Origin of the sequence: Cognatundibacterium crateris (assembly GCF_010078235.1) — a bacterium.
Taxonomy (GTDB): Bacteria; Pseudomonadota; Gammaproteobacteria; order Burkholderiales; family Burkholderiaceae_D; genus Undibacterium; species Undibacterium crateris.
In genome coordinates this window covers 230,686-346,028 of the sequence record NZ_JAABOS010000004.1, presented here as the reverse complement: position 1 = coordinate 346,028, position 115,343 = coordinate 230,686, and the positions used below count along the sequence as shown (strand labels likewise).

Below are 115,343 nucleotides of genomic sequence, written 5' to 3'. Positions count from 1 at the left end.
CGTCAGCGTACAGCGCCAGCCTGAAAGCTGGCCGTACGCTGACTCGTGATTTATTTTGCCAATAATTTCTGTTGAGTTGAGCTGGCAGCTTTAACCGTTGCTGCACGCGCGGCAGATGTACCCGACCCACCACCGGGATTTCTGACCAGACGGAAGGAATTCACCAGCTCAGTCAGGGCTTTGGCCTGCTGACGCAAACTCTCAGCCGACGCAGCCGCTTCTTCCACCTGACCCGCGTTTTGCTGGGTCACGTCGTCCATTTGCGTGATGGCCTGATTGATCTGATCTATGCCTGAACTTTGTTCCTGGCTGGCGGTCGTGATTTCATGCATGATGTCGGCCGCACGTTTCACGCCAGTCACGATTTCACCCATGGTCTTACCGGCCTCATCCACCAGTTTGGCACCAACCTCAACCTGCGCCACAGAGTCATTGATCAACACCTTAATTTCTTTTGCAGCGTTGGCGCTGCGCTGCGCCAGATTTCTGACCTCACTCGCTACGACGGCAAAGCCTCTGCCCTGTTCACCGGCACGGGCCGCTTCCACCGCTGCATTCAGTGCCAGGATATTGGTTTGGAAGGCGATACCATCAATCACGCCGATGATGTCGGCGATTTTGCCGGAACTGGATTTGATCGCACCCATAGTCGTCACCACATTCGAGACAGCGACCCCACCTTTTTCTGCGACTTTCGCTGTAGATTCAACTAACTGACTGGCTTCGATAGAGTTATCTGCATTTTGCTTGACGGTAGAAGTCAGTTCTTCCATCGAAGAGGCGGTTTCTTCCAGTGAGCTGGCCTGGGATTCTGTACGTCCGGACAATTCCGCATTACCTTCTGCGATCACGGCCGCGCCGCTGGATACATGGCCGGTACTCTGTTTGATTTGCCCGATAAGCAGCTTCACATTGGTTTGCAACACACGTAAGGCCTGGGTCACATTGGTAATCTCATCATGTCCGCTAGCTACGATAACACGGGATAAATCGCCGCCACTCATCACGGCAATCTGCTGTTCCAGTTCATGCAGGCGAGCAGTCAGCGTACCTCCCATGATGAATCCGAAGGCAATAGCAAGCACCAAACCTGCACCGGCGATCGTCATTACGCTGGTATTACTTATGCTTCCGCTGCCGAACAAAGCCAGACCCAGCAATGCCACGAACAGAAGCACCATCGCCGCTGAAAACGTCATGATCCTGGTCTGTAAAGAAATATGCGCGAGCTTACTCAGAGGCCCGGTTGCAGTTCTGCGTACCGCATTTCCTTCCACAATCTTGAGCGAGCTGTCACCGCTTTTGAGTGCACGGTAAGCCGCTTCTGCGGCGCTGACCTTAGCGCGGTCAGGTTTGACGCGAATCGAGGTATAACCTACCACCTGTCCATTTTGTACCAGTGGCGCGGCAGTTGCCTCTACCCAGTAGTGATCGCCATTTTTACAGCGGTTTTTGACCAGGCCGGTCCAGGCCTTACCCTCTTTTATCGTACGCCAAAAATCGGCAAATGCCTCGACTGGCATATCAGGGTGTCGGACAATGTTTTGAGGAGCGCCCAATAATTCTTCTTCAGTAAAGCCGCTCACCCTCATAAAATCATCATTGATATAGGTAATATTGCCTTGTAAGTCAGTCTTGGAAACGATGGTTTCATCATCTCTTAAGATGTATTCGCGGTTCGTAACAGGTAAATTTGTGCGCATCTCGTGACCCCCTGATTATCATCTCTCAATTATTTTTTTAATTTACAATAAAACAACTTACTAAACAAAACCTCTTAACTCCACTGAAACATTGCTCTGAGAATAGTTGAAGATTGGAAAAATTTCCAAGTTTCATGCCTGCGTTTGTGAGTAATTTGCAAAATTTAAAGAATACGTATCTAAATTACCTACAAGTCATCGTATTGACACAAATCAGTCACCGCGCAAGTCCATGCCACAGCTCATTGACACACATCAATTTATGCACGGAAAAGAATAGTTTGGAAGAAGGGCGAATGGAAAATTGAGCGCCGCCGCGCTCAATTAAAGGAGAAGGTGTAATTCACATCGACAGCAGATTCACTGCCAGTGCGGCCGGTGACGGTAATCCTGCGGGTTAATTGCCAGCTGAGTTTGATGGCACCGCTGGCATCCCCCAGGCCACGCTCAACCGACAACACCAGACCCGGCATCAGACGCTTGCCTACACTCACGACCTGATCTGCGCTGTTGGTCGCATTGCCGCTGTTCGTCGACCCGGCGATGGTTTGTCCTGGCAAATGGCTGCCACCGGAATTACCAGCCGCACCAATAGAAAATTCGTCAAAGCCTAAACCCTGCACGATATCGCGCGGCACATTGCGACTGCCGTCGCCGCCGAAAATAGCCGATGCTGCCGACATGAGCAGTGAGGCATCGCCCGATGCCAGTTGATCTGAGCCGCGCCCCAATACCAGCCAGGACAATTTTTCAGCATCACTCATGGCGGTATCCGAAAATAATCTGACTTGCGGACTGACCACGGTACCGATGACTTCCACGCCAACCTGGTTTTGCAAACCCTGGCGCAGTGCGAGTACATTCAATCCCGGATTGGCAGGCGGCCCCTGAAAATTCAAAATACCGCGTTCTATCGCCAGTTGCTGACCATAGCCTTCATATAGGCCATTAACAGTACGGATGGTTCCGGTTGCCTGCAAGGGGCTGCCATCGCTTGAGCGCATGCGTAATTTCCCGGCCAGACCGGTATCCAGGCCACGGCCGACAAACACAAATTTGGGCCCCATTTCGAAGCTCACATCGACCCGCGTTTTCAGTGATTTACGCGCAGGCTCCGACGTTTTCGCGACAGCCTTATCGGATTTGCGACTCACATTCACATCGGAAGACAGGCTGGGCGGCGGTAGCTTTGGTAATTTGAAATAAGCGCCGTCTGCCATTAGCTGCCCCTGCAGCGTCCAGATGTTTTGCGCCTCTACAATGCTGGCTTCGCCGCTGACCACAAGCCAGCGGTCTTTTCTCTGCAACATAGGAAATTGCTGCCAGCGCGCCTGTATCGCGCCGGTTTCTTTACCGATATCGATTTCGCCACTGGCGGAAAATTCACCACGCTTACCCAACAGGTCCATGCCTTTGAACTGCGCATGCTGTGGCAGCATAGTGACCGTATTCGAAAACCGTAACTGATTCAGGCGCAAATGGGTGCCATCAATTTGGGCATCGAGTACGCCATTCGGCAACAGTAAGCCCTCAGAAGCAAAGGCGAGTTCCAGCCCCGACCCCTTGATATGCGCCTGATAGTCAGGATGCGCAATAGTGCCACCCAACACCGCGTCTGCATTGAGCCTGCCCTTCATCACGAGACCGGGATTGATCCACGGGCCCAGCCATTCCAGATCGGGCACATTTGCTTTCGCTATGCCGCTGATGGCCGCAGTGCCCGGCAAGCTCCATTGTCCGTTCACGAAGGCCAGCGCACTGCTGGCATCGACCTGCCATTGTCCGAGCCGGGTACCATCGGCTTGCAAACGTAAATTCAGTGTTTCACTCAACGCGCCCGCTGAGGCATTCTTAGTACCGGAACCAGTTCCTATCGCAAGCTGGATATCGCGGATACCCAAGGCTATCGGCACGCCTGTGCCATCCGGATCATTGAAGCGCAGATCACCCGATTGCCGATGCAGTTTGAGTGAGGCACGCGCGCTCTGGTTCAATTGCACATCCCAGTCAGCCTGCGCACGCAGATTGCCCGTTAATGCATCCTGAGGCGCAAACAAGTTGATCAGCTCAACCACCCGAACATCCTGAATCTGGCCCTTGGTTTTGAGCGTGCCTGCAGCCCACTCTAACTGCTCGACCTGCAGATTCATCAAAGGGCTTTGTAACTGCATGCGTCCGGTCTTGAACGCATCAGCAGATAACTCCAGGCTGACCGGATTAAGCAGACGTAATGCAGGCGTCCCGCGCAGCTCAGTTTCTGTCAGCTGTCCATTCCAGTGCAAGGCAGCACTGGCGCCACGCGCAGCAGCAGTGGAGTCTGGAAAGCCACCCGACACAGCCGCAATCAGCTGGCGCTTATCCGGAAAATCCAGTTCCAGCCGCAGTGTATGTGCTTCGCGTTTCCCGTTTAAGCGCAATGTCAGTTGCTGAATTTTGTCGGCATCTTGCGCTAAGGGCGTAACGCCACCGGGCAAGACAGGGAAATCGCCTTTAAATCCGCTGGCGCGAACATCTGCATTCACCAAGCCTGAGAGCGCATCCGTCGCTTGCAAATTTGCCTGCAGCGTTTTCAAGGCATAGCGTTTATTGTCGCGCTTCAGCTCCAGCTGTGTGGCTTGCAGGTCCAGCTGTCCGGCCGCATGACTCAGGCCACCGCGCAACTGTCCTTCAGCCTTCAGGCTGCCGGACAGTTCAATCGCAGCAAGTTGCCAAATCGGATTCAGGGCCTGCAGTTCGGGCGCATCCAGGCTAAATTTGAGCAGATCTGTTTTCTCACCCCAGGCACCATCAGCATGCAGGTGGTTTTTACCCCATTGCAAATCAGCCTGAGGAATTTTCAGTTTATCCTTGCCCAGCCACTGTGCCTGCATGCTGCCATCCAGAATTTGACCGGCGTAGTGTCCACCCAGCTTATCCAGTTTTACTTCAGCTGCCATTTGCTGTAGCTGGCCACTCGCTTTCAGATGCGCACTGATTTTTCCGGCTGGCCCGGCGATCCAATACGCGGGATCAAAATCCCGTATCTGTACCTCAGTCTGAAACAACTGCTTCCCGGCGAACGACAACTCGGCACGCGCATCGGCCTGCGACAGCCCAGCCTGCAAAGTCAGCGTGGGCAGGCTCAGCAATTGTTTAGCGATGTCGTAGCTGGCTTGCAGTTGCAACTTCGCACCCTGATCCTGCAAACTCGCTTCAGCGCGGATACGCTGCGCCTGATCGGTTTTCGCATGTATTTCACCACGAATCTGGCCAGCTCTCAGGGATGGATGCAATTTCTGCAAATTGATATTCGACAGCACAAATTTGCCATCCGCAAACCAGGGCTGATCCCAGCGCAGCTGCCCGGCGCCTGTGATTTTCCCGTCGCCAGGCAAATGTGCCGTCATGCCTTGTAACTGCAAGCTATTGCCAGACCAAATCGCCTCTGCCTGCAAAGACTGTAAAGGCAGGCCGTTCTGATCCAGGCTGGCAACGGCATTATTTTGCAAACTCAATTGCAAGGAAAAACTGTCGGCCCTGGCTGCGCCTGACGTGCTGGCCTGGACAGTCTGAGATGCAGGACGCTGCGCAGCGCTTGCCGCGATTGGACGTATATCCGCCAGGATGCGCAAATCTGCCTTAGGCGCTGCGGCATTCCAGGCGGAAGGATCAAGATGAACCAGATCCACATGCGCCTTGGCCATTAACTGTGGCGCAAACAAAGTAATCAGGGCACTGCCGCTACCCTGCAACTGTGCCGAAGCAGGCTTAGTCTGCGCGGCGTTTGCAGCATTGCCGTCAGCCTTCTGCACGCTGCCGGCCTGCCAGGCTAAGTCCAGTGCTGATAAGTTGCCCTTAACCGTGCTGCTGATTTGTAATGCGGGCAGCTTATCCTGTGCTAGCGTACTCACTGCCGCCTGCGCATTGATAACAAACGGTGCAGTTGCGAGCATGCTGGCCTTGGCCTTGATCTGACCAAATGCACTGGCGGCTTGCAGATCAGCCTCGTAACGTCCATCCGCATAAGCTATACGTCCACGCAAGCCATTGAAGCTCTGCACAGGATGATGCTTGCCCTGCGCATCGAGATCAGCGATCTCTAATTTGCCTATAGCGACATCGTGCAGACTCAGCCTGACAGGCAAGCTCAGCGAAGCTGGCAGCACCACAGGATCAGGCGTCGTTAGTGTAGCGACCGCTACACTGGCGGCATGCAAGCGGCTTAATGCAAAGCGGGCTGGCCACAGCGACCAGCTATCCCAGTCTGCCTCCAGGCCTTGTATCTCAAGCTGCAGTTCCTTGCTCTGCCACTGCAGTTTTTGCATGCTGAATGCTGTTCCCAGGCTGCCATTGACTTCCTGTGCAGACAAACGCCCCTGCGTCAGCGTGTGGGCCAGACTGAACAAGGCGCGGGTGCCGGTCTGGGTCCAGACTGCGGCGGCACAGAGTGTGAGTAGCAGCAGCAGGCTCAACAGCAGTATTAACAGCCCACGCTGCAGATAGCGGCGCGCGGCAGATTTACTCTGCAGCTCTGGGGCAGCTGATACAGATTCTGTTTGCTGATGTTCCGCCTGTTTTTTGTCTGCCATATCAGAATGCAATCGCGATAGAAAAATCCAGTCTGACTTTTTTAGACTGACGCCCATAGGCCAGATCCAGTGCAATCGGACCTGCCGGCGTGCGGTAGCGCGCACCAACACCAATAGCCTGGCGCATGCTCAGATCGCGCCAGGTTTCGGCCGCATCACCAATATCGAGAAAGGTCGCTACGCCCCAGGCCTCTTTGAGCCAATGCACGTATTCGGCACTGGCCACGCCCATCACACGGCCACCTGTCACCGCCCGCCCCTGCTGCACGCCCAGGCTTTGATAGGCATAGCCGCGTACCGTCGTGCTGCCACCGGTACGGAATAAATACTCTTCCGGAATACCGGCACTATCGGGCGCCACCACCTGACCCACTTCTGCGCGCAGGATTACGCTATCGGATTTTTTACCGATAGGTATCCAGCGCTGGTATTTGCCATAACTACGGATGAAGCGCTGATCGGACAGCAAAGCTTTTTCCGAGACAGCCAGGTCCAGCTGATAAATTTCGCCTTTGCGCGGTGCAAACGCATCATCCACATCACGCCAGGTCCAACCTGCGCTGAGCACCAGTGCCTTGCTGGTTTCAGCAGGCTCGCCTTCGATAGAGTTACGTTCGCGTATCAGGTTCAGCCCCAGCCTTTGCTCTATATGTCCACGCTGACTGGTACGCTTGATGCCGATCGCGTTCCTGAGCGTGAGCACACCCGACACATCCTGGCGATCAATAATCGCACCGAAAGAATCTGTGACGCGATCACGCGGCGGCAGATAGACATCGGCATAACCGACCTGGCGCTTTTGCTCGATACGGATGGCGCTGCGCAAGTCCCAGGCTTTTTCCAGAATATTGCGGTCGCGGTAAGCGATTTCACCACGAAAGCCGGTGTTAGAACTATAACCGGTACCGAAACTCAGATCGCGCCGCTTGCGCTCCACTACGCTGACTTCCACCGGCACCGCGTCCGCTTTGTCCGGATCGGGTTCAATACCCACTGCCACCGAAGCAAAATAAGGCGAATTTTGCAGCGTACGCTGGAACTCCAGCAAACGGGCACGCGAATAATTTTCCCCTGTTTTGGGCGGCTGATAACGTTCAAGTAACCAAGACGGATAATTTTGCAGGCCAATGACATGTAGTTCACCGAGCCTGAATGCGGGACCGCTGTCAACTTCAAGCCTGACGCTGGCCTGTGCCGCATCGGCATCCACATCGACGGCACTTTGCGTGATTTTGGCGGATGCATAAGTATCAGCGCGCAGGTTTTCCAACAAAGCAGTTTTTGCATCGCTCCAGTCGCCCTCGCGGAATGCCTGACCGATAGGCAAACCCCAATCCTGTATCAGGCCTGAACGCCGCTGCCGCGCCTGCTCATCGCCGCTGTTGGCAAGATCTGCCAGGCTGCCGCTAATGCGCATACCAACCTGGGTAATGAAAGTACGCTGTCCTGCCTCGACACTCACGTGTATCAGCTTATCGCGTTGAGACTCCGTAGCACCGGACGGCGAAGCAGACTCCGGATTTTCAAATTCTATGTGCGGAGAAAAATAGCCTTCGGTCGCCAGTATGCCTTCTATATCCTGGCGCAGACGACGTATCAAAGAGGGGGTAATATTTTGCGACTCGGCCGAACCGGAAAATTCCTGTATATGTTCACGCAGCAAAGCAGCCCAAGGCGTAGCGGGCGCTTTTAATTGCAAGCGTCCGCTCAGACTGCGTTGCGGTGCTTCGCTATCGCCGCTGTCCGCAGCTGGGACTTGCACGACAGGCGCTGGTGTTTCCTGCGCCATGCCAGCCTGGGCCAGCAAACTCAGTATGCAGACAGACAGGAGGTGCAAAGCGCGGGAATGAGACGCCATGGTTTATTTGGTCGCCAGACCAACCCGCTTGATGCCGATTTTCTTGGCTTCGCTGACGACTTGTACCACTTCGTCATAAATGATGCCCTTGTCGGCAGAAACCAGCACCGACAACTCAGGTTTTTTCTGATGGTATTCACGCAGCAGGCTGTATAACTGCTGGCGGTTTTTGACTTCTTCCCGGCTGTCCTGCTGATTATTGCCATTCGCGCCGTTTTTACTGGTCACGCTAATGGTCGCTGCCGCATCAGGTTTCAGCGTGATTTCTATATAATCTGTCGGCGGCTGCGTTGATTGTCCCGCCGTGGGCAGATTGATCACACTGGGATTGGTCATCGGTGCCGCCACCATGAAAATGACCAGCAGCACCAGCATCACGTCAATGTAGGGAACCACATTGATTTCAGCTTTAAATTTGCGTTTACGTTCGCCACGCAGATAACTCATGCAGACTCAATAATCAGCGGGATTGACGTTGCAGGATATTCGAGAACTCTTCAATGAAAGTTTCAAAACGAATCGCTAACCGGTCTATATCATGCGAATAACGGTTGTAAGCCAGCACCGCAGGAATCGCTGCAAACAAGCCGATCGCAGTCGCAATCAAGGCCTCAGCAATACCCGGCGCAACCGCTGCCAGCGTCGCTTGCTGCACATTCGCCAGACCACGGAAAGCATTCATAATCCCCCATACGGTACCGAACAGACCAATGTAAGGAGAGACCGAGCCAACAGACGCCAGGAAAGATAAATGCGATTCCAGCATATCCATTTCGCGCTGATAGGCAGCGCGCATCGCACGGCGTGCGCCATCAAGCATAGCGCCGGCATCGAGTGCCGCTTTATTCGCGTTTTTGACCTTTTGGTATTCGCTCATGCCTGCTTCGAAAATACGTTCCAGCGCGCCGGTTTTGTCGCGACCGTTACGACGGTTAGCGGCCGCAGTCTGATACAGCTCAACCAGATTACCACCGGACCAGAAATGACGTTCAAATTCCTCAGTCTGTCCACGCGCCTTTTTGATGGCGAACATTTTATTGAAGATATAGGTCCAGCTGGTCAGGGATACCCCCAGCAATAACAGCATCACCAACTGCACCAGTATCGAGGCATTACTGATCAGGCTGAAAAACGAAAGGTCTTGAGTAACAGTCATAACGAGTCTACTAATCTAAGTGAAGCAAAAATAAAGCAAAAAATCTAGTTGCGGATAGCGTCCAGCACATCAGCCGGGATCGCGGCTGGGCGCACAGACTCAGCGTCAACACAACCCACCTTAATCACACCGGTAGCCAGCAAGCGCTCACCGCAGCGTGCTTCCTGCACGAAATGCAAAGATGCACGACCCAGCTTCTGTATCTCTACGCTGATTGTGAGTTCATCATCAAGTCGCGCAGGTGCATGATACTCGACTGTACCTGATTTGACGACAAACATAGTCCCGGTCTGCTCTTTCATCTGCTGTTGCTGCAAACCGTGAGCACGCAGCCATTCGGTTCTGGCGCGCTCGAAGAACTTAAGATAATTGGCATAAAAAACGATGCCACCAGCATCGGTATCTTCGTAATACACACGTACCGGCCAAAAAAACTGATCCGCCATCTTTATTCTTCCATCGTCAACATAGGAACACCCTGAGACCTGCAGTGTGCGCTGAAGTTCAGTCTGAACAAGCACTGTTTCAGTGCCTGGCATTATACAGAAGGGTGTTTGCAAAAAATCAGCGCGCTATGTTCAGACTGGCTGACGTTTGATGTTGAGCGGGCCAAAACCCTGGCAGGTCGGCATCATTTCTATGTAATTGATATTCACGTGGGCTGGCAGAGTTGCAATCCAATACGCGGTTTCTGCAATATCGCTTGCGGTCAGTGGCGTGGTGCCCTCATACACTTTGGCCGCCGCATCGTCATTCCCACGGAAGCGCACATTCGAGAATTCAGTGCCACCGCACAAGCCAGGAGCGATATTGGTGGTGCGCACATTGGTTCCCGCCATGTCGGCGCGCAGGTTGCGGGTGAACTGATCAACGAAAGCCTTGGTCGCGCCATACACATTCCCGCCCGGATAAGCGGTAGAGCCGGCAATCGATCCGATATTAATAATCATGCCGCTGTTACGCGCCACCATGTCCGGCAGGATGGCACGGGTCACAGTGACCAGGCCCTTGGTATTGGTGTCTATCATGGTTTCCCACTCATCCTGCGAAGCCAGATGCGCAGCTTCGGTACCCAAGGCCAGGCCCGCATTATTGATCAGCACGTCTATCGTTTTCCACTCTGCGGGCAACCCGGCCAGAGCCGCCAGTATCGATGCCTTGTCCATCACATCCATAGTCACGGGCAGCAAGGCACTGCCGAGTTCCGCCTGCAAAGCCGCCAGTCGCTCTACCCGGCGCGCCGTGGCAATCACGCGATGTCCTTCACGCACGAACTTGCGTGCCATTTCTTCACCAAAACCTGAACTGGCACCAGTAATCAAAACGATCATTCTCTACTCCCTGTTAGCAATTATTTGCGACTTTCTGAAACGCGCAGCACCTGCAACGTGCGACAGTCTTACGGCAGTTTTGCTGCAGTCTTACGATATGCAATTGAAAATCCGGCTTCAGCGACTAAAAAAACCGGACCATATTGCGGCCTATTTTAAGTGCTTTTAGCAAATTACACCCAAATGCCGCCCTTTAAATTAACAATACCGTCCGGCGCTTTGGATTCCGCCAGCTCCCGCCACCCGGCCTGTGCGGCTCAGCGCGGCAAAAGCCGGGAAAGCGGCACAGGCTCAAGTGTTTGACTTGCCCATTCAGAACGCATCACGTAAAATCCGTGCACCATTTCGTCTCACGCAACTGGCGAAAATGCGGCGAACATCATTGTTTGTTCCTGCTGAAGATGGGCATCCATCGGGGAGCGTGAGATATAGAGGTAATCGCTGCGGCACATCTGTGCCAGGCCATTGCCTCCGCCGTACGCCTGGGCAGCCTGATGGTAAGCAGGAATGCGGCTGCCACTCACACTTACGTCATTGCCACCTCATTCTTAGTTCATTCATCTTTTAGTTTGTACACTTAACAGGAAATCAGGAACGCCATGTTTGCTAAAAATCATACCCTCGCCAATATCGATCCGGAATTGTTCGCAACCATCCAGCTGGAAAACCTGCGTCAGGAAGAACATATCGAGCTGATCGCCTCTGAAAACTATACTTCACCAGCGGTGATGGAAGCTCAGGGCTCGCAACTGACCAACAAATACGCAGAAGGCTATCCGGGCAAGCGCTACTACGGTGGCTGCGAACACGTAGACGTGGTCGAACAACTCGCTATCGACCGCCTGAAACAATTATTCGGCGCTAACTTCGCCAACGTACAAGCCAACTCCGGCTCGCAAGCCAATCAGGGCGTATTCTTCGCGCTGCTGAATCCAGGCGACACCATCATGGGCATGAGTCTGGCTGAAGGCGGCCATCTGACCCACGGCATGCCATTGAATATGTCTGGCAAATGGTTCAATGTCGTCTCTTATGGTCTGGATGCGAATGAAGACATCGACTACGATGCCATGGAAAAACTGGCACGCGAAACCAAGCCTAAGCTGATCATCGCTGGCGCATCCGCTTTTGCATTGCGTATCGATTTCGAACGTTTCAGCAAAATCGCGAAAGAAGTCGGCGCATTTTTCATGGTCGACATGGCGCACTATGCAGGTCTGATCGCGGCTGGCGTGTACCCTAACCCGGTACCGTTTGCGGATGTCGTGACATCGACAACGCATAAGAGCCTGCGCGGCCCACGTGGCGGCATCATTCTGAGCAATGACGAAGCCATCGCTAAGAAAATCAATTCTGCGATTTTCCCTGGCCTGCAAGGCGGCCCGCTGATGCACGTGATCGCTGGTAAAGCAGTGGCGTTCAAAGAAGCACTGTCACCAGAATTTAAGGCTTACCAGGAACAAGTCGTCAAAAACGCAGCAGCACTGGCTACCGCCCTGACTGAACGTGGTCTGCGTATCGTGTCTGGCCGTACAGAATCGCACGTGATGCTGGTGGATCTGCGTCCGAAAGGTCTGACTGGTAAAGAAGCCGAAGCCATCCTCGGTTCCGCACATATCACTTGCAATAAAAACGGCATCCCTAACGATCCGCAAAAACCGATGGTAACTTCCGGTATCCGCCTGGGCAGCCCGGCCATGACGACACGCGGCTTCAAAGAAGCAGAAGCGATCAAAGTCGGCCACCTGATTGCAGACGTACTGGACAATCCTAACGATGCAGCGACGATAGAACGCGTCAAAGCAGAAGTGAAAAAGCTGACTCAGGCTTTCCCTGTGTACGCTGCTTAATTCTGCGACCGGATAAAAATCCGGAGACAAGTCGTAATTAGTCACAAATGTGACATAAAACAACGCCACTCACTGAGTGGCGTTGTCTTTTCTGGCAATTTCCAGTAAAAGCATGTCTTGGCATCAACAAATGCCTGTTTTTCAGCAATGTTTTAGGTTTTTTTTTAGTTTTTTAGCGTTTTTGCAGCCCCGTTTTTCAAGCCGTTTTTTCAGCCCTGATACGAACAGAACAGAATCACATGAAATGCCCTTATTGCCATCACGACGATACCCAGGTCATCGACACCCGCGTTTCTGAAGAGGGCAATGTCATGCGCCGGCGACGTCGCTGCGCGCACTGTGATAAACGCTTCACCACCTATGAACGCATAGAACTCAGCATGCCTGTCATCGTCAAAAAGAATGGCAGCCGCACCGAATATGAATCCCATAAACTACGCAGCAGCTTTATGCTGGCACTGCGCAAACGTCCGGTCTCCGCTGAGGCAATCGATGGCGCAATACAACGCATAGAAGAAAAGCTGCTGTCCAGCGGCGAACGCGAAGTACTGTCCGGCTATCTGGGCGAACTGGTCATGCGTGAACTCAAGAAACTGGACAAAATCGCCTATATCCGTTTTGCCTCGGTGTATAAAAGTTTTGAAGACATTTCTGAATTTGCCGAAGCGATACAGGAAATCTCTACCGACAAACAGCGCGCTGACAAAAGCCATTAGTTAATTAATTAATATCCGCCCGCACCTATCTGCAGGCCAGTGACTCAATGACACGTTGAGTCACTATTTTGCTGGGCGACATCCTGACTTCAGCCCCCCCCCATACCCACCAAATCAGCACACTGGCGACTGTGCTATATCCCACGCCAGATGCGGCACGCGACTACCCTCTTCACAAGCAGCCTGCGACATTCTCAACAAGCAGCCGAAAACCAGGTCCAAGCTGAGTTTGCTCAGCTATTCATCTGAAAGCCACCTCTTTTATTTAATGCGATTGATAATGATTCTCATTTGCGATAATATGAGGCCGTATTCTTATGAAAGGCATGGATATGAACGCTCTGACACCACATCGCTACTTTTCCACCTCAGAACATGAACAGGCCGCCGTCTGGCAGGATTATGCCGATAGCGAACGCCGTGGCTTATTGAAAACGCTGCAAGCCTTATTCCGGGAAGAATTACTCAGCAAGCAGTTTCTGATTCAGGAAGGCAGCAGCAGCTGGCTACCGCTATGGCAGCAGCAACGCATGATGCGCTTTGAGGGCTTGCATTTCGGACGTAGCGGCGCCTGCAGCCTGGCCGGAGCGATCAGTTACTACCATGCCGGACATCCGCCAAAACACATCAACAGTGGCAGCGAATTACTGAGTTGCCTCGCCAGCAGCCTGCATACGTCAATCGAGGCCGATGATCTGCAGCGGCTCAAAACAGAACTGGCCAACAGCGTGCAGAACGATGCGCTGTGCCACAGTTTCCGCCGGCTCTGGGCCGATCAGCTGCGCGCTGATTTCCGGGCTTTGGCACCCCACTTCATCGCAGCGCTCAGACAGTCTGGCCATCCACATCCGGTGCTGTTGCTGGAACAATGGGGCACCATCGGGCATCCGTGGCATCCTGCCTTCAAAAGCAAAATCGGACTCAGCACCAGCGAGGTGATGGAGTTGTCACCCGAGTTCCATCCTGAACTTGCGATTTCTGTGCTTGCGGTACGCAAGGAATGCATGCGTGTCACCAGCGGTAATCAGACACTGGATTACATGGACTGGTTTGCCACGCACTATCCGGATACAGCAAGCGCCTGGAAAGCAGCGCTGACACAGCGTCAGATGCAAGCCGAGGCCTGGGTGCCGGTACCGATGCACCCGTATCAGCTCAAGCGGGTATTGCCGCAGCGTTTCGCCGCCGAGCTGGCGGCGGGTCAGATTGTGATTCTGGATGAAGTCACGCTCAGTTGCTCACCCAGCATGTCTTTCCGCACCGTGGAAGCCATAGGCTATGCGCAGGCGCCGCATTTGAAACTGCCAGTCGGTCTCCAAATGACCAGCGCCCAAAGAACAGTTTCACCCAAGTCCGCCGTCATGGGACCGCGCATCAGTCAGCTGATCAGCCTCATCTTGCAACACGAAGGCGGCTTCCAAAACCAGCTTGATATCCTGCCTGAATTGCCAGGCCTGCACTGGATCGATGCCGACGATGACCGGGCACGCCATCTGGCGGTACTGTTTCGCGCTAATCCAATCAGCAAGCGCAGCACAGACTTATTCCCTGTACCGGCAGGCAGCTTGTTCGCCGACTCACCTTTCCATGGCAAAGCCCTGGTGACTGAGTTGATCGCACTGGCTTATGGCGATCATGCGGAAGGCGCTTTGTCATTTTTCGATCAGTATTGCAAAGTGGTGTTAGGCGCCAGTTTGTCGGCCTATCTGCTGTATGGCATCGCCTTTGAAGCGCATCAGCAAAACAGCCTGATACAAGTCGATCAGGATTACCGTCCGGCGCAGTTACTGGTCAGGGACTTTGGCGACTTGCGCATCTTTACTCCTGTGCTGCAGGCGCGCGGGCTGCAGCTGGAAGCATATCGCAGCGGCCACGTGATGTTTGACGAGATTCTGCAAGTCAGGGATAAACTGCTGCACGCGACTTTCCTGTGTCAGTTATCGGAGCTGGCGGTGCTGCTGGCAGCCAGCTACCACATCCCGGAAGCTGCGCTGTGGAATATCCTGCGGCACCAGACCGAAGCCACCTTCGATCGCTTACGCAGCCGTTGTGATGCGGCACATTGGGCCAGCGAACGCGACGCTATCCTGCATGCGCCGTGGCCAGCCAAATCGCTGCTTAAGATGCGCCTGTCAGACAGCGCAGACGATGTACACAGCACGATACCCAATCCTTTGCGTGCGGAGCGCTGATCGATGTTGTTCATTCACAGGCAAGCGGCTCCTGCGCATGCCCTGAAAATGCTGTGGCTGATTCAATGCGTGGCGATGGCGGCGATGGAAATGAGTGGGCCATTCTGGGCTTTGCACTTGCAATCCAGTGGCCAGCTCAGCGCCAGCGAACTCAGCTGGTATAGCGCACTGGCCTATGCTGGCCCTATGCTGACGGCGATGTTATGCATACCCTGGTGGGGCAAGGCCGGTGACCGCATCGGTCATCACTGGATGCTGTTGCGCGCACTCGCGGCGCTGGCGCTGACTCAGCTGGCGCTGGCCTATTGCACCCAGCCTTTAATGATCATCGCAATACGTCTGCTGCAAGGCGCTATCGCCGGCTTCATCGCAGCGGCCCAGGCCTATGGCAGCCAGCTCAGCAGCCGCGAACAACGTGGTCAGTTAATGGCCAGCTTACAAATGGCGACCGCTTTAGGCTCAGTACTCGGGCCTGTGGCCGGTGGCTGGCTGTATCAAAGCCAGGGCTTCGCAGCGGTCAATCTGTCCGCAGCAGCCTTATGCGCAGGCTGTCTGCTGCTGGCGGGACTATGCCTGCCACGCAGCAAGGTGGTGCCAGCCAGCGCCAGCACTGCACTGCAAAGCGATTCCGTGGCAGCACAGCAGACCAGCTGGTGGCGTCAGGGCATGTTGCCGGGCTTCCTGACCGGCATACTTTTGATCCAGTCAGCCAAGATGCTGCCGCAAGCTTATTTCAGCCTTTACGTAACCCAGGTCATGCAGACGACCACTGGTTTTGCCGGGCTCAGCTATGGCCTGAGCGCAGCCGGTCTGTGTCTGTGCGCCCCACTCTGGGCCAGCTATTTCCGGCAACAGGAAGACAGCACCATATTGCGCTGGATGATCGCCCTGTGCATCGCCAGCGCCGCGCTGATGGCAGTGCAAAGCCTGTATCTGTCCGCGACGATTTTTTTGGTTTGCCGTTTTCTGTGGGGCTGCGTACTGGGTGCCTTGCTGCCTGTGTTTTACAGCCTGCTCTCCATCCATACTCCAGCCAACAAACAAGGTCAGGCACTCGCATACGGTAACAGCGCTGCCAAAGCCGGCGCCTTGCTGGGCACAGCTGCCGGTGCCTTGTTGATGGCGATACTACCTTTGCAGCACTTGTTCTGGGCAGTGGCGGTCGCCTATTTACTCACAGCCTTACTGCTCGCCCTGTTGCCCCGCACTTATCCGGCCACAGGTTCTGCTCCTGCTTAGTTTTAATTTTCACTTTCACCTTAAACTCGTTTACACCATGAAGATTTTTCGTCCGCATCCTCTGAGCCTGCTCATCGCCAGCTTATTCTGCACCCACCCTGTTTATGCCGATCAAAAACTGGAAGACATCCGTATCACCAGTCAACGCGACAATACCCAAAGCTATGAAGTGACGCAGTCTAAAACTGCCACCAAGATTCCGGCGGCTTTACGCGATATCCCGCAAACCATCAACATCGTCAGCCTGCCGGTACTGCGTGAACAGAATGCAACTTCGCTGCAGGATGCTTTGCAAAATGTACCGGGCCTGAGTTTTTCTGTGGGTGATGGCCAGCGCGATCAGGTCAGTCTGCGCGGCTTCAGCGCGATTACCGATCAGTTCGTCGATGGGGTGCGCGATGATGCGATGTATTTCCGCGATTTGTCGAATATAGAACGCGTCGAAGTGCTCAAAGGCCCGGCCTCTGTGCTGTATGGTCGCGGCTCTGCAGGTGGCCTGATTAACCGCGTCACCAAAAAACCCTTGCAACAGCAGTTCAGAGAAATCGCCTTCAACCTGAGTTCAGGCGGACAGCGCCGCGCAGAGCTGGATCTGAATGCGAATACGGATTCCGGCGTGGCCGCATTCCGCCTGACCGGGACTTTTGAGGATACGACTAATTTCCGGAATCAGTATTTTCTGGAACGGCAGGCACTCGCTCCTTCTGCTCAGTTCCAGCTGACACCTGACACGCGGGTCCTGGTGCAGGCCGACTATCTGCATGACAAACGGCTGGCTGATCAGGGCTTGCCCGGTTATCGGGGTCGACCTGTGGCTGCCGATATCGCGACCTATTACGGTGCCCAAAATGGCAAGCAGCGCGCTTACATACAATCGGATGTGAAAAGCGCGACCATCACGCTTGATCACAGTTTTAGTCCTGAACTCAAGCTGCACAGCGTGTTGCGCACTTATGATTTCGCGCTGAACCGCAACTACACCACCAACACCAATATCAAGGATGGTGTGGTTCCGACTGTCACCATTTCCCAGTCCCAGCGTTTTCGTGATGAAGATGGCAGCTACTGGCAAAATGAACTGAGTCAGAAACTCACGACCGGTAATCTGCGCCATCAAATCCTGTATGGCCTGGAGCTTGGCTATCAGACTAAAGGCGAATACCTGCGCACCCGCAATAACGTTGCGACCTACAATTTATTCAATCCTGTTCTGGCGACACTCAGCCCACTGCCTGACAACACCCCGGTCAGCACCAATACCCAGACCCGTCTGCGTATCGCAGGGCTCTATCTGCAAGACCTGATTAGCATAGACCGCAACTGGAAGCTGCTGACCGGGGTACGCTATGACAGATTGCAGCAAGAGCGCGATGATCTGACGCCGAAAAATCAGGATTTACAACGCACTGATAACACGCTGTCGCCGCGTATCGGCCTGGTCTACCAGCCCTCAGAAACGCTGGCCCTGTATGCGTCCTGGAACCGTTCTTTCCAGCCTATCGCCGATACCTTTACCTTCAGGGCGAACAGCGATCAGCTCAAACCGACACAAACCGTGAACAAAGAAATCGGTGCGAAATACGACCTCAATGCAAGCGCCAGCCTGAGCCTGAGTGTATTCGATATGTCGCAAACCAATATTCAGGTAGCCGACCCGGCTAATCCGAATTTTTCACTCCCGGTAGGACGCCAAAGTACGCAGGGCCTGGAGCTCAGCTTCAGCGGCGCACTGAACCGCGACTGGCAAGTGCTGACAGCCTATGCCTGGATGAAAGGCCGCATCGATCAATCGACAGAACTGACTTCTGCCAAAACGCCATTCCAGGGTAATACCGCATCGCTGACGCCAACCCACACGTTTAATCTGTGGCTGAAGCATCAGCTGAATCAGCACTACTACCTCGCGATTGGCGGCCGTGCAGAATCTGCGCGTTTTGCCGCGCCGGATAATTTACTGACCTTGCCAGGTTACGGCGTGTTGCAACTCGGTGCCGGCTATCAGTCTGCAAAAATGGATGTTTATCTGACCCTGAAAAATGTGCTGAATCGTCAGTACTTTGTCGCGGCGCATAGCGGAGCGAATGACTACAACATGCCGGGTGAACCACGTACACTGACAGCCAGCGTGCGCTATCGCTTCTGAGCGCAGACGTCGTAGTTTCGTCGCTACGCTTAAACGCTAAGACGCGTTAATCAAGCCGCCGGGCTGGCAAACTGGCCCGGCGGCAAACTGTTTTCTTTCGCACCGAAAAACTCCAATTTCAGTCAACACCAGCCAATCCCAGCCAGCCATGATTAAAGGTTTACTACGTCGCTTTCTCAGACAGTTCCATCTCCTGTGCGCATTGTGCTTCGGTCTGTTTTTATTTGCATCCGCCATCACGGGCAGCATACTCAGCTGGCGCCATGAACTGGATGCCAGCCTCAATCCTGAGCTATTTCATATCGCCGCTGCGCCAGCCAGTTGCCATAGTAAGCACTGCGAACATGCGCAGCAAGCCGCGCTGATAGACTGGCTCAATACCCAGCCCGGCTATCAGCGTCCATCCATGCTGAGCTTCCCGGAAAACCCTGAACACGCAGTGATCGCCTGGTACAAACTGCCAGCCCCAGCCAATACCGGCTGGCAGTTAGCACGCTCACGTCAGGTGATGATAGACCCGCTGCGACGCCAGATTTTGGGGGAAAGGGTATGGGGTGAAATCGGTTTTTCACGCGCACTGATCATCCCTACACTATTCCATGTGCATCGCTATTTTTTACTCGGTGACACCGGCAAAACCCTGATGGCAGTGACCGGGCTGGTGCTGCTACTGAGTTGCCTGCAAGGTCTGCTGTTATGGTTGCCTGCTGCCAGCCGCCGGGCCTGGAAAAAATCCATCACGGTCCATTGGCGTGGATCGCTACCCGCCTTGCTATACAGCCTGCACCGCAGCGCAGGTGCGCTGCTGGCGTTGTTGCTGATGATGCTGGGCTTGACCGGTATTTACTTCAATCAGCCGGGCTGGCTGAGTCCGGTGTTTCCGGCGCAGGTAAAAAAAATACCCGATGCAGCGCCAGCTTCAACAAGGGCGCAGGCTTTGCCGCTCACCTCGCTGCTCGCAATCGCGCAACAAACATTTCCTGATGCGCGCATCAGCCGCATCAGTCTGCCTGCCTCGGTTGGCAAACCGCTGGAAATTCGCCTGCGCCAACCTGGCGAACTCAGAAAAGAAGATGGGGCAACCCGCATCAGTCTGGACCCGTATAGCGGCGCAATACGGCAATTGATCGATCCTTTAAACATGCAGGGTAGCGCACGTTGGGTCAGCTGGTTTTATCCGCTGCATAGCGGAGAAATTGGCGGCACCGCTGGCCGGATATTGATTTCCCTGTGCGGGCTGGGCCTGCTGATGCTGATGGTCTCAGGCTATGTGATGTGGTGGAAAAAGCGCAGAGTCGTCTGACAAGGAAGCTGCGTAAGGATTTGAGGATAGTGTGTCAACCGCCTGTGCTCAATTTCTGTGGCTGTTAGGCGGATACAGATTGATGACGTGCAGATCTGACGGTTTGGTGATCAGGTCTTCCAAAGTCACCTGATCCAGCACCTGCAAATAAGCGGCTGTGGCGGCTGCCAATATGCCTTTCAGGTTGCAGCCTTTGGCATACGCGCAGCTATTGTTTTCTGCATCAAAACATTCGGCCATATCAAAATCCGTCTCGGTGCTGCGCACCACCGCACCGATACCAATTTCACGCGGTTCCAGGTTGAGCTTCAGGCCACCATGACGGCCACGCACCGTCTCTACCATATTCGACATGCCCAGCTGATGCACCACCTTGGTCAAATGGCTTTTGGATATCGTATGCAGCTCCGCGATCTCTTGTATCGTCACAAGCCGGTCCCGATGCAGCGCCAGATAAATCAGGGTGCGTAAGGTGTAATCGGTGTAGGCAGTTAATTTCATGTCCGGTGCAAGTCCACTAAGAGTTTCAGCTAGCGCCGCTCTGACCATTCATACAGCGCACATCAGCCAGCCATATTGTAGATGGATGACCACAGTATGTCACATGCTACAGCTTCAGCCGCTTGAAATGCCACAGCAGCCATAGCAAGCACCAATGCTGGCTACAAAAAAAAAGATGTAAGCAGACCAGCTGCATTACATCGTTTCCTCTACTGTGGCTTATCCAGGAAATTTTACTTAGGCTTATTCTGATTCGCCGCCAGTAAGCCTAAGTAATGATCGATCAGGCCGACGCCATGTACCGGCGTATCATGACCCGCAATGATGGTGTCCACCTTGATCTGACCCGATTGAATCTTCTCCTTTAACTTCAAGAGCGTCTTAGGATATTCCTGCAAATTGGCGAAACTCAGATTGCCCAATTTTTCTTTCAAAATGCAGTTCCCATACAAGACTTTCTCATCCGGGAAATACACAAATATCCCATCTTCCGTATGCGCCGAGCCCAGAAAAAAGGACTTCACTTTACCGTCTTGCAAATCAAAATCCCCGGCATACACCTGATCAGGCAGGCTTAAAGCCAATTGCGGATACGCAGAAAAACCAGCGCGTGTGAAATCCACGATACCATCCCAGTCTTTCTTTTCCAGATCATAGGTGTGCTGGGTAGAGACGATCTTTGCACCTATGCTTTTCCAGTAAAGATTACCGCCTGCGCGGTCGGTATGGTAATTCGCATTGATCACTTCGCGCACCGGTTTATCGCTGACTTTTTTTATCTCAGCATACAATTCCTTTGCGGTTTCAGGCGTCCAGGTCGCACCAATAATCGTGATGGACTTCTCGCCGATATACACCATCGAATTTTCCTGCACATAGGCCTTATCCTCAACCACATAAACCGGCCCTTTGAGATGCGTCAGCTTAATCGCCGACTCATGCGCGCCCGCACTCAGCGCAGCAAACAGCAGCCCCAGTGAGAACACAGCTTTCACTAATTTCATATAACTTCCTTTCGATTCTCTCCATCCTCCGCACCAGCAATCGCACAAACGCAAACCTGCTGCTGCGAGACGATGAACATTAAGCCAGAGGCTACACCTTCGCCACGAGACTCATGGCGAAGCACCCCCTCTGAATACGGCAAGCCTGCGTTCAGCCTGGTTGGAAGGTGGGTGGCGAGCAAAGTTCCATAATCACATTCAGCTCTGTGGAAACTACTTACATGCGCCTAGTGCAAACGTGTATCAATTGTTGGCGTGCATTAATCGAAATCGCGTTGCTTTGATATGTGAATCAAGCTGAAAATATTCCAAACATCACGCTTATTTGCGCAATTGAATTCGAGCCAGCAAATAGATATTCAGACCGCTTTGCAAATATCCAAGGAATTGAAATCATGAGCACACAAGTCAGTAACTGGGATATCACCGACTATCTGAAAACTGAAGAAGCAGCTATGCTCATCGAGGTACGGACGAATAAACACTAAAAGACCAAGATAAGGGCAATTCAAATTGATATAGGAATTCGTCTTGAATAAGTTCAGTCACAATGACACACAAATTGCTATAAACACCCGCCATCCAAGCGTTTAGAGCAAAAAAATACCCGCATACGCGGGTATTTTTTATATCTAGTCAGCTTACGGAACCATGCTCATATTCATTACTGCTGCAAAAATCATTGCGCCGATTTTTGATTTTCCTGCACCTGCTATATTTACTTGTTTTTTCATACCACTCTCCTCTTTTTTCAAAACGGTTGATTTAAAACTGGCTTTTTTGTCCTTTTTTTCGCTTTTTTTAAAAGTTTTTTTACTCTTTATTTTAGCGTTTTCAGGCTTAAGCTTACCTTTTGAAACTTTCTTTGAGGCTACAACTTCTTTAATACATTTACAAATTTCTACCTTATTTTGAGCAACTGGCACTGCCGGACCTGTTTCCGTAAGCTGACTAAACTTAGAATTGGTTGGTATGGAAATTTCCCGGGTAGAATTCGGGCGCCTTAATATTTCCACAAAATAATTATATCAAAAATATTAACAAATAGCAATACTAACTATGATTATTAACTACTAAAAGCTAACTCCACTTTCTAAGTATCTATGTTTTTAGTACCGATAGCACCAAAGCCACTGGCGTCGCGAATTAAGGCAAAATAATTCGAATATTCTTTCGTTATGTCATGAATGTTGTACGAAACCAGCCGTGAAAACAAAAGATTCTCTGGAAAAGTGAATCGTGTTGGTGATTCAACTGCTCGCCTGACATCATTTTGCTCCATAGACAGGCTTTCAAAATATTTAAGAGCCACCTCTTGTACTGTTGTGTGCCTAACACTCTCACCTCGATATGGATACGGAACTACGAAAGTAGAATTTATCTCAAATCTTTCTTTAAAACCAGTTACCAAACTGAGGTTTTTTGCGTCACATATCTTCTTAAATACTATTGGATCCTGATGATATACAACCGCTAAAAATACCAGAAAGAATATATGAACACGCTCATTTTTCAGGCAAATCAGCGCAGCTTCTACAATATTCGCAACTTGCCCCTGATCTCGAAGCGCTAAATTAAAAGCATCAGCATGTTTTTCCAATACGAAACTAATAAATTCCTTATTTGAATTCAAAATACCGTAGCCCGGAATTTCTACATTAGTTAATCCAAAAACGATCTCAGATTCGTTAGTAACACCAATAGTTTCCATCAGCGAATCCGTGAATTGTTTATTGCTAGGCTGACGCAAAGAATATTGCATGTCGAAAAAACGCTTCAAATATGCGTAACCATCAAAACCTGAACCATAAACTGCTCGAATTGAATGTGAGAGCTGGGTAATATTTGTTGCAATAACAAAATATACGCCAGGCACGCCAAATAGGTGCTTAATACCCTCCAGCAACTCAATCGCATAGTCTGGCCTACACCTATCCAATTCATCAATATAAATTATTAAGGGCAATTGAAATCCAGGCAGCTTATTTAATTCTGTAATAAGCAGGGATAACTTTCCCTTGAAATCACGAATGGCTTCCTTAACCGATCTATGCCTGTTCAATACCTTATTTAGCTCGTTGGATAACTGCTTCTGAACATCCTTATAAGGAGTTTTTTCGTCTGATTGAATTTCGTCCGAATCCCCATCTTCTTCAAAGAGCGAGTTAACCTGGTCAGCCCCTATACCAGCAGCGTGCTTCAAAAGTGCAAATCCAATCACTTTCAGCGCAGGCTTCCAATATTCTCGAAGAACTGTACCAGCCTTATCTCCGTGCTTTTTTAGAAAAGGCATATAACTAAAATAGCCAGCTAAACCAGCATCAAATTCTGAGATAAAGGCTAACAGCGGGTCCTTAGTAAAATCGTTCTTCCATGCATCAAACAAAACAACTGGATGATTCTCGAATAGAGATTGTTCATGCCATCGTTTTAGCATGAATGATTTCCCCGTCCCCCACTCACCATTAACAGCAAGCACAAAACCAGGCTCCTCCCTCTTTGCTTCATAGCGTGCCACTAAATAATTTTGCAAATAGCGCGCATCATCTTTACGCCCTAAGCAATCACGACTCCAAATGTCGGATTTATTCGTTTCGTCTACACTCATAAAGATTTAGATAGGTAATCGTTGGTGAAAGATAGTTAGTACTCATTTCGTTGCGAGGTAAACCCACAAAATCAAAACCTCACTTCAAATCCTCCAACTTCACACAATGCGGCTTGATGAACATAATTTCTATCGCTGCGCCGCCCAATGAGCCGTAGCGCTGCCTGGAATTTGCGCCGCCCCAGGTGTGACTGAGCAAGCTGGGGGTTGCGCGGCTCAGATCAAAAATGGATATTTCCACCAGTTCGGGAAACGCCTTCTCGCCCGTTTTTTTGAGCAGCTCGCGGTATTTTTCTGCTGTTGCGGGTGCGATTTGCAAACCGAGCTGTGTGCCTTTCGGCAAAGTAATCTTATGCATTTCGCCGGGTTTGATATCCCAGTTATCCACGTCCTTGCCTGCAGATTGCACAAACGCGCGTTGCTGCTGGCAGTCGGCCAACACATCAGCGCTGTTCAACGCCAGATAAACGGAAAAAACAGCGAGAGTAAGTATCGAGCGCATTATCAGTCCCCTTACAAAAATTAATTTTGATTTTGATAAGCATTATAGGCAACCAAATTAACCGTGAGCAAGAAATGCCTGATCAAAAAAATACTGCGGGGATGATTCAGAAATTGCGTATGCAATTCAACGAGATCGAAGAATTCGCTTTTTGGACGGGAAAAAGAAAAACGGCTTACCGAGAAAACTCTGTAAGCCGTTGATTTCTTTGAATTCTTTGGGGTGGTCGATGGGACTCGAACCCACGACGACAGGAATCACAATCCTGGACTCTACCAACTGAGCTACGACCACCATTGCTACTGCATTATTTGCAAATACTGCAGCAAGTAAGCTGCGCATTATACGGGGTGTATCGATTTTTAGCAATCCCCCGCACTACGGAAATTATTTTTTTGCGAATGTTGACTGGTTCGCTGTTTGATACGCTGATGAATACCGCTTCAGGCGGCACTGGCCAGTCTGGGCAGCAGTTGCGCCCACAGCCAGGCAAAGCCAGTGCTGCCTGCGTTTGCGTTGTTGCCCGCATTAGCACTGGCCGGTGCTGGCAAACGGTGATCCTGTAGCAGCAGTTCGCGCATGCGCTCTTTCTGGCCCATATCCAGTGCCGCATACAGCTGCAGTGCCAGATCGCGCATTTCTATGTTTTCAGTAGCTTGTATCTGCTCTTCCGCATCCAGTTGCGCCAGCAGTGCTGGCAGACTGAGTTGCGAACCGGTTTTCTTGAGTTGGCGGCGACTGGCGCGTGCGGCACGCTGACGCATCAGGAAGGCGGCGCGCTCTGCCATACGTGCCCACAGCGCTTGCTGTGCGGGCGTGAGTTGCAAGTCCTGCTGCATCAGTTGCAAGCGGCAAGCTTTGGCCGATGGCGATGTGATTTCGCGGGCTTGCGGAGTTTGCTGCTCTTGCTGTGCCGGTGTGGAAAACGCGAGTGCCAGCTCGACAGCCAGATCATGACGTTTGAGAAAAGAGATGCGCTTCATAATAGACCACCAAAAACTAAGCGATAAAAAAGCCCACGCAAATTTCTTTGCGTAGGCATAACTCACATTTCGTGAGATGAGGAGCGTGCAGTGAAACTCCGGACAATATAACTTTGATCAGAATTCCGCACCGCTGCTCTTACATTTTTTTACCTGAGCAGGTGGAATGACACATTTCGCGCCAGCCGCGTAACGAATTACATTTTGTGTTCGGTCGCTGTGATTTGCTTAATTGGCGCTTTTACTTCCAGCACTTCGCGCTTTTTATCCTTACCTTCAAAAGTCAGTTTCAGCGTGACGGTTTCGCCAGCCTTGGCCTGGGACTTCAATTCCATCAGCATGATGTGATAGCCGCCCGGTTTCAATTCAACCGCCTTACCCTGATTCAGCTCCAGTGCGTCAACGGCACGCATTTTCATGACGTCTTTTTCCATCTTCATTTCATGGACTTCAGTGACGCCGGAAATCGAAGATTCTGCTGCCACCAGACGCACGTCCTGGTTGCTGGTCAGGGTCATGAAAGCGCCAGTCGCTTTTTGCTGAGGAACGGTAGCACGCACCCATGCGTCTTTAACGCTGACCTCCGCCTGCGCCATCAGACTGGCGGATGCCAGCAACAGAGCGATTACACTTTTTTTCATCTGAGTTCTCCTGAAAAGCAGTTAAACCGGGGCATCCGGCTTGTCTGCACTACGATCAAAGGCACTGACGGTTTTCATACGCGCCAGCGCATCCAGTAAAATTTCTGGCTTGCCTGCTGCCAGCAGTTTGCTATCCGATAAAGTCTGACGGAAGGCGCGCGCGCCAACCAGACCCATCATTAAACCTAACATATGGCGTATCACACTGTTTAAGCGCAAACCTTTGCCATTATTCCCATACAGCTCCAGCTGCCGGTGTATATACGGAATCATCAATTCCAGAATTTCTTCACGCGTATTCACGCGCGCGTGATCACCGTAAAAGCGCGCATCAAAATCGGCCATGAAATATGGATTGTGATACGCCTCACGCCCTATCATCACGCCATCCACATGCTGCAAATGCAGCTCCATTTCATCGGCGGTTTTGATACCGCCATTCAGGATGATTTCGAGTTCAGGAAATTCCTGCTTCAGGCGGTAGGCATACTCATACTTGAGCGGCGGGATTTCGCGGTTTTCACGCGGCGACAAGCCCTTCAAAATCGCGGTGCGCGCATGAACGATAAAGATGTTGCAACCCGCATCGGCCACAGTACCGACAAAGTCACGCATGAATTCATACGAATCCACATCATTGATACCGATACGATGTTTGACCGTCACATCGATGGAGGCCGCATCACGCATGGCTTTCACGCAGTCCGCCACCAATTGCGGCTCCGCCATCAGACAGGCACCAAACGCGCCTTTTTGCACGCGCTCTGACGGGCAGCCACAATTCAGATTGATCTCATCGTAGCCCCACTCCTGCCCCATCTTCGCACATTGCGCCAAATCGGCCGGCTCACTACCGCCCAGCTGCAATGCCACCGGATGCTCATCGGGATTAAATTCTAAATGCCGCTGCACATCTCCATGCAACAGCGAGCCAGTCGTCACCATTTCGGTGTACAACCAGGTATGACGGGTGATATGGCGATGAAACTGACGGCAATGGCGATCAGACCATTCGAGCATGGGGGCCACAGAAACGCGGCGGGCAGGTAAAGCAGATTTAGTCACGGCAAGCACGGCAAAACGTTGAGCAAACCGACATTGTACCCTTAAGCTGCTGACGGATAGAAATCCATGGCAAACCTGGCTTCCATCCCAGACATGCTGACTCTTGTCCCTGAATAAGCTGTCAACACTGCCCGTGCAAAATAAACAATCAGGGGCTTACTGAGCTGTAAACATGCTTAGCGCAATTTTCGCTGCAAATCTGGAGCAGAGAACTACCCATTTCCAAATGCGTGCAAGCTGCTTAGCATCAGAAAAAATTAAATTAGCGATGGCAAGTCACAGAGGCTTAGTTTTCAGTACGAGTCGCGGCAACTCACTGAATGCGGTGCAAAGGATGAAGTAAATCGCACCGATGAACAGGAAGATTTCGGCGGGGTAAATTTGGGTGCGGCTGTTGACCTGATTGGCGACTGTGGTCAGCTCGGGTACGTTCACCACCAGCGCCAGCGACGTGTCCTTGATCAAGGCTACGAATAAGCCAGTGTAAGATGGCAGCAGATTGGGCATCGCTTGTGGCAGCAAAATATGGCGCAACACCTGCCAACGACTCATACCACTGGCAATTCCGGCCTCGGTTTGGCCGCCAGACAAAGCTTCCAGCCCAGCCAGAGTCGCGTGCATCACAGATGCGGCGCTGAACCATGCAATTGCAAGCACCACCGTGCTCACGCCTGAGATATCGCGGCCCAGCCAGCGTGGCAGTAAAAAGTACAGCCAGAAGATGACCAGTATCAGCGGTATGCTGCGAATTAACTCTGCTGCAGAAAACAAAACACGCCTGCTCCAGCCCTGAAAATACCAGGCAACAGCAGCAGTCGCAATACCAGCGACTAATGCTATTAGTCCGGCAGACAAAGACATCAGCAGAGTCAGCAGCAAGCCGCCAACTTCACCGTCTGCGGTACGGCCAATTAACAGGTATTGCCAGTTATTGGCGATCACATCAAAATCAAAATTCATGAAAAAAACTCCTGCTAGCGAGCGAAGACTGTGCAAAGCCTGTACAACAAGCAAATCAATCAAGCAGAAAAACCTGAATATCTGGCCAGACCAAAGCGCAGTAATAACTGCCCCATCAGCAGCCCCAGTATCAGGTAGAGCAAAGTCGCAATGGCATAGGCTTCAATCGCGTGCGAATTAAAGCTTTCGATCTGACGTGTGCTGTAGATGATTTCTGCGAAGCCTATGCCCGACGCGAGCGAAGACAGCTTCATCAGATTCAGGTATTGACCTATCATGGGCTGCCAGGCATTGCACATCGCTTGTGGCAGCAAAATATAGCGCAAGGTTTTCCAGCGACTCAAACCCTGACTACGCGCTGCCTCTGCCTGACCAAGCGGCACAGCCTGCAATCCGGTGCGCAATTCCTCAGCTAAAAATGCTGCGGTAAACCAGCTCAATCCCAGCCATGCACAAAAGAACTCGGGAGACAAACAACGAAAGCCGTTTGCCAGCGGTGAAAACCAATGATCACTGACAATCCAGTCGCGTACCACCTCAGGCAAGGCAGGATAAACAGCAAAATACCAAAAGAAAATCTGAACCAGTAAAGGCGTATTCCGGAACACCAAAACGATGCCCTGCGCAAGATTGCGCAAAGCCCTTAACTCACTGGTACGTAATAAAATCAATGCCAACGCCAACACACTGGCAGTGATGCTGCCAAGCACGGTAATCAAGCCAGTATTCAATAAACCGGCCAGCAACCATGAGGCGGGCGGGCCACTCAGCACGCCATTCCAGTCGAGATGAAAGCCGCTCATGACTGACCTTGTTGCGCAGGTAAAATCTGCTGCAAGAATCGTTGTGCGCGCGGATGCGCAGGCTGAGTAAAAAACTGTTCAGGTGTCGCAACCTCCAGTATCTGCCCCTGATCCATAAACACGATACGATCTGCCAACTCTCGCGCAAAGCCCATTTCGTGCGTCACGACCAGCATCGTAATACCGGTATGGGTAAGCTGACGCATCACTGCTAACACTTCGGCGATCATCTCTGGGTCCAGTGCCGACGTCGGCTCATCAAACAAGAGGATAGATGGTTGCATCGCCAGCGTGCGTGCAATCGCCACCCTTTGCTGCTGACCACCGGATAGCTGTGCCGGAAAATGATCTGCCTTATCGGGCAAACCAACTTTCGCGAGCAAAGCATCGGCACGCTGACGTGCATCATCCCGATTCATGCCCAACACCTGGCGCAAGGCCAGCGTGATATTGTCACGCGCACTCAGATGAGCATACAGATTGAATTGTTGGAACACAAAGCCTATGCCAGCGCGTAAAGCCTGCAGCTGGCGTTGACGCAGTGTGCGTGTGGTTTGACCGGCGATCAGAATATCACCGTGCTCGTAATTTTCCAGACGGTTGATGGTACGGATCAGGGTTGATTTACCTGATCCTGAGGGACCACAGATCACAACCACCTCACCGGCAGCGATCTGCAAATTCAGGTCCTGAAGAACAGAAAAATCGCCATAGCTCTTAGAGACATGGCGAAATTCTATCGCAGGCACAGCGTGTTCAGTCTGGCGCATTGATATCTTTAAACAAAACTGAAATGCTTACTTAGGTGCGGAAATTTTGAAGTTTCTTGGCTCAGGTGCAGCCGAGCTTTTACCGAACCAGCGCTCATGAATTTTGGCGGCCTCACCGCTTTTTTCGAGCTCCAGCAAGGTGCTATTCACCACATTCAGCAATGCAGTTTCGCCTTTCGGTGCACCGACACCGATGTGCTCAGTGCTCAGGTATTCCGGCAGAATTTTGAAGTTTTTCTTATCCGCTGCGTTTGCCAGCAAACCGATCAAAATAGAGCTATCCTGAGTAATTGCTTTGACACTGCCATTACGCAAAGCAGTGAGCGCCAGCGGCACATCATCATAGGCAACCACTTGCGCCTTAGGGAAGCGCACATGCAATTCCTGTTCGCCGGTCGTGCCTTTTACTGCGCCGATGCGGGCGTCAGCAAATGCATCCAGCTTATTCGCCGCACTGGATGCCACCAGAAATTGCTGACCTGTGACAAAGTAAGGATGACTGAAATCGATGACCTTGGCACGCTCTGGCGTGATCGTGATATCGGCGACGATCAGATCGGCTTTTCCGGATTGCAGCAGCGGAATGCGATTAGCCGGATTGGTAGGAACCAACTCCAGTTTGACGCCGATTTTTTTTGCCAGTGCTTCAGCAAAATCAATATCATAGCCCACCACTTTATGTGATTTAGCATCGACCGAACCAAACGGTGGATTACTATCAAATACCGCAGCACGCAGTACGCCGGCTTTTTTTATATCGTCCAGTTTATCGGCCAGCGCCAGCTGAGAAAAAGAAAGTGCAGCGACGGCGACGCTGAACAAATATGAGATTTTTTTGATTTTGAAATTCATTATTTACTCCATCCATGAGTTAAGACTACGTGAGCTTGAATCACTGCTGATGGAATAAAGTATATGGAACTGTATGCTCAGTGCCAACGAAGCATTTCAACTTTTCAAATGATGATTTTGATGACAGAATTGTTGAATGAATTGATGACTGGCTTTAATTATTAAACAGCTGACAGTGATGCGGCGTATGCACACAAACACTGCCAGCTATCCAAACAAATCAGACACTTTCCTTCAACAAGCGCAACAAGGATTCCGTATCCAGCCTTGCGGTGGCGTCACCACCTTCCAACAAGCTATCGGCCAGATCGCGTTTTTGCGCATGTAAGGCGATGATTTTTTCTTCTATCGTATCTTGCGTGACTAAGCGGTATATCGTCACGGGCCGTTGCTGGCCCATGCGATGGGCGCGGTCTGAGGCCTGATCTTCAACTGCAGGATTCCACCACGGGTCGAGGTGAATCACGTAGTCGGCAGCGGTCAGGTTCAGGCCTGTACCACCGGCTTTCAGGCTAATCAGGAATACATCGCCCTCGCCCGACTGGAAAGCATCCACCCGTTTTTTACGCTCGGCTGGCGGCGTACTGCCGTCCAGATATTGGTAAGCGATCTCCTGCTTTTCCAGCAGCTCGCGCACCAGCGCCAGATGATCCACGAACTGACTGAACACCAGGACCTTATGCCGGTTGTCCAGTATCTCTTGTAAAGTACTGTCAAACACTGCGAGCTTACTACCCGCCATATCAGAATTTTTCAGCACCAGTTGTGGATGGCAGCAGAAGCGGCGTAACTTGGTAATCTCCGCTAACACCTTTAATGAAGACGCTTCTTCAGCACCGCTGCTGGCGATTTTTTCCAGTGCTTCCTGGCGCAGTGCTTCATACACATGGCGCTCTTCATCACTGAGTTCAACTTGCAGCGAAATCTCAGTGCGTGGTGGCAGCTCGGTTAATACCTGGGTTTTGGTACGACGTAAAATGAAGGGCTGTATCAGTTTTTTGAGCAGCTGTCTGGCGTCCTTGCCGCCCTGACTTCCGCGTTCTATCGGTGTGCTGAAACGATCGGCAAAGCTCTCTTTGGAACCCAGTAAACCCGGATTAATGAAGCGGAATAGATTCCATAATTCGCCCAAATGATTTTCTACCGGCGTACCGCTGGCGATCATGCGGAAATCTGCCTGTAAAGCCATCGCTGCCTGGCTGCGCTTCGTCGCCGCGTTTTTAATCACTTGCGCCTCATCCAGCACCACGGTATGCCAATGCTGGGCGGCGAATAGTTTGGCATCGGATTGCAACATGCCATAGCTGACGATCACCAGATCAAACGCGCCCAGCTCCTCCAAAGAGCGCACCGCATGATAAGGGCGTACCCGCAGTGTAGGCGCAAAGCGCAAGGCTTCGGCCTGCCAGTTCATCGCCACTGAAATTGGCGCGACGACCAAAGCCGGACCACCCGTCGCCCTGTGCAGTAATAAGGCCAGCGTTTGCATGGTTTTGCCCAGGCCCATATCATCTGCCAGACAGGCGCCCACACCCCATTGCGCGAGCCGGGCCAGCCAGTTAAAACCAGCCAGCTGATAATCGCGCAGCTCCGCTTGTAAAGTGGTGGGTAAGACCGGCTGGAATTCTGCCAGCGCATCCAGTTTCTGCACCTGTTCGCGCCAGGCCAGATCGGCTTCCAGCTGACCAGCCTGCTCTGCCAATTCTGCCAAGGCAGGTGCAGTCAGGCGATTGAAGCGCAACTCACCTTTGGCATTCAGTTCGCCCAAGGCACGCATTTCTTCCAGCCGCTGACGGAAGCTGGACGTCAGCGCCAGATAATCCTGATCACCGATTTTCAGGAAACGGCCCTTGCCGGATTCGGCCATCTGCAATAACTCACGCAAGGCCAGCACGCGACCATCATCGAGCACCACATCACCGCCTGCGACAAACCATTCGCCCTGACGCTTAATGGTCAGGCGCAGATTGTCCATGGAGCGGCTGCCTTTTAATCTGAAGCGCTCCCCTTCCGGCCACACCAGCTCTACACCTTCGCTTTCGAGCTGCTTCAATTCAGTCAGCAATTCCAGGCATTGCTCGGGTTCCTGCAATTGCCATTCATTGTGTTCGCTGCCCGCTGCGCCCAGCGCCGGACAGGCTTGTACACAACGCTGCAGCAGACGCTTTTCTTCATCCAGGCGACGACTGACCTGTACCGGCAACCCTTCTTTTTCGCCCAACAAATTCATCGCGCCTGCACCCGGTGTGAGCCAGGCACCGTCCGGCAGCGGCTGCACCAGTACTTGCACTCTTAAGCCCTCATGCAAAGGCAGCAGATGCGCATATAAGCGCATATCCGGCTCCAGCGCCTGCACATTCGATGCCAGCTCGGGCAAATCAGAATGAATGGCTAAATGCGGCGCAATCGCTGCCACCACATCGATCAATTGCTGTTTGGCCGACAGCGGAACATTGAGGCCGCGACCAAGGATGCCGCTGATTTGCCGTATCTCTGGCGTCGCCACATACACAGCAAGACGGGTTGGCGTTTCCCTGCGCCATACGGTGGCTTCATTCGGTGCAATATAGGGATCGAGCTGCAAGCTGATTTGCCCGTTTCTTTCTTTGAGCAGCAAAGCGACTTCGGCTTTGACCACATCAATACGCACTTCCGGCGCGTCCATCCAATACACCGCGCCATGCCCAACCAGGCTGGGCAAGGCTTTTTCCATATTCAGATCGAATTCACTGGCGCCATAATAGCCTTCGGCACCGCGCCGTATGCAGGCGGCGATTTGCTTATCCTGCTCAGTCAGATATGGCATGCTGTCCTGATCCTGCGCTAAGCGGCGCAGTGCAACCGGACGCCCCTTACTCCAGCTGTTTTTAGCACCACGCTTTTGTTCGCGCGGTTCGGCCCGCATTTCCTGAAACTGCATATCCAGCAACCAGGCCAGGCGCACCCCCTCTTCTTTGACGGGTGCGATTTTTTCTACACCGGGCTTTAACTGTGTCAGCGCATTCAGCGCACGCTTCCAGGATTCTTCTTTTTGCAGGATATCGACCAGTGGGCAAATCTGATGTTTGGCATGCCAGCCGCTAAAACCGCCGGCATCCTGAAATTGCTTGACAAGCAAGCGATCAATTTCTGCCGCCACCCAGACATAGCCGCGCTGCTGCATCTGCAAACGCATTTCTGTCAGTTTGCCATGCAGGCGCGGATGCGGCGGCGCATCTTGCCAATGGGCGGCACAGGCTTCAAACAAGGCATCAATGTCATTGGTGCTGCGCACCGCAAACGGCACGCCCGGCAATACCACACCCTGCGCCAGATGATTAATAAAGGGCTGCAGTATGTAATACGCATTCGCATCGCGGGTTTTAATACCCTCATCGATCTGACTCTTGGCCAGCTTGAGACTCGCGATATCATTTTTCGCCATCAGCGCGACAGTCACAAACAAGCCCAGTAAATGCGGTATGAAGAATTTACGCTTACCGCTGTTTGCTCTCTGCATTTCTGCATAGGTTTGCGCCAGCCCTACCGCATTCACGATTTGATTATTCAGGATATGGCGAACGATCAGAAATTCGCCCTGATATTGCGGATTCAGCGTGGGATACAATTCTTCAAACTGCGCGAAATCGCCGCGCAATATCGCTTGCCAGGCCAGCATGGCGGGCAGTTGCGGCCATTGTGGCCGCAGGCTGTCGAGCTGATCACAGGCATATTCGTAAGCGGACTGACACTCAGTCAGACTCCAGTTCGCATGCTGAAACAAGTCGCATAACAACATGCCCTGATCCACGCTGCGCAGGCTGCTGAACAGGCTCACGCCTGGCTCGCTTGAGAAAAATTTCTCTGCGGGGAAACGTGCCTGATTGCTGGTCACTGAGAAAAATTTTTCGCGCCACATCAGTGCATCATCGGTCCGACCGGACAACACCGAGAATTGTATTTCCCGCGCATAGAAATTGCCGTCGTAGGACTTCCAATACTGATACTCGCCAAGTTGTTTGAGCAAATCGCGGATACTGCTGATCCAGGATTTCAATATGCCTTGCTGATGCATATGCAGCAGCACTTGCATGCGATGCTCATCGCGCAGCTGATAACCCAGGCCGATTTCCTGACGCAGGATCATGCGCCTGGCCAGCTCCTGCAACACGTCCTTGACCAGCTTGGCATCATAAGGATTGCCGATCACATTTAATTGCCGGCGCATTTGCAGCAAATCCAGCGCCTTACTCTGACTTAGCGGCACCTCATATAAGGCAGTCGCATACACCAGCGGCAATTCATCTTCACTCAGACCGGACAAGTCTTCCATACACACTCAATCATTCACAAATAAACTCGAAAAACAGCGAGGCTTTAATGCGCGGCTGTCTTAGAAAACAGATTCAAGACCACTACACCCGCCACGATCAAGGCGATGCCCAACATCGCAGCCAAATCCAGCTTTTGCCCATATAAAATCCAGGCAACCAGCGAAATCAGCACCACGCCCACACCTGACCAGATCGCATAAGCAATACCTACCGGTATCGTGCGCAAGGTCATCGATAAGCAGTAAAACGAGGCGCTGTAACCCAGCATCAATATCACAGAAGGCCATAAGCGGGTAAATCCATCGGACGCCTTTAATGCAGAAGTTGCGATCACCTCGCAGACGATAGCCAGACCCAGAAACAACCAGTTCATACATCCTCCGAAACACTGCAGATTATTGAAGCTCACCTGATGCCTAGCTGCGCACTCCAGGCTAGCCCGCAATTATCCTCTGAAACAGTCAGCACTGCATTGTTATCAGCACAAATGCCAGTGCTGACACGATCAGATCAAAGCATATAGGCGCAGCAGAACGAGCAGCAACAACTGCAACAGCGTCACCAGCAATAAGCCAGTTTGAAAACTGCGTTTGGCCGATTTATGCCGCCATACCAGCATACCTAACCAAATGCCTGCACTACCTGCAAACAAAGCTGACAGCAGCAAAGTCAATTCAGAAATCCGCTGTTTACCACGCACAGCAAAATACTTATCCACGCCCATCATGCCCAAACACAGTAAATTCCAAACCGCGCACGCGAGCAGCAAGTACAACATGGTTTAACACCCCTTTCCGGTCACATTGAAGGCGAAAAAAAACCTCTGGCTGCACGCCAGAGGTTTTTCTGTTTCAGCAGTTTTAATACCTGAATTTAATCACGTATCACGACATGCAGGGTTGCGCCAACAGGAACGATCATATTGGATTTCGCAAACGTAGTTTTACCCGCGGCGATCGTCTCCTGCGCAAAATAATGTGTAGTCGGCGCCATATTAGCAAATGCCCTAGGCTTGATAGAGACTGTTTTCGACATGGCCAACACATCAACCGCATCAAAATTACCATCCACGGTACGCTGCGGGAAACCGTAGCCTGCAGGCAGGCTAGTCGCTGGCAAATTACTCCAGATGGATGCGCCAAACTTAGTCAACTCATCAGCAACACCAAAACCACCTGCGTTCAGAATCAAGGTATTCAGACAAGAATAACTCGTTACCTTCCCGGCACCTGAACCATCATTACAAGAAGTAACCAGGTTTTTAAACAAACTGGCACCATATTTACGGTTCAGGAAAGCGCCGAAAGCACCGCCAAATGCATAATTATCACTCGACAAATCTGGCCAGTTAACATAGCTGACGCCGCCACCTGTTTTTAGGTAATCTGGAATACGGACACTGGTCATTTTGTTGAAGCCACCAGTAAAGATAGTCTTGGCCAGAATATCCTCACCCATCATCGCTGTCGTTTCTTCCAGCCAGGTATCATGATCCGTATCCCGCACAAAGAATCGCTGATAGAAATTGATCATATGCACGGCTTCATGCATCAAAGTCGATTTATAGTAGTTGAGGTTCTTGGTTACTTCTGGGCCATTGACAAAGAATACCAGTGCTTCATTACTATTCTTTGTTGAAGTAAATGCCGTTTTCAGGTAATTATTACCCCCCCAAAAATAGCCGCCCCAGCCTGTAGATGCAGGTACGTTTGGAAGAACCACATTAATATCCAGCAGTCCATTGGCGTCGGAAATAGTGTTATTAAAGCTCTTGGTACCATAGGCATCTCCCATGGCATCCGTGAGCTGATCGAAACCACCACTTCCTGCGCCGCTATTCAGGCAAAAGGTATTTGCGAGTGCCAGGATATCAGAGGCAGTCGCGCCGCCGGTAGGATCTGCCCAAAACACCGCATTGCGACCCGTCTTCAGTTTGCAAATCTGACTGACTTTCAAGTTGTAACTGACTGGTGAAGCTGAATTAAAGGTATCTACCCATACCCGTGTATCTCCAATGACGACAGGCTTCACAGATGGGACGTTTTCTGCCCGCACAACTGGATTGAGAGCAACCGGATTAGCGCGCTGCAATTTCAGCAGTTCCTGATTTTTAAAACGCATGAGCGAGTGCGCGCTATCGTGATCTGCATGCTCATCGTGCGCAGCAAGCGTTAAGGAAGTCGGCGCCAATTGAGTCTGCAACGGTGCCACCGGGATTGCTCCGGCTGATGCTTTCGCCAGACTTAGCTTATCATCCGGATTGGTAAAGACCAAAGTAGCCACCTGACCAGCTTTGACGCCAGAGATGGAAAAATCTGCGACTGCATCGGTCGCCCCTGCATTCTTATACTGCCAGATACCGATACCGGATCCTGCATAGCTGGTTGCCCCGGTTGCAGCACAACCAGTGCCGGAGCATCCAACGGCCAACGGATTACTGACCTGTTGCACGACTGGGTACAGTTTCGTTGTAGAAGAACTCAAACCTTTGGAATTTGTTACAACAACCCTCACGTTATACATGCCAGCAGATGTATAGGTATGCGACACAGAAGTACCCGTCGCAGTAGTGCCATCACCAAAGTTCCATGAATACGTGAGCGGTAGTTGCGCAGGATCATTCGCAGCAGCAGTGAAGCTGACCGAACTATTCGGGACGGAATTTGCTAATGCAGGGGTAACTGAAGGGTAGCTTGGCGAACCTGCAACCGGTGCCACCTGAAAATTCAATGTAGATTTGGCTGTATTACCCAAATCATTTTTGACGGTGAGTGTTACATAATGCTCCCCGGCTGACTGGAAGCTGTGTTTTACACTTGCGCCTGTTGCGCTGGATACGTCACCAAAATCCCAGGTATAAGTCAGTGCAGCACTTGGGGCACTTGGATCTTTAGAAGCACCTGTAAAACTCACCTCAGTACCGGCCAGCTGGTTTTGACCAGCAGAAGTGATTGTCGGCGTATCCAGAACCACATCCACAATCACCAAATTCACAGTAGATTGCGCTTTCGTGCCATTCGTGTCGCTGGCGGTTACTTTCACTGCATAAGTACCCGCTTTGGCAAAGGTATGCGTTGCAGCAGAACCGGATCCTGTAGTGCCGTCACCAAAATCCCAACTATAGTTTGCAGTAAGATTCGCTGACGAAGTTGCGTTTGCTGACAAGCTAACGCCGCGACCAGCATATAACACAGCCGATGCCGGGGAAGTAATCGCTACTGAGAGTGTAGGCAGCGGGGCAGGAGCTGGCGCGGTCGTATCTCCTCCGCCGCCTCCGCCTCCGCAGGCTGTCAATGCTGCCACCGACATAGCAGAGACAAACAGGGCTTGTGCTATTTTCGTCATCATCACTCCAGAATAAAAGTTTGAGCGCAGTTATCCTAGCACAAGCAAATGTTTCTCAGATAATATTTTTATAACATTTTTGCAATTAAGGCTTTTTCGTGTTTTCCATCCAACGGAATACGCACTTTATGACCTGCACCCGGAATGATGTTCAGAGATTGGTTTTCAGTGTTGCGCATTTCAGTCAGGGTCACGATTTCATTGCCTTGCGGAGAAATGATTTCGATCTGGTCGCCGACTGCGAAGCGGTTTTTGACTTCGATTTCAGCCCAGCCATCATTGATCTGCAATACCTGACCAACGTACTGACTGCGATGCGCCTGGGATACGCCTTCCATGTAATTCTGGTGGTCCTGGGTATGATGACGCTGATAGAAGCCATCGGTATAACCACGGTTCGCGAGGCCGTTCAATTCACCCAGTAATTGCGGATTAAACGGACGTCCGGCAACCGCATCATCAATCGCGCGGCGATAGACTTGCGCGGTACGGGCGACGTAATACAGGGACTTGGTACGACCTTCCACTTTCAAAGAATCGACGCCGATTTTAGCGAGTCGCTCTACGTGCTCAACGGCACGCAAATCCTTGGAGTTCATGATGTAAGTGCCATGCTCATCTTCGAGGATAGGCATGAACTGACCTGGCTTACCACCCTCTTCGATCAGGTAAGGACGGTCGGCCAGCGGATGACGCGGCATATCGCCCATGGCGGAGAAGGATTGATTCGCTTCTTCCAGCGCCTTGTTGAAATCGAACTTGATGGTTTCAACCGGGATACGCTGCAAATCGCCGGTTTCATTTTCAGTCGCGTTTTCGACCTTGTAATCCCAGCGGCAGGAATTGGTGCAGGTACCCTGATTCGGATCGCGGTGATTGAAGTAACCGGATAACAGGCAGCGACCGGAATACGCGATACACAGCGCACCATGTACAAAGACTTCCAGCTCCATGTCCGGGCATTCCTGGCGGATTTCTTCGATTTCATCGAGCGACAATTCACGCGACAAAATCACGCGGGTCAGGCCCATTTTTTTCCAGAATTTGACGTCGGCCCAGTTCACTGCGTTTGCCTGCACCGATAAATGCACATTCACTTCCGGCCATTTTTCACGCACCATCATGATCAGACCAGGGTCAGCCATAATCAGTGCATCCGGCTTCATTTCTATCACCGGCTCCATGTCGCGCAGATAGGTTTTCAGTTTGGAGTTATGCGGGAAAATATTGCTGGCAACAAAAAACAGCTTGCCACGGGCATGCGCGCCGCTAATCCCTTCACGCAAAACATCCAGCGTGGAAAATTCATTATTACGGGCACGCAGGCTGTAACGGGGCTGGCCCGCATAAACAGCATCTGCACCAAAATCAAATGCAGCGTGCATTTTTTCCAGCGAACCGGCTGGCAACAAGAGTTCAGGCGCTTTCAACATAGCAAAATTCCGGGTAAAACTGCCAGCAGTTTAGGCCGACAGGAAAAAATAAATTAACCCGCTATTTTACTGCGATTCACCCGGCTTCTGGTGCCAATTCCAGATTTCATTGACGATCAAGGCCACCAAAACGATAGTGCCGCCAGCCAGCGTGGCCGCATTTGGGGTCTCACCAGCCCATAGCCAGGCCCACAAGGGCGCCAGCAAAACTTCAAGCAAAGCCAGCAAGGCCACTTCGTGTGCCTTCAGGCTGGCGGAGGCCTTGACCATCAGACTACAAGGCAATCCCAGTTGAAAAAATCCCAGCGCACCCAGTATCAACACATCCTGCAGGCTGGCCTGAAACGGCAGTGACAAGGGCAACATCGCAAGCGCAGAAAAGCTGCCACCCAAAAACACTGCCGGTATCAGGTCTACCGTATGTGCGCGCCGTTTGAGCAAAATCATATTCACCGATGAGGCCAGCGGTATGCCGAGTGCGACCAGCATGCCGAGCACGCCGCGGCTGTCGGTCAGTGTCAGATTGCCGGCAAACATCCAGGCCATGCCGCAACCTGCCATCGCAATCGCGATCCAGGTGGCCGCCGGGATGCGCTCCTTCAGCACCAGCCAGGACAGCAAGGCGGTGAATAAGGGCGCCAGACTTTCCATCACCGAGGTATTCGCCACCGTGGTCAGGGTCAGCGCAATCATGAAGCAGCTATACATGGTGGCCCACATCAGGCCAGATACCATGCCGGTCGTCCCCATCAGCTTTAAGCGACCGAGAAAGCCACGCCCATACTGATGCAGCATCAGCCCGGCGACAAAAATGGCAGCAAACAGGCTGCGCCAAAACACGATCTCGAAACCGGCTGCACTTTGCAAATGACGACTGGCGACACCGGCGCTACTCCACAAGGTGGCGGCAATGATCATCAGCAAAATGGCGTGACGGCGGGCGTGCTGGCTGGCAGGCATGGGTTTTCCTCGATTGATAGTACGATTTCAGATGCCTCACACGGACCTGGCCGCTGGACGGCTAAAGTCAGGCATCTGCAGCGACACGGCCAAAATGCGCATGTCAGACTGGAAATTCATAAAAACTGAATATAGCAGCCAGTTTATCCGCCTGACATCGTGGATGTCCGCAAAAACAGTGGGCGTGAGACTTGAAATTTTTTGAATGCTGCTTACCACCCTGGGAATCTTCATACTTCCCGACAAGCATATCGACCGCACATTCGAACGCACATTCGAATGCACATATAAGCAAAAAACGCGCTACACCAAGAAGTGCAGCGCGTTTTTTTCAGGCCCGATGATGAGCCGTGATTACGGCGTGCAATGGCGCCGTTTCGCAAATTCCGGCGTCACGACCAGGCGTGCGCCAGCTACTTCCAACACGTCCCAGCCCGGCACGGCCTTGACCTGGCCTGCCTGCAATGCTTCTTTCACACCGGCACATTCTTGCGTCTGCAAGTCAACTTGCCCCTTATGCACCCAAACTCCGGGACTCAGTTCGGCATACAGGCTGCCGCCATAATAACTACCACGCCCGAGCACCAAGACCTCTGGTTTACCATCGTGATTCATATCCTGCATCAGTACGTCACAGCCACGCGTCTTGGCGATCAGGCATGCACGATGATCAGCACTCAACCATGGCGCTGCCGTTCCATCTGCCTGCTTCAAAAAACCCTGAGGCAAAACAGCCCCCTGAGGCCAGACTTCATAGGGCGTAATGACATCCGCTTTCTCACGTCCACGATGGGTCAATGCCAAAGCTTGCGCTGCACGCGCACGTATGGTGGCGGCTTGTGGCAAGGCTTTTTCCGGCTGCAGCTGCTGCAATTGTTCCAGTGCTGCGCGCCCGTAGCGGCCACCTTCAAAACGCAAATAGGCATAATCAAATTGCTCAGCACTGACTTTCCCCTGCTGCAAGCGCGCCAACTGATCGGCAACTGCGATGCGGGCCGGGTCCAGCAAAGGTGAAAACATTGCGAGCACCACCGCTAACTGCACATAGGCCATGACAATATTCACGCCAGCGATGCTACTCAATAAACCACCGGCTTTGAGCGCAGCACGCAAATAGGCCAGGCCGTAGCTCAAGGCGATGAGTGCGCACATCACTGCAATCACACGATCACTGCTCCAGCCATACTGCCCTATACGCAATTGCAGCGCGCGTAAAGCAAGCGCCGCCAGTATTGGCAACAACACGCAAGCGACACGCGCGCTCCAGCGCAATATCCGCGCTGTTGCCTGCAAGGCGGTGCCATCCTGAAATGCAGTATTGATCAGCACCACCAGCACGACACAGGAACTCAATAGTAAATTCGTTGCGTGCTTGGTTTGCCACAGCAATTCTGTGCCGCTGAACAGCAAAGCCGCCAGAAAGCCGCTTAGTACCAGGGTCGCCACCGGCAGCAGCCAGGACAACAACACCAGCAACAGATTGCGGATGCCGCGCACGATGGACGGACGCATATCGGTCAAATGCAGGGCACAGGCAAATGACAATACCGCCACCGGAATATTGAACCACTCTTTTTCCAGCAAGCGCTTTAAGAAATCCAGCTTCAGCATCATGAACAAGGCCGAACCCAGATGCAGCAAAGCAAACAAAGCGCCAACAAAGATCAGGGAAAACACCAGTTGCACCAGCAATTTCCACGACAAGTCAAAATACACGGGATAGCTACCCAGCCATTGCCGGTTTTGCTCGTAAGCGAGTTTGAGCGCTTGCGCCACATACAAACACACAGCACTGAAGAAAAACAGCAAAGGCGAAGGGAAGGCAATCTGCACTTCATCCGACGGCAAGCCCCAGCCATTATTCCAGCCATTGCGGCGCAGCCAGTCATGCTGCGTCAATGAAACCAAGACCAGCAACAGCACCGCCAGCCAGCGCAGTAAGGCAGCGCTACGCATTTGCCCCAGCGAAGAAATCGCCATCACCGGCAAACTCAGTCCGCATAAGAGCAAAGGAAAAAACCATTGCGGCGCTAAGGCCGGCCACACTTTATCCATCGCCGCGCGATACAGCAAAAACAGTAACAGCGCCTGCCCAGCCGCCACCGCCACCCTTACCAGACCAACAGAACGGTTGACAGACGATAATTCCTGATTCATCGCATCCCACTCCTACAGTTATACATTCAGACTTTTAGACTTGCAGACTTTCAGGTGCCTAGCCTCACACATCTGCGCAGCCAGATGTCAGCGCTACGAAATTGCTTATATTACTTTAAAGCCCTGACATCACTGGCACCTCGTTTATGAACCACAACAGTCCTTGTGACACAGCTATGCTGAAATCCGCATCAATGCTTTTACAAAGCCTTTTAATTACATTGATATCTGCTAAGTTACTATGCTAATTTCCGCATTTAATGAGGTACACGAAGCTAGCTGCGTGCAGTGTGTTAGGCACGCAAAAATTGGCGGCATAAAAAAACCGCAGACTACGCTGCGGTTTTTTATTGTCCGGATAAACCCTTTAAGGATTACGCTTCGCGGGAAGCTTTCTTACGCTCATGTTCCTTCAAGAAACGTTTGCGCAGACGGATACTCTTAGGTGTGACTTCAACCAGTTCGTCGTCTTCAATGAATTCAACCGCGTATTCCAGAGACATTTGAATTGGTGGTACCAGACGTACCGCTTCATCCGTACCGGAGGAACGAACGTTGGTCAATTGTTTACCTTTGATCGGGTTAACCACGAGGTCATTGTCACGGGAATGGATACCGATGATCATGCCTTCGTACACTGGGTCATTGTGGCTCACGAACATACGGCCGCGGTCTTGCAGTTTCCAGATCGCGTAAGCAACAGCAGCGCCATCATCCTGAGAAATCAATACACCATTGCGACGGCCAGCCATTTCGCCTTTGGAGTTATCGACTGGTGCGTAGTCATCAAACACGTGACTCATCAAACCTGTACCACGGGTCAGTGTCATGAATTCGCCCTGGAAACCGATCAGGCCACGCGCTGGAATACGGTATTCCAGACGTACACGACCTTTGCCGTCCGGTTCCATGTTTTGCAGATCACCACGACGGCGACCCAGTTCTTCCATCACGCCACCCTGGTTAGACTCTTCAACGTCAACGGTCAGGTTTTCATATGGCTCATGACGTACACCGTCTACCATTTTGAATACGACGCGTGGACGGGAAACAGCCAGCTCGAAACCTTCACGACGCATGTTTTCGATCAGAATAGTCAGATGCAACTCACCACGACCAGAAACTTCGTAAGTGGAATCATCACCTTCAGCCTGTACTACGCGCAATGCCATATTGGATTTCAGTTCGCGTTCCAGACGGTCACGGATCTGACGGGTAGTCACGAATTTACCTTCGCGGCCAGCCAGTGGCGAGCTGTTAACCATGAAGTTCATGGTCAGGGTAGGCTCGTCAATCTTCAACATAGGCAAAGCTTCTGGGGTATCTGGTGCGCAGATCGTCGAACCGATACCGATTTCTTCGATACCGTTGATCAGTACGATGTCGCCAGCTTGCGCTTCTTCCACTTGTACGCGATCCAGACCTTTGAAGGTCAATACCTGGTTAATACGCGCCTTAGTTGGCTTGTCTTCCGGACCATTCATCCAGATCACGTCTTGCAATGCTTTTACTTTACCGCGCAGGATACGGCCAACACCGATCTTACCAACGTAAGAAGAGTATTCCAGGGATGTGATTTGCAATTGCAAAGGACCATTCGGATCATCTTCACGTGCAGGAACGTGTTTCAGGATCGCATCAAACAATGGCTCCATGTTACCGTCGCGCACTGTGTCTTCCAGACCGGCATAACCTTTGAAACCGGATGCGTACACAATCGGGAAATCCAGCTGTTCATCCGTTGCGCCCAGCTTGTCGAACAATTCGAAAGTCGCGTTAACGGCTTTTTGTGGGTCCGCGTTTTCACGGTCAATCTTATTCACAACCACGATAGGCTTCAGGCCCAGCGCGAGTGCTTTACGTGTCACGAAACGCGTCTGTGGCATTGGGCCTTCCTGCGCATCGACCAGCAGCAATACGCTGTCTACCATCGACAATACACGCTCTACTTCACCACCGAAGTCCGCATGGCCTGGCGTATCCACGATATTGATGTGGGTACCTTTGTATTCAACGGCACAGTTTTTGGAAAGAATGGTAATACCGCGCTCTTTCTCAATATCATTGGAGTCCATGACACGGGAATCAACCTGCTGGTTGTCACGGAAAGTACCGGATTGGCGCAGCAATTGATCAACCAGCGTGGTTTTGCCGTGATCAACGTGAGCGATAATTGCGATGTTGCGAATAGCGCGTTTTGTAGTAGACATGATAGCGTTCGTTTTGGGGTAAATCGGATAACCTGAGATTATAACATGCTGCAACGCAAAAGCAGGAAACTCCTATTATTTCAAGGAGTTGCTACCGTACGATGACAATTTAACTTCAATAAAACTAAGCACCGCCGAACAGCCGGAAACACCGGCTATACAGCGGCTTAATGCGTACCGGTTTGTATTAGCCGCTCTGGTGCCAGAATGCCGAATTCCTGCAACTGCGCAGAGCCCAGCAATTGGCGGTCAGAGGCGCGGTACACGCGTACCCGGCCTGGCGTGGCGGGCAAGTCCGGCATCAGCTTGGCGAGTGCCAGCCGCTGACCGTGCAGGAAACGGACAGACAGCTCCTCATCCAGCGTGATAGATGGAAAACTGGACAGTAAGGCGTCGACCGGGTCGAGCAACTCAAGGCGCGCCGCTTCCGGCATTGCCTCGATTGACTCTATCGTGATCGATTTTTCCAGCTGCAAATGACCAACCTGTATCCTGCGCAAAGCCTGCAAATGCGCACCACAGCCCAGTGCCGCACCGATATCTTCACCCAACACCCGCACATAGGTACCCTTGCTGCATTTGACGCGCAGAGTCAGCATGGGCGCGCTGTAATCGAGCAATTCCAACTCATGGATCACCACGGCACGTGCTTCACGCTCCAGCGTCACACCGGCACGTGCATATTCATACAAGGGTTTGCCGTCACGCTTAAGCGCGGAATACATGGGCGGCACTTGCTGTATAGGGCCGGTAAATTGCGCCAGCACAGCCTGTATCTGTTCGATACTGACATCGACCGCGCGCTGCTCCAGCTGCTCACCTTCGGTATCACCGGTGGTCGTGGTGATACCCAGATGGACCACGGTGGTATAGGTTTTATCCGCTTCCAGCAAATCCTGAGAAAACTTGGTCGCCTCACCAAAGCACAGCGGCAGCAAGCCAGTTGCAAACGGATCGAGGGTACCGGTATGCCCGGCCTTGATCGCATTCAGCAGGCGCTTGGTTTTAATCAGCGCATCATTACTGGAAAAGCCAACGGGTTTATCGAGCAAAAGCACGCCATGCACTGGCAAGCGCGTGCGTTTTTTGGGGGGATTCGTCATAAGTAATCTGGAAAAACCGGACTGGCTTTATTCTTCTTCGTCCTGAACACGGGTCGCGATCGCTTCATCAATCAGCTTAGACATCGCCATGCCACGGATGGTGGAGGTGTCGTGCACAAAATGCAGTTGCGGCAAAGTGTGGATGCGCAAGCGCAGACCCAGTTGATTACGCAGGAAACCGGCAGCCTTGGATAAGCCTTGCTGGGTCGCCTTGATCGCTTCCGCATCATCCGCCAGCGTGGTGAAATACACTTTCGCATGCGCGTAGTCAGGCGTGAGCTGGACTTCGGTCAGGGTGATCATGCCGACACGTGGATCTTTTAATTCTGACCAGATGATTTCCGCCAGATCTTTTTGGATCTGATCTGCGACACGCAGACCACGACCCGGAATATTTTTACTATGTTTTGCCATAAATTCTTTTCTACGCCATAAAACGAGAACCCCGGAACGAGTCCGGGGCCGAAGTGTTTAGAGCGTACGTGCTATCTCTTGAACTTCAAATATTTCGAGTGAGTCGCCAACCTGAATCTCGTTGTAGCCTTTCAGGGACAAGCCGCACTCCATACCGGCTTTAACTTCTTTCGCGTCATCTTTATAACGCTTCAGAGAGTCGAGCTCGCCTGTCCAGGTGACTACGTTATTACGCAGCAGACGGACAGAAGAAGTACGTTTAACCATACCGTCGGTCACCAGACAGCCCGCAATCGCGCCGACTTTGCTGACCATGAATACCTGACGGATCTCTACCATACCGATCACTTGCTCACGCTTCTCTGGAGCCAGCATGCCGGACAAGGCTGCTTTAACTTCATCGACCGCATCGTAAATGATGTTGTAGTAACGGATATCGACGCCATTCGACTCTGCCAGCTTACGCGCAGACGCGTCAGCACGGGTGTTAAAGCCGATGATAACTGCTTTCGAAGCCACTGCCAGATTGACGTCGGATTCAGAAATGCCACCCACCGCTGCATGCACAACCTGCACGCGCACTTCGCTGTTAGACAATTTAACCAGAGACTGAACCAACGCTTCCTGCGAACCCTGAACGTCTGTTTTGATAATAACAGGCAGGTTTTTGACTTCACCCTCGCCCATATTTTCAAACATATTTTCCAGCTTGGCAGCTTGCTGTTTAGCCAGTTTCACGTCACGGAATTTACCTTGACGGAACAGCGCGATTTCACGTGCTTTACGTTCATCGGCCATGACCATAACTTCTTCACCAGCGGACGGCACTTCCGTCAGACCCTGGATTTCTACCGGAATAGAAGGGCCGGCTTCGCTGATACTCTTACCGTTTTCGTCCAGCATAGCGCGTACACGGCCATACGAAGAACCAGCCAATACCACGTCACCACGCTTGAGCGTACCGGACTGTACCAGGATAGTTGCCACGGTACCGCGACCTTTATCCAGACGGGATTCAACCACCAGACCTTTAGCCGGCGCATCTTTCGGCGCACGCAATTCCATCACTTCAGCCTGCAGCAATACATGCTCCAGCAGTGCATCGATGCCCTGACCGGTTTTTGCAGAAACAGGAACGAAAGGAGAATCACCACCGTATTCTTCCGGCACGACGCTTTCAGCGACCAGTTCCTGAGTAACGCGATCCGCATTACCACCAGGCTTATCAATCTTATTAATCGCTACAACCAAAGGAACGCCCGCTGCCTTAGCATGGGAAATCGCTTCTTTCGTTTGTGGCATCACGCCGTCATCAGCTGCCACCACCAGAATAACGATGTCAGTTGCCTTTGCACCACGTGCACGCATTGCGGTAAACGCTTCGTGACCTGGTGTATCGAGGAAGGTAATCATGCCACGTGGTGTTTCAACGTGATAAGCACCGATATGCTGGGTAATACCACCGGCTTCACCGGACGCGACTTTGGCGCGACGGATGTAATCCAGCAAGGAAGTTTTACCGTGATCAACGTGACCCATCACAGTCACCACAGGTGCGCGCGGGAATGCTTCGTACTGCGCATGTTCCGCCACGTCTGTCAGCATCGCTTCCGGATCATCGATCTTGGCAGCAAATGCTTTGTGACCCATTTCCTCGACCAGAATCATCGCTGTTTCCTGATCCAGCACCTGGTTAATGGTGCACATCTGACCCAGTTTCATCAATTGCTTAATGACTTCAGAGGCCTTCACCGCCATCTTATGCGCGAGTTCAGCTACGGTCAGTGTTTCTGGTACAAAAATCTCTTTTACAACGGCTTCAACCGGAACCTGGAAATTCGATTCGCGCTGATCATCATGATGATGGTTACGACGACCTTTAGGACCGCCTTTCCAGCCATCGCGACCACCCGAAGTATCACCACGGGTTTTCAAGCCACCGCTGCGTTTTTTGGATGATTCATCCTGCCAGGTCGATGATACGTTGGCAGATTTAATTGCCTTCTTATCGGTTGTTGCCGGTTTTTTGTCATCTTTCTTTTCAGCCGCAGGCGCTGGCTTTTTATCGGCCAGTTTTTTATCCGTTGGTTTATGCAACGTGCCCTCTGCCACTTTCGGTGCAGGCGCTGGTGCCGGAGCAACTGGCTTAGGACGACGCGCGGCATTCATCATTTCTTTGATCTGCGCTACTTCGTCAGCCACCGCTTTACGGGCACGCTCTGTGGCAGCAGCACGTTCGGCTGCTTCCTTGGCGTCATTTGCTGCTTTTTTCTTCGCTTCTTCTGCTTCCAGACGTTTCTTTTCGTCGTCGTTGGCAGTCGGCTTCACTTCTGCTGTTTTTACTGCAGCAACGGCTGCGGCAGCAGCAGCCTGTTCAGCTTTCAGGCGTTCAGCCTCAGCTTTTTTCGCTTCCGCTTCAGCCGCTTCACGCATAGCCTGGGCCTGAGCTTCTTTTTCAGCTTCCAGCTTAGCCAGGCGCTCCTGCTTCTCGATCAGCTCAGCTTCCTGACGCGCGATCAGCTCAGCCTCACGGCGGGCTTCTTCTTCGCGACGCGCCATTTCTTCCGCATCAACCACCGGAGCAGGCGCTTCGTCTGCTGCAACCTCATCGCGTTTTACAAAAGTACGCTTCTTACGAACTTCGACCTGAATGGTGCGAGATTTGCCCGTAGCATCCGCCTGTTTGATCTCAGTTGTCTCTTTACGAGTCAAGGTGATCTTTTTCTTTTCAGTGTCAACAGAAGATCCGTGGGAACGACGCAGGTGATCCAGCAGTCGGTCCTTATCTTCTTTGGTCAACGAATCCGACGTGGAATTTTTATCCACGCCTGCTGCACGCAATTGCGTGAGCAGTAAATCCGCTGACATTTTCAGCTCGGTGGCAAATTGGGCAACGTTGTTACTCGCCATTCAGTCCTCTTTTTCTATGTGCGCGTTATGAATTTGAAACCCGTGAATTACTTAGCTTCTACGAGTTTCCAGGCGGTCGCTAATACAGCTTTGGCCTGATCATCATATTTAGCGTCGATGAGTTTCATCTCATCATCGGTCACATCTTCAAATGCTTCTTTAATCAAATGGCGGGAACGGTCGGCAGATAATGCCAGGATCGCGCCAAATTCGTCGTATGCCAGAGCAGCAAAAGCTGCCAGCGTTTTAATACCAGCCAAACCCAGTTTGCCAGCAGTCACGCGGGTCATACCTTCGAGGTTGATCAATTGATCTTCCATGCCTTCCAGACCTTCTTCCGAAGCGATCGCTTCAGTCAACAGGGCATCGCGCGCACGGTTACGCAATTCATTGACAGTGTCTTCGTCGAATGCTTCGATTTCCAGCATTTCGCTGATTGGTACGTAAGCGATTTCTTCGAGACTGGAGAAGCCTTCATCCACCAGGATTTCAGCCACTTCCTGATCCACGTCCAGTTTTTCCATAAACAGGGCACGGATACCTGCAGTTTCCTGCTCAGCTTTGCTGGCGGATTCTTCTGCAGTCATGATATTGATTTGCCAGCCAGTCAGCTCAGCTGCCAGACGTACGTTCTGACCACTGCGGCCGATTGCGATCGCGAGGTTTTCTTCGTCAACAACAACGTCCATACCATGCTTCTCTTCATCCACCATGATGGAAGAAACATTGGCCGGAGCCAGAGCACCGATCACGAACTGAGCAGGATCTTCCGACCACAGCACGATATCTACGCGCTCGCCGCCGAGTTCGCCAGTCACGGCCTGGACGCGGGAACCGCGCATACCTACACAGGTACCGATAGGATCGATACGCTTATCGCTGGTGTGTACCGCGATTTTTGCGCGCACACCAGGATCACGTGCTGCTGATTTAATCACCAGAGAGCCTTGCTCAATCTCAGGCACTTCCAGTTCAAACAGCTTCATGATGAATTCTGGCGCAGTACGGGACAGGATAACCTGTGGGCCACGTGCATTGCGATCAATACGCAGAATGTAAGCACGGACGCGGTCGCCGACACGCAGATTTTCTTTCGGGATCATCTGATCACGCGGCAGACGGGCTTCCACTTTACCGGACTCAACCACGGCATCGCCACGCTCCATACGCTTGATGGTACCTGTCACCAGGGAGTCACCACGCGCCAGGAAGTCAGCCAGAATCTGTTCACGCTCAGCATCACGAATACGCTGCAGTACAACCTGCTTGGTATCCTGTGCAAAACGACGGCCAAAATCAACCGATTCAATTTCTTCTTCGATGTAATCACCAACCTGAATATCCGCATCATCTTCGACGGCTTCGAAATGCAGAATTTCCTGATCAGGCAATTGCAAACCGGCTTCATCCGGCACCACATGCCAGCGGCGGAAAGAACGGAACTCGCCTGTGTCGCGATCAATTTCAACGCGAATATCTACTTCGCCGGGAAAACGTTTTTTTGTCGCCTGAGCCAGTGCATGCTCCAACGCACCGAAGACCACTTCTTCATCGACGTTTTTTTCACGCGCCAGCACATCCACTAATAACAACAAATCACGACTCATGCTTTGCGACTCCTAAAATCCACTTGCGGCACCAGACGTGCCTTATCCACATCGGCGAGCGTAAACTCCAGCATGGCCGACCCATCTTTTACTTCAAATTCCAGCTTCAGATTATCGCCTTCAGGCTCATGCAAAACCCCTTCAAAGGTTTTACGATTCGGCGTTCCCGGCATAGGCATACGCAACTTGATGGTCGCTTTACAACCCGCAAAGCGCACGTAGTCGCTCAGCTTTTTCAATGGGCGATCCATACCGGGAGACGAAGTTTCCAGGCGACTGTAATTAACATTCTCAACCATCAGCACATGCGACAACTGGTGACTGACCTTTTCACAGTCTTCTACTGTGATATTGCCTTTATCCCAATCTGCCTGCAAAAAATCAATGTACACTCTGAACAAGCCACGCTCGGCCTGCTCAAAGTCCACCAGATCATATCCGGTACCATTGACGGTCTTCTCTATCAATTCCAATAAAACCAAACTATTCTCCGATTCACATAAGCCAACACAGCAGAAAATTCAGGCAAGCAAGCGGTAAAACCAAAAAAAAATGGGCAACTGCCCATCTTTTTTAGCGCCTGAACTTTACAACTTTAGGCATAATCTGCTAACTACCAGATTATAAACGATTATTTACCCTGTCGCAATGGAAAACAGGGGCAAACAAACACAATTCAGACACGCATCCAAGCGCAATCTCAGGCACCACGCGAACGACGGCGAGCCGCAATTCCCTGCCCTATCGCCTGCCCGCTACCACGCGCGGTCGGACCACGACGCTGCGGCGCAACATCCGGATAACCCAAGGCAGTTTGCAAAGGATCGGGCTGACGTTTTTTACCGCCGGACGCCTTGCCTCCGGAATTCATTTTATTGCCGTTAGCAGCACGACCCTGACCCATTTCAGGGCGACCCGAACTCATAGGCAGGCTTGGCTGGCGCTGCGCAAAAGATGGCACTGCAGATTTATTGGATATCGGCTTCTGCGCGTACTGCGATTTTTGCGCAGGCTTATCTGAAGCAGTTTTTTCCAGACCACTGAGCTTGAGCAGGCTGCGCACCGCATCTTCTTCCAACTCTTCCCAACGGCCACGCTTCAGATTCGCCGGCAAAGTCATCGCACCATAACGGGTACGGATCAGGCGTGACACAGTCAGGCCAACCGCCTCGAACATACGGCGCACTTCACGGTTACGGCCTTCACCAATAATCACGCGATACCACTTATTTACACCCTCACCACCGCCATCGGCGATTTTAGAGAATTGCGCCATACCATCTTCGAGCTCCACACCCGCCAGCAAACGCTGACGCATACCCTCTTCCAACTCACCCAGGGTACGGACCGCATACTCGCGCTCAATACCGTAACGCGGATGCATCAGGCGATTCGCCAGATCTCCGGAAGTCGTGAACAACAACAAACCTTCTGTATTAAAATCGAGACGACCCACTGCCAGCCACTTGCCCATCTTCATAGTAGGCAAACTGGCAAATACCGATGGACGCCCCTCGGGATCATTGGTACTCACGATTTCACCGGCAGGTTTATGGTAAATCAGCACGCGCGGTGGTTTTTTCGTAATCTTGCGCATAATCGGCTTGCCATTGATACGCACCTGATCCGTCGGCAGAATACGCTGACCGATATGCGCCGGCTCACCATTGACGGACACACGGCCCGCAACAATCAATTCTTCCATATCACGGCGCGAACCCAGACCCGCTTCCGCCAGCACCTTATGCAATTTAGGCGCATCATCATCCGCCGTCAGATCGCGACGCACCGCCTTTTGCTGACGCCCGCGCCCTTTAGCACCTGCATCATCAATGGCATCATACGCATCTGAAGTCACGAAAGAAAACACATCATCCGGTGCATTTGCATCACGTCGGCCACCACGAACCTGAGGCGCACGTCCTTGCTTAGCAGCTGGCTTATTGCGCGCCGCGGCATCGCGCGGAGTGCGTTCTTTTCTTGCCGCACCGGCACCAGCATCAACACCCGCCTCGTTGCGTGGCTGACGCTTACGCGGCACCGCAGGCTTCGCAAACGACTCATTCGCCTCAGCACCAGCCACCACCGCCTGCTGCTCACCAGCCTCAGCACGTAGGCGGCTATTTCTGCGCATATTGCGTGGACCACGCACACCGCGCTTGGCAGGTCTGCCACCTTCGGCAGCAGGCTGATCATTATCTTGCGCGCGATCTGCGCCCATATCTTCAGAATTCATTGGATTTATCTTCTAATTCTATTTCTAATTCTACTAAAGGCTGCTGATGCGATTCAGCGACCTGCTCTGTTACCTGAGGCAACGCGACTGACGCCGGCGCAACCTCTAATTCTTCAGCTACTAATTCTTCAAATTCTAATTTTTCAGCCTTCGATTCTTCGACAGGCAAAGCAAGCCCCGGCTCACCTGCATCATCCGGCCCGGCCTGAGCGAGCACTACCTGCACCCCATCCGCCTGACCGGACTCAATATCAGCCACAGCATCGGTCGCCAATGCCAGCAAATCTTCAGTACCCGACTCCGGCGCCACCTGCTCTTTACTAATCTGCTGCAGAGGCGGCAACTGATCGAGAGAACCCAGGCCCAGATCACTCAGAAAATGTTTAGTGGTCGCAAATAAGGCAGGGCGACCAGGCACATCCCTATGACCGATAGTCTCGATCCAACCTCGATCCTCCAGCGTTTTAATCATTTGTGACGACACAGTCACACCGCGGATTTCTTCGATATCACCACGCGTCACCGGCTGCCTGTAAGCAATAATCGCCAGAGTTTCCAGCGTAGCCCGGGAATATTTTGGAGGCTTTTCAGGATTGAGCCTGTCTATATATGCACGCATCTCAGGACGACTCTGAAAGCGCCAGCCAGTCGACAAGGCAACCAGCTCTATTCCCTTATCTGTCCAGTCGCGACGCAAATCTTCCAGCATCGTCCTGATCGTATCAGCACCAATTACATCAGCCTGATCATCCGTCTCCTGAAACAGTTTTTTCATGGCGCTAACCGTCAAAGGCTCAGGCGCGCACAATAAAGCCGTTTCGAGGACTCGTTTTGCCTCAGCAGTATTCATGCAATCTATTACACGGGTTTATATTGATGTCACATGGCAGGACGGGATTCCATCACTCACCATTACGTATTACCAAGCACTTCGCTGGCTTCACCCATTCTCAGGGCAGATCGGGGCTAAAGATCGAGGCTAATTAAGACGCATATCTTGAATATGCAAGCCCTGCAAAATCAGTAGATAATAGATTGTAGTCCAGAATGCGGGTGACAATCAAAAAATTTCAATCACGCAGCTAATAAAAAAGCCACGTACAACGTGGCTTTTTTTGAATCTTGGTTGCGGGGGCAGGATTTGAACCTACGACCTTCGGGTTATGAGCCCGACGAGCTGCCAGACTGCTCCACCCCGCGTCTGAAGAATGAAACTATACACGACTTTGCTGCTTCGCGCAATGCCCATCACAAATTCTGCTTAAGTCGGCGATATTCTTACTCTGTAATGCACTGCACAATCCATATCCGCACCTACCCCACCACAAGAAAGCATGCGCATTGATTACCACAGGCAAAGCCAGTGGTACACTCAGGTCATTGCTTATCTATTCGAATTCAGCCATGAAATTCTGCTCCGAATGCGCGACGCCTGTTGTGTTACAGATCCCACCCGACGATAACCGTGAACGCTTTGTTTGCCCTGCCTGCCATACAGTGCACTATCAAAATCCAAAATTAGTCGTAGGCTCCATCCCGGTGTGGGAAGAAAAAGGGAGGCTGCAGGTCTTATTATGCAAGCGCGCGATCGAACCCAGATATGGCTACTGGACTTTGCCAGCGGGCTTTATGGAAAACGGCGAAACCAGCAGCGCCGCTGCCGAGCGCGAAACCCGGAAAGAAGCCGGAGCCAATATCAGACTGCATGATTTGTTTTCCATCCTGAATGTGCCACATGTACATCAGGTCCATCTGTTCTACCGCGCCACCCTGCTGGATTTGGATTTTCAGCCAGGCACTGAGAGTCTGGAAGTGCAGTTGTTTTCTGAAGCCGATATTCCCTGGCAAGACATTGCCTTCCCAACGGTCAGCGAGACACTGAAATTTTTCTTTGAAAATCAGCGCCAGGTCGCGCAAGGCGGCAGCTACCAATTGCATGAGCATGATATTTTCAAACCCATGCGGAGCGATCTGTGATTCCCTGGCTGGAGCAAAACAGCCCTTTCCCGGATGTGAGTACCGCACTGACTGAGGCCCAGGGTGCAGCCGGGCTGTTGGCAGCCGGTGCCGATCTGTCTGCAGAACGCCTGCTCCTTGCCTACCGGAGCGGGATTTTCCCCTGGTTTTCAGAAGGACAGCCGATTTTATGGTGGTCTACCGATCCGCGCATGGTATTGAAGACGGCCGACTTCAAGCTATCAGACAGCCTGCGCAAGAAGCTCAATAAAATCAGTCATGACCCTGCATGGGAAATCCGTTTTGACAGCGCATTTGAAGAAGTCATGCGTGCCTGTGCCGCCCCCAGAAAAGACGGACATGGCACATGGATCTCAGAAGACATCATCCAAGGCTATGGCGAATTGCACCGCAAAGGCTATGCGCACTCCTCAGAACTGTGGCTGGACAATACACTCGTCGGCGGGGCTTACGGTGTCTGCATCGGCAAAATGTTTTATGGCGAGTCCATGTTTGCACGCGTCACCGATGCTTCTAAAATCGCATTGAGTCAACTGGTGTTTTTTTTGCGTGAGCAAGGCGTGCAAATGATAGACTGCCAACAGGAAACAGCGCATCTCAGCTCGCTGGGCGCCCGGCCCATCAGCAGAAGCGCTTTTCTGGAATGGCTCAGCATCGCAACAGAACAGCCCGCCATCACGAACTGGCAAGCACCCGAAATCAGAAGCAAGTGACACAACTCCATGAACTCCCGCTGACGAGCATACAGTTTTATGCGACGGCACCTTATCCCTGCAGTTATCTGGAGGGGGTGCAGGCACGCTCGCAAGTTGCCACACCGGCCCACCTGATCCACAGCGATGCCTATGCAGAGCTGGTCAGGAATGGCTTCCGGCGCAGCGGCATTTTCATTTACAGGCCGCACTGTGACAACTGCCAGGCCTGCACCCCGGTTCGCGTCCGGGTTCATGATTTCAAACTCAACCGCAGCCAGCGCCGTGCCTGGCACAAGCACAGCGGACTGAGCGCCTATGTGGCCAACCTGGCGTATTCAGCCGAGCACTACGAACTGTATCAACGCTACCAGCAATCACGCCACGCCGGTGGCGGCATGGATCAGGACAGCCGCGACCAGTATGCGCAATTTCTGCTGCAAAGCAGGGTCAACACCCGCCTGGTGGAATTTCGCGATGCCGAAAATACACTCAAAATGGTCAGCATCATAGACATACTGAATGATGGCCTGTCGTCGGTATATACTTTTTTTGATCCGGATGATGCGAATTGCTCCTACGGCACTTACAATATCCTCTGGCAAATCCGACAGACTCAGGAATTGCAATTAGATTACGTCTATCTTGGCTACTGGATAGCCGCCAGCCCGAAAATGGCTTATAAAACCAATTTCAAACCTCTGGACGCTCTATTGCATGGCAGATGGCAGGAACTACACACCTGACTTCAGCCACCTGCGAAGGATAATGGCAAGCCTTTTCTCAGCCAGACCAATACTCCATCGTTTTTCTCTATCAGCTATTAGCTATTTTTAAGCACACTATGTCCGAAAGCCTTTTATATTCCCTCATCCGGCCCGCCCTGTTTTCTATGGACCCGGAAAAAGCCCACCACTTCACTTTACCAAGCCTGCAAAAACTGCATCAGCTGGGCCTCTCCAGCCTGATAGGCAAGCCGCAGGAAGATGCACGTACGGTGATGGGAATACGCTTCCCTAACCCTGTTGGCCTGGCGGCCGGGCTGGATAAGGATGGTGCTTATATAGACGGACTGGCGTCACTCGGATTTGGCTCGATAGAAATCGGTACGGTCACACCACGCGCCCAACCTGGCAATCCGTTGCCACGCATGTTTCGCCTGCCTAAAGCTGAAGCCATCATCAACCGCATGGGCTTCAACAATGGCGGCGTGGATGCGTTTGTACGCAATGTGCAAAATTCACGCTTTTTCCAGGAAAAACAAGGCGTACTTGGCCTTAATATCGGCAAGAATGCCGACACGCCGATAGAGCGCGCAGCCGACGATTACCTGCATTGCCTGAGCAAAGTCTATCCCTATGCCAGCTACGTAACAGTCAATATCTCTTCCCCCAACACCAAGAACCTGCGCCAGCTGCAAGGCGCCGGCGAATTAGACAGCCTGCTGTCCCAGCTCAAAGAGGCGCAGCAACGTCTGGCTGACCAGCATAAACACTATGTGCCGGTCGCCCTGAAGATCGCACCGGATATCGATGCCGAGCAAATTAAGACCATCGCCGATGCACTGCTGCGTCATCGCATCGACGGCGTGATTGCGACCAACACTACCATCACCCGCGATGCAGTATCAGGCCTGGAGCACGCAGAAGAAGCAGGCGGATTGTCAGGCAAACCCGTATTTGAACCCTCCAATCGCGTCATTCGCGCCTTAAAAGCTGAACTGGGCGATGCATTGCCTATCATCGGTGTAGGCGGCATTTTTTCCGGAGAAGATGCAGTCACCAAGATGCAGGCTGGCGCCTCGCTGGTGCAACTGTATTCCGGCCTGATTTATCAAGGCCCGGGACTGATCAAAGACTGCGCAAGCGCTTTGCGCCGTATGCGCTAAACCTCATGCAAGCGTGATGGCGTGAAGAAAAAGGTGGCTTATGCCACCTTTTTTTGATCCTGCGCAAAGCACAAAAATCAAAACCATCGCTTAATCGCAACTAGCAATCATTCTCATTTACATTTCCAATAAAGTTCGTTACAATCCCCCGCTGAATTTGAAATACCAGCCATTCCCCTCTGGAAAAGCCAACAGGTATTTTGTGGTTAAACTTACTTTTGGAAATTCCGATGTCGCATATCAAGAGCCGCAAGCACGCCAGTTCCCCGATTCAACACACCATGAGCGCAGCCATTGCGGCAGCGCTGCTGTTACCAGTTGCAGTCCATGCAGCGGACAAACTGCCTGAAGTCACAGTGAAAGGCAAAGCCGAAAACGAATTCAAGGCGGAAAAAGCGGCTTCTGCCAAATACACGCAGCCATTGGTTGATACGCCACAAACTATCTCGGTCATTAAACGTGAACTGATCGACCAGCAAGGCGCACTGACGCTGACTGACGCACTGCGCAATACACCGGGCGTGGGCGCATTCTTCCTGGGCGAAAACGGGAGCACCAATACTGGTGATGCGATTTACATGCGCGGCTTTGATACGTCCAGCAGCATCTATGTTGATGGCGTACGTGACCTCGGCTCCATTTCGCGCGATCTGTTTAATATCGAGCAAATCGACGTTTTAAAAGGCAATGCAGGTACCGACAGTGGCCGCAGCGCACCGACTGGCTCTATCAATCTGAGCAGCAAGCAAGCCAGAATGGATAACATCACTTCGGTTAACGCCACTTTCGGCAGCGGCTCGCAGAAACGCGTAGCAGCAGATACCAACGTGGTACTCGATGAAAAAAGCGGCTCTGCTTTCCGCCTGAATGCTATGGTGCAGGATAGCGGCGTTCCTGGCCGTAATGAAGTCAATAACAAGCGCTGGGCAGTGGCACCTTCGCTGGCCTGGGGTCTGGGTGGCAACACACGTTTCTATGCCAACTTCCTGCACGTAAAACAAGACAATCTCCCGGATGGTGGCGTACCGACCATCGGTCTGCCTGGCTATACCAGCCCGGACACTAGCCGTCCTTACATCAGCAACGCGCCTAAAGTCGATCCGAAAAACTTCTACGGCTCGAATAGCGACTTCGACAAAGTTCAGGCTGATATGCTGACTGGCCGCATCGAGCATGATTTCTCCCAGAACGTTAAACTGATCAATACTGCGCGTTACGGTAAGACCACGCAAAATTATCTGCTGACTGCATTCATGGGATCCAAGGCTAACTTGCTGACTCCAAGTGCGAGCGATTTGTCCGGCTGGAATCTGGCGCGCAGCATACGCACGCTGAAAGATCAGGAAAACGAAATCCTGACTAACCAGACCAACATCCAGGCCGATCTGACTCTGGCTGGCCTGCAGCATGCGTTGCTGGGTGGCGTGGAACTGACTTCTGAGAAGCAAAATACCTGGGGCTACAATGGCACCGGCACTCTGCCGGCGGCCAACCTGTACAAGCCAAATCCTGCTGACGCCATCAGCGGTCTGAATCTGGTCAAAAACGGCGTATTCAGCCGTGGTGCAACCACCACCGTCAGCGCCTATGTATTTGACACCATCAAGTTCACACCACAATGGCAAGTTAACGGTGGCGTGCGCGTTGATCGCTACAATACCGATTACACAGCGGCTTCTTTATCCACTGCGGCTTCTAACCCTACGCTGCCAGTCAATACTTTAGTACCGACCAACCTGAACACCAGCGGCAATTTGCTGAACTGGAAACTGGGTGCATTGTATAAGCCGACGGAAAGCAGCAGTGTTTACACTTCGTTCTCAACGTCCAAGCAACCACCAGGTGGCTCCAACTTTGCACTGAGCACTGCAGCGAGCAGCGCGGCGAATCCTAAGTTCGATCCTCAGGAAACCAAGAACGTGGAAATCGGCACTAAATGGGATCTGCTGAAAGAAAAACTGTCCTTCACTGCCGCGATTTACCGCACCACGATTTCTAATGAAGTAGTACAAAATCTGTCTGATCTGATGTACTACCAGACGGGTGAAAAACGTGTAGAAGGTATCGAACTGGGTCTGACTGGCGCGATCAACCGCGACTGGCTGGTCAGCGCAGGCTATGCCCGCATGAATACTAAGGTTGCAGCTGGTCCGGTAGTCACTGCGAATGGCGAAAACAATCTGGCCTATGCCCCTAAGCAGACATTCACTGCATGGACTTCTTACCAGATCAATAAAGACTGGAAAGTCGGCGGCGGCGCACGTTTTGTAGATGCCTTATTGCGTGGCACGGATGGCGCCATCGGCACACCGGCTTCGACCGAGTCTTACTGGGTATTTGATGCGATGAGCAGCTATGCAATCACAAAGAACATTGATCTGCAGCTCAACATCAGCAACCTGACTGACAAAGTCTATGTCGCTGCGATCAATAAGAGCGGCTATCGTTACACACCAGGCGCACCACGTGCGATCAGCCTGGGTCTGAATGTGAAGTTCTGATACCCCACTCTGTTGTAATTAACGCCCCTCTCAGGAGGGGCTTTTTTCTGGATCAGAGAAAAAAAGTAAGCTGGCTTACGCAACATCATGACGGCAATGCGTATAAGCTGCATGATGAGAAACTCGCGTATCAGCAGATCGACATGATCAGCCGCCATGATTATTTGGAGTTAGAAAATGATGCTACACATCCCTGGTGTACTCACACCGGAACAAGTCGCCAGTTTCCGCAGCCGTCTGGCTGCCACTGACTGGGTCGATGGAAAAGAAACCGTCGGTGCACAAGGTGCGCAGGTAAAACAAAACCGGCAATTACCTGAACACTCTGCAGTATCGCGGGAACTGAGTCAGGAATTGCTGGACATCGTCAAACGCCATCCTGTATTTTTTTCAGCTGCCCTGCCTTTACACATCGTACCACCGCTGTTCAATGCCTATTCAGGTGGTGAACATTATGGCTTGCATGTAGACGGCGCGGTCAGACGGGTACCCGGCACAGGCCAAAGCCTGCGCACCGATGTCTCCACCACCTTGTTCCTGACCGATCCGGAAGACTATGAAGGCGGTGAACTGATGGTAGTCGACACCTATGGCACCCATGAAGTCAAACTGCCGGCCGGTGACATGATCGTCTATCCATCGACCAGCCTGCATCAGGTCACGCCGGTCACACGTGGCACCCGCGTCTGCTCTTTTTTCTGGAGCCAGAGCATGATACGTGACGACGCACGCCGCAGCATGTTGTTTGACATGGACCAAAACATCACGCGCCTGCGCGCTCAGCTTGGCGACAGCAGTGAAGTTGTAAGCCTGACTGCGCAATATCACAACCTGCTACGCATGTGGGCCGAAACCTGAAGCAATCAGCCCGCCTGGCATCATGCACAGGCGGCATTATCAGGACAGTGGCAGTCAAAGCCGCTTTTGTAGTGTGTAGGAAGTATGCCCCTTAGGCATCCCTTCCAGGCTGGATAACAAGGTATAGCCTTGCTTTTCATAAAATGGCTTAGCCTGCCAGCTGGTCGTCATTACCAGCGCCTGCTCCATTCCATGCTGTTTCGCTTTTTCTTCCGCTGCGCGCAGCAATTGCGCCCCCAGCCCGGAACCCCGGCTTGCGGGCGACAACCAAAGCAACTCAACATGCAGCGTGTTCCAAAAACAGCTGGCACGGATACCTCCAGCTACCGCATCCTGCTCATCACGCGCCAAAACAAAGAAACGCACCTCCGCACTCTCAGGCTCCAGATCCGGCACAGCTTCATGATTGAAACGGACTATGCCCTCCCTGAGCACAGCCTGCTCGGCCTCAGTCGCATTTTCAGTGGTGACGATCTTCATCGTTTTTCCTTATAGTCGGAGTTGTGTTTGATCGCATGGATCGCACGTCATCTGATTCTTCAGCAAAATTTCATATCTGGCTATTCAAACGCTGAAATAAAACGCGGATAAAAAAGACTCGTAAGACCTGAGTGCCTTACGAGCCTGTTATGCAAGCGACGCGCGAAGCGTCCATTTGTTGTTCAGCGGTTTACCAGGCTGAAGCCGATACGATTTTTTATCGTAGTGCGGACTGAAAAATCAGCGTGCAGAAGCTATCTCACTGCAGATTAATCGCATCGATACGGGTATTACCTCTGATATACAGAACACCACGATCTGAAATAGCCAAAGAACCACCGAAAGGATGTTCCCACACGACTTTACGGGTATTCATATCAATGGCCATCGTGTAACTGCTGGAGCTAACAAACACCAGGTTATCCGTTACTACCATCGTGTTGAAATTGCGCGACATATTATCAGAGGAGAGTGTACTCGCGACCCATGCCAAGCTGCCATTCTGCGCAGAGCGCGCTTCAAGCACAGTCCCATTCGAGTTCAGAATATACACCACGTCCTTGGCATAAGCAGCATAACCGCTGATGTTTCCCGTAACACTCCAGGCGCGCGTTTGCTTACTTAAATCAAATGCTTGCAATCCATTGGCAACAACATACGCCATATTCTTTTCTGATAAAACCGGAGTCCCTCCCCCATAAAATGCCCAAGAATAGTCGGGATTTTTAATGGTATAGGCAATACTCCCATCTGTCTTTTTAACTGCATGCAAACTACCTGCCAGATAAGAATAGGCATAATTAGCATCTACCGCAGGTGTCCATTTATCGTATTGTGGAAGGCCAACCGACCAAGCCATTTTTTGATCAGTAATACTGTACTTACTCATCCCACCGTAATAGCCACTCTCGGTAAATACTTCATTACCATAAATAGTGGGTGCAAAATAAGTTTCCCACTGCGAGCTCATAGGAATTTTATTGAGCAAAGTACCGTTAACCTGATCGAAGACCCAAAAATAAGTGTCTCCATGCCCCGTTGATGTAACGAAAACTTTCCCGTTTCCTGCTGCCGGTGAATTGACATTAGAGAGCACACCCATAGGAGAATTCCACAGTACCTGCCCATTCACCTCATTGAGGGCCAGAAGTACATGATTTGAATTAGCCGACGCATAATTTCTCTTTTCGAGAAAAAGCACTCCATTGTCTATACTGATATCCGATATTGACTCACTGGCAGAAGTTGACCAACTCCAACGCCGCAAGAAATTGCTTGCATAAAAGCTGGAAGCTACATAACTGGTGTGTGCGGCATTTCCTTGAAATGTGCTCCATCCTGACAATTGAGGGAGTGGTTTTAAGGGCGTCAAATTGGTATTACTACGTACCGTAATCTTCAAAGGAATCTGCTTTGGTGATCCTGCAAACGGCCATTTGCAATCAATAGGATCATCCGCACAAGTACGTATTTCCAGTGTGCTGTTATACACACCAGGCTTCAAACTAGGGCTAGTCTGAAGTGTGGTTACCGACTTGGTATTTGACAGTTTATTGATATTTTTAATCGTCGAGTTACGTCCCGAATCATAAATACCAACATTGAAAACTTTACCGGTATCAGCCTGAGATTCAGCAGTAATATTAAACTGCATGGTCTCTCCTTCGTAGTAGACAAAGTCAAGCACTGTCGGACTGGAAGTTATATTCACGGCGATTCCGGCCGCTTTAGATTTGACATTGATTTTATACGGCACTAACCATGGTGAACCGGCTAAGGGCTGATTACACGATCTTGGATCATCAATGCAGAGCCTGACTTCAAACTGACCCGAGTAAGCTCCCGGAGCCAGATTTGGCTTGATCACAAAGTCAGCGCCATATTCCTGATCAGGCTTATATTGAAAGCCAACCGCTGACGAAGAATTCGTGAGGTCGTTTAAATCGATAATCCCCATATTGAAAGCTGGCGGAAGATCCTTGCCTAATTTTGCAGCGACGCGGATAGGAAGGCTATCACCTTCATTTGCAGAAATGTCGATACTTCCTGTTGTAATGCTTATGCGCTGAGCTGCATCGGCTTTCGACTTGACAGTAAGCTTCATAGGAAGGGTCCATGGCGAACCCGGGAAAGGTGTATTACAAACTTTAGGATCATCCTCGCAAAGGCGAACCTGAATATTCGAGGTATAGACACCAGGTTTCAGCGCTGGATTGCTATTCAGACTGACCCGATATTGCATAGGTGTGATAGCGGAAACGTTGACCGTAGGAGTAATTACACCAACGCTGTCTACGATCGCAATGTTAAAAGTCTTGGAAAATGTCTTAGTCGAGGTTCCTGTTACAGTAACCGGCACTGTTTCACCTTCATAGACGGAAATGTCTATCACCGAAGGGTTAAAAGTGAGCCAATCACCGGCTGGATTCCCGCCGCTATTGGGACTATTGGAACTGTCGCCACCACCGCCACCGCCACCGCCGCCGCCGCCACATGCAACAAGCAAGCTTGCACAAAACAGGGTAGTGATTATTTGTCTGAATAAATGCATCAATCTGGTCTTTCAGTTTAAATTGAATGCAAGATTATCCATGAAAAGCGCATTAATATTAACAATACGATTACACTAATTTGCTAAAGCGACGCCGCTTGTTGTTTATATACCTATGCAATGCAAAGCAGGTGCTTCGGCTGCTAATTCCAGGCTTTGAGCAGCCTGGCCAAACTCTCGCGCTCCGGTGCTCAGCTGGAATGTTTATCTCTGCACTGCAAGTTGGAACTTGCTAAAACTATCTTGGCGCAAACTAAGTAGCAATTTGAAAACTAATGTAAGTATGCACCAGCCTGCTTTGGGCATATTCCATAGCTCAGTCTCAAGAAGATCATGTTTCCACAAGACAATTTAAATTATGTGCTTGCTATAAGTGACGCTAACTGACTGCTTTTTCTTTCAACCTTGACCGTATCTTGAGTGCCCTTAAAAGCACACAGCACGATGCTGACCTTGTGCTGCTACGGCAGCTAAAAATACACGCTACCGCTGGCAACGATTGCTTACAAATGCATACCACCTGCTCGCCGTATTGCCGCTACATTTCTGCCTGCACGCTTGGCCATTGCCAGCGATACGTACATCCGATTGATCGTAAAGACGAGGTAAGCCTGATGAAGAAAAACGTTTTGTATTCAGCTGTTTTGTGTTGCGCTGTACTCAGCGCCTGCGGTGGCAGTTCCAGCGATGGTGGCAGCAGTTCCTCCTCGGGTGCAGCCAGTACACCGGCGCAGACAGCGCCAGGTGGAGTCTACCTGGGCTATTACGCAGAGGACCCGAAAACCAATCCGGAAGACCCGACCCTGGGTGCCTTTGTGTTGAATCTGCCAGCCAGCAATACCAGTTTTTCCGGTTCTATGTTTTTTACTTATGTAGGCTGCCAGAGTGAAAATGTAGGTACAGTCAGCGGCAATAAAACCGATAGCGGAATTTCGGGCAACTGGAGCGGCAGCCTGGATGGGGTCATGAATACGGGCAGCTATACCGGCAACTATCAGGCAGCTACGCAGTCTTATAGCGGCACGTATACCAACGCAGGTGGCAAGCAATTCCGAAATCTGCAGCCCTGCATACAGTATTACATCGCACCGAATGGCAGCTTTGAAATGTTTGCCGCAGAAAAGCTGATACCGGATACCTTTCAGATCAGCCTGAATGGACGCACCCTGTCCTGGAGCAGCGTGAGCGGCAGTGCAGTCACGCTGGTATATGTGATGAATCCGCAAATCGCGCAAAGCACGGGTAATCCTGTGATCTGGCAAACCATCGTACCTGCCACTGGCAGCGTGACGATACCGCAGAGTGTCAATCTGAAAGCCGGAACCGAGTACCTGGTGGCGGTCGCCGTCGCGTCCGGCAGCTATCAGCGCCTGGCTTTTGGCAGTAAGCGCTTTACCGCGCAATAAGGAAGAGGTGTCACGCTAGGCCCGGCGTAATGTGATGGCCTACATTACACTGGGCGGCGTGGATAACATCACAGCGTGGCGCTGGCCAGCTTGGCACCGAAGCCGATAAACATAGCACCAACACCACCCGTCACACCGGCCGACAAACGGCGGCGTTGACGGAAAGTTTCTGCCAGACGCACGCCGATAAAGATAATCACGGTCAGATAAGTAAAGCTGCAAATCTGGCAGATCAGCGCCAGCAAACCGTAAGACAGCAAGGGATGATCAAACGCCGGATCGACGAACTGGATGAAGAAGGAAATAAAAAACAGAATGGCCTTGGGATTCATCAGACTGATGACCAGTGCTTTAGTGAAGGGGTCACCCGGCTCGACTGCACGCTGCACTTCTGTCACTGCCTGATGACGATTCTTCCAGCCCAGCCAGCAGCCACGCAGCATCTGTAAGCCTATCCAGGCCAGATAAGCTGCACCCACATATTTGACGATGTAGAACAGCGCCGGATTGGCTTTCAACAAGGATGCCATGCCACCAGCGGACAATACCATCAGGATCAGATCCCCCAGAAAAATCCCGCAGGCACCGCGATATGCCTGACGCACGCCGCGCTGTGCAGCCACACTCAGCACATACAGAGAATTCGGCCCTGGCAACAAGACGATAAATATCGTCCCGATCACGAAAGTCCAGAAATCAGAAATGCCAAATGTGGCGTGTATCAGTTCGTTCATAGGGAATTAAGTGGTGAGGTCAGTCAAAGAAGGCGCAGCCTTTGCAGCCCACAAAGGGCTGCTCCGCATCATAACACTGGCAGCGACGCCGTACAGGACAGCAACGCTGCATTGCTTACTCACTGCGCCTTGTTACTCACTGCGCGTACCGGCACAGGGACATTGCACAGATCGATATGTCCGGCCGGGACTTTATACCAGTCACCGCCACGGTTACGCTGCGCAGCCACCAGTTTCTGAAAAGTCGGGGTATCGGTACGTATAATTTCCAGCTGACTGTGCTCCGCTGCCGGTAAATCCGCTGCCACTTTGATCGCGATTATGCGGGTATGCTGCTCAGGCTTTTCATAGAAGCCCAACGCCCCGGTACCGCGTGGCAAACTGGTCAGCAACTCCATGCCCTGCATCACGCGGCCGACCACTGTGATATTGCGATCCAGCTGACGCGGAGCGTGACCGGTCACGACATACAGCGAAGTACCGTCACCACTGTTGTTCTCATTGCCGCGTGCCACGCCCAGCGCACCATAGCAATGCGCGAGCCAGGTGGTACCTGCTTTAGGATCACGCCCGGCGGCAAAGCCATTGCTATGGCCGACTTGCGGCGCATAGCCATCAACGTCAGCTAAGCGTGTGAAAGGCAATGCAGCGTTGTACTTAACAGTGAATTCGCCATCGAGTTTGCGTTTGGCAGTTTTGATTTCACGCTTTTCATCAGGATCAGCCCACTGCACCACATAATTGTCTTGTGCCCGTACGATGGCCAGCCCATCGAAATAGGATTCGCGCACCAGCTTTTTAATATTCTCCACATGATGTGGTGCGAAGTCAGGAGCCAGCTCCAGTACCACCCTGCCCTTTTCCAACTCCAGATACAAGGTGTTATCCGGATTCAGCGCGCGCCAGTCCGTCGCGGACGAGGCTTTTAACACATCACTCATACTGACTGCGGACTTGACTGGCGTCGCCGCCTGCACAGAGAAACTGGCGCATACAGCGGCCACCAGGCACATCATTCTGGACATACGCATTGCTCACTCCATTGTTAAAAAGTTTACGGGACAGGTCGCAAAACTTACGCTGACTGTGCACTTTTGTCCAGTCTGATTGCTATCACGCAGCGCGACCAAACCACATTAAAATCCGACAAACTGTAAATTCATTTATCAAGTCAGGTTACGTTTGCTATATTGGCAAGCCATCGGCTTGACACTTCGGTTAGCAAGGCCACGTCAACCGCGACATTCACAGAAAGGAAAGTCAAATGAAGCCTCAATATCAGGCGCCTACCGGTGCATTTATCGCCGCCTCCTGGGTCGCTATGTTTGTCGGTGCGCTGACCTATGTGGTCGGCCTCTGGAATGCAGCGATGCTGCTCAATGAAAAAGGCTATTACTTCACCATTTTGATGTATGGCTTATTCTCTGCCGTGTCCCTGCAAAAGTCGGTGCGTGACAAACTCGAAGGCATACCAGTGACCGGCATTTACTTCGGTTTATGCTGGTTATCGGTAGGTATTTCGCTGTTATTGCTGGGTGTGGGCTTGTGGAACGCGAGTCTGAGCAATAGTGAAAAAGGCTTTTATGCCATGGGCTTTTTACTGAGCCTGTTTGGAGCGGTCGCCGTGCAAAAAAACATACGTGACCTGGCGGTGATACGACGCCTGCATCCGGATCAGGCAGAGTATGAGCTGCCGGATCAGCAGTCATAACTCAACATAAAGCAGACTACAATCAAACACCTGAACTGCGCCCTTGTCACCGCAACGCGGTCACAAGGGGTGCGCGGCTGACACGCAGACTAGGCAGCGACGGCAGGCGCAGTCACGATGTCAGCGATCACTTCAGTCACTGTATTGCGCAAGCTGACCTGCAAGACATTTTGCAAAGACTGAATCGAGCCACCGGTGCGGTACTGGAAGCTGATGTCGATAACATCACCAGGCTTAACCGCCAATGGCTCTGCTACTGGCAATGCCATATAGTGATTCAGCCAGTCTATGGTCGATGAGGTTTCCATCAGCACGGCCAGAATATTCTTAGTCACAAAGCGCAGTGCAGTCAGGGTACCGGCTTGCTCTATGGTGATACTGCCCTGCCAGCTGATATGCAAATCATTGGGCTGACAAAAATCGATCACGCTGTACAAAGCCGGCTGCCCCAGCTCACGGGTATCGGCAGAGAACACGCCGGGCTGGGTAAATTGTATGATCGGTGCCTGATAGCCAAGGAAGTCATAGGTTTGCTGCAAAGGCTGCACAGCCATCACCACCGCTTCCGGGATAAATACCGGCATCTTGTCACCGAATTTAGCAGCATAGCGTTTTTGAAATTCTCTATGACCTCGACCTGTTTTTCACGCAGCATACCGACGTGTATCATTTCACAGATCACCACGTCGACCGGCTCAGGCGGCAGGTATTCAAACGCATCGGCATGGATTACCTCGACCCGTTCACCGTAGCGGTTTTTCGCCAGCAAGCGGCGCGCTTCGGCGACCATGTCCGGATTTAATTCGACGCAATAGACCTTGGCCGCGCTCTGTGCCGCGAACCAGGACAGCACGCCGGTGCCGCCGCCTAACTCCAGCACCTTGGCACCCTCAAAGACCTGACGTTGAATCGCAGCTTTGAAATTGTCCATGCGGTTTGCATCCATCAGCATATTGTGATGGTACTGCAAAGGGATAAATTGTCCGAGATAACAGCTCTCAGCTTCACGCTCATTCAGCATAGCGTTTCCTTCCAGGTTCGGTTTCATCATAAGCCTGCCTATCACCAACAGGACAGGGTGCGCTTCGACATCCGGAGCAGAGGCAGCGCGGCAGCCAACTCAGGTTCGAGTGTCTGATTATCCTGTGGAAAGAAAAAAACAATACTGAGAGTTAAACGAAGAAAAGCGCTCTGTTCGGGCTTTTGCGCATAGTTCGCCCTGTCTGCACTATAGGTCAAGACAGGCATTACAACAACGCGCCTGATCAGCAGAACCTGGCTGACTGCCGGATGGATGTGAGTGCGGATTGGACCCGGGCGCGCGTCGCGAAAGAGCTTACAGTTTTTTCTTTTCGCAGCGCGCGTCGCTGTAGGCTTGTTTTTCCTGCATCCAGCCCTCACCGGGCGAAGTCTGCGCGCACACTCTGGCATCACTGGTTTTACTGCTCCACCAATACCAGTCAGCCGGTGCCGCCTGTGCCATCCATAGCGGCGAAAACGAGGCTGCGAACAACATGCCGCATAAACCTGCTTTATTCAGAAGATGCTTCATAGTGGCCTCACCGAAAAAACAGCCTGACCGGATTTGGTCAGGCTACATACTTCACTTCAAATCATACTTCACTTCAAACGATAGTCTGCAGATCAGAGTGATCAAGCTTCAATGCTGGCACGATGCTGCGCCAGCTCAGCGATGGTCAGTATCACCAGATCATGCGTCAGCGCATACTCCAGCACTTGCTGGCCACGGCTCATGCTGCCATCCGGATTCATCAGCTCACACAATACGGCGGCAGGCTTCAGTCCGGCCAGCAGCGCAAGATCGACCGAGCCCTCGGTATGCCCACGTCGTTCCAGCACGCCGCCCGGCACGGCACGTAAAGGGAAGACATGGCCGGGACGGGCCAGATCTTCGGGGCGCGCTTCATCAGCGATCGCAGTCAATATGGTGGTGACACGGTCAGCCGCAGAGACGCCGGTCGTCACGCCCTGCTTCGCTTCTATCGAGACCGTGAATGCGGTGCCGTAACGGCTTTGATTATCGCTGACCATAGGTGGCAGATCGAGTTGCCTGAGTTTTTCATCCGGCAGACACAGGCAGACGATGCCACTGCAATCGCGGATCAGGCGCGCCATGGCTTCGACGCTGATTTTTTCAGCCGCCAGAATCAGATCCGCTTCGTTTTCGCGGTCGAAGTCGTCCATCAGCAATACCGGACGGCCCAGCCGCAAATCTTGCAACGCTCTTTGCAGACGCTCTGGCCAAGGCGTTTGGGTATACAGGTCGTGCAGATCGTGACCGGACGCAGCAACGCTCGCGCCAGTTGGGGTGACTTGAATAGTTTGATTAATTTGATTAGTTTGAGACATCGTTGAAACGCTCCACAAAAGATTTGTAAAAGACGTTTCAGGGAAAACGCATAGCAGCAGCCAGGGTCTGCTGAGTCGTCAACAGACCCTGCCGGACCGGGTTCAGCGGTCCACAGTTTCATGCGCATCTTCTTTCATCCGGACTATCACCGTCGGCCCTGGCATCGCACCAGATCTGCTGACCCTGACCAGAAATAAGCTTCCCGATCAGGCGCTCGCGGGCTTCACTGCAAGCAGTGTTACCGCCGGTGGGGAATTGCACCCCGCCCTGAAGACGTTGCCAGCATAAGGGCTGGCGGCGGCCATTATACGCGGCTGCGGAAATTCTGTTTTTTACACCAGATAACGCGTCCGTCAGCCTGACAGGCTACCCCGGCAGCCTGCAGAAAAGGCCTGGAATTGTGTAGCAAATTGCAAGCGATGAACTAAGATAGAAATTCATACCTTCTGCGCATGTTCATATACCAATTTCACATATAAGCAAATAAATACTAAGTAGTTTGCAATATATAGCGACTTGATTACGATGCGATTTCGTTGATAGAGAGATGATATGACGCTGACTTATGTGTTATCCGGATTTGCTGTAGGTGTGCTGGTTGGGCTGACCGGCGTGGGCGGAGGCTCACTGATGACACCTTTGCTGACCCTAGTGTTCGGCGTCAGCCCATCGGTCGCAGTCGGTACCGACCTGGCCTTCGCTTCTGTCACCAAGGTAGCTGGTACCCTGACTCATAAGTTGCGCAGTACCGTGGAATGGCGGGTGGTTCGCCTGTTATGCATAGGTGCGCTGCCTGCGGCACTGGTGGCGACTTTATTTTTAAAACAGTTCGGCACACTGAACAAAGAAATCGGCCTGATTATTCGCTATTCAATTGCAGGCTCTGTACTGCTGACGGTGATCGCATTGCTGTTTAAAGCACGCATGGTGAACTGGCTGAATGCGCACCCGGAAAAGCAATTGCAAGGCTTCAAACTGGATCTGGCAACTGTGATCGCGGGCGCTACGCTGGGCACGCTGGTGACCATTTCCTCTATCGGCGCCGGTGCGATTGGTGCGACTATCCTGGTGATGCTGTATCCGCGCATGCCTGCGGCTCACATTGCAGGTACTGATATTGCATATGCAGTGCCGCTGACCGCAATTGCGGCAGTTGGTCACTGGTGGCTGGGTTCCATCAACTGGGAATTGCTGGGTACTTTGCTGATCGGATCAGTCCCTGGAATTACCATCGGTTCGCTCGCTGCGCGGGCGGTACCGGAAAAATTATTACGCGGCATACTGGCCACTACGCTGACTGCAGTGGCAGCCAAACTGGTGTTATAAATTTCAGCCAAGATTTTTAGCCACAATTTACAGAATCACCACTTGCACCATTGGTGCGCAACTAAAAGGTAAAAGAGATGTATCGTTACGACCAACACGATCACCAGATCATCAAAGAGCGTATCGCACAATATCGTGATCAGGTGCGCCGCCGTCTGGCCAATGAACTGACTGAAGAAGAATTCCTGCCTTTGCGCCTGCAAAATGGCTTGTATCATCAGCGTCATGCCTACATGCTGCGTATCGCGGTCCCTTACGGCATGCTGTCCTCAGCGCAGTTGCGTCAGTTCGCTTACATCGCGCGTCATTATGACCGTGGCTATGGTCACTTCACTACCCGTCAGAACATACAGTTCAACTGGATCAATCTGGAAGATACACCGGCCATCCTGGAAGACCTGGCCAAAGTGGAAATGCACGCGATTCAGACTTCCGGCAACTGCATGCGCAATATCACGTCGGATGAGTTTGCCGGTGTCGCGCATGACGAAGTAATCGATCCGCGTCCGTATGCAGAAATCCTGCGCCAATGGACCACCTTCCATCCTGAGTTCGCTTACCTGCCGCGTAAATTTAAGATCGCAATCAATGGTTCGCTGGAAGATCGCGCCGCGATTGCGGTACACGACATTGGTCTGACCGTGGTCCACAATGAAGCGGGCGAAGTCGGCTTTAAAGTGATGGTTGGTGGCGGCATGGGCCGTACCCCAATATTGGGCAGTGTGATCCGTGAATTCCTGCCTTGGCAGCATGTGATGACTTATCTGGAAGCGATACTGCGCATCTATAACCTGCACGGTCGCCGCGATAACAAGTACAAAGCACGTATCAAGATCCTGGTCAAAGCAATCGGTGCCGATGTGTTTGCCCAACAGGTAGAAGACGAATGGGCTGCGATTAAAGATGGCCCGGCGACATTGACCGAGGCCGAATTTAAACGTGTGTCGTCCTACTTCACTGCGCCAGCTTATCTGAGCCTGCCAGCATCCGATGCGGGTTTTGAACAGCAACTGACAGACAATAAAGCCTTCGCTAACTGGGTACGCAGAAACGTAAAGCCGCACAAGGTCGCCGGTTACCGCAGCGTCGTCTTGTCGCTCAAAAAACCTGGTGTACCACCTGGCGATGCAACCGCAGATCAGATGGACTTCGTGGCCGACCTCGCTGAGCGCTACAGTTTTGGCGAATTGCGTGTCACGCATGAACAGAATCTGGTGCTGGCCGACGTACAGCAGGCTGCCTTGTATGACTTGTGGCTGGAAGCCAAAGCACACGGTCTGGCCACACCCAATATCGGTCTGCTGACCGACATGATTTGCTGCCCAGGCGGTGATTTCTGCTCACTCGCGAATGCGAAATCGATTCCTATCGCACTGGACATCACCGACCGTTTTGCTGACCTCGATTACTTATACGATATCGGCGATCTGGAATTGAATATGTCGGGCTGTATTAACGCCTGCGGCCATCACCATGTCGGCAATATCGGCATTCTGGGTGTGGATAAAGATGGCAGCGAGTTTTATCAGGTATCCATTGGTGGCGCACAGGGTAACCAGGCTGCGATTGGAAAAATTATCGGACCTTCGTTCTCTGCCGGTCAAATGCCGGAAGTGATAGAGCGTATCGTCAAGGTCTATCTGGACAACCGGGTAGACAATGAGCGCTTCATCGATACCGCACAACGCCTGGGTGTCGCACCGTTCAAAGAATATGTGTATGCCACCCCGATTCAGACTTTGGTACATCACGGCGAAGATGCTGGTGCCGCCGTTGCTTACTAAAAAAGGAAGTCATCATGCGTGAAATTATTAAAGATAAAGCGATAGTTCAGGATGACTGGACAGTATTGCGGCTGACAGAAAATGAAACCCCGGATGCGGTTGAAGTACCGGCTGGCAAAACCATTATTCCTTTAAAAGTCTGGCTGCTACAGCGCACAGCGCTGATCACCCGTTTGCAGCAGCAACAGGATCTGGCGGTCTGGTTCAGTAGTGATGAAGCCGCGCAGGATCTGGCAGAGGATGCGAGCCTGTTTACTTTGATCGCGGTCGATTTCCCTAAGTTCTCGGATGGTCGTGGCTACTCTATCGCCTACAACCTGCGCTCCCGTCTGGCGTACAGCGGTGAATTGCGCGCTATCGGTGATGTATTGCGCGATCAGCTGTTTTTCATGCAGCGCGTAGGCTTCAATGCCTTTGCCACGCGTGAAGACCGTAGCATCCAGGATGCACTCAAGGGTCTGACCGATTTCAGCGATGCCTACCAGACTTCCTGGGATCAGAAAAATCCGCTGTTCCGTCGTGTCGATCGCAGTGTGGTGTCCGCATGAGTGAGTTTGCCGACAAGCTCAGCCTGACGCTGCAGACCTTGCGACGGATAGAAGCTGAATTCAGCCCGGCGGTATTTGCTTCCAGCCTGGCAGCAGAAGATATGGTGCTGACCGATCTGATACTGAAAAATCAGCTGAATATAGAGATTTTCTCTTTGCAAACCGGTCGCCTGCATGCAGAAACACTGGGCATGATAGACCAGGTGAAAACGCACTACGGCAAACAGATCAGCTTATTTCTGCCTGAAGAAAATGCAGTGAACGACTATGTGACGCAATATGGTCTGAATGCTTTTTATGACAGCGTGGACTTACGCAAGGAATGCTGCCGCATCCGTAAAGTGGAACCGTTGAATCGTGCGCTGGCTGGCAAAGCAGCCTGGATCACAGGACAGCGCAAGGCACAGGCAGCAACCCGCACTGAGCTGGCGATACAGGAAGACGACGTCGCACACGGCATGCAAAAATTTAATCCACTGGCTGACTGGTCCGAAGACGATGTCTGGCACTATATCCGCAGTAATGAAGTGCCTTACAACCCCTTGCATGACAAGGGCTATCCGTCGATAGGCTGCGAGCCCTGCACCCGCGCCATACAGGCTGGTGAAGATGTACGCGCCGGGCGCTGGTGGTGGGAAAATCCGGAATCCAAGGAATGCGGTCTGCATGTGGTGGATGGAAAATTAATACGCATACGCGCTGCGTCGGCCGCCGCTGAATAAACCTGCGGCAGGCAGAACTTTAAGGAAGACTATGAACACTGTGACAGAAAATCATTTCATTGATGCCGCGAGCAATCGCCATCTCGACTGGCTGGAATCCGAAGCCATCCACATCATGCGCGAAGTCGCTGCAGAGTGCAGCAATCCGGCCCTGTTATTCTCGGGCGGCAAAGACTCTATCGTACTGTTGCGCCTGGCTGAAAAAGCCTTCCGTCCGGGTAAATTCCCATTCCCGCTGGTGCATATCGATACCGGTCACAATTTTCCGGAAGTGATCGCTTTCCGCGACAAGCGCGTAGCGGAACTGGGTGAGCGCCTGATCGTTGGCTCCGTAGAAGCATCGATACAAAAGGGCACCGTGCGACTGCGTAATCCGGCGACCGATTCACGCAATGCTGCGCAAGCCGTGACGCTGCTGGAAACCATTGCTGAACATCGCTTTGATGCCTGCATAGGCGGTGCGCGTCGTGACGAGGAAAAAGCACGTGCCAAAGAACGTATTTTTTCCTTCCGCGATGAATTCGGCCAGTGGAATCCCAAAGCCCAGCGCCCTGAGCTGTGGGATCTGTATAACACCCGTGTCCATCCGGGTGAAAACATGCGGGTATTCCCGATTTCAAACTGGACTGAGCTGGATGTCTGGCAGTATATCGCGCGTGAAAAACTGGAATTACCTGAGATTTATTTTGCCCATGAACGCCAGGTAATCCCGCGCAATGGCCTGCTGGTTCCGCTGACCGATCTGACTCCGCCGCGTGAAGGTGAAACGGTAGAAACCCGCGTAGTGCGCTTCCGTACTGTCGGCGACATTTCCTGCACCTGCCCGGTCTCATCTGATGCAGCGACCGTATCTGCCATCATTGCAGAAACCGCGATTACCCAGATTACAGAACGTGGTGCCACCCGCATGGATGACCAGACTTCCGAAGCCTCCATGGAAAAACGTAAAAAAGAAGGATATTTCTGATGACTGCAGCAAGCACCTCCACCGTCAGCAACGCCGCCGGCCTGAGCGAGCGCGGACTGTTACGCTTCATCACTGCGGGTTCCGTTGATGATGGAAAAAGTACTTTGATCGGCCGCCTGCTGTTCGACAGCAAGGGCATTTTTGCCGATCAGCTGGATGCTATTTCACGCGCCAAACACAAGCGTACCGTAGGCGATACCATTGATTTATCGCTGTTGACCGATGGTCTGGAAGCGGAGCGCGAACAAGGCATCACGATCGACGTGGCCTACCGTTACTTTGCCACTCCTAAGCGTAAATTCATCATCGCCGATACACCTGGCCATGAACAGTACACACGCAATATGGTGACTGGCGCCTCGACTGCGGATGCCGTGATCATTCTGATCGACGTGTCCAAAGTCAAACTGCATGAAGATGGCAGCGTGGATTTGCTGGTACAGACTAAGCGCCATTCCACCATCGCCCAGTTACTGCAGATTGAGCATGTGATCGTGGCCGTCAATAAAATGGATCTGGTCGATTATGATCAGTCTGTGTATGAACGCATCGTGGCTGAATATCAGAAATTTGCCGCACAACTTGGTTTGCGTGACATCCATGCGGTGCCGCTGTCTGCGCTGGCTGGAGACAATGTGGTCGCGGCCTCGGACATGATGCCTTGGTATCAGGGACCTACCCTGATCGACTTGCTGGAATCCTTAAGCGTGTACGATGCCTCGCAAGAGGAAGCCTTCCGCTTCCCGGTACAGTTAGTGGCGCGTCATAATGGCCATGAAGCGAATGACTTCCGCGGTTACATGGGACGTATCGAAGCGGGCAAAGTCAGTAAAGGTGATCAGTTGCTGGTACAACCTGGCAATCAGCAAGCGACCGTCAAAGACATCCTGACTCTGGATGGCTCGCTTGATACCGCAGTAGTCGGTCAGTCAGTCACCATCCTGCTCAATGAATATCTGGATATCTCACGCGGCGATATGCTGGTGGATGCGCAACGTCCAGCCACCCTGCAAAAAACAGTCAAGGCTGATTTATGCTGGTTGTCGGAAGATGCACTGGATGTACGCCGCAAATACTGGCTCAAGCATACGACCCGTCAGGTTGCTGCGCGGGTGACGGCGATAGATACCATCCTTGATATCAATACCCAGCAACGTCGTCCGGCTGACAGCCTGAAACTGAACGATATCGCCAGTGTCTCGATCAACGTGCAGCAGCCGCTGGCCGCAGATAATTACACCGATCTGCGCTCGACCGGTTCGTTCATCCTGATCGACGAAGTCACGCATCAAACAGTCGCAGCGGGCATGATACGCCTCGGGGAAGCCGCTTGAGTCAGTCAGCAACTGCCAGGGTGTTTCTGATCGGCGCCGGCCCCGGCGCTGCCGATCTGATCACAGTACGCGGCGCCCGTCTGCTGGCTCAGGCTGACGTGGTGCTGTATGACGCTCTGGTTACCGCAGAGATGCTGGAATTGTGTCCGCAGGCGCTGAAGATTTCGGTCGGCAAACGCAGCGGACAACGTTCTGCTGCGCAGGATGAGATCAACCAGCAAATCATCAGCCAGGCGCAGACGCACAGTCTGGTAGTGAGGCTCAAAGGTGGCGATCCTATGTTATTCGGGCGTGCCGATGAAGAGATCCGTGCGCTGGAAGCGGCTGGTATCAGTTACGAAATCGTACCTGGCATCACCACCGCGCTGGCTGCTGCGGCCAGTGTGCGCCAGCCTCTGACCAAACGCGGCGTGGCACGCAGCGTGGCCTTATTCACCTCCAGCACCGCACCTGGCGAAGTGGCGGATACCCGCATCCCGGAATGCGACACCCTGGTGCAATACATGGGCGGGCGCGAAGCCATGCTGACCGCAAACCGCATGCTGGCGGCTGGTCATCCTGAGACGCATCCGGTCGTTGTGATAGAAAACTGCAGCCGCGCCGATGAAGTCATTTCCCACATGACACTGCAGCAGTTAGCGCAAGGGCTGCACAGCTCATCGGGACCGGTACTGGTGATGATGGGCGAAGCCATGCGTCAGCGCCGTCCTTAAACAGCTCAGGGCACCCTGACCGCATAGCGCGCCGCCAACTGCTGCCATAAAGGAGTTTGCTGCAGTTGTTCAAATGCTGCATCATATTTCTGACGCAGCGCATCGCATTGCTGACAATACGCGAAGTAGCCATCCTGAATGCCAATGGGTGGCTCGACCGCGACTAATTTTGCGTCCGTATTCAGGCGTCGCATTACGCCATCGGCATTGCGCAAGTTCGTAGCCAGCCAGTCTATACGCTGTGCCTGCAACATATTGAGGCCATTTGCTAAGGTGTTGGCGACCACCGGTTGTAAACGGCTGCGCATTTGCTCAAACTGAGGGGTGTACACCCAGCCATTGATGACGCCGGTTTTTTTGCCGATCAGATTCTGTAAGTTGCCATCCCAGCTCAGCCCCTCGCCAGCCCTGACATAGAACAGCATATAGTCGCGATAAAAAGCCCGTCTGGAAAACAAGAACTTAGCTTCTCGTTCAGGTGTTTTGTAGGGACCTATCAGGATATGAGCTTGTCCGGTCTCGACCATCCACTGTGCGCGACTCCAGGGGTAGAGCGCGAAGCTGAGCTGATCACCATTTTTTCTGGCGAGTTCGTTCAGCGTGGCGACCGCCAAGCCATCGAATTTGCCCTCTTTATCCTGCTCAAAAACATGCGAAAAATCGGTGCCGACCACGATGATTTCGGCAGCCCAGGCTGGCGTCAATGCAAGCAAGTACCAGCCCAATAGCAGTTTTATCCCTGGCATCAGCGACTCTCCCCCGGTCCGGGTTAATCAAAGATACTGCGTAGATGACTGCTGCACAGCACTGTCATCTCTATCCTATACATGCTTTAATGCTACATATGCTGCATTAAAGCAATGAATCGATGAGAAGAAAAGGGGAAAAGAGAAATTAGGCTGTATGCGTGGCTTAAGTGTGTTTTATGTATGTTTTATGCGCAGCAAATCGTATGCATGCCTAACATTGATACAGCGATACAGCCAGAGCACGCAGGTTTTATATCTGGGTCACACAATAATCACGTATCGCCATTAACACTGCCGCATCCTCGCCGACGGCTGTGGAAAGCCGGAACTGGATAGCCGGATACTCTGTACGCAAACTGTCCAGCATCACCGGCAGATCACGCAACACATGGCCGCCCTGCCCCAGAAAAACCGGCACTACGGAAATCTGCTCACAGCCCTGCTGCGCCAGCTCTGCCACCAGTTCCGGCAAAGCCGGTGACATAAACTCCAGAAACGACAGTCTGACGACGACCTCGGGCAAGGCGTCCTGAGTCAATTTCTGCAAACGCTCAAATGGTGCAGCCCATCTTGGATCCCTTGCGCCATGCGCAAATAATACGATTGCTTTCATTAATGTCTTTCTACGTAACGTAATCCCGCCAAGGCCAGGCCCATAAACAAGGCACTGGGTACCAATGCTGTCACATACGGTGGCCAGGTATTGAGTAAACCGATATGGGAAAACAGGCTGTTGATGAGATAAAACACCATGCCTATCATGATGCCGCTGAAAATTTTAAAGCTCACACCACCACTGCGCACGTGCAGATAAGCAAAAGGCAAAGCCAGCGCCATCATGACCAGGATGGCCAGCGGATAAGTCACTTTTTTCCAGAATGCGATTTCATAGCGTTCGCTATCCTGTTTATTATCAACCAGATGGCGGGTATAGGCAGCAAGATCAACGGCAGACATACGATCCGGATCAGCGAACAATACCGTCAGTATTTCCGGGGTCACTTCTGAGACCACATCCCGGCTCGGGTAGCGCGCCGTTTTCACCTTATTAATGTCTTCACTCGATAAAGTGACCGGGAACGAAGTCTCAGCCACATCGGTCAGGCGCCAGGTATTTTTACCGATATAGTCCGCTGTGCTGGCAGTGACTTCACGGCTCAGACGGAATTCTTTATCGAATTCATAGACCCGCACATCCCTCAGCTGGCGCGCTGGCGTGATCTCTTTCACGTTCAGAAAACGTGATCCTGTGATCTCACCGCTAAGCCCGTTTTCACGTACCAAATCCTTAGTCCACAAGCCGGTGCGGAACTCCTTCTTTTGCGATGCGCCCAGTGCTTTGAGTTTCATACTCTCAGCGAATTTGGTACTGGCCGGTGCGATGACTTCACCAAACAAAAAGGTCAGCGCGACAAAGATCAGGCCTATTTTCATCAACATCGTCAGCGCGGTTACCGTCGACATACTGGCAGAGCGCATGATGGTGAATTCTGAATTAGATGCAAACTGCGCCAGCACATAAATAGTACCGATCAGCACCGCAATCGGCATAAACTCATAGACATAGCCGGGCAAGCCCATCAATACATAAAACACCGCATTCAACAGGCGATAACTGCCACTGTTCACCGACTGCAATTCCTTCATCAAATCAAAGAAAGAGAACAGCGCCAGCAAAGCCAGCATGACAAACGCCACGGCACGGATAATCTCGGTACCAAAATACTTTTGTAAAATCTTCATGCTGCACTCGCTTTGCGTGTTGCGCCAGACTTGCAGCGTGCCCAGATACCGGCCGGATGCCAACGGCTGTTAATTTTTAATCGCCAGGCAAACAACAGCCAGACCAGCACTGCGACCGCAGCATGGACCGGCCACCAGCCCAAGGCAAACGCGGTCCGTCCCTGTAACACCAGAGATTGGGAAATATTCACCATCGTCAGATAAAACACTGTGGCCAGCAAGGCGACAATCAGATTGGCTGAGCGCCCGACGCGTGGATTGACAAACCCCAAGGGAATCGCAAGCAACATCAATACGGCCGCCATCACAGGCAGCGAGATACGCCATAGCAGCTCAGCCTGTTTATGGAAATCTGGCTGAAACAACAATTCAGACAAGGGCATGGACTTGGCGGAATTATCGCTATTCAAGGCATTCGACTGACTGGAAACCAATACGCCATAACGTTCAAACTGCATCATTTGAAAATCCGGTGCGGTCGGCAGACCGTCATAGCGGCGGCCTCTGTCCATGACCAGAAACTTGTCCCCGTATTTATCAATCTCTATTTTGCCCTCTTTCGCCACCACCACACTGGAACGCCCATCCTTAACGGTGTTGATGAAGATATTCTGCACTTTACTGAGATCGCCTGCGACTTCCTCGACAAAGAAAATCCGGTCAGAAGCGGAAGATTCCTGAAACTTACCGGGGGAAACCTTGGAAATGTCTGAACGCTTTTGAAAACGTTCTTCAAATTCCACACTCTGACGGTTGGCCCAAGGGCTGGCAAAAAAGCTCAGAAATGCCGTCAGTGCGACGATAGGAAAACCGAACTTAATGACAGGACTTATCCATTGTGTCAGACTCAAACCCGAAGCAAACCAGACCACCATTTCAGATTCCTGATAGCTGCGGGTGACCACCAGCAGCACTGAAATGAATCCGGTCAGGATGAGCAAAATTGGCAGATACATCAAGGACATAAAGCCTATCAGTGCCAGCACATCGGATGAGGCGACTTTACCGCCAGCAGCCTGTTCCAGCACGCGGATCAGCATCCAGGTAACAGTAATAACGAAGAGGGTTGCAAGGACTGCGCCAGCTGCACTCAGCAATTCACGTCGAAGCGCGCGTTGAAAAATCATGAGAAGGATTATAATGTCTGTTTTACGAGACTTACCAAGAGGAGTAATACGTGGACTTTAGCATAAAATCAATCGACGCAAAAAGTGCCTCAACTGCCCACAAGGCGATCAAAACCGCTTGTATCGTTGTTGGTGTATTCGAAAATAAAAAATTGTCGGTCGCTGCTACTGCACTGGATGCGTCCGGCGCCATCGCTGCAGCGCTGAAATCCGGCGACATCACCGGCAAGGCCGGCTCCTCCCTGTTGTTACGCAATCTCAGCGATATCGCCGCTGAACGCGTGTTACTGGTAGGTCTGGGTGAAGCTTCCGAACTTGTGACTGAAAAAGCCTATCAGTCCGCCGTTGCCGCAGCAGCCCGCACTTTAGCAGGTTTAGGCGCAAACGACGCAGTTATTGCTCTGCCTGGCGTCAAAGAGCGCACTGTCAACTGGTCCCTGAATGCAGCCGTGTTGGCCTTCCGCGACAGCATCTTCCGCGCTGATGGACTGAAGAGCAAAAAAGACACCAGCACTGCAGGCGTGAAAAAAGTGGCATTTGCGGTTGCCGCTGCTGAAGCGACTGCGGCCAAATCCGCACTGGCACAAAGCATCGCACTGGCGAATGGCGTTGATCTGACCAAAGAACTCGGCAATCTGCCACCTAACGTCTGCACACCGACTTATCTGGCCAATACCGCTAAACAGATCGCGACTGACTACAAGATGGTCGCTGAGGTATTGGATCGCAAACAGATACAGGCACTCAAAATGGGCAGCTTCCTGTCCGTGACCAATGGCACTGTTGAACCACCGAAGTTCATCGTCCTCAAGCATAGCGGCGGCAAAGCGAAAGATGCGCCAGTTGTACTGGTAGGTAAAGGTATCACTTTCGATTCCGGCGGCATTTCCCTGAAACCGGGTGCTGGCATGGATGAGATGAAATACGACATGGGCGGCGCCGCATCTGTGCTGGGTACCATGCGTGCCATCGGCGAAATGAAACTCAAGCTGAACGTCTACGCAGTGATCCCGACTTGCGAAAATATGCCATCCGGTACCGCGACCCGTCCGGGCGACATCGTGACCTCGATGTCTGGCCAGACTATAGAAATCCTGAACACGGACGCCGAAGGCCGTCTGATTCTGTGTGACGCACTGACCTACACTGAACGTTTCAATCCGGCTGCGGTCATCGACGTTGCCACCCTGACTGGTGCCTGCGTGACTTCGCTGGGTCATCACAATACCGGTTTGTTCACACGTCACGATGCAGTCCATGATGCATTGGCCAATGAATTGCTGGCTGCCGGTAAGCAAAGCGGTGATACCGCATGGCGTATGCCGATTGAAGAAGCTTATAACGAGCAACTGAAATCGAATTTTGCCGACATGGCCAATATCGGCGGCCCGGCTGGCGGCAGTATTACTGCAGCCTGCTTCCTGGAGCGTTTCACCAAGAAATACACCTGGGCGCATCTGGATATCGCTGGCACAGCCTGGAAGTCCGGCGCAGCAAAAGGTTCCACCGGCCGTCCGGTACCGATGCTGACAACTTTCCTGATCAACCGCGCAGGCTGATCAGGACGGAGTCAGCTGGCTGACTCTGCGCCTGCAGTCCTGAGCAGTTAAATCAGGCCGTGCTCCATTCCACCTGGAGCACGGCTTTTCTTTTTTTGAGGTAGCACTATGCAAATGAGCACCTGGAACGTCAATTCTCTGAAGGTACGTCTGCCGCAGGTATTGAGCTGGCTGGAAACTAATCCGGTCGATATTCTGTGCATACAGGAGACCAAGCTGACCGACGATAAATTTCCGCAAGCGGAGATAGAGGCAGCCGGTTATCACGTCGCCTATACCGGTCAGAAAACCTATAACGGAGTCGCAATCCTGTCGCGCCATCCTATGACTGACATCCAGAAAAACAATCCCTTGTTTGAGGATGAACAGCAAAGAATCATCGCCGCGACCATACAGGGCATGCGGATTATCTGTGCCTATATTCCAAACGGACAGGCGCCGGATTCCGATAAGTTTCAGTACAAACTCAAGTGGCTGACAGCGCTGCACAACTGGGTCAGCGCACAAATGCAGCAACATCCTGAACTGGCTTTGCTGGGTGATTACAACATCGCCCCGGATGACCGCGATGTGCATGATCCGGCCGCCTGGGCAGGCATGAATCTGGTCTCGCCGGAAGAGCGTGCTGCTTTCCAGCAGTTGCTACAGCTGGGTCTGAGCGACAGCTTCCGGCAATTTGAACAGGCGGATAAATTATTCAGCTGGTGGGATTACCGCGCACTGGGCTTCCGGCTGAACAAGGGAGTCAGGATAGATCACATCCTGTTGAGCAAACCGCTGGCAGAACGTTGTACAGCCTGCGTGATAGACCGGGCTCCCAGAAAATGGGAGCAACCATCGGATCATGCGCCGGTGATTGCCACCCTATCCTAAGACTTAAGAGTTACGACTCACTCAGGCGTCATACCCCAGACTGGCCTGGCGTCCTGAGCGTGCGCCGCTTGCTGCACTCACCCTTGTGGCAGGCGCATTGTGTTCCATACGGAAGGCAGACATCGCTACTTTCAATAAGTTGGCCTGCTCTTCCAGTGAACCGGCCGCTGCAGCGGCCTGTTCAACCAGCGCCGCATTTTGCTGAGTCGCTTCATCCATGTGCGCCAACGCCTGATTCACTTGCTGAATACCATCGCTTTGCTCAGCCGAGGCGGAAGTAATTTCATTAATAATTGCGGCCACCTGATCGACTGCTGACACGATACGCGTCATCGAAGCACCAGCTTTATCGACCAGTTCCGAACCCTCATTAACTTTAGAGACAGAGTCTTCAATCAGACTCTTGATTTCCTGTGCTGCTGCCGCACTGCGCTGCGCCAGCGTACGGACTTCACTCGCCACCACCGCAAAGCCGCGTCCCTGCTCACCGGCACGCGCCGCCTCAACGGCTGCATTCAAGGCCAGGATATTGGTCTGGAATGCGATGCCCTCGATGACGCTGATGATGTCAACGATCTTACGTGAACTGTCTGAAATACCCTGCATGGTCGTCACCACCTTATTGACGACCTCTCCCCCCTGCGTCGCCACGTCCGAGGCATTCACCGCCATACGATTGGCTTCCCGTGCATTTTCTGCATTATTACGGACGGCCTCGGTCAGCTCTTCCATACTCGCCGCGGTTTGCTCAAGCGAAGACGCCTGCTGCTCGGTGCGTCCGGACAAATCCATATTCCCAGTCGCAATTTCAGTTGCACCTACTGTAATCGAGTCAGTCGCTTTGCGCACATCGACCACCATCACGCGCAGCTGATCCATAAAATTATTAAATGCATCTGCGGTCTGCGCCACTTCGTCTTCGCCCTCTACCTCGATCTTGCGGGTCAGGTCACCGCCACCGGCTGCAATCGCCAGCATCGCATCGCGCACGCGCTGCAAGCCTGACAGCATATGCCCTACCAGCCAGGTGGTGACCGGCAAAACGATAGCCAGCAAGATCAGCAGCACCACCGCGGAAATCATCAATAACTGATCCAGCGAAGCCAGGGCTTTTTGCTTATCCACCACCAGCGCCAGATATAAATCAGATCCATTAATTTGCTGCAGATAGATAAAGCTGGCTTTACCGGCAACACTACTTTGTATCAGTTCTTTTTTACCCGCCAGACCAGACAGATTTTCCAGCGCCAGTTCAGCGGCGATCTCTTTGGCTGGTTTTAACACCTTGGTCTGGTCCGCATGTGCCAGCACCTGGCCGGATTTGTCGAGCAGGAAGGCATAGCCATCACCGGCCAGTTTAATATTTAAAATCTGTTCCACGATCTTGGTCAGGAACACATCGGCCGCGACCACCCCGGCCTCGCCACCTTTAACCGGTGCCGCAAACGAGATCATCAAGCCAGGTGGGTTCACGCCCATATAGGCCGAAGTCACGATAGGCTTTTTAGCTTCCATTGCCGCCTTGTACCAGGGACGCACAGTCGGGTCATAGCCGGCAGGCGGTGGATTTGGTGGATTATTGGTGAAGGTTTTATCTGGCGTTCCCAGATACACACTCAGAAAGCTGCCGCCGGTGCGCGTCATCGTCAGGCTGGTGGTCAGATCCGCACCATTCCCTACCGCGTTTGCCAGACTTGCCACCATGGAGGTATTGACCTGTATCCAGTTACCCAGAATTGCGTCGTAGCCAGCAGCCACACCACGCACTTCATTCGCCAGCCCAGCTTCTATCTGCGACTTCATACGGATATAACTACCTATCGTCAATATCACGGTACAGATCGTGATCAGACTGGCAATCGCAAAGATCAACCTGCTTTTTAACGACTTGACATTCATTATGCTCTCCCGGGTTGGCTGTTATAAAGGCTGACCGCAACAAATGCTTCTTCTGCATAAAATTCACTTCATGTTTTCATCTTACGCCGCATCAAGGCATGTGCCAAAAGGAAATTTAATTTTAAAAAGCAATTTATTATTCGATTATCATTTCATTCAAGAACATATTGGGCATGGAAACTTTTGTTATTAGCCTGAAAACGAATCTGGACAAGGACTTGGGGAAGAACATGCTACCCATACAAACCAAACGATTAGTGTTGCGAGTATTCAACATAGATGATGCCAATTTCGTACTGGAATTACTCAACGATCCCTCATGGCTGCGCTTTATCGGCGACCGGGGTGTCAGAACACCTGAGCAGGCGATGGATTGGATACAAACCCGACCGATTGCCAGTCAGCAACAATTTGGTTACAGCTTTTATGTGGTCTGTGACCAGGAACAAGGTATTGCGATGGGGATTTGTGGCTTGATCAAGCGCGATAGCCTGCCTTGCACAGACCTTGGCTATGCTTTCCTGCCGCGCTTTACCGGTCAGGGCTATGCACTGGAAGCGGCGCAGGCAGTTGTGCAGCATGCGGAACAGGATTTGCATCTGCCGCGGCTGGCGGCCATTACAGATCCGGACAATGAACGCTCGAACCGTTTGCTGAATTTACTGGGTTTCAGCCTGCAGGAAGTGCTGCCTTTGCCCGGCGAAACCAGACTCAGCAATTTGTATTTCCGCGAGAGTAAAAAAAAACGCCCCGAATGATCAGGGCGCACCAGGTATTCACGGCTGAGAAGTCTGCGCTTACAGGAAACGATCCAGAATTTTCCGGCTGTGTTTATCTATCGTGAACATATCGCGGATCAGAAACTGAATACCGTGATTATCGGTAATCAGCAAGGAAGCCTGACCGATGCGACGGATATCCTCATCCCCTTTGAGAACAAAAGCAGTCACGCCGCGATCTGTGCTGACGGTCCAGGTACAAGGCACAGCGAAACTGCTGACAGCGGTAATAGACTGAATTTCAGGCATAAATTCGCGCCCGCCCAGCTCTTCCAGCACCAGTTGACGTACGCCATCAGCCAAGTCTTCCAGGCTGTCTATCCAGGCCACTTCACGTCCATCGGTCGTAACCAGAGAAATACATCCGGCTGGTGACTGAATAGGAAAGGCACGCACCGGGCTGACACCTTCAAACACTTCACCGGCCTGATTGGTCAGAATTAACTGCGCAAACGGATTTCTGTGTAAATTGAATTGCGTAGTCGCCATCTTATTCATCTCCTGCTAATTGCGCGTTTCTGGCTTGGGCTGTGTACAAATCAAAATACGCGCCCTGCTTCGCCATCAATTCGTCATGACCACCGACTTCGATTACCTGGCCACGATCCAGTACCACCAGACGGTCTGCCTTGTGCAAGGTAGACAAACGATGCGCAATCGCGATGGTGGTACGGCCTTGCACCAGGTTGTCCAGTGCCTTTTGAATTTCTTTTTCCGTCTGTGAATCGACGGAAGAAGTCGCTTCATCCATGATCAGGATCTTAGGATCAATCAACAAGGCACGCGCGATCGAAATACGCTGACGCTCACCGCCGGACAAGCCCTGACCACGCTCACCCACCATAGAATCATAGCCTTGCGGCAGACGCAGAATGAATTCATGCGCATGAGCAGCTCTTGCTGCTGCGATGATTTCCTCGCGCGTCGCGTGGGGTTTGCCATAAGCGATATTGTCAGCAATGGTGCCGAAGAACAGGAAAGGCTCTTGCAAAACCAGACCGATCTGGCTGCGGTAATCGGATACCGCGTACGAACGTATATCTTTACCATCCAGCAGTATCGCGCCTTCTGACACATCATAAAAACGGCAGATCAAATTGACCAAAGTACTCTTACCGGAACCACTATGTCCTACCAGGCCTATCATTTCACCTGGTTTTATGGTCAGGTTAATGCCGCGATTCACGGCACGGTTACCATAACGGAAGCCGACTTCACGCAGCTCTATCTTGCCCTGGACTTCTTGTACTTTCACCGGATGCTGAGGGTCAGGTACGCTGGACACATGATCCAGAATGTCAAAAATACGTTTGGCTGCCGATGCCGATTTCTGAGTCACTGACACGATGCGACTCATGGAATCGATACGGCCATAAAAGTTACTGATGAAAGCCACTGCTGCGACCAGTGCACCGACTGTGATTTCTTCATGCGCGACCTGCCAGATACCAAAGGCCCACACCACCAGAATACCGAGATCAGTCAGGAAAGAAACGGTAGGTGAAAACAGCGACCAGACTTTATTCAGACGGTCATTCACCGCCAGGTTATGTTTATTCGCCTCACGGAAACGACCCGCTTCACGCGTTTCCTGTGCAAAGGCTTTCACCACGCGGATGCCTGGTATGGTATCGGCCAGCACATTAGTCACCTCGCCCCAGACCCGGTCTATCTTCTCGAAGCCAGTACGCAACTTGTCACGCACCAGATGGATCATCCAGGCGATAAATGGCAGCGGCAGCAAAGTCACCAGCGCCAGCTTGGTATTGATCTGCAACAGCGCGACCGCAGTCATTACGAACATCAATACATCAGTTGCAAAATCGAGTAAATGCAACGACAGATAGACGCAGATACGGTCACTCTCACTACCGATACGCGACATCAAATCGCCGGTACGTTTACCACCAAAATATTCCAGCGATAATTTCAACAAATGTTCATAGGTCGTGGTACGCAAATCAGCGCCGATACGCTCAGAGACCAGAGCCAGTATGTAAGTCTTGCCCCAACTCAGCAGCCAGGCAATCACAGCCGATCCCAACAAACCACCTATGTACAGATACACCAGATTAGGATCGACAAACTCCTTGCGCTGAAACGGAATCAACACTTCATCCGTGAGTGGCTTGGTCAGATAGCGCGGAATCATATGCGCTGCCGTACCCATCAACATCAGTGCGAAACCGATAAACAGCTGCAAACGGTAGGGACGGGCAAAGCGCCACAGGCGCAGCAAGGTCCAGGTAGACGGCGGCGTATAAATCACCTTGGTACAGACAGGACATTCTTCCTGATCCGCTTCCAACACGGCCTTGCAGCTGGGGCAGGTATTTTGCTCGGCACGCTGCACCGGCTGGCCAGTCACAAAGCTATCGAGCTGTTCTTTAAAATGATCCAGCAAACGGATTGCATGCAGATTCTGTCCCAGTGTAAAACGCCAGCTGGCCAGCAGACCTTGTTGATTCGTCAATTGCAAATGACCGACACCGGCATGATCGTAGTGTTTTAATTGCAAGCCCGGCTCAAACGCCCAGCGCTTCCACTCTGTCTCTCCGGCCGGTCTGCTCAGGATCGCCTGATCGGTCACGACGATGAGGCCTTTGACAAAATGAAGTTTGTTATCGAGGTCAACCTCAAACGCACTCTGTACGTTTTCGCCTTTGGCGATCTGTTGTGCGAGCGCAGATTGCCATTCGGCGCTCAGCGATAAAATGGATTGCTCGGAACTAGGTAATAAAGTGGTCATCGTGAAGCAAACTCCGGCAGATGCGCTATTCCCGGGGAAATCGGGACTGAAAATTTTGAAAAAACAGATTTCTTGCTTCCGTAATGGCAATAAGCCATATCACGGAGGCGGCAATTTACGGTATTCTATCGAAAGAAGAATAATCAGACGAAACTGATCAAGAGGATTCAAGCTGTTGCGCTGGCGCGCAAGTATATCAGCAAGCGCGTCTTACATTCCCGCTTTGTGTTGAATATATCCATGCCGGTGGCCTGATAACGGCAGGAAAGCAGATTGGTTGACACTCCATGTCAATCGTTTAGCCTGAATGCACTTGAGAAGCGAAGTATGATTCTACCTATGACAGGATCTGGATATCTATCCGGGTCGGCTAGAAATGACTTACATGACAACTAAGAAGAAAGACATCAGCATTCTCCGCGTCAACCACTTACGCGGGCCGAATATCTGGACCTACCGCCCAGTCATAGAAACCTGGCTGGATATCGGTGCTCTTGAAGACACCCCCTCCAACCTGCTGCCCGGACTCTATGAGCGACTGACCAGCTGGCTGCCTGGCCTGATGGAACATCGTTGCGGCGTTGGAGAGCGCGGTGGCTTCCTCGAGCGTCTGCGCGAAGGCACCTGGTCAGGTCATATCCTGGAACACGTCGTACTCGAACTGCAGAATCTGGCTGGCATGCGCACTGGCTTTGGCCAGACCCGCTCCACCAATGTGATCGGCGTCTACAAGATGGCTTTCCGTACCCGTGAAGAACAGGTCGGACGCCGCGCCCTTGCGATAGCCCGTGACTTGTTGATGGCCGCCATTAATGACCAAGCTTTCGATCTGGAAGCGCAACTCACAGAATTGCGCGATCTGGTCGATTCACGCTGCCTGGGACCGAGTACCGCCAACATCGTTGATGCAGCGACCGCGCGCCGAATTCCATCTATCCGTCTGACCGATGGCAACCTGGTGCAGTTAGGCCATGGCGCAGCACAGCGCCGTATCTGGACAGCAGAAACCGACCGCACCAGCGCGATTGCAGAAAGCATCGCCAGCGATAAAGATCTGACCAAAACCCTGCTGCAATCCTGCGGCGTGCCAGTGCCGGAAGGCTGCATCGTGCGCAGCGCTGAAGAAGCATGGGAAGAGGCACAGGATATCGGCCTGCCTGTCGTGATTAAACCTTATGACGGCAATCATGGCCGTGGCGTCTCACTGAATCTGATGACACTGGCTGACGTGACCGCGGCGTATGAGCTGGCAGTACGCAAAGGCGGCAGCAAATCTGTGATAGTCGAAAAATTCATCACCGGCGATGAACACCGTGTGCTGGTCGTCGGCAATAAGGTCGTTGCAGTCGGCAAAGGTGAGACGTTGTGGATTAGCGGCGATGGAAAATCCACAGTCGTAGAGCTGATAGACAGCCAGATTAATACCGATCCACGACGTGGAACAACAGAAGATTTTCCGCTTAACATCGTTGATATTAACGAGGCAGCAGAAGTGAATCTGGAACTTGACCGTCAGGGAATGACTGGATCATCTATTCCATTGGATGGTCAAAAAGTACTGATCCAGATTAACGGCAATGTTGCCCTCGATGTGACTGACGATATCCATCCGGACATCGCAGAAACCGCATGCCTGGCAGCACGCATCGTCGGTCTCGATATCGCCGGTGTGGATCTGGTTGTAGAAGACATTTCCAAACCGCTGTCAGCGCAAACCGGCGCGATTATCGAAGTCAATGCCAGCCCCGGCTTACTGGCTCACATCAAGCCTGCCAATGGTGCAGGCCGTGAAGTCGGCAAAGCGATTATCGATCATTTGTTCGCAGAAGAAGAATCCGGCCGCATCGATATCATCGGTGTCGCAGGCAGCCGCAATACCAGCCTGATTTCACGTCTGATCGCGGGCCTGCTGCATATGCACGGCGAGCAAACCGGCGTGGCTTGTCAGGACGGACTGTTCCTGAATAAGCGACTGGTCACGGAAGGCAATTGCGCGACCTGGAATGCTGGCGAGCGCCTGCTGATCAACCGGTCGGTTGAAGCCGCCGTATTTGAGACCAATGCGCGCGCTATCCTGAACGATGGCCTGGCCTATGACCGTTGCAGCGTTGCTGTGGTCACAGACTTCGATGGTGCTGCTGACTTGGGCGATTTCTACATCCTTGAGCCGGAGCAGATGTATAAGATCATGCGCACTCAGGTCGATGTGGTGTTGCCGGATGGCGTCGCGGTCTTAAATGCCGATGAAGCAGCCGTGGTGGAACTGGCCGAATTATGTGATGGCGATGTGATTTTCTATGCCAGCTCGGCAGAACTGCCTGCCATCGTCGCACACCGCGAACAAGGTAAGCGTGTGGCTTTCATTCGTGACGGAGAAATCATACTGGCGTCCGGCGCAGAAGAAATCCAGCTCATGCCGGTGTCTGCCCTGAAGCCAGCGAAAGCAGAAAAAGCACTGAGCGTACTGGCTGCCGTTGCCGCCGCCTGGGCGCTGCAAGTGTCGCCAGAACTGATCGCGGCAGGTTTGCGCACTTTTGACACCAGCACCAAAGCAGCATTTTGATTTTTGGCTAATCCACCTGCCGCCGTCAGTGCCTCAGATATTTGACAGCGGCAGACTAATTTTTGTTACAGGCTCAGGCAAATCTGGATCAGGCAAAGCTTGCTGACCAGATGATGAATGAGACCTGAATTCTGCCCTTTTCGACAGGACTAAGTTTTTATGGAAGTATCACGCATTCGTGCCTTGCGCGGCCCCAATCTCTGGAGCCACCATACGGCCGTTGAAGCCATCGTTAAATGTAGCGAAGCGGAATGCGCTATCGCAGAACTGGCCGGATTTGAAGACCGCCTGCGTGCCTTATTCCCGGAACTGAGCATACTTCAGCCCACCGGTCACAACGACGCCATTTCGATTGCCCATGTGTTTGAACTCGCTGCATTAGGCTTGCAAGCGCAAGCTGGTTGCCCGGTCACTTTCAGCCGCACCACCCAAACACTGGAACAAGGTGTGTTTCAGGTAGTGGTTGAGTATTCCGAAGAAGCAGTCGGTCGCCTTGCGCTGGAACTGGCTGAAAAACTGATACAGGCCGCCGTCGACAATAGCGCTTTTGATCTGGCTGCAGCACTGGAGCAATTACGTGAGCTGGATGAAGACGTACGTCTGGGCCCGTCTACCGGCTCCATCGTCAATGCCGCGATTGCACGCAATATTCCTTATCGCCGCCTGACCGATGGCAGCCTGGTCGCATTTGGCTGGGGCTCACGCCAGCGTAAAATTCAGGCTGCTGAAATGGATGGCACCAGCGCGATTGCCGAAGCGATCGCACAGGATAAAGAACTCACCAAAAAATTACTGCATGCGGCCGGTGTCCCTGTGCCTATGGGACGTGCAGTCTCCAGCCCTGACGATGCCTGGGCTGCGGCACTGGAAGTCGGCCTGCCGGTCGTGATTAAACCTAAAGATGGCAATCAGGGTAAGGGTGTGACCGTCAATGTCACGACGCGTGAACAACTGGATGCCGGCTATCTTGCGGCCAGCGAATTCCGCGATGACATCCTGGTCGAGCGCTTCTTGCCGGGCAATGACTTCCGCTTACTGGTGATCGGTAACAAACTGGTGGCCGCCGCCAGACGCGATCCGCCGCAAGTCGTCGGCGATGGCAAACAAACCGTGCGCGAACTGGTCGAACAAGTCAATAAAGATCCACGCCGTGGCAGTGGTCACTCCACTTCACTGACCAAGATACGCTTCGACGATATCGCGCTCGCCAGCCTGGCAAAACAAGGCTACAGCGCCGAGTCAGTACCACCTAAAGGACAACGCGTTATTTTGCGTAACAACGCCAATCTGTCTACCGGTGGCGCCGCGACTGACGTAACCGATGACGTGCACCCGGAAGTCGCAGCACGTGCGATCGCAGCGGCACAAATGGTTGGCCTCGATATTTGTGGCGTCGACCTGGTCTGCGACAGTGTCTTAAAACCGATAGAAGCACTCAATGGCGGCATCGTAGAAGTCAATGCAGCGCCAGGTTTGCGCATGCACTTATCACCGTCGTTCGGCAAAGGACGCGCAGTCGGCGAAGCCATCGTCGACTCCATGTTTGAGCCGGGTAATGATGGCCGCATTCCTATCATCGCCGTGACTGGCACCAATGGCAAAACCACGACGGTGCGACTGATCGCCCATCTGATGACCACCAATGGCCTGCGTACCGGCATGACAAATACGGATGGTGTGTATGTCAATGGCCGTCAGATTGACAGTGGTGACTGCAGCGGTCCACGCAGCGCACGCAATGTACTGTCCCATCCGGATGTCGATGCTGCAGTCTTTGAAACCGCCAGGGGCGGCGTGCTGCGCGAGGGTCTGGCCTATGACCGTTGTCAGGTCGCAGTCGTCACCAACATTGGCTCTGGCGACCATCTGGGTCTGAACTACATCACGACAGTGGAAGATCTGGCGGTACTCAAGCGCGTGATCGTACAAAACGTCGCAGACGATGGCTATGCTGTGTTGAACGCAGCTGATCCTATCGTAGCCGGCATGGCAGCGAATAGTCCGGCAGCAGTGATTTTCTTTGCAGCTGACCCACAAATCCCGCTGATGGCAGCGCAGCGCGCCCAGGGCAAACGCGCAGTCTATGTCGAGAACGGTCATCTGATCGCGGCAGAAGGCAAAATGAAGCACAGCATTCCTTTGTCCGACATTCCAATCACACGCAATGGCAGCATAGGCTTCCAGGTTGAAAACGTGATGGCATCGGTAGCGGCAGCCTGGGCTGTCAACATGGATTTCGACGTGATCCGCGCAGGTCTGAAGAGCTTTGCCAATGAAAACGACAATGCGCCCGGACGTTTCAACATGTTCGATTTCCGTGGTGCTACGGTGATTGCAGATTACGGACACAATCCGGATGCGATGCTGGCCCTGGTCAAGGCGGTGGAAACCATGCCTGCACAACGTCGCTCAGTCGTGATCAGCGGTGCCGGCGACCGGCGCGATCAGGATATCCGTCAACAGACAGAAATCCTGGGCGATGCATTCGAAGATGTGATTCTGTATCAGGATCAGTGCCAGCGTGGCCGCGCCGATGGTGAAGTGCTTGCCTTGCTGCGTGATGGCCTCAAAACGGCCAAGAAAACCACGCGCGTTGATGAAATCACGGGTGAATTCGTGGCCATCGACCTCGCACTGGAACGTCTGCAAGCTGGCGATCTGTGCCTGATCCTGATCGATCAGGTTGAAGAGGCACTGGCTCATATCAGCAAACGCTGTTCAGAAGGATGATTTTTACCATTCGTGAACATCACAACTCGCAAAAAAAATGCCGGACGTATCCGGCATTTTTTACACTACGCTTAAGAGGTTTCCATCTGCAATGTGAAAACCATGCTGAATTTCCTGGCGTCGTTTCAATGAAACTCAATCCGTCGAGCAAGATCAATTCAAACCCGATTCTCCTGCTTATTCGACTCCCTTACCTGATTAAAATACCGTATCGACATCTTCAAATGATGGGGTACCACGACAGTTTTTCGACCTAAAGCCGCTCCTTAAACGACATCGTCAAGGTAGTTTCCTCTCCTGCAAGATTATTCTGGCAAGTATTTAACTCCTTTGAAAATTCAACCAACTCAACGCTATCACCAGTTACCAACCAGTTTCCACTCACGCTGTATTGTGTCGATTTAATATGCTGCATTTTAGCGTTTGGTGACGAGCTATAAAATGTTTCTGTCTCAGTCTTATTGATCTTGGCAACTATTCCAAACTTGTTTGCAGCCGCGCTCACGCATTCAATTTTGTTTTTATCCACGCTGCTCATGGTAAAAGTCAACATACCAGGCACTGGAGGAAAAATTAATCCCTTGCCTGGCGTATTCGTTTTTTTTGGCTCATGCTTCCCACAGGCGGAAAACGCAGCAATCAAGGCCAGCAGCAGGATTTTTTTGTTTTTCATTTATACCCCGGACATCAGCTTTGTGCGAGCACGCTCTCCACACCGCGATTAGCCAGCGCGTCAGCCCGCTCGTTACCGGCATGACCGGCATGGCCCTTGACCCAGATCCACTCAATCTGATGCGTGCCCTGGGCAGCATCCAGACTCTGCCACAGGTCGACATTTTTTACCGGCGCTTTAGAAGCAGTACGCCAGCCCTTGGCCTTCCAGCCTGTGATCCATTCGGTAATCCCTTTTAATACATACTGGCTATCGGTATGCAGGCGGATATGGCAGGGCCGTTTTAAGGCACCCAGTGCCTGTATCACCGCCATCAACTCCATGCGGTTATTGGTCGTTTCCTGCTCACCGCCAAATAATTCTTTTTCGTGCTTGCCTGCGACCAGCAGCGCACCCCAACCGCCTACACCGGGGTTACCCTTACATGCGCCATCTGTATAAATTTCAATTGTGTCCATGATTCATTTTTTGCTATTGGCAACCGGTACTGCCTGTACCCTTGCCCGTTTTTTGTTTTTCCAGGCCGGGCCAATCAAATGCATGCCGCGCACCCGTTTGACGGCCTGCATCATATACACGGCGCCGACAAAAGGACACCAGCGTTTGCCGATTTTCTCCAGCATGGCATTCCTTTGCAGCCATTTCTCTGAGCGCAGCGGCAGCGCATAGCAGCCATACTCAAGACTGCCAACTTCCATGCTCAGTAATTTCAACCAGTCTTTTAAACGCGCGGGACTGATGAATTCGCCTTCCTTCGGCAGGAAATAGCTGTCGCGCAAACGCCCCAGCGCCTGTCGCGCTCCCCAGCTGCTGGCGCGATTGAAACCCGTGATCAGTAGCCTGCCTTCCGGAATCAGGATACGTTCGACTTCGCGCAGGATCTGATGTGGTTCTTCAGCGAATTCCAGCACATGCGGCAGGATCACCAGATCCATACATTGCGAATCAAATGGCAATTCAGTGAAATCATGTACCACGGCGATTGCGCGTGTAGCCGGGCTGGCAACACGCGGCGCATGCGGCCCTACGCTTTGCCAGCGATGCGGCATGCGGCTGGCCGATAAGGCATCGATTTGCGGCATTCCGATCTGTAAAGCATGAAAACCAAAGATATCGACGACCAGGCGTGACAAGGCAGCCTGTTCCCAATCCTTGATGTACTGACCTGCCGGCAACGACAACCAGGCATCGAGGTCTATAATGTGCTTTTCCAATGCATCCATGCGCGTTTATGAAGAATTCCCTGAGTATATTGACTGTCCCTGCGTTTGACGACAATTATCTGTGGATCATTCACGATGGCGTTTCAGCCGTCGCGGTCGATCCGGGCGATGCAAATGCTATCTTACATGCTCTGGAAGCACATCAACTGAGTCTGACTGCGATTTTACTGACCCATCATCATGCAGATCATACCGGTGGCGTCGACGCACTGCTCGCACATCAGCGCGTGCCGGTCTTCGGCCCCGCACGTGATGGCATACGGCAAGTTGACCATCCACTGGATGGTGGTGATGTAGTGCGTTTAGAAGCGCCGCAATGGCAATTGCAAGTCATCGATGTACCAGGACATACCGCCGGTCACATCGCCTACTATGCCGAGGCACAGCACTGGCTGTTCAGTGGCGACACCTTGTTTGCGGGTGGCTGCGGCCGGCTGTTTGAAGGCACAGCGGCGCAGATGCTGGCCTCACTGGATCAACTGGCAGCATTACCGGATCAAACTGAGGTCTACTGCGCGCATGAATACACCTTATCCAATTTACGCTTTGCATTGGCGGCAGAACCGGACAACCGCGCACTGCAAGACCGCATGAAATCGGATACTGAAAAGCGAACACTAGGCCAGCCAACGGTTCCGAGCCAGATTGGGCTGGAGAAGCGCACCAATCCTTTCTTACGTAGTCGTGAACCTGCCGTGATTGCGGCTTTAATTGCGTCTGGAAGACTGGAAAACAGTGATGACCCGGTCGCCAGCTTTGCCGCGCTGCGCTCATGGAAGAATCACTTTGCCTGAAACCTTCGTCTGATTTCCAGACCAGTTCACATCACACCGTACACAGCTGATTTTATATTTATGCATCAAACAAATCCTCCTGCCACGCGCCTGAGTATCTTTTGCAAAGTCGTCGATAACTATGGCGACATCGGCATTTGCTGGCGCCTCGCACGCCAGCTGGCACACGAACATTTGCTACAAGTCGAGCTTTGGGTCGATGACCTGTCCAGCTTCCGCCGCATTTGCCCCGAAGTGGATATGCATGCCGCGCACCAGACTGTGCAAGGAATACAGATACGGCACTGGCAAAACCAGGATGGACAGTTTTCCACTGAAGAGATCGCCGACATCGTGATTGAATTCTTTGCCTGCGATATCCCGCCAGGCTATATACAGGCGATGGCACAGTGTGAGCCGCGTCCGGTATGGCTGAATCTGGAAGGCCTGACAGCAGAAGAATGGGTGGAAGGCTGCCACACCCTGCCCTCACCCCATCCCTCGCTACCGATTACCAAGCATTTCTTTTTCCCTGGCTTTACCATCAAAACCGGCGGCCTGCTATGCGAGGCTGAGATCGCGCCTCAGCGCAGCCATTTCCAGTCCGATACGGTGCACAGCGCTGCCTTTCTGCGCGGACTGGGCCTGACGGCAGAAGAAATCTCTGCGCAGAAAATTTCCCTGTTCTGCTATCCCCATGCGCCGGTAGCGGCCTTGCTGGAAGTCTGGCAACAGCAAGAACAGGCGATCACGCTGCTGGTTCCGGAAGGCGTGGCACACACTGAGATCAGCGCTTTTCTGGGGCAGCCTGCGCGTGCAGGAGCACACCTGAGCCGGGGTGCATTGACGGTAAGGGTCTTACCCTTCATTCCCCAGCCTGACTATGACCGTCTGCTATGGGCTTGCGATATCAACTTTGTGCGTGGCGAGGATTCCTTCGTGCGCGCGCAATGGGCTTGCCGGCCGTTTATCTGGCATATCTATCCGCAGGATGAGAATTTGCATCACAAAAAGCTGCGCGCCTTCCTGAATGCCCATCAGCCCAGCCTGCCAGCTGCTCAGCAGCTCGCTCTGGCCTGGAACGGCGTCACGCAAGGCAGTGTGAGCGACATCAACTGGTGCAGATTGTGGCAGGACTTTGTTGCAGATCAGACTGAAATGAGCGCGCTTTCGCTGCGCTGGCAAAGGAAAATGGCTGAAATTGGCGATCTGGCGACGAATTTACTGCAATTTGCGCATGCACAAGCGCAAGACAGAAGGCAAAAATGAGGTAAAATGTGCGGTTAAATTTTCAGGTATCACCAAATTGAATCAAACGTGGGCTTGCCGGGCTTCAACCTGTAGGCAACTGATGATTTTTACGCAACCTACTTTTTACGTATATTCGCTATGAAATTTGCAAAAGAAATTCGCGTTGGCAACATTATTATGGTTGATGGCAAGCCGATGATCGTATTGCGTTCCGACGTGAACGGTTCCAGCCGCACAGGTTTCACTTACAAGTGGAAAATGAAAAACCTGTTGACTAACAGCCCACAGGAAAACGTTTTCCGCGGCGACGACAAGTTTGACGTTGTTGTTCTGGACAAAAAACCAGTGACTTACTCTTACTTCGCTGACCCACTGTTCGTATTCATGGATGAAGAATACAACCAGTACGAAATCGAAGCAGAAAACCTGGGTGAAGCAGTCAACTACCTGAAAGACGGTATGGAATGCGAAGCGGTTTTCTACGACGGCAAAGCAATCTCTGTTGAATTGCCAACGACTATCGTTCGTCAGGTGATCTACTCTGAACCAGCTGTGAAGGGCAACACTTCCGGTAACGTTCTGAAAGAAGCGAAAATCGAAAACGCGATCGAAGCTTACACTTTCACTATCCAGGTTCCACTGTTCGTGAGCCAGGACGACATGATCGAAATCGATACACGTACTAACGAATACAAAAAAACAGTACGCAACTAATCTTGCCGACTGCGCTGATTTCAGCGGATTTGTATCTGAAGTATCTGAAAACGCTGCCCTTACCGGCAGCGTTTTTTATTGCAATTTCAAGTCTGCGCAAAGCCACACAGAGCAGATCAAAACTAAAAAAACGCAGCACACCGATAGGCATGCTGCGTTTTTTATGGAACTTCAATCTGCTACGCTGAGTAGTACAAAGCTACATGCACTTCAGCTTAGCTTAGCTTAGCTTAGCTTAGCTTAGCTGAACTGAATAATCAGAATGCAGGAACGACTGCACCCTTGTATTTCTCTTCAATGAACTTCTTCACTTCCGGTGAATTCAGCGCAGCGATCAGCTTTTTAAATGCCGGGCTGTTTTTATTGTCTTCACGTGCCACCAGCAAGTTTGCATACGGTGAATTCGCATCTTCGATGAACAGGGAATCTTTAACAGGATTGAGTTTCGCTTCAATCGCATAATTCGTATTGATCAGCGCCAGATCAACCTGGTTCAATACGCGTGGCAATGTTGCCGCTTCCAACTCCTTGAATTTCAGGTTCTTAGGATTCTCGATGATGTCTTTCTTAGTCGCCGAAATATTGCTTGGATCTTTCAGTTTCAACAGACCTTGTTTTGCCAGCAGCAGCAAGGCGCGGCCGGAATTGGATGGATCATTAGGGATCGCTACCGTCGCACCAGCTGGGATGTCAGCCACTTTTTTGTACTTGCTGGAGTAAGCCGCAAACGGTTCTACGTGTACCTTGGCAACCGGTACTTCCAGATCGTTTTTATGGCTCTTTTTGAACTCGTTCAGATAAGGCTGATGCAGGAAGAAATTGCCATCCAAATGCTTTTCATTGACTTGCACTGCAGGCTGCACATAGTCGGTGAACACTTTGATTTTGAGATCCACGCCTTCTTTGGCCAGCTGCGGCTTAATGAATTCGAGAATCTCTGCATGCGGCACCGGTGTCGCAGCAATGCTCAGGGTATCTGCTGCCATGGCAGAACCTGCGAACAACACGGCATAAGCGCTGGCAGCGGCAACGCGACGTAATTGATGGGAAATACGTGAAATCATAAATACTCCAATAAGTTAAACAACATTAATGACGTGTAAAGCGCAATACCAGTTTGTCTCCTGCCCATTGCAACACCTGAACCAACAAAATCAGTATCAGTACGGTGACGACCATCACATCCGTCTGAAACCGTTGATATCCGTAGCGCAGCGCCAGATCACCGAGACCGCCGCCGCCAATCACACCCGACATCGCGGCATACGACACCAGCGCAATGGTAGTGACAGTACCGGCTGCAATCAGACCCGGCAAAGCTTCCGGCAATAAGGCATGCCAGATAATTTGCCAGTTGCGTGCACCCATGGCCTGACAGGCTTCGATGATGCCGCGATCCACTTCGCGCAATACGTTCTCGACCAGACGTGCGAAAAACGGTGTGGTACCGATCACCAGCGGCGGGATGGTGCCCGCGACGCCCAATGAAGTCCCGACCAGCAGCAAGGTGAAAGGAATCAGCACGATCAGCAAAATGATGAAAGGCACAGAGCGCAGGATATTCACCACTACTGACAGCAAAGCGTACACACCGCGCTGCTCCAGCAATTGATTCTTACCCGTCACGAATAACAAAATACCGAGCGGTAAACCGAGCAAGACCGTGAAGAACAGCGAGAAGCCGGTCATGGTCAGTGTATCCAGCGTAGCCTGGGCGATATCAGCCCAATCAATATTTGAAAAATCCATGTTTACTCTCCTTCCGCCAGTGCCTGACCAGAAGGCAGCACATCCACCGTGACATCCATCTCACGTAATAATTGCAGCACTTTCGCGCTCTCAGCCGCACTCGCATTAAGCGCGACGATCAGTTGTCCATACGGGGTCTGCTTCACGCGCGAGATCGTACCTTGCAAAATTGTGATTTCGGCCTGCGTCTGGGCCGCGATACGGCTCAGTATCGGTTCATGTGCAGCATTACCGACATAGGTCAGACGTAACAGCTGGCTACCGGTAGCGGTATTCCATTGCGGCAGCTGATCAAGATCGAAAGCCTGATGCTCTGCGACCAGTTTTTGCGTCACGCTGTGTTTGGGATGCAGGAAAACATCGGCCACTGCGCCCTGCTCAACGATCTCGCCGCCCTCGATGACGGCGACCTGATCGCAGATAGAGCGTATCACTTGCATTTCGTGGGTAATCAGAACGATGGTCAGACCCAGCTTTTGATTGATATCGGACAGTAAGCGCAGTATCGACTGCGTGGTTTCAGGATCGAGTGCTGAGGTCGCTTCGTCACATAGCAGCAAGTGGGGATAATTGGCCAAGGCGCGCGCTATGCCGACGCGCTGCTTCTGGCCGCCTGACAACTGCGATGGGTATTTGTGTCCATGCTCTTGCAAGCCAACCAGCTCCAGCAATTCATTCACGCGTTCACGGCGTTGCTGCGCGTTGGTATTACCACTCAGGATCAACGGAAAAGCGATATTTTCAGCGATGGTTTTTGCATTCAGCAAATTAAAGTGCTGAAACACCATGCCTACCCGTTGCCGTAATTTGAGCAACTGAGTCTGGTCGTAGCGGGTGATGTCCTCGCCTTCAAACAGGATCTGACCGGCACTCGGACGTTCGAGTAAGTTCAAGGTGCGCAGCAGTGTGCTCTTACCCGCACCGGAGCGACCAATAATGCCAAAAATACTGGCTTGTTCTATCGTCAGGCTGACATTGCTCAGTGCCTGCACGGCCTGACCTTTAACGATGTAGTTTTTTTCTAACTGAGAAATCTGTATCACACTTACTGCCCATCTTGCTATCGAACTGGTATTTTACTGGGCTCACAACATCACTACCAATCATATAAATTCACTTGCTTATATTCAATAAAATATAAAGGAATTTTAAGCCCTGCCTTGAACCGGCATACCGATATAAAAAAAGCGACTCGCAGAGTCGCTTTTTTAGAATAGCCGGAATTGGATCAGGATTTATTCAGCAAATTCTGACAAGTGGCTTTCTGCGTATCATTGGCTGGCAACTTGGCGCAAATACCGTCCAGTTGCGCATGCACTTTCTGGAAAGTCTGCTGGTGTTTACCATCCTTATTCCAGTCCTGCAGTTTCTTACCCAGTTTTTCCAGATAGGCGCGATTACGTTCGTAAAACGCATTTTCCGTTTTCGCGACTTCATCAAACACACCGCTCACTGCTTTTTGTATTCTGGCATCGTCACCTGGTGCCAGGTCGACCAGACTCGCCACATAATTGGAGCCCCATTGCAAACGGGTAGCAGGTCCTTTCGACGCATTGTAGGCTTGCTCATACCAGTTAATAGCAGCTGCATTGTCGCCGCGTTTCTTCGCGTTAGAGCCTAGCGTCGACATGAAGTAATACGGCGAATGCGAGCGTTTGAGTTCCGCTTTCAGCAACGTATCCGAATCATCCAACAGACCGACATTCCCCAAGGCATAGGCAGCAGAGCTGACTACCGACTGACGCTCATAAGAGTCTGTGGTGGCCTGCTCTATCTGCGCTACGCGTTTCTGCACTTCTTTTTGGAATGAAGCCGATGGTTTTCCGCCATCCAGCTTAGCCAGATCAACCTGTGCAATCACCGCCCCCAGACGGTCAGTTTTGGAAATACTTGCATCATCGGCCAGTTTGACCAGCGCGCCATTCCAGGCCTGCACCAAGGTCGTACGCTGAGTCGACTTCGCTGCCGTCAGATACTCAGTCAGTGCAGCCGCAGAGCCTGCAAGCAGATCAAGGTTATCGCGCGCCACCTTACTGTCACTAAGTGCCTTAATCAGACGCTCGGCCGCCTGCGCCTTATCCGGAGTCGGCACGCTGCTGCCAGGCTTGCTATTGGCGATCACAAACAAGGACTTCAGATAAATCCGGGTTGCAGCCAGTCCGGCCGGTGCAACTTCCGCGAGCTTGACCAAAGTCGTCGCCAGCTCTTTAGGCGCAACCAGTTTTTGTTCAGGATCATCCCAGGAGTAATCCGCCAGCAAACTCCAGTCATCTTCTTTCAAGCCCTTACCACCAGCCAGCGCCAGCTTGAGCGTATCAGCCACAGATGCTGAGGTATTCAGTGCCAGGGTCAACACTTGCAAATAGCGTTCAGAATCAACCTCGCCCGGCAGGCGGGTAATTTCCGTACCATCCGGCTTAAACAAAATCATGGTTGGGTAGCCGCGGACTTTGAACTGGGCTGCAAATTTTTGCGCACCAGGACTATCGCCATCCAGATACACAGGAATAAAGTGGCGTGACTTATCGATGAATTCCTGACGATTAAAGATGGTTGCCTTGACCTGATTGCAAGGCGGGCACCAGACTGCGCCCCAGTACAGGAATAAGGGCTTTTTGCTGGCCTTGGCCTGGGCAAATGCCGCCTCTACATTATTGTCTTTGCGCCAGTCTATACCACCAGCTGCCGCATGGGCAGAGGCGCTCGCGCCAGGGTTGGCCGCATGCGCAAGCGGAACCGAAGCCGCCACCATCAAGCCCATCAGGCATTTCAGGGAAAAAGCAGAGAGTGTTTTCATACCAGCCATATCTGAAATGAACGACTGCAAACAAGGCCATGTGCAGCTGAGCGGACAAGCCGACACTGCGCTGTTGCTTGAATCATTCGGATGAAAGAAAAACTGCAGTTTAACAAACATTGCAGGCAGACGAAGCAGACTTTTTTCGCATGTGTTTATGCGCAATCCGCGCTTCATAGCAAAATCATCTATGCATAGAAAAAGTCTGTATTTCCTTTGCCCGCAGAAACTGTGCAAGATGAGGGCTTCAATCAGGAGATTCCATGAAGACATCTGTTTCCACCGCATCCAACGCTCGTCGACGCACGCTGGCGCTATTCACTTTACTTGGTTTGCAAGCCCTGAGTGGCCTGCCATCTGCCTACGCCAACAGCAGCATATTGAACGCGTCTTACGACGTAACGCGTGAATTGTTCAAGGATATCAATCCCGCTTTCGTGGCCGATTGGAAAAAGAAAACCGGTGAGACTGCGTCCATCAACCAATCCCATGGCGGCTCCAGCAAGCAGGCGCGCTCGGTCATCGATGGACTGGAAGCCTCAGTCGTCACCATGAATCAGGCCAATGATATTGATATCCTGGCTGAAAAAGGCCTGATACCAGCCACCTGGTCTAAAGCTTTTCCAAATAATGCCGCGCCGTTTTATTCCACTATGGTATTCCTGACCCGCAAAGGAAATCCTTTGCAGATCAAAAGCTGGGAAGATCTGGGCAAGCCGGGCGTAAAAGTCATTATTCCTAATCCTAAGACCTCGGGCAATGGACGTTACAGCTATCTGGCGGCCTGGGGCTCGGTGATTAAAGCGGGTGGCAATGAGGCACAGGCGCGTGCTCTGGTCGATAAGATTTTCAAAAACGTACCGGTACTTGATGCGGGTGGACGCGGTGCCACGACCACCTTTACCCAAAGAGAAATCGGCGATGTGCTGGTCACGTTTGAAAACGAAGTCCAGCTCGCTAAACAGGAATTCGGCAATCAGTATGAAGTGGTTTATCCGAAAATTTCTATCCTGGCAGAATCGCCAGTGGCCGTAGTGGATAAGGTGGCTGACAAATTAGGCACCCGAAAAACCGCGACTGCGTATCTGCAATACCTGTACTCTGAGCCTGCGCAGGAAATCATCGCCAGGCATTTCTTCCGCCCGCGTTCTGAAGCTGCTTTTCAAAAACATGCGGCCAACTTCAAGCCGGTGACACTGTTCACCATCGATGAAGTATTTGGTGGCTGGAAGCAAGCGCAGAAAAAGCATTTCGATGATGGCGCTGAGTTTGACAAACTGTATCAAAGCAAACGCTAAGCATCACACTCACAGCGCAAACTCCACCTGCGCAGATGGCAGCGTCTGTATGGTCACGCCAAAGCTGCTGATGTCCGGCAAAGTCATATTATGATGACGCCGGATTTCCGCAGCACTCGCATGGGCCTTGTCATGCGTGGTATGTGCATCGGACACCAGCGTAACCGGGTAGCCTAATGCAGCAGCACGGCGTGTGGTGGTATCGACGCAAAACTCGGATGCGTAGCCACAGATGACCAGTTGTTCGACTTCCCATAACGCCAGCAGGCTGCTGAGTTCGGTATGCAAAAATGAATCAGGCGTGGTTTTGCGCAAGACAGTATCACCATCCTCCAGCATTAGTCCCTGCTCCAATTGCCAGCCATCGCTGCCAAAACGTAAATTTCCCGCTTTCGTTTCGTGCTGTACAAACACCACCGGGATTCCGGCATGACGGGCTTTGGTTGCCAGCGCATTAATACGCTCCACCACCAGATCGGCCTCAAACGGGCGCGGCGCATCATCAAATAAAGCACGTTGTACATCTATGATCAGCAAAGCAGAACGCATGGTGCACCTGTTCAGACCAAAAGTGGAATGGGAAAAGTAGCATAGAAATCCGCCACTCGCCGCGCTTCAGGCTGGAAATCGATCATTCCATAGTTGAAATGTTGCATCAAAACCAATTGCGATACTTTGCATAGGAAAGGCTTGAACCAGAATTTGTCTGCCCGAAGTACTTTTCTAAGTAATTTGCAAACAAATACACAACATTCAACATAAACAGTCTGCTTTTCTATTCCCAGCAAGTGAGATAAAACATTAGAATCTCATTTACCTTCAGCAACATTCAATTTCTTCTACGAGGAAGAAATCGCAGCTTAGCGGCCGCATCAGCAGATAAAACGGAGTTGTAATGGCAGAAGCAGGATTGTTATATAAAAACAGAGTGATGCTTTTGACGCAAACATTCTTCATCAAAGACAATAAAGATGAATTACTGCTCAGCGCCCACAAGTATGACTTCGACATACTGTTTTTCGACCAGATGCGGGAGTTTGTCAGCGCAGTTGAAAATGCAGAGGGTCACACGCTGTTTGTGATTGATCTTGACGTGCTGTACAACATGCAGGACGACATGCAGCAACAACGCCGCCAGACCATGTTTCTGAGCGATCTGCTGCAAAGGCTGCCCGCGCATCAACAATACATTTACCTGCAAACTGTCAGACAGGGTGAGCGTTTTCTGCTGCAGCAAAAGCTGGTCGACAGCAACTGCCTCGCCTACGCTGAAAAACCAATCAGCAATGAAGTGCTGGTAGATAAGCTATTCAATATTTTTGCACGTCAGCAGCGCGGTGAATCCAATACTATCGTCTATCTGGGTGACGACGCGCAGTTCGATACCCAGATGCTGAGTCAGCATGACATCGAGCTCCTTCATTATCAGGATGCACGCTCTTTACATACCAAGGTTAAAGAGGCGCAACCCGATATCGTGCTGATCGATGAAAAATACTATTTGCAAACTGAAGCACTGGTGCGCGTACTTAAGAAAAACATAGAGTTCGATATTGGTCGTGAAATCGTGATGCTGCAGCACCAAAATACATCCGCTTTATCACGTCAGGCACTGGACAGCGGCTTTGACGAAATTCTAAAAAGCAGTGACGCCGATGTATTGACCCGCTTATTGATTAACCGTATCAACAAAATCCGCGCCAGCAAAGATTTAATCAGTCGAGACCGTGCTACAGGTTTACTCAATAAGGTTGGTCTGCAAAAGAAAGCACAGGAATGGATACGACGGGCCGGACGTGAAGACAAATCGCTGGCTTACGGCATTATCGATATCGACAAATTCAAAACCATCAATGACACCTGGGGTCACTACTTCGGCGATATCGTGATCAAACGCCTTTCCCTGGTTTTGTCCGCTCAACTCGGTGAACGTGATCTGCTGAGCCGTTTCGGCGGTGAAGAATTTGTGATGGTATTCTGGGATTGCTCACGTGAAGAAGGCAAACGCAAGCTCGATGCCATGCGTGAGAGCTTTGGTAAAGTGGTGTTTGAAGTCACACCCGGAGAATTCCGCCAATTCAGCTTCAGCGGCGGTATCGCCGACTACCCCGAGTGCAAAACAGAAAATGAACTGTTCCTGAAGGCGGATGCGATGCTGTATCAGGCCAAGCAAGGCGGCCGTAATCAAGTTTGCACTAATTAAGGCGACATCAGAACCAATACGACCCGCTTGCATGCACTACCGCCACCATACACGAAGGTAACCGCATGTGCTTTCCCGCTTTCAGTGAAGACTGACGCGCAACACCCCAGCCAGGATCGCATCATCGTTCATCAGAAACCCAGTAGTACCCTTCAGATTCATCCGCTTGTTCCACACGCAGGTGTAGCGGTTGTAGAGCTGGCTGCGCTCCTGGTCCTGGATGAAGAGGTCGGCGCGCCTAGCGCCCCCCCCTTCCGACATGTCAGAGTTTGATGTCGATGGCCACTGTGTAGTTGGGGCGCGTCTTCCTGAGTACCTGGACGCTGGAACCGTCGTCGGTACTTGTGATCCTTCCCGTCCATTGCGGAGCGGCGTTGGTGGCACCAAAGCGTAAGCTCACTTGTTGATTCAAATTCCACAACGCGTATAAGTCCAGTGCGCGGCTGCGCGTCTGGTCTAACGCTTGCGACAAGGTCTGCTGTGTGGCATAGCCCGGCGTGTAAGACAAATTGGCGCCGAAAGTCAGCGGTACATGTTGCGCCTTATAGTCAAAGCCTAGCGTGGCGGACCAAGGCTGCTGGCCGTCCAGGCGGCTGTTTGGCATAGGCACGGCATCGACCTTGCTTCGGTACAGATTGAGCGTGCCACGCAAATCCAGCCGCGTCTTGACATCAACCAGTCCAGGCAAGAGCTGCGATGCCGGCCCCTTGAACTCCAGTTCAATCCCACTGCTGTGTGCTGTTGAGATATTTTGCGGACGACTGACCCAGCGCGGCACAGTAGCCCAACTGACATTTTCCAAGGTGGTGACGTAGCGGATCAAATCCTCGACGCGTCGATGGAACAGGCCGACGCTGAACAAGCCGCCACCTGTGAAATACATTTCATACGCCAGATCCAGGCCTGTCGCCAATTCTGGTCGCAACAGAGGATTACCAGCCCGATCCGAAGCCACCTGATCGTTCTGCTGCGTGGGCAAAGGATAAATACTATTCAGCGTGGGTCTTGGTATGAGCGAATACAAATCGGGGGCTTTATAACTACGGGTCAGACTGCCGCGTATCACATCGCGCGCCTTGGGATCTGGTTTGAAATTGACATGCAATAGCGGCGACAAGACCTGGCTGCGGTTACTCACTGCACCATCCAAGGTGTCGCTGCGCGTAGTGATCGTCTCGTGCCGCAAGCCGCCATACAGCAGCCATTGGTCGGACAATTCCCATTCGTCTTGAAGGAAATATGCCTGCCGGTCTATCTTCGCATGTAGAGGTAGAGCATCAATTCCCGGCAATTGCTGCGATCCAAGCACAGTAACGTTGCGCTCGTCATCGCGGCGCCGGAATTCGAACTCCCATCCGGCTGACAGGCGATGATAGTCCCCGACCAGTTGGCCATATTTACCCGATTGGGTCAGCGTGCGATCCTTGCCCTCGCCCACACTATGCCGGTAGGGTAGGTTCGCGCGATAGCTCTGGTTGACGAATTCATTGAGGGCTTGCCCCATCATCAACTTCAACTCCAATTTGCGTTCGCCGCTGAAGCGCGAACTCCATTGGCCAGTCAAGCGGTGGTTCTCGAAGCGGCCCTCGTTGTTGCTGGAATCTTCAAACAGCGATGGATTGCTGGCCGCAATATCCGTGAACTGCACCTTGCTGTGCCAATCGGAACGCTGCAAGAAAGCCTGCAAGTTGACGCTTTGGTCGTCGTCGATACGCCAGTTGAACTGCGGCGTGGCATTGAAACTATGACCCCACATCGGTTGCTGCGCCGATTGCTGCGCCGTGCCGACAGTACCCAAGCTGCCTGCCACATGCCGCGATACCTTCAACTCTGCACTGCTGTAGTACTCGTAGGCTGAGACGGGTAGTGAATAGGAGAGGTCGCCCGCCCGTTCGCTATAGAGCGTGCTCACATTCGCTGTGGGCCGCTCGGCGCTGTATGCGGCGCCTACCTTGACGCTGGCCTGGCGTTTTTTTGCTACAGTTTTCAGAACGATATTGATGCTGCCTGCCACGGCCTGCGTGCTCTGGTCCGCCGTGGCAGCCTTCTGAATCTCGATACGCTCGACTTGCGCCGGATTGATCTGGTCCAGTAAGAATCCGGTTGGAGCCGGCTCGCCGTTGATCAATATCTGCGTATAACCTGAACCCATGCCACGCAGGCGGGGCTGACCATTCTGGATATCCACGCCAGGCAGACGGCGCACTACCTCGTTGACATTGCTGTCGCCAAACCGATCGATCTCTTCGCGTCCGAATATCTGCTTGGCCACGGCGGCATTGCGTCGCAAATCCACATCGCTTTGCGGCTGCCCCTTGACCTCCACCCGATACAACTTATTGTCGGAAGCGGAGCGGGAGTTAGGGTCGGCACCGACCGGCATGTCCTGGGCGCCGCTTACCGGGCATGCCAATGCCATGCTGATGGCTGCAGGGATAGGTAAACGACATGCAAGATTCTTGAATTGTTTCATTTTCTGTTTCTAAGTGGTGTGTGGTTTGGCCATAGTTTAGTGATAGGTGCATTCGCCTTTCACTAGCAGAACCTGGTATTGACAAGCAAAACATCCGTGTACACAAAAAAAGCGTACCGTGACTAGTTGAGCAAGTCGGGATGGGCCAGGCCAGCGCGGCGCAGCATCCGCTCGATTGCCTTTGCTGTCACTGTCACATAGTGGGCAACGCCGTTCTTAGGGCCGTGCAGGAACTCTGGGAAGCTGTCTTTCAACATGTACGGACCTGCTGCCGCGCAGGATGCCGCCCTCTTCTCGCATCATCATGTAATAGGGGTCCATCGCGTCGTAACCATCGATTTCCATACCGCTCATGACAGGCACTTCCCACCCCATACGTCCGCTAAAGACTTTGGCACGCAGGCGCTGCATGGCGAACAGTTCGGATTTTGGGAAAGCGGTGCGTGCTGCGATTTCGAGGTTAAGCTGCATGATGGCCCCCTGAAGTGGTGGTGAAGAGTCTTCATTGTTATGCAGCACGCATAAAATCGGTACTAGCAGATCTGCTAGCTCAAACTATCAGCTTCCGATCCTATCCTGGAAAAAATGATCATTTTCTGTCAGCGTCGTCCTTCCACCACTTTTCAAGTGGGCTAACCAAGACGATGGGCAGAATTCCCGTGCCGATGTTGCCCCACCAGCGAGCAGGTACGCTGGCTACGCCAAGCCTCACAGGAGAATCAGACTGAATTCTGGGCGCGCTTTGGCGTCACACAGTCACAAGGGAGCCGCTTTGAACAGGGCTGCTGGATGCCGCCGCCGGTGGCTATCCTGCTGGCCTTATATTTGAGTATGCGAATTGGCAATAGCGACTTAGAGGATGCGTTACAGGTGGCTAGTTCAACCGGGCACGACCATGCCCGCCGCAATTGACTTGACCACTGCCTGCTGGCGAGTGCTGACATTGAACTTGCGCATAATATTCGCCATATGGAAGTTGACAGTGGCTTCGGAGCGTCCAAGGATGCGTGAGACTTCCCACGATGACTTGCCGGCTGCAACCCACTTCAGGCATTCCAGCTCGCGTGCCGTCAACTTGACAGCATCGGCCGCCGGCGTTTGCGCCAGCGTGAATTTACGCGACGATTCCAGAGCATAGTCACGCACGAGCGTCAGGCCAGCGAGCGTCTCCGCCCTGCTGTCGCTACGATAGCTGGCATCTGTCACGAAACTGAGCATGCCAAACTCGCCGGAGCGGCCATGAACAGGCAGCGTCACACCTGAGCGCAAACCAAAACTGCATGCCTGTTCGTAGAACTGCTGCGGCTGAATACCCTGGAATACGGCGGGTCCCCAGATGATGGGCAACACACTCATCAGGCAATGACTAACCGTCGGGTCTACATTGTGCATGTGCTGACTGTGATAGACCGCCCGCCATTCAGAAGGATAGTTACTGATCAGAAAAGCTGATTCCAGAGGCTGTGCCTTGTGCGGCACCACACCAAACAGCATGCGTTCAAAACCCAGCTGACCCGCCAGGGTCAGCAACGCCTTCGCCCATTGTGACTCGCTCTGTGCATCCAGTAACTTGCACAGTTGATCCTGTTCCAGCACTTCGTCTCCTTTTGTACGCAAGCAAACCCACTAATTGGCAATGTTACATCATTAAATACGCAACGCGGTTCCAGCGTAGACGCAGGGTGGCTGCCAAACAACGTAAAGTGCAAGCCACAGTTTCGCCTCCCTCCCCTGAGACAGATATTTCCTTTGATATGAGCTTGTCTGGGAATACGCAAGCAGCATGTTCTGCCTGCAGCAGTTGAAGAGGATTAGCGGTTTTCCGTGGGCCAGCCAGGCAACAGACTGTCCAACATCAGCGGCGGTATCGCCGACTACCCTGAATGCAAAACAGAAAATGAACTGTTCCTGAAGGCGGATGCGATGCTGTATCAGGCCAAGCAAGGCGGCCGCAATCAAGGGTGTGCCGCCTGAATACGCGCTTAGTCTGGGCGCGAACTGCTGCCCCCATCCCCATATAAAATGCCTCAGCTGGCCTTGCGGTCGACAGGCGGAAGCATTTCAGTTTGAACTATTTTCGCTTACGTAATTCTAATCCTGCGCCTTATAAGCTCACTCCTTACAGCATACTGGATGGTTTCAAGCTAGCCAGTAAGCTAAGCAAGCACTATTTTAAAATAACAGGGACTGCCATGAAACGTTCGTTAAGCCTGATTTTACTGGCTGGCCTGTGCGCCAACGCCAGCGCACAGGAAAATCTGAGTTATCAGTTACCACCCAAACCCATCCTCGATCTGGCCGACTTCCAGCGTCCGCCAACTGTCAGCATGGATCATCACAATCAGAATCTGTTGCTGAGTTTTCGCAATACCTATAAAACCCTGAGCGATCTGAGCCAGACAGAAATGCGGCTGGCCGGTTTGCGTATTAATCCGGTCACCAATATCAGCAGCACCCTGACCTATGTGAACAATCTCAAGCTGCGCAAAGTCGCAGGCGGTGAAGAAGTCCAGGTCAAGGGCTTGCCTGCCAATCCATTGATCGCGAATGTCAGCTGGTCGCCCAATGAAAAGAAAATTGCCTTCACCCATACCGCCGCTAAAGGCGTAGAGCTGTGGGTGATCGACGTAGAAAGCGCGACTGCAAAAAAAATCAGCGAAGCCAACCTGAACGCCAATCTGGGTGCGCCTTACAGCTGGTTTAAAGACAGCGACAATTTGCTGGTCAAGGTATTGCCGAAAAACCGTACGGCTTTACTCGATAACAGCAAAGATTTGCCAACTGGTGCCATCATTTCGAATGCGACCGGCAGCGTTTCGCAAAACCGCACCTATGCAGATTTGCTGAAGAATAAAAATGATGAAGCCAATTTTGAAAATCTGGTCACCTCTGAGTTAGTCAAAGTCTCACTCAGTGGCAAGAGCAGTTTATTCAAAAAAGCAGATATGTATGAAGACATCAGCTTCTCGCCGGATGGTAAATTCCTGTTGCTCGATACCCTGCAAAAACCATTTTCCTACATCGTTCAACTAGACCGTTTCCCGACCCGCGCCACAGTCACCGATCTGAGCGGTAAAGTGATCAAAGTCGTCAATGAAACGCCTTTAAATGAAATTATGCCTAAGGGCTTCTCTGCAGTCGCTAAAGGCAAGCGCAGCATGGGCTGGCGCGGTGACAAGCCTGCCACGCTTTACTATGTGGTGGCACTGGACGGTGGAGATCCAGCCAACAAAACCGAATTCCGTGACGAGCTGTTCCAGTGGAATGCACCATTTGATCAGGAGCCGGTATCCTTACTCAAAACCCAGCAACGTTTCAGTGGTGTGGTGTGGGGCAATGATAAAGTCGCGATTGCCTACGACAACTGGTATGACACCCGCAATCTGAAAACCTATCTGTTTAATCCATCCGCACCGTCCGAAGCGCCTCGCGTCATCGGCGACAGAAACATGCAGGATATTTATGCTGATCCGGGTCGTTTCGAAACTAAACGCAATGAGTTTGATCGTCGCGTGCTGGCTATAGAAGATGGAAAAGCCTATCTGATCGGTGCCGGTCACAGCAAGAAAGGTCAGTTCCCGTTTATTGATGAACTCGATCTGGCGAGCTTGAAAAAGAACCGCCTGTATCAGTCCGTTTACACTGACAAAATCGAAAATATTTTGTCGATAGAAGATCTGAAAAAAGGTAAGGTTCTGGTACAGCTGCAATCGAAAACCGATTACCCTAACTTTTACTTCCGTGATCTGAAGGCAGGTGATCAGGCAGATAAACAACTGACAGCGATTACCCGCTTTGCCAATCCTTTTGTTGGCTTAAAAGATGTGAGCAAAGAAGTCATCAAATACAAGCGTAAAGATGGCGTCGAGTTATCCGGCACCCTGTATCTGCCGGCTGGCTACGACAAAACTAAGAAAGAAAAACTGCCACTGCTGATCTGGGCGTATCCGGCTGAATACAAGGATAAAAATTCTGCCGGACAAAGCACGCACAATCCGAATCAGTTCACCTTCCCTAACTATGGGTCCTTTGTGTACTGGGTTGCGAAAGGGTATGCCGTGCTGGATGATGCTGCCTTCCCGATTATCGGCGAAGGTAAAACCGAGCCGAATGATAACTTCATCCCTCAGTTAGTCGATAACGCCGAAGCCGCGATCGATGCAGTGGATCAGTTAGGTTATATCGACCGTCAACGCGTCGCGGTAGGTGGCCACTCCTACGGCGCCTTCATGACTGCGAATCTGCTCACGCACTCCAAGTTGTTCGCCTGCGGTATCGCACGCAGCGGCGCCTATAACCGTACCCTGACGCCATTCGGCTTCCAGACCGAACAACGCAATTACTGGGAAACGCCAGAGGTATACACCAGGATGTCGCCTTTCATGAATGCCGACAAAATGAAAACACCTTTGTTGCTGGTCCATGGAGAAGCGGATAACAATCCTGGCACTTTCACATTGCAGACCGAGCGTTATTTCCAGGCTTTAAAAGGCCTGGGTGCACCAGCCCGCATGGTGATCTTGCCTAAGGAAAGCCATGGCTATGCCGCCCGTGAAAACATCATGCATCTGTTGTGGGAACAGGATCAGTTCCTTGATAAATGCCTGAAAAAATAAGTCTTCGCTTGTTCACATGCCTGTCCTTGCGTAAGGCAGACAGGTGATGGTTTTATGAGAAAAATCCCGGGAGCTCAGCCCCGGGATTTTTCTTTTTACAGCATACGATGCGCAATCAGGCGCTTTGATCGCTGACAGCCAGATACCTATTTTCCGGCAATCACAGACAAGGCATCATGTCCGCCTGCACCGAATAATAATTCCTTCAGATGCGCCAGCTGATCACGTACCTGGGCCGCTTTTTCAAATTCCAGATTTTTCGCATGCTCGAGCATTTGTTTTTCCAGCTTCTTGATTTCGCGACTGATCTGCTTCTCGCTCATGACTTCATACTTGGCCTGCTCCTGCGCCACCGCCAGATCTGCGCGAGCTTCCTGCGGATTATAAACACCGTCGATGATGTCTTTGATCTGCTTGCGTATGCCAGTCGGCGTAATATTATTGGCGGCATTGAAGGCCAGTTGTTTGTGTCGGCGTCGCTCGGTCTCATCTATCGCGCGACGCATAGAGTCAGTCACGCGATCGGCATACAGTATCGCTTTACCATGCAGGTTACGCGCGGCACGGCCTATGGTTTGAATCAGACTGCGCTCTGAACGTAAAAAACCTTCTTTATCTGCATCAAGAATCGCAACCAGCGACACTTCAGGAATATCCAGCCCCTCACGCAATAAGTTAATTCCGACCAGTACATCGAAGGTACCCAGGCGCAGATCGCGGATAATTTCTACCCGCTCGACCGTATCGATATCACTGTGCAGATAACGCACTTTGATACCATTTTCACCCAGAAAATCGGTCAG

Annotated in this window: 92 protein-coding genes, 2 tRNA genes, 2 pseudogenes and 2 riboswitches (1 of these 98 running past the window's edge); of the genes and pseudogenes, 34 read left to right on the top strand and 62 right to left on the bottom strand. The window is 52.0% G+C overall.

Features of this window, described 5'->3' with window-relative positions; genetic code table 11:
• Positions 1–50: 50 nt before the first annotated feature.
• The 7 genes from EYB48_RS10005 to EYB48_RS09975 form a co-directional block, all read right to left on the bottom strand.
• A complete protein-coding gene (locus EYB48_RS10005; protein ID WP_162020191.1) occupies positions 51–1,703 on the bottom strand; it encodes a methyl-accepting chemotaxis protein in 1,653 nt (550 codons plus the stop codon).
• A 320-nt stretch (positions 1,704–2,023) separates the two neighbouring features.
• Positions 2,024–6,271, bottom strand: coding sequence for a translocation/assembly module TamB domain-containing protein (locus tag EYB48_RS10000; RefSeq protein WP_162020190.1), 4,248 nt, complete (start codon positions 6,269–6,271; stop codon positions 2,024–2,026).
• A gap of 1 nt (position 6,272) precedes the next feature.
• Positions 6,273–8,129 (bottom strand): autotransporter assembly complex protein TamA, encoded by a 1,857-nt coding sequence (locus EYB48_RS09995; RefSeq protein ID WP_162020189.1) that lies wholly within the window; start codon positions 8,127–8,129, stop codon positions 6,273–6,275.
• 3 nt (positions 8,130–8,132) lie between these two features.
• Entirely contained in the window at positions 8,133–8,576 is a 444-nt protein-coding gene (locus EYB48_RS09990) for an ExbD/TolR family protein (RefSeq protein WP_162020188.1), read from the bottom strand.
• Positions 8,577–8,589: 13 nt separating this feature from the next.
• On the bottom strand, positions 8,590–9,285 hold the full coding sequence (tolQ, locus tag EYB48_RS09985) for a protein TolQ (RefSeq protein WP_162020187.1): 696 nt from the start codon (positions 9,283–9,285) through the stop codon (positions 8,590–8,592).
• Positions 9,286–9,329: 44 nt separating this feature from the next.
• Complete coding sequence (ybgC, locus tag EYB48_RS09980; protein WP_162020186.1) at positions 9,330–9,731, bottom strand: tol-pal system-associated acyl-CoA thioesterase; 402 nt, start codon at positions 9,729–9,731, stop codon at positions 9,330–9,332.
• 132 nt (positions 9,732–9,863) lie between these two features.
• Complete coding sequence (locus EYB48_RS09975; protein ID WP_162020185.1) at positions 9,864–10,616, bottom strand: SDR family NAD(P)-dependent oxidoreductase; 753 nt, start codon at positions 10,614–10,616, stop codon at positions 9,864–9,866.
• A gap of 344 nt (positions 10,617–10,960) precedes the next feature.
• A riboswitch (ZMP/ZTP riboswitch) is annotated at positions 10,961–11,111 on the top strand.
• 104 nt (positions 11,112–11,215) lie between these two features.
• Here EYB48_RS09975 and glyA point away from each other — a divergent pair.
• From glyA to EYB48_RS09940, 6 genes are all read left to right on the top strand, one after another.
• Entirely contained in the window at positions 11,216–12,466 is a 1,251-nt protein-coding gene (gene glyA, locus EYB48_RS09965) for a serine hydroxymethyltransferase (protein WP_162020183.1), read from the top strand.
• 239 nt (positions 12,467–12,705) lie between these two features.
• On the top strand, positions 12,706–13,182 hold the full coding sequence (gene nrdR / locus EYB48_RS09960; RefSeq protein WP_162020182.1) for a transcriptional regulator NrdR: 477 nt from the start codon (positions 12,706–12,708) through the stop codon (positions 13,180–13,182).
• A 326-nt stretch (positions 13,183–13,508) separates the two neighbouring features.
• Positions 13,509–15,374, top strand: coding sequence for an IucA/IucC family protein (locus tag EYB48_RS09955; protein ID WP_162020181.1), 1,866 nt, complete (start codon positions 13,509–13,511; stop codon positions 15,372–15,374).
• 3 nt (positions 15,375–15,377) lie between these two features.
• The gene (locus EYB48_RS09950; RefSeq protein WP_162020180.1) at positions 15,378–16,613 is read left to right on the top strand and encodes an MFS transporter; all 1,236 of its coding nucleotides are present in this window, start codon (positions 15,378–15,380) and stop codon (positions 16,611–16,613) included.
• A gap of 37 nt (positions 16,614–16,650) precedes the next feature.
• On the top strand, positions 16,651–18,756 hold the full coding sequence (locus tag EYB48_RS09945; protein ID WP_162020179.1) for a TonB-dependent receptor: 2,106 nt from the start codon (positions 16,651–16,653) through the stop codon (positions 18,754–18,756).
• Between the two features lie 148 nt (positions 18,757–18,904).
• The gene (locus EYB48_RS09940) at positions 18,905–20,059 is read left to right on the top strand and encodes a PepSY-associated TM helix domain-containing protein (RefSeq protein WP_162020178.1); all 1,155 of its coding nucleotides are present in this window, start codon (positions 18,905–18,907) and stop codon (positions 20,057–20,059) included.
• 48 nt (positions 20,060–20,107) lie between these two features.
• Here EYB48_RS09940 and EYB48_RS09935 read toward each other — a convergent pair whose 3' ends face one another.
• From EYB48_RS09935 to EYB48_RS09795, 29 genes are all read right to left on the bottom strand, one after another.
• A complete protein-coding gene (locus tag EYB48_RS09935; protein WP_162020177.1) occupies positions 20,108–20,560 on the bottom strand; it encodes an RrF2 family transcriptional regulator in 453 nt (150 codons plus the stop codon).
• 233 nt (positions 20,561–20,793) lie between these two features.
• Complete coding sequence (gene bla / locus EYB48_RS09930; RefSeq protein WP_162020176.1) at positions 20,794–21,564, bottom strand: subclass B2 metallo-beta-lactamase; 771 nt, start codon at positions 21,562–21,564, stop codon at positions 20,794–20,796.
• 641 nt (positions 21,565–22,205) lie between these two features.
• Entirely contained in the window at positions 22,206–22,490 is a 285-nt protein-coding gene (locus EYB48_RS09925; protein ID WP_162020175.1) for a hypothetical protein, read from the bottom strand.
• A gap of 167 nt (positions 22,491–22,657) precedes the next feature.
• A complete protein-coding gene (locus tag EYB48_RS09920; RefSeq protein WP_162020174.1) occupies positions 22,658–24,172 on the bottom strand; it encodes a KAP family P-loop NTPase fold protein in 1,515 nt (504 codons plus the stop codon).
• Between the two features lie 79 nt (positions 24,173–24,251).
• Complete coding sequence (locus EYB48_RS09915) at positions 24,252–24,674, bottom strand: hypothetical protein (protein ID WP_162020173.1); 423 nt, start codon at positions 24,672–24,674, stop codon at positions 24,252–24,254.
• 218 nt (positions 24,675–24,892) lie between these two features.
• A tRNA-His gene (locus EYB48_RS09910) sits at positions 24,893–24,968 on the bottom strand.
• A 149-nt stretch (positions 24,969–25,117) separates the two neighbouring features.
• A complete protein-coding gene (locus EYB48_RS09905) occupies positions 25,118–25,657 on the bottom strand; it encodes a hypothetical protein (protein ID WP_162020172.1) in 540 nt (179 codons plus the stop codon).
• Between the two features lie 197 nt (positions 25,658–25,854).
• On the bottom strand, positions 25,855–26,298 hold the full coding sequence (locus EYB48_RS09900) for a copper chaperone PCu(A)C (RefSeq protein ID WP_162020171.1): 444 nt from the start codon (positions 26,296–26,298) through the stop codon (positions 25,855–25,857).
• A 21-nt stretch (positions 26,299–26,319) separates the two neighbouring features.
• Complete coding sequence (gene dusA / locus EYB48_RS09895) at positions 26,320–27,318, bottom strand: tRNA dihydrouridine(20/20a) synthase DusA (RefSeq protein ID WP_162020170.1); 999 nt, start codon at positions 27,316–27,318, stop codon at positions 26,320–26,322.
• A 321-nt stretch (positions 27,319–27,639) separates the two neighbouring features.
• Positions 27,640–28,323: an amino acid ABC transporter permease gene (locus tag EYB48_RS09890; RefSeq protein WP_162020169.1), complete on the bottom strand. Its 684-nt coding sequence runs from the start codon at positions 28,321–28,323 to the stop codon at positions 27,640–27,642.
• A 59-nt stretch (positions 28,324–28,382) separates the two neighbouring features.
• On the bottom strand, positions 28,383–29,126 hold the full coding sequence (locus tag EYB48_RS09885; protein WP_162020168.1) for an amino acid ABC transporter permease: 744 nt from the start codon (positions 29,124–29,126) through the stop codon (positions 28,383–28,385).
• Positions 29,123–29,896 carry an amino acid ABC transporter ATP-binding protein gene (locus tag EYB48_RS09880; protein WP_162020167.1) on the bottom strand — a complete coding sequence of 258 codons (774 nt, stop codon included), beginning with the start codon at positions 29,894–29,896 and terminating at the stop codon, positions 29,123–29,125. The genes EYB48_RS09885 and EYB48_RS09880 overlap by 4 nt, the downstream gene beginning before the upstream one ends.
• Positions 29,897–29,923: 27 nt before the next feature.
• Positions 29,924–30,748 carry an ABC transporter substrate-binding protein gene (locus EYB48_RS09875; RefSeq protein WP_162020166.1) on the bottom strand — a complete coding sequence of 275 codons (825 nt, stop codon included), beginning with the start codon at positions 30,746–30,748 and terminating at the stop codon, positions 29,924–29,926.
• Positions 30,749–30,968: 220 nt separating this feature from the next.
• On the bottom strand, positions 30,969–35,060 hold the full coding sequence (locus tag EYB48_RS09870) for a DEAD/DEAH box helicase (protein WP_162020165.1): 4,092 nt from the start codon (positions 35,058–35,060) through the stop codon (positions 30,969–30,971).
• Between the two features lie 44 nt (positions 35,061–35,104).
• Positions 35,105–35,434 carry a DMT family transporter gene (locus tag EYB48_RS09865; RefSeq protein WP_162020164.1) on the bottom strand — a complete coding sequence of 110 codons (330 nt, stop codon included), beginning with the start codon at positions 35,432–35,434 and terminating at the stop codon, positions 35,105–35,107.
• A gap of 132 nt (positions 35,435–35,566) precedes the next feature.
• Positions 35,567–35,839, bottom strand: coding sequence for a DUF1294 domain-containing protein (locus EYB48_RS09860; RefSeq protein ID WP_162020163.1), 273 nt, complete (start codon positions 35,837–35,839; stop codon positions 35,567–35,569).
• Between the two features lie 95 nt (positions 35,840–35,934).
• Positions 35,935–38,409 carry a PKD domain-containing protein gene (locus tag EYB48_RS09855; protein WP_162020162.1) on the bottom strand — a complete coding sequence of 825 codons (2,475 nt, stop codon included), beginning with the start codon at positions 38,407–38,409 and terminating at the stop codon, positions 35,935–35,937.
• A 65-nt stretch (positions 38,410–38,474) separates the two neighbouring features.
• Positions 38,475–39,839 (bottom strand): prephenate-dependent tRNA uridine(34) hydroxylase TrhP, encoded by a 1,365-nt coding sequence (trhP, locus tag EYB48_RS09850; RefSeq protein ID WP_186903225.1) that lies wholly within the window; start codon positions 39,837–39,839, stop codon positions 38,475–38,477.
• A gap of 66 nt (positions 39,840–39,905) precedes the next feature.
• Positions 39,906–40,799: a DMT family transporter gene (locus tag EYB48_RS09845; RefSeq protein WP_202927744.1), complete on the bottom strand. Its 894-nt coding sequence runs from the start codon at positions 40,797–40,799 to the stop codon at positions 39,906–39,908.
• 354 nt (positions 40,800–41,153) lie between these two features.
• On the bottom strand, positions 41,154–42,956 hold the full coding sequence (locus EYB48_RS09840) for a DUF4153 domain-containing protein (RefSeq protein ID WP_162020161.1): 1,803 nt from the start codon (positions 42,954–42,956) through the stop codon (positions 41,154–41,156).
• A gap of 374 nt (positions 42,957–43,330) precedes the next feature.
• Positions 43,331–45,166, bottom strand: coding sequence for a translational GTPase TypA (gene typA / locus EYB48_RS09835; RefSeq protein ID WP_162020160.1), 1,836 nt, complete (start codon positions 45,164–45,166; stop codon positions 43,331–43,333).
• 167 nt (positions 45,167–45,333) lie between these two features.
• Complete coding sequence (gene truB, locus EYB48_RS09830; protein ID WP_162020159.1) at positions 45,334–46,269, bottom strand: tRNA pseudouridine(55) synthase TruB; 936 nt, start codon at positions 46,267–46,269, stop codon at positions 45,334–45,336.
• A 27-nt stretch (positions 46,270–46,296) separates the two neighbouring features.
• Complete coding sequence (gene rbfA / locus EYB48_RS09825; RefSeq protein ID WP_162020158.1) at positions 46,297–46,683, bottom strand: 30S ribosome-binding factor RbfA; 387 nt, start codon at positions 46,681–46,683, stop codon at positions 46,297–46,299.
• Positions 46,684–46,740: 57 nt separating this feature from the next.
• A complete protein-coding gene (gene infB / locus EYB48_RS09820; protein WP_162020157.1) occupies positions 46,741–49,593 on the bottom strand; it encodes a translation initiation factor IF-2 in 2,853 nt (950 codons plus the stop codon).
• A gap of 47 nt (positions 49,594–49,640) precedes the next feature.
• Entirely contained in the window at positions 49,641–51,200 is a 1,560-nt protein-coding gene (nusA, locus tag EYB48_RS09815; protein WP_162020156.1) for a transcription termination factor NusA, read from the bottom strand.
• Complete coding sequence (rimP, locus tag EYB48_RS09810) at positions 51,197–51,682, bottom strand: ribosome maturation factor RimP (protein ID WP_162020155.1); 486 nt, start codon at positions 51,680–51,682, stop codon at positions 51,197–51,199. Before rimP ends, nusA begins: the two co-directional genes overlap by 4 nt.
• 218 nt (positions 51,683–51,900) lie before the next feature.
• Complete coding sequence (locus EYB48_RS09805; protein WP_162020154.1) at positions 51,901–53,436, bottom strand: pseudouridine synthase; 1,536 nt, start codon at positions 53,434–53,436, stop codon at positions 51,901–51,903.
• The gene (gene scpB, locus EYB48_RS09800) at positions 53,426–54,286 is read right to left on the bottom strand and encodes an SMC-Scp complex subunit ScpB (protein ID WP_162020153.1); all 861 of its coding nucleotides are present in this window, start codon (positions 54,284–54,286) and stop codon (positions 53,426–53,428) included. The genes EYB48_RS09805 and scpB overlap by 11 nt, the downstream gene beginning before the upstream one ends.
• A 273-nt stretch (positions 54,287–54,559) precedes the next feature.
• Positions 54,560–54,636: transfer RNA gene (locus EYB48_RS09795), tRNA-Met, on the bottom strand.
• Positions 54,637–54,840: 204 nt separating this feature from the next.
• On the opposite strand from EYB48_RS09795, the gene EYB48_RS09790 reads away from it, so the two are divergent.
• The 6 genes from EYB48_RS09790 to EYB48_RS09765 all read left to right on the top strand — a co-directional run bounded on the left by EYB48_RS09790 (position 54,841) and on the right by EYB48_RS09765 (position 61,352).
• Positions 54,841–55,413, top strand: coding sequence for an NUDIX hydrolase (locus EYB48_RS09790; protein ID WP_162020152.1), 573 nt, complete (start codon positions 54,841–54,843; stop codon positions 55,411–55,413).
• Positions 55,410–56,126 (top strand): leucyl/phenylalanyl-tRNA--protein transferase, encoded by a 717-nt coding sequence (aat, locus tag EYB48_RS09785; RefSeq protein WP_162020151.1) that lies wholly within the window; start codon positions 55,410–55,412, stop codon positions 56,124–56,126. Before EYB48_RS09790 ends, aat begins: the two co-directional genes overlap by 4 nt.
• Positions 56,123–56,851 carry an arginyltransferase gene (locus EYB48_RS09780; protein ID WP_162020150.1) on the top strand — a complete coding sequence of 243 codons (729 nt, stop codon included), beginning with the start codon at positions 56,123–56,125 and terminating at the stop codon, positions 56,849–56,851. Before aat ends, EYB48_RS09780 begins: the two co-directional genes overlap by 4 nt.
• Before the next feature lie 98 nt (positions 56,852–56,949).
• Positions 56,950–57,993, top strand: a complete 1,044-nt coding sequence (locus EYB48_RS09775; RefSeq protein ID WP_162020149.1) for a quinone-dependent dihydroorotate dehydrogenase — start codon at positions 56,950–56,952, stop codon at positions 57,991–57,993.
• A 230-nt stretch (positions 57,994–58,223) separates the two neighbouring features.
• Positions 58,224–60,494 (top strand): catecholate siderophore receptor Fiu, encoded by a 2,271-nt coding sequence (locus EYB48_RS09770; protein WP_162020148.1) that lies wholly within the window; start codon positions 58,224–58,226, stop codon positions 60,492–60,494.
• A 177-nt stretch (positions 60,495–60,671) separates the two neighbouring features.
• On the top strand, positions 60,672–61,352 hold the full coding sequence (locus tag EYB48_RS09765; RefSeq protein ID WP_162020147.1) for a Fe2+-dependent dioxygenase: 681 nt from the start codon (positions 60,672–60,674) through the stop codon (positions 61,350–61,352).
• A gap of 54 nt (positions 61,353–61,406) precedes the next feature.
• Here the strand turns inward: EYB48_RS09765 and EYB48_RS09760 are convergent, their stop codons facing one another.
• A complete protein-coding gene (locus EYB48_RS09760; protein ID WP_162020146.1) occupies positions 61,407–61,832 on the bottom strand; it encodes a GNAT family N-acetyltransferase in 426 nt (141 codons plus the stop codon).
• A gap of 259 nt (positions 61,833–62,091) precedes the next feature.
• Positions 62,092–64,383 carry an outer membrane protein assembly factor BamB family protein gene (locus EYB48_RS09755; RefSeq protein WP_162020145.1) on the bottom strand — a complete coding sequence of 764 codons (2,292 nt, stop codon included), beginning with the start codon at positions 64,381–64,383 and terminating at the stop codon, positions 62,092–62,094.
• A gap of 614 nt (positions 64,384–64,997) precedes the next feature.
• Between EYB48_RS09755 and EYB48_RS09750 the strand changes: the two genes are divergently transcribed.
• Positions 64,998–65,789 (top strand): hypothetical protein, encoded by a 792-nt coding sequence (locus EYB48_RS09750; RefSeq protein WP_162020144.1) that lies wholly within the window; start codon positions 64,998–65,000, stop codon positions 65,787–65,789.
• Between the two features lie 68 nt (positions 65,790–65,857).
• Here EYB48_RS09750 and leuE read toward each other — a convergent pair whose 3' ends face one another.
• Complete coding sequence (gene leuE / locus EYB48_RS09745; RefSeq protein ID WP_162020143.1) at positions 65,858–66,523, bottom strand: leucine efflux protein LeuE; 666 nt, start codon at positions 66,521–66,523, stop codon at positions 65,858–65,860.
• Between the two features lie 119 nt (positions 66,524–66,642).
• Entirely contained in the window at positions 66,643–67,554 is a 912-nt protein-coding gene (locus tag EYB48_RS09740) for a peptidylprolyl isomerase (RefSeq protein WP_162020142.1), read from the bottom strand.
• Positions 67,555–67,787: 233 nt separating this feature from the next.
• Here EYB48_RS09740 and yiaA point away from each other — a divergent pair, with 233 nt between their 5' ends.
• Positions 67,788–68,234, top strand: a complete 447-nt coding sequence (yiaA, locus tag EYB48_RS09735) for an inner membrane protein YiaA (RefSeq protein ID WP_162020141.1) — start codon at positions 67,788–67,790, stop codon at positions 68,232–68,234.
• An 89-nt stretch (positions 68,235–68,323) separates the two neighbouring features.
• On the opposite strand, the pseudogene EYB48_RS09730 reads toward yiaA, so the two are convergent.
• From EYB48_RS09730 to ribB, 3 genes and pseudogenes are all read right to left on the bottom strand, one after another.
• Positions 68,324–69,255, bottom strand: a pseudogene (locus EYB48_RS09730) (methyltransferase domain-containing protein).
• 315 nt (positions 69,256–69,570) lie between these two features.
• A complete protein-coding gene (locus EYB48_RS09725; protein ID WP_162020140.1) occupies positions 69,571–69,786 on the bottom strand; it encodes a hypothetical protein in 216 nt (71 codons plus the stop codon).
• A 101-nt stretch (positions 69,787–69,887) separates the two neighbouring features.
• Complete coding sequence (gene ribB, locus EYB48_RS09720) at positions 69,888–70,604, bottom strand: 3,4-dihydroxy-2-butanone-4-phosphate synthase (RefSeq protein WP_162020139.1); 717 nt, start codon at positions 70,602–70,604, stop codon at positions 69,888–69,890.
• Positions 70,605–70,726: 122 nt separating this feature from the next.
• A riboswitch (FMN riboswitch) is annotated at positions 70,727–70,884 on the bottom strand.
• Between the two features lie 273 nt (positions 70,885–71,157).
• Between ribB and EYB48_RS09715 the strand changes: the two genes are divergently transcribed.
• The 7 genes from EYB48_RS09715 (at position 71,158) to cobA (ending at position 77,999) form a co-directional block, all read left to right on the top strand.
• Positions 71,158–71,931, top strand: a complete 774-nt coding sequence (locus EYB48_RS09715) for a sulfite exporter TauE/SafE family protein (RefSeq protein ID WP_162020138.1) — start codon at positions 71,158–71,160, stop codon at positions 71,929–71,931.
• A 77-nt stretch (positions 71,932–72,008) separates the two neighbouring features.
• Complete coding sequence (locus tag EYB48_RS09710; protein ID WP_162020137.1) at positions 72,009–73,715, top strand: nitrite/sulfite reductase; 1,707 nt, start codon at positions 72,009–72,011, stop codon at positions 73,713–73,715.
• 14 nt (positions 73,716–73,729) lie between these two features.
• Positions 73,730–74,263, top strand: coding sequence for a DUF934 domain-containing protein (locus EYB48_RS09705; RefSeq protein ID WP_162020136.1), 534 nt, complete (start codon positions 73,730–73,732; stop codon positions 74,261–74,263).
• Positions 74,260–74,985, top strand: coding sequence for a phosphoadenylyl-sulfate reductase (locus EYB48_RS09700; RefSeq protein WP_162020135.1), 726 nt, complete (start codon positions 74,260–74,262; stop codon positions 74,983–74,985). Before EYB48_RS09705 ends, EYB48_RS09700 begins: the two co-directional genes overlap by 4 nt.
• Positions 74,986–75,016: 31 nt before the next feature.
• Entirely contained in the window at positions 75,017–75,952 is a 936-nt protein-coding gene (cysD, locus tag EYB48_RS09695; protein WP_162020134.1) for a sulfate adenylyltransferase subunit CysD, read from the top strand.
• Positions 75,952–77,286 carry a sulfate adenylyltransferase subunit 1 gene (locus EYB48_RS09690; RefSeq protein WP_162020133.1) on the top strand — a complete coding sequence of 445 codons (1,335 nt, stop codon included), beginning with the start codon at positions 75,952–75,954 and terminating at the stop codon, positions 77,284–77,286. The genes cysD and EYB48_RS09690 overlap by 1 nt, the downstream gene beginning before the upstream one ends.
• Positions 77,283–77,999 (top strand): uroporphyrinogen-III C-methyltransferase, encoded by a 717-nt coding sequence (cobA, locus tag EYB48_RS09685; RefSeq protein WP_235935017.1) that lies wholly within the window; start codon positions 77,283–77,285, stop codon positions 77,997–77,999. The genes EYB48_RS09690 and cobA overlap by 4 nt, the downstream gene beginning before the upstream one ends.
• Positions 78,000–78,004: 5 nt before the next feature.
• Here the strand turns inward: cobA and EYB48_RS09680 are convergent, their stop codons facing one another.
• The 4 genes from EYB48_RS09680 to lptF all read right to left on the bottom strand — a co-directional run bounded on the left by EYB48_RS09680 (position 78,005) and on the right by lptF (position 81,618).
• Positions 78,005–78,745, bottom strand: a complete 741-nt coding sequence (locus EYB48_RS09680) for a substrate-binding periplasmic protein (RefSeq protein ID WP_162020132.1) — start codon at positions 78,743–78,745, stop codon at positions 78,005–78,007.
• A 253-nt stretch (positions 78,746–78,998) separates the two neighbouring features.
• Positions 78,999–79,361: a sirohydrochlorin chelatase gene (locus EYB48_RS09675; RefSeq protein ID WP_162020131.1), complete on the bottom strand. Its 363-nt coding sequence runs from the start codon at positions 79,359–79,361 to the stop codon at positions 78,999–79,001.
• Positions 79,361–80,491 (bottom strand): LPS export ABC transporter permease LptG, encoded by a 1,131-nt coding sequence (lptG, locus tag EYB48_RS09670; protein ID WP_162020130.1) that lies wholly within the window; start codon positions 80,489–80,491, stop codon positions 79,361–79,363. Before lptG ends, EYB48_RS09675 begins: the two co-directional genes overlap by 1 nt.
• Positions 80,488–81,618 carry an LPS export ABC transporter permease LptF gene (gene lptF / locus EYB48_RS09665; RefSeq protein ID WP_162020129.1) on the bottom strand — a complete coding sequence of 377 codons (1,131 nt, stop codon included), beginning with the start codon at positions 81,616–81,618 and terminating at the stop codon, positions 80,488–80,490. Before lptF ends, lptG begins: the two co-directional genes overlap by 4 nt.
• Before the next feature lie 50 nt (positions 81,619–81,668).
• Between lptF and EYB48_RS09660 the strand changes: the two genes are divergently transcribed.
• Together EYB48_RS09660 and xth are read left to right on the top strand one after the other, a co-directional pair.
• Positions 81,669–83,177 (top strand): leucyl aminopeptidase, encoded by a 1,509-nt coding sequence (locus tag EYB48_RS09660; protein ID WP_162020128.1) that lies wholly within the window; start codon positions 81,669–81,671, stop codon positions 83,175–83,177.
• A 108-nt stretch (positions 83,178–83,285) separates the two neighbouring features.
• The gene (gene xth / locus EYB48_RS09655; RefSeq protein WP_162020127.1) at positions 83,286–84,050 is read left to right on the top strand and encodes an exodeoxyribonuclease III; all 765 of its coding nucleotides are present in this window, start codon (positions 83,286–83,288) and stop codon (positions 84,048–84,050) included.
• Between the two features lie 21 nt (positions 84,051–84,071).
• On the opposite strand, the gene EYB48_RS19430 is transcribed toward xth, so the two are convergent.
• The gene (locus EYB48_RS19430; RefSeq protein WP_162020126.1) at positions 84,072–85,949 is read right to left on the bottom strand and encodes a methyl-accepting chemotaxis protein; all 1,878 of its coding nucleotides are present in this window, start codon (positions 85,947–85,949) and stop codon (positions 84,072–84,074) included.
• 230 nt (positions 85,950–86,179) lie between these two features.
• Between EYB48_RS19430 and EYB48_RS09645 the strand changes: the two genes are divergently transcribed.
• Positions 86,180–86,707 (top strand): GNAT family N-acetyltransferase, encoded by a 528-nt coding sequence (locus EYB48_RS09645; RefSeq protein WP_162020125.1) that lies wholly within the window; start codon positions 86,180–86,182, stop codon positions 86,705–86,707.
• Positions 86,708–86,746: 39 nt separating this feature from the next.
• On the opposite strand, the gene EYB48_RS09640 is transcribed toward EYB48_RS09645, so the two are convergent.
• Together EYB48_RS09640 and EYB48_RS09635 are read right to left on the bottom strand one after the other, a co-directional pair.
• Positions 86,747–87,217: a cyanophycin metabolism-associated DUF1854 family protein gene (locus EYB48_RS09640; RefSeq protein ID WP_162020124.1), complete on the bottom strand. Its 471-nt coding sequence runs from the start codon at positions 87,215–87,217 to the stop codon at positions 86,747–86,749.
• Position 87,218: 1 nt separating this feature from the next.
• Positions 87,219–89,477, bottom strand: coding sequence for a cyanophycin metabolism-associated ABC transporter (locus EYB48_RS09635; RefSeq protein WP_162020123.1), 2,259 nt, complete (start codon positions 89,475–89,477; stop codon positions 87,219–87,221).
• Positions 89,478–89,862: 385 nt separating this feature from the next.
• Between EYB48_RS09635 and EYB48_RS09630 the strand changes: the two genes are divergently transcribed.
• Together EYB48_RS09630 and cphA are read left to right on the top strand one after the other, a co-directional pair.
• A complete protein-coding gene (locus tag EYB48_RS09630) occupies positions 89,863–92,040 on the top strand; it encodes a cyanophycin synthetase (RefSeq protein ID WP_162020122.1) in 2,178 nt (725 codons plus the stop codon).
• Between the two features lie 159 nt (positions 92,041–92,199).
• The gene (gene cphA / locus EYB48_RS09625) at positions 92,200–94,770 is read left to right on the top strand and encodes a cyanophycin synthetase (protein ID WP_162020121.1); all 2,571 of its coding nucleotides are present in this window, start codon (positions 92,200–92,202) and stop codon (positions 94,768–94,770) included.
• Positions 94,771–95,023: 253 nt separating this feature from the next.
• Here cphA and EYB48_RS09620 read toward each other — a convergent pair whose 3' ends face one another.
• The 3 genes from EYB48_RS09620 to EYB48_RS09610 are packed head-to-tail and all read right to left on the bottom strand — an operon-like array spanning position 95,024 to position 96,666.
• Positions 95,024–95,443, bottom strand: coding sequence for a hypothetical protein (locus EYB48_RS09620; protein WP_162020120.1), 420 nt, complete (start codon positions 95,441–95,443; stop codon positions 95,024–95,026).
• A 14-nt stretch (positions 95,444–95,457) separates the two neighbouring features.
• The gene (gene rnhA / locus EYB48_RS09615) at positions 95,458–95,901 is read right to left on the bottom strand and encodes a ribonuclease HI (protein ID WP_162020119.1); all 444 of its coding nucleotides are present in this window, start codon (positions 95,899–95,901) and stop codon (positions 95,458–95,460) included.
• Positions 95,902–95,904: 3 nt separating this feature from the next.
• Positions 95,905–96,666, bottom strand: a complete 762-nt coding sequence (locus EYB48_RS09610; RefSeq protein ID WP_162020118.1) for a class I SAM-dependent methyltransferase — start codon at positions 96,664–96,666, stop codon at positions 95,905–95,907.
• A gap of 8 nt (positions 96,667–96,674) precedes the next feature.
• Here EYB48_RS09610 and gloB point away from each other — a divergent pair, with 8 nt between their 5' ends.
• The 3 genes from gloB (at position 96,675) to EYB48_RS09595 (ending at position 99,404) form a co-directional block, all read left to right on the top strand.
• Positions 96,675–97,460 carry a hydroxyacylglutathione hydrolase gene (gloB, locus tag EYB48_RS09605; RefSeq protein WP_162020117.1) on the top strand — a complete coding sequence of 262 codons (786 nt, stop codon included), beginning with the start codon at positions 96,675–96,677 and terminating at the stop codon, positions 97,458–97,460.
• Positions 97,461–97,520: 60 nt separating this feature from the next.
• Positions 97,521–98,708: an elongation factor P maturation arginine rhamnosyltransferase EarP gene (gene earP / locus EYB48_RS09600; RefSeq protein ID WP_162020116.1), complete on the top strand. Its 1,188-nt coding sequence runs from the start codon at positions 97,521–97,523 to the stop codon at positions 98,706–98,708.
• A 120-nt stretch (positions 98,709–98,828) separates the two neighbouring features.
• The gene (locus EYB48_RS09595; RefSeq protein ID WP_162020115.1) at positions 98,829–99,404 is read left to right on the top strand and encodes an elongation factor P; all 576 of its coding nucleotides are present in this window, start codon (positions 98,829–98,831) and stop codon (positions 99,402–99,404) included.
• Between the two features lie 257 nt (positions 99,405–99,661).
• On the opposite strand, the gene EYB48_RS09590 is transcribed toward EYB48_RS09595, so the two are convergent.
• The 4 genes from EYB48_RS09590 to EYB48_RS09575 all read right to left on the bottom strand — a co-directional run bounded on the left by EYB48_RS09590 (position 99,662) and on the right by EYB48_RS09575 (position 103,950).
• Positions 99,662–100,390, bottom strand: coding sequence for a MetQ/NlpA family ABC transporter substrate-binding protein (locus tag EYB48_RS09590; RefSeq protein ID WP_408058286.1), 729 nt, complete (start codon positions 100,388–100,390; stop codon positions 99,662–99,664).
• A 103-nt stretch (positions 100,391–100,493) separates the two neighbouring features.
• Complete coding sequence (locus EYB48_RS09585) at positions 100,494–101,153, bottom strand: methionine ABC transporter permease (RefSeq protein WP_162020114.1); 660 nt, start codon at positions 101,151–101,153, stop codon at positions 100,494–100,496.
• A gap of 2 nt (positions 101,154–101,155) precedes the next feature.
• Complete coding sequence (locus tag EYB48_RS09580) at positions 101,156–102,196, bottom strand: methionine ABC transporter ATP-binding protein (RefSeq protein ID WP_162020113.1); 1,041 nt, start codon at positions 102,194–102,196, stop codon at positions 101,156–101,158.
• A gap of 185 nt (positions 102,197–102,381) precedes the next feature.
• Positions 102,382–103,950, bottom strand: a complete 1,569-nt coding sequence (locus tag EYB48_RS09575; protein WP_162020112.1) for a thioredoxin family protein — start codon at positions 103,948–103,950, stop codon at positions 102,382–102,384.
• A 263-nt stretch (positions 103,951–104,213) separates the two neighbouring features.
• Between EYB48_RS09575 and EYB48_RS09570 the strand changes: the two genes are divergently transcribed.
• On the top strand, positions 104,214–105,248 hold the full coding sequence (locus EYB48_RS09570; protein WP_162020111.1) for a sulfate ABC transporter substrate-binding protein: 1,035 nt from the start codon (positions 104,214–104,216) through the stop codon (positions 105,246–105,248).
• 9 nt (positions 105,249–105,257) lie between these two features.
• On the opposite strand, the gene EYB48_RS09565 is transcribed toward EYB48_RS09570, so the two are convergent.
• Positions 105,258–105,797, bottom strand: a complete 540-nt coding sequence (locus EYB48_RS09565; protein WP_162020110.1) for a cysteine hydrolase family protein — start codon at positions 105,795–105,797, stop codon at positions 105,258–105,260.
• A gap of 382 nt (positions 105,798–106,179) precedes the next feature.
• Here EYB48_RS09565 and EYB48_RS09560 point away from each other — a divergent pair, with 382 nt between their 5' ends.
• Entirely contained in the window at positions 106,180–107,451 is a 1,272-nt protein-coding gene (locus tag EYB48_RS09560; protein WP_235935015.1) for a GGDEF domain-containing protein, read from the top strand.
• 262 nt (positions 107,452–107,713) lie between these two features.
• Here EYB48_RS09560 and EYB48_RS09555 read toward each other — a convergent pair whose 3' ends face one another.
• Together EYB48_RS09555 and EYB48_RS09550 are read right to left on the bottom strand one after the other, a co-directional pair.
• Positions 107,714–109,924 carry a TonB-dependent receptor plug domain-containing protein gene (locus EYB48_RS09555; RefSeq protein ID WP_162020108.1) on the bottom strand — a complete coding sequence of 737 codons (2,211 nt, stop codon included), beginning with the start codon at positions 109,922–109,924 and terminating at the stop codon, positions 107,714–107,716.
• 216 nt (positions 109,925–110,140) lie between these two features.
• A complete protein-coding gene (locus EYB48_RS09550) occupies positions 110,141–110,395 on the bottom strand; it encodes an acyl-homoserine-lactone synthase (protein ID WP_235935013.1) in 255 nt (84 codons plus the stop codon).
• Positions 110,396–110,632: 237 nt separating this feature from the next.
• On the opposite strand from EYB48_RS09550, the pseudogene EYB48_RS19530 reads away from it, so the two are divergent.
• Positions 110,633–110,836, top strand: a pseudogene (locus tag EYB48_RS19530) (helix-turn-helix domain-containing protein); the annotation flags it as partial.
• On the opposite strand, the gene EYB48_RS09545 reads toward EYB48_RS19530, so the two are convergent.
• Positions 110,804–111,541 (bottom strand): helix-turn-helix transcriptional regulator, encoded by a 738-nt coding sequence (locus EYB48_RS09545; protein ID WP_235935011.1) that lies wholly within the window; start codon positions 111,539–111,541, stop codon positions 110,804–110,806. The pseudogene EYB48_RS19530 and the gene EYB48_RS09545 sit on opposite strands and share 33 nt — an antisense overlap.
• 207 nt (positions 111,542–111,748) lie before the next feature.
• On the opposite strand from EYB48_RS09545, the gene EYB48_RS09540 reads away from it, so the two are divergent.
• Positions 111,749–111,898 (top strand): hypothetical protein, encoded by a 150-nt coding sequence (locus tag EYB48_RS09540; RefSeq protein ID WP_162019923.1) that lies wholly within the window; start codon positions 111,749–111,751, stop codon positions 111,896–111,898.
• A gap of 218 nt (positions 111,899–112,116) precedes the next feature.
• A complete protein-coding gene (locus EYB48_RS09535; protein WP_162020107.1) occupies positions 112,117–114,540 on the top strand; it encodes an alpha/beta hydrolase family protein in 2,424 nt (807 codons plus the stop codon).
• 146 nt (positions 114,541–114,686) lie between these two features.
• On the opposite strand, the gene uvrB is transcribed toward EYB48_RS09535, so the two are convergent.
• Positions 114,687–115,343 carry the 3' end of an excinuclease ABC subunit UvrB gene (gene uvrB / locus EYB48_RS09530; protein ID WP_162020106.1) on the bottom strand. The gene runs 1,449 nt beyond the window's last position, so only the last 657 of its 2,106 coding nucleotides appear in the window; the start codon falls outside the window, past its right edge — the gene reads right to left on this strand; the stop codon is at positions 114,687–114,689.

Coding starts and splice junctions, on each gene's coding strand:
- xth (WP_162020127.1), top strand. CDS start 83,286: ATGCAAATGAGCACCTGGAACGTCAATTCTCTGAAGGTACGTCTGCCG.
- ribB (WP_162020139.1), bottom strand. CDS start 70,604: ATGTCTCAAACTAATCAAATTAATCAAACTATTCAAGTCACCCCAACT.
- EYB48_RS09705 (WP_162020136.1), top strand. CDS start 73,730: ATGCGTGAAATTATTAAAGATAAAGCGATAGTTCAGGATGACTGGACA.
- cphA (WP_162020121.1), top strand. CDS start 92,200: ATGGAAGTATCACGCATTCGTGCCTTGCGCGGCCCCAATCTCTGGAGC.
- EYB48_RS09680 (WP_162020132.1), bottom strand. CDS start 78,745: ATGCCAGGGATAAAACTGCTATTGGGCTGGTACTTGCTTGCATTGACG.
- EYB48_RS09770 (WP_162020148.1), top strand. CDS start 58,224: ATGTCGCATATCAAGAGCCGCAAGCACGCCAGTTCCCCGATTCAACAC.
- EYB48_RS09870 (WP_162020165.1), bottom strand. CDS start 35,060: ATGGAAGACTTGTCCGGTCTGAGTGAAGATGAATTGCCGCTGGTGTAT.
- nusA (WP_162020156.1), bottom strand. CDS start 51,200: ATGAGTCGTGATTTGTTGTTATTAGTGGATGTGCTGGCGCGTGAAAAA.
- cysD (WP_162020134.1), top strand. CDS start 75,017: ATGAACACTGTGACAGAAAATCATTTCATTGATGCCGCGAGCAATCGC.
- EYB48_RS09840 (WP_162020161.1), bottom strand. CDS start 42,956: ATGAATCAGGAATTATCGTCTGTCAACCGTTCTGTTGGTCTGGTAAGG.
- EYB48_RS09565 (WP_162020110.1), bottom strand. CDS start 105,797: ATGCGTTCTGCTTTGCTGATCATAGATGTACAACGTGCTTTATTTGAT.
- EYB48_RS09630 (WP_162020122.1), top strand. CDS start 89,863: ATGACAACTAAGAAGAAAGACATCAGCATTCTCCGCGTCAACCACTTA.
- trhP (WP_186903225.1), bottom strand. CDS start 39,839: ATGTTGAAAGCGCCTGAACTCTTGTTGCCAGCCGGTTCGCTGGAAAAA.
- EYB48_RS09550 (WP_235935013.1), bottom strand. CDS start 110,395: ATGCAGCTTAACCTCGAAATCGCAGCACGCACCGCTTTCCCAAAATCC.
- EYB48_RS09855 (WP_162020162.1), bottom strand. CDS start 38,409: ATGATGACGAAAATAGCACAAGCCCTGTTTGTCTCTGCTATGTCGGTG.
- EYB48_RS19430 (WP_162020126.1), bottom strand. CDS start 85,949: ATGAATGTCAAGTCGTTAAAAAGCAGGTTGATCTTTGCGATTGCCAGT.
- leuE (WP_162020143.1), bottom strand. CDS start 66,523: ATGAACGAACTGATACACGCCACATTTGGCATTTCTGATTTCTGGACT.
- nrdR (WP_162020182.1), top strand. CDS start 12,706: ATGAAATGCCCTTATTGCCATCACGACGATACCCAGGTCATCGACACC.
- EYB48_RS09950 (WP_162020180.1), top strand. CDS start 15,378: ATGTTGTTCATTCACAGGCAAGCGGCTCCTGCGCATGCCCTGAAAATG.
- EYB48_RS09755 (WP_162020145.1), bottom strand. CDS start 64,383: ATGCATTTATTCAGACAAATAATCACTACCCTGTTTTGTGCAAGCTTG.
- EYB48_RS09750 (WP_162020144.1), top strand. CDS start 64,998: ATGAAGAAAAACGTTTTGTATTCAGCTGTTTTGTGTTGCGCTGTACTC.
- earP (WP_162020116.1), top strand. CDS start 97,521: ATGCATCAAACAAATCCTCCTGCCACGCGCCTGAGTATCTTTTGCAAA.
- EYB48_RS09535 (WP_162020107.1), top strand. CDS start 112,117: ATGAAACGTTCGTTAAGCCTGATTTTACTGGCTGGCCTGTGCGCCAAC.
- EYB48_RS09640 (WP_162020124.1), bottom strand. CDS start 87,217: ATGGCGACTACGCAATTCAATTTACACAGAAATCCGTTTGCGCAGTTA.
- tolQ (WP_162020187.1), bottom strand. CDS start 9,285: ATGACTGTTACTCAAGACCTTTCGTTTTTCAGCCTGATCAGTAATGCC.
- EYB48_RS09765 (WP_162020147.1), top strand. CDS start 60,672: ATGATGCTACACATCCCTGGTGTACTCACACCGGAACAAGTCGCCAGT.
- EYB48_RS09995 (WP_162020189.1), bottom strand. CDS start 8,129: ATGGCGTCTCATTCCCGCGCTTTGCACCTCCTGTCTGTCTGCATACTG.
- EYB48_RS09595 (WP_162020115.1), top strand. CDS start 98,829: ATGAAATTTGCAAAAGAAATTCGCGTTGGCAACATTATTATGGTTGAT.
- scpB (WP_162020153.1), bottom strand. CDS start 54,286: ATGAATACTGCTGAGGCAAAACGAGTCCTCGAAACGGCTTTATTGTGC.
- EYB48_RS09690 (WP_162020133.1), top strand. CDS start 75,952: ATGACTGCAGCAAGCACCTCCACCGTCAGCAACGCCGCCGGCCTGAGC.
- yiaA (WP_162020141.1), top strand. CDS start 67,788: ATGAAGCCTCAATATCAGGCGCCTACCGGTGCATTTATCGCCGCCTCC.
- EYB48_RS09845 (WP_202927744.1), bottom strand. CDS start 40,799: ATGCCTGCCAGCCAGCACGCCCGCCGTCACGCCATTTTGCTGATGATC.
- EYB48_RS09890 (WP_162020169.1), bottom strand. CDS start 28,323: ATGAATTTTGATTTTGATGTGATCGCCAATAACTGGCAATACCTGTTA.
- EYB48_RS09880 (WP_162020167.1), bottom strand. CDS start 29,896: ATGCGCCAGACTGAACACGCTGTGCCTGCGATAGAATTTCGCCATGTC.
- EYB48_RS10000 (WP_162020190.1), bottom strand. CDS start 6,271: ATGGCAGACAAAAAACAGGCGGAACATCAGCAAACAGAATCTGTATCA.
- EYB48_RS09635 (WP_162020123.1), bottom strand. CDS start 89,477: ATGACCACTTTATTACCTAGTTCCGAGCAATCCATTTTATCGCTGAGC.
- glyA (WP_162020183.1), top strand. CDS start 11,216: ATGTTTGCTAAAAATCATACCCTCGCCAATATCGATCCGGAATTGTTC.
- EYB48_RS09610 (WP_162020118.1), bottom strand. CDS start 96,666: ATGGATGCATTGGAAAAGCACATTATAGACCTCGATGCCTGGTTGTCG.
- EYB48_RS09940 (WP_162020178.1), top strand. CDS start 18,905: ATGATTAAAGGTTTACTACGTCGCTTTCTCAGACAGTTCCATCTCCTG.
- truB (WP_162020159.1), bottom strand. CDS start 46,269: ATGACGAATCCCCCCAAAAAACGCACGCGCTTGCCAGTGCATGGCGTG.
- EYB48_RS09875 (WP_162020166.1), bottom strand. CDS start 30,748: ATGAATTTCAAAATCAAAAAAATCTCATATTTGTTCAGCGTCGCCGTC.
- EYB48_RS10005 (WP_162020191.1), bottom strand. CDS start 1,703: ATGCGCACAAATTTACCTGTTACGAACCGCGAATACATCTTAAGAGAT.
- typA (WP_162020160.1), bottom strand. CDS start 45,166: ATGTCTACTACAAAACGCGCTATTCGCAACATCGCAATTATCGCTCAC.
- EYB48_RS09935 (WP_162020177.1), bottom strand. CDS start 20,560: ATGAAATTAACTGCCTACACCGATTACACCTTACGCACCCTGATTTAT.
- EYB48_RS09975 (WP_162020185.1), bottom strand. CDS start 10,616: ATGATCGTTTTGATTACTGGTGCCAGTTCAGGTTTTGGTGAAGAAATG.
- EYB48_RS09575 (WP_162020112.1), bottom strand. CDS start 103,950: ATGAAAACACTCTCTGCTTTTTCCCTGAAATGCCTGATGGGCTTGATG.
- EYB48_RS09725 (WP_162020140.1), bottom strand. CDS start 69,786: ATGAAGCATCTTCTGAATAAAGCAGGTTTATGCGGCATGTTGTTCGCA.
- ybgC (WP_162020186.1), bottom strand. CDS start 9,731: ATGGCGGATCAGTTTTTTTGGCCGGTACGTGTGTATTACGAAGATACC.
- EYB48_RS09710 (WP_162020137.1), top strand. CDS start 72,009: ATGTATCGTTACGACCAACACGATCACCAGATCATCAAAGAGCGTATC.
- EYB48_RS09885 (WP_162020168.1), bottom strand. CDS start 29,126: ATGAGCGGCTTTCATCTCGACTGGAATGGCGTGCTGAGTGGCCCGCCC.
- EYB48_RS09865 (WP_162020164.1), bottom strand. CDS start 35,434: ATGAACTGGTTGTTTCTGGGTCTGGCTATCGTCTGCGAGGTGATCGCA.
- bla (WP_162020176.1), bottom strand. CDS start 21,564: ATGAAATTAGTGAAAGCTGTGTTCTCACTGGGGCTGCTGTTTGCTGCG.
- EYB48_RS09560 (WP_235935015.1), top strand. CDS start 106,180: ATGCTTTTGACGCAAACATTCTTCATCAAAGACAATAAAGATGAATTA.
- EYB48_RS09620 (WP_162020120.1), bottom strand. CDS start 95,443: ATGAAAAACAAAAAAATCCTGCTGCTGGCCTTGATTGCTGCGTTTTCC.
- EYB48_RS09860 (WP_162020163.1), bottom strand. CDS start 35,839: ATGTTGTACTTGCTGCTCGCGTGCGCGGTTTGGAATTTACTGTGTTTG.
- EYB48_RS09570 (WP_162020111.1), top strand. CDS start 104,214: ATGAAGACATCTGTTTCCACCGCATCCAACGCTCGTCGACGCACGCTG.
- EYB48_RS09805 (WP_162020154.1), bottom strand. CDS start 53,436: ATGAATTCTGAAGATATGGGCGCAGATCGCGCGCAAGATAATGATCAG.
- EYB48_RS09760 (WP_162020146.1), bottom strand. CDS start 61,832: ATGAAGATCGTCACCACTGAAAATGCGACTGAGGCCGAGCAGGCTGTG.
- gloB (WP_162020117.1), top strand. CDS start 96,675: ATGAAGAATTCCCTGAGTATATTGACTGTCCCTGCGTTTGACGACAAT.
- EYB48_RS09905 (WP_162020172.1), bottom strand. CDS start 25,657: ATGAAGCGCATCTCTTTTCTCAAACGTCATGATCTGGCTGTCGAGCTG.
- EYB48_RS09675 (WP_162020131.1), bottom strand. CDS start 79,361: ATGAAAGCAATCGTATTATTTGCGCATGGCGCAAGGGATCCAAGATGG.
- EYB48_RS09920 (WP_162020174.1), bottom strand. CDS start 24,172: ATGAGTGTAGACGAAACGAATAAATCCGACATTTGGAGTCGTGATTGC.
- EYB48_RS09775 (WP_162020149.1), top strand. CDS start 56,950: ATGTCCGAAAGCCTTTTATATTCCCTCATCCGGCCCGCCCTGTTTTCT.
- EYB48_RS09915 (WP_162020173.1), bottom strand. CDS start 24,674: ATGCGCTCGATACTTACTCTCGCTGTTTTTTCCGTTTATCTGGCGTTG.
- EYB48_RS09945 (WP_162020179.1), top strand. CDS start 16,651: ATGAAGATTTTTCGTCCGCATCCTCTGAGCCTGCTCATCGCCAGCTTA.
- EYB48_RS09955 (WP_162020181.1), top strand. CDS start 13,509: ATGGATATGAACGCTCTGACACCACATCGCTACTTTTCCACCTCAGAA.
- EYB48_RS09900 (WP_162020171.1), bottom strand. CDS start 26,298: ATGAAAAAAAGTGTAATCGCTCTGTTGCTGGCATCCGCCAGTCTGATG.
- EYB48_RS09740 (WP_162020142.1), bottom strand. CDS start 67,554: ATGCGTATGTCCAGAATGATGTGCCTGGTGGCCGCTGTATGCGCCAGT.
- EYB48_RS09555 (WP_162020108.1), bottom strand. CDS start 109,924: ATGAAACAATTCAAGAATCTTGCATGTCGTTTACCTATCCCTGCAGCC.
- EYB48_RS09715 (WP_162020138.1), top strand. CDS start 71,158: ATGACGCTGACTTATGTGTTATCCGGATTTGCTGTAGGTGTGCTGGTT.
- EYB48_RS09700 (WP_162020135.1), top strand. CDS start 74,260: ATGAGTGAGTTTGCCGACAAGCTCAGCCTGACGCTGCAGACCTTGCGA.
- dusA (WP_162020170.1), bottom strand. CDS start 27,318: ATGCTCGAATGGTCTGATCGCCATTGCCGTCAGTTTCATCGCCATATC.
- EYB48_RS09990 (WP_162020188.1), bottom strand. CDS start 8,576: ATGAGTTATCTGCGTGGCGAACGTAAACGCAAATTTAAAGCTGAAATC.
- infB (WP_162020157.1), bottom strand. CDS start 49,593: ATGGCGAGTAACAACGTTGCCCAATTTGCCACCGAGCTGAAAATGTCA.
- EYB48_RS09590 (WP_408058286.1), bottom strand. CDS start 100,390: ATGGCAGCAGATACCCTGAGCATTGCTGCGACACCGGTGCCGCATGCA.
- rnhA (WP_162020119.1), bottom strand. CDS start 95,901: ATGGACACAATTGAAATTTATACAGATGGCGCATGTAAGGGTAACCCC.
- lptG (WP_162020130.1), bottom strand. CDS start 80,491: ATGAAGATTTTACAAAAGTATTTTGGTACCGAGATTATCCGTGCCGTG.
- EYB48_RS09585 (WP_162020114.1), bottom strand. CDS start 101,153: ATGGATTTTTCAAATATTGATTGGGCTGATATCGCCCAGGCTACGCTG.
- rbfA (WP_162020158.1), bottom strand. CDS start 46,683: ATGGCAAAACATAGTAAAAATATTCCGGGTCGTGGTCTGCGTGTCGCA.
- EYB48_RS09645 (WP_162020125.1), top strand. CDS start 86,180: ATGCTACCCATACAAACCAAACGATTAGTGTTGCGAGTATTCAACATA.
- EYB48_RS09790 (WP_162020152.1), top strand. CDS start 54,841: ATGAAATTCTGCTCCGAATGCGCGACGCCTGTTGTGTTACAGATCCCA.
- lptF (WP_162020129.1), bottom strand. CDS start 81,618: ATGATTTTTCAACGCGCGCTTCGACGTGAATTGCTGAGTGCAGCTGGC.